At 73.6% G+C, this 85373-nt stretch carries 67 protein-coding genes and 1 pseudogene (1 of these 68 cut by a window edge); 38 read left to right on the forward strand and 30 right to left on the reverse strand.

The window, feature by feature from the left end:
• Positions 1-215 carry the final stretch of a lactonase family protein gene (locus ACZ6AA_RS27590; RefSeq protein WP_471460625.1) on the forward strand. Its footprint begins 826 nt before the window's first position, so the window shows 215 of its 1041 coding nt (coding positions 827-1041); the start codon falls outside the window, past its left edge; it ends in the stop codon at positions 213-215.
• Positions 216-330: 115 nt separating this feature from the next.
• Here the strand turns inward: ACZ6AA_RS27590 and ACZ6AA_RS27595 are convergent, their stop codons facing one another.
• The 9 genes from ACZ6AA_RS27595 to ACZ6AA_RS27635 all read right to left on the reverse strand — a co-directional run bounded on the left by ACZ6AA_RS27595 (position 331) and on the right by ACZ6AA_RS27635 (position 11437).
• A complete protein-coding gene (locus ACZ6AA_RS27595; protein ID WP_468482738.1) occupies positions 331-1275 on the reverse strand; it encodes a sirohydrochlorin chelatase in 945 nt (314 codons plus the stop codon).
• Positions 1276-1578: 303 nt separating this feature from the next.
• Positions 1579-2553, reverse strand: a complete 975-nt coding sequence (locus tag ACZ6AA_RS27600) for an N-acetylglucosamine kinase (protein ID WP_471460626.1) — start codon at positions 2551-2553, stop codon at positions 1579-1581.
• The gene (locus ACZ6AA_RS27605; protein ID WP_471460627.1) at positions 2550-3227 is read right to left on the reverse strand and encodes a uracil-DNA glycosylase; all 678 of its coding nucleotides are present in this window, start codon (positions 3225-3227) and stop codon (positions 2550-2552) included. Before ACZ6AA_RS27605 ends, ACZ6AA_RS27600 begins: the two co-directional genes overlap by 4 nt.
• 128 nt (positions 3228-3355) lie before the next feature.
• Entirely contained in the window at positions 3356-4441 is a 1086-nt protein-coding gene (locus tag ACZ6AA_RS27610; protein ID WP_468456544.1) for a WD40/YVTN/BNR-like repeat-containing protein, read from the reverse strand.
• Positions 4442-4631: 190 nt separating this feature from the next.
• Positions 4632-5573: a homocysteine S-methyltransferase gene (mmuM, locus tag ACZ6AA_RS27615; protein WP_471460628.1), complete on the reverse strand. Its 942-nt coding sequence runs from the start codon at positions 5571-5573 to the stop codon at positions 4632-4634.
• The gene (locus tag ACZ6AA_RS27620; protein ID WP_471460629.1) at positions 5570-7732 is read right to left on the reverse strand and encodes an ABC transporter ATP-binding protein; all 2163 of its coding nucleotides are present in this window, start codon (positions 7730-7732) and stop codon (positions 5570-5572) included. The genes mmuM and ACZ6AA_RS27620 overlap by 4 nt, the downstream gene beginning before the upstream one ends.
• 14 nt (positions 7733-7746) lie before the next feature.
• Entirely contained in the window at positions 7747-8652 is a 906-nt protein-coding gene (locus tag ACZ6AA_RS27625; RefSeq protein WP_468456550.1) for an ABC transporter permease, read from the reverse strand.
• Positions 8649-9599: an ABC transporter permease gene (locus ACZ6AA_RS27630; protein WP_468482742.1), complete on the reverse strand. Its 951-nt coding sequence runs from the start codon at positions 9597-9599 to the stop codon at positions 8649-8651. Before ACZ6AA_RS27630 ends, ACZ6AA_RS27625 begins: the two co-directional genes overlap by 4 nt.
• Complete coding sequence (locus ACZ6AA_RS27635; RefSeq protein WP_471460630.1) at positions 9596-11437, reverse strand: peptide ABC transporter substrate-binding protein; 1842 nt, start codon at positions 11435-11437, stop codon at positions 9596-9598. Before ACZ6AA_RS27635 ends, ACZ6AA_RS27630 begins: the two co-directional genes overlap by 4 nt.
• Before the next feature lie 225 nt (positions 11438-11662).
• Here ACZ6AA_RS27635 and ACZ6AA_RS27640 point away from each other — a divergent pair, with 225 nt between their 5' ends.
• From ACZ6AA_RS27640 to ACZ6AA_RS27670, 7 genes are all read left to right on the forward strand, one after another.
• Positions 11663-12925 (forward strand): ROK family protein, encoded by a 1263-nt coding sequence (locus tag ACZ6AA_RS27640; protein ID WP_468456556.1) that lies wholly within the window; start codon positions 11663-11665, stop codon positions 12923-12925.
• A complete protein-coding gene (locus ACZ6AA_RS27645) occupies positions 12922-14535 on the forward strand; it encodes a M81 family metallopeptidase (RefSeq protein WP_471460631.1) in 1614 nt (537 codons plus the stop codon). Before ACZ6AA_RS27640 ends, ACZ6AA_RS27645 begins: the two co-directional genes overlap by 4 nt.
• 21 nt (positions 14536-14556) lie before the next feature.
• On the forward strand, positions 14557-15375 hold the full coding sequence (locus ACZ6AA_RS27650; RefSeq protein ID WP_471460632.1) for a transporter substrate-binding domain-containing protein: 819 nt from the start codon (positions 14557-14559) through the stop codon (positions 15373-15375).
• A gap of 102 nt (positions 15376-15477) precedes the next feature.
• Positions 15478-16641, forward strand: coding sequence for a serine hydrolase domain-containing protein (locus ACZ6AA_RS27655; RefSeq protein WP_471460633.1), 1164 nt, complete (start codon positions 15478-15480; stop codon positions 16639-16641).
• 130 nt (positions 16642-16771) lie between these two features.
• On the forward strand, positions 16772-18274 hold the full coding sequence (locus ACZ6AA_RS27660) for a hypothetical protein (RefSeq protein ID WP_471460634.1): 1503 nt from the start codon (positions 16772-16774) through the stop codon (positions 18272-18274).
• A gap of 43 nt (positions 18275-18317) precedes the next feature.
• Positions 18318-19373 (forward strand): caspase family protein, encoded by a 1056-nt coding sequence (locus ACZ6AA_RS27665; RefSeq protein ID WP_471460635.1) that lies wholly within the window; start codon positions 18318-18320, stop codon positions 19371-19373.
• On the forward strand, positions 19360-20721 hold the full coding sequence (locus ACZ6AA_RS27670; protein WP_471460636.1) for a hypothetical protein: 1362 nt from the start codon (positions 19360-19362) through the stop codon (positions 20719-20721). The genes ACZ6AA_RS27665 and ACZ6AA_RS27670 overlap by 14 nt, the downstream gene beginning before the upstream one ends.
• A 510-nt stretch (positions 20722-21231) precedes the next feature.
• Here ACZ6AA_RS27670 and ACZ6AA_RS27675 read toward each other — a convergent pair.
• From ACZ6AA_RS27675 to ACZ6AA_RS27685, 3 genes are all read right to left on the reverse strand, one after another.
• Positions 21232-22056, reverse strand: coding sequence for an AfsR/SARP family transcriptional regulator (locus ACZ6AA_RS27675; RefSeq protein WP_471460637.1), 825 nt, complete (start codon positions 22054-22056; stop codon positions 21232-21234).
• A gap of 109 nt (positions 22057-22165) precedes the next feature.
• Complete coding sequence (locus ACZ6AA_RS27680) at positions 22166-25009, reverse strand: helix-turn-helix transcriptional regulator (protein WP_471460638.1); 2844 nt, start codon at positions 25007-25009, stop codon at positions 22166-22168.
• Between the two features lie 180 nt (positions 25010-25189).
• On the reverse strand, positions 25190-25423 hold the full coding sequence (locus tag ACZ6AA_RS27685) for a hypothetical protein (RefSeq protein ID WP_468456574.1): 234 nt from the start codon (positions 25421-25423) through the stop codon (positions 25190-25192).
• A gap of 581 nt (positions 25424-26004) precedes the next feature.
• Here ACZ6AA_RS27685 and ACZ6AA_RS27690 point away from each other — a divergent pair.
• Complete coding sequence (locus ACZ6AA_RS27690) at positions 26005-29223, forward strand: amidohydrolase family protein (RefSeq protein ID WP_471460639.1); 3219 nt, start codon at positions 26005-26007, stop codon at positions 29221-29223.
• Between the two features lie 66 nt (positions 29224-29289).
• Here the strand turns inward: ACZ6AA_RS27690 and ACZ6AA_RS27695 are convergent, their stop codons facing one another.
• Entirely contained in the window at positions 29290-30372 is a 1083-nt protein-coding gene (locus tag ACZ6AA_RS27695; protein ID WP_471460640.1) for an NADH:flavin oxidoreductase/NADH oxidase, read from the reverse strand.
• Between the two features lie 200 nt (positions 30373-30572).
• On the opposite strand from ACZ6AA_RS27695, the gene ACZ6AA_RS27700 reads away from it, so the two are divergent.
• Positions 30573-30926, forward strand: coding sequence for an ArsR/SmtB family transcription factor (locus ACZ6AA_RS27700; RefSeq protein ID WP_471460641.1), 354 nt, complete (start codon positions 30573-30575; stop codon positions 30924-30926).
• A 55-nt stretch (positions 30927-30981) separates the two neighbouring features.
• On the opposite strand, the gene ACZ6AA_RS27705 is transcribed toward ACZ6AA_RS27700, so the two are convergent.
• Complete coding sequence (locus ACZ6AA_RS27705; protein ID WP_471460642.1) at positions 30982-32361, reverse strand: FAD-dependent oxidoreductase; 1380 nt, start codon at positions 32359-32361, stop codon at positions 30982-30984.
• 318 nt (positions 32362-32679) lie between these two features.
• On the opposite strand from ACZ6AA_RS27705, the gene ACZ6AA_RS27710 reads away from it, so the two are divergent.
• Positions 32680-33606, forward strand: a complete 927-nt coding sequence (locus ACZ6AA_RS27710; protein WP_471460643.1) for a DUF6214 family protein — start codon at positions 32680-32682, stop codon at positions 33604-33606.
• Positions 33607-33727: 121 nt separating this feature from the next.
• Here the strand turns inward: ACZ6AA_RS27710 and ACZ6AA_RS27715 are convergent, their stop codons facing one another.
• Entirely contained in the window at positions 33728-34474 is a 747-nt protein-coding gene (locus tag ACZ6AA_RS27715; RefSeq protein WP_471460644.1) for a DUF305 domain-containing protein, read from the reverse strand.
• A gap of 175 nt (positions 34475-34649) precedes the next feature.
• On the opposite strand from ACZ6AA_RS27715, the gene ACZ6AA_RS27720 reads away from it, so the two are divergent.
• The gene (locus tag ACZ6AA_RS27720) at positions 34650-36161 is read left to right on the forward strand and encodes an LVIVD repeat-containing protein (RefSeq protein ID WP_468456587.1); all 1512 of its coding nucleotides are present in this window, start codon (positions 34650-34652) and stop codon (positions 36159-36161) included.
• 92 nt (positions 36162-36253) lie between these two features.
• Here the strand turns inward: ACZ6AA_RS27720 and ACZ6AA_RS27725 are convergent, their stop codons facing one another.
• Complete coding sequence (locus ACZ6AA_RS27725; protein ID WP_468456589.1) at positions 36254-37468, reverse strand: DUF418 domain-containing protein; 1215 nt, start codon at positions 37466-37468, stop codon at positions 36254-36256.
• A gap of 246 nt (positions 37469-37714) precedes the next feature.
• Between ACZ6AA_RS27725 and ACZ6AA_RS27730 the strand changes: the two genes are divergently transcribed.
• Both ACZ6AA_RS27730 and ACZ6AA_RS27735 read left to right on the forward strand, forming a co-directional pair.
• On the forward strand, positions 37715-38389 hold the full coding sequence (locus ACZ6AA_RS27730) for a response regulator (protein WP_471460645.1): 675 nt from the start codon (positions 37715-37717) through the stop codon (positions 38387-38389).
• Between the two features lie 194 nt (positions 38390-38583).
• Positions 38584-39627, forward strand: a complete 1044-nt coding sequence (locus ACZ6AA_RS27735) for a sensor histidine kinase (protein ID WP_468456971.1) — start codon at positions 38584-38586, stop codon at positions 39625-39627.
• A gap of 201 nt (positions 39628-39828) precedes the next feature.
• Here the strand turns inward: ACZ6AA_RS27735 and ACZ6AA_RS27740 are convergent, their stop codons facing one another.
• Positions 39829-42621 carry a hypothetical protein gene (locus ACZ6AA_RS27740; RefSeq protein ID WP_471460646.1) on the reverse strand — a complete coding sequence of 931 codons (2793 nt, stop codon included), beginning with the start codon at positions 42619-42621 and terminating at the stop codon, positions 39829-39831.
• Positions 42622-42742: 121 nt separating this feature from the next.
• Here ACZ6AA_RS27740 and ACZ6AA_RS27745 point away from each other — a divergent pair, with 121 nt between their 5' ends.
• The 3 genes from ACZ6AA_RS27745 to ACZ6AA_RS27755 all read left to right on the forward strand — a co-directional run bounded on the left by ACZ6AA_RS27745 (position 42743) and on the right by ACZ6AA_RS27755 (position 46512).
• Positions 42743-45103, forward strand: a complete 2361-nt coding sequence (locus ACZ6AA_RS27745; protein WP_471460647.1) for a sensor histidine kinase — start codon at positions 42743-42745, stop codon at positions 45101-45103.
• Complete coding sequence (locus tag ACZ6AA_RS27750; protein ID WP_468482760.1) at positions 45100-45777, forward strand: response regulator; 678 nt, start codon at positions 45100-45102, stop codon at positions 45775-45777. Before ACZ6AA_RS27745 ends, ACZ6AA_RS27750 begins: the two co-directional genes overlap by 4 nt.
• A 75-nt stretch (positions 45778-45852) precedes the next feature.
• Positions 45853-46512 (forward strand): hypothetical protein, encoded by a 660-nt coding sequence (locus ACZ6AA_RS27755; RefSeq protein ID WP_468456599.1) that lies wholly within the window; start codon positions 45853-45855, stop codon positions 46510-46512.
• Positions 46513-46557: 45 nt separating this feature from the next.
• On the opposite strand, the gene ACZ6AA_RS27760 is transcribed toward ACZ6AA_RS27755, so the two are convergent.
• Positions 46558-48123, reverse strand: coding sequence for an alkaline phosphatase D family protein (locus ACZ6AA_RS27760; protein ID WP_471460648.1), 1566 nt, complete (start codon positions 48121-48123; stop codon positions 46558-46560).
• A complete protein-coding gene (locus ACZ6AA_RS27765) occupies positions 48120-48698 on the reverse strand; it encodes a phosphoesterase (RefSeq protein ID WP_468456603.1) in 579 nt (192 codons plus the stop codon). The genes ACZ6AA_RS27760 and ACZ6AA_RS27765 overlap by 4 nt, the downstream gene beginning before the upstream one ends.
• Positions 48699-48889: 191 nt before the next feature.
• Here ACZ6AA_RS27765 and ACZ6AA_RS27770 point away from each other — a divergent pair, with 191 nt between their 5' ends.
• The 4 genes from ACZ6AA_RS27770 to ACZ6AA_RS27785 all read left to right on the forward strand — a co-directional run bounded on the left by ACZ6AA_RS27770 (position 48890) and on the right by ACZ6AA_RS27785 (position 53303).
• A complete protein-coding gene (locus ACZ6AA_RS27770; RefSeq protein ID WP_471460649.1) occupies positions 48890-49684 on the forward strand; it encodes an SAM-dependent methyltransferase in 795 nt (264 codons plus the stop codon).
• A 216-nt stretch (positions 49685-49900) separates the two neighbouring features.
• The gene (locus ACZ6AA_RS27775; protein ID WP_471460672.1) at positions 49901-51802 is read left to right on the forward strand and encodes a protein-arginine deiminase domain-containing protein; all 1902 of its coding nucleotides are present in this window, start codon (positions 49901-49903) and stop codon (positions 51800-51802) included.
• Between the two features lie 182 nt (positions 51803-51984).
• Complete coding sequence (locus ACZ6AA_RS27780) at positions 51985-52653, forward strand: ClpP family protease (RefSeq protein WP_468456606.1); 669 nt, start codon at positions 51985-51987, stop codon at positions 52651-52653.
• A gap of 44 nt (positions 52654-52697) precedes the next feature.
• Entirely contained in the window at positions 52698-53303 is a 606-nt protein-coding gene (locus ACZ6AA_RS27785; protein ID WP_468456975.1) for a ClpP family protease, read from the forward strand.
• On the opposite strand, the gene ACZ6AA_RS27790 is transcribed toward ACZ6AA_RS27785, so the two are convergent.
• Positions 53275-54039, reverse strand: coding sequence for an NUDIX hydrolase (locus ACZ6AA_RS27790; protein WP_471460650.1), 765 nt, complete (start codon positions 54037-54039; stop codon positions 53275-53277). The two genes, ACZ6AA_RS27785 and ACZ6AA_RS27790, sit on opposite strands and share 29 nt — an antisense overlap.
• A 58-nt stretch (positions 54040-54097) precedes the next feature.
• Positions 54098-54622, reverse strand: coding sequence for a helix-turn-helix domain-containing protein (locus tag ACZ6AA_RS27795; RefSeq protein ID WP_471460673.1), 525 nt, complete (start codon positions 54620-54622; stop codon positions 54098-54100).
• Positions 54623-55072: 450 nt separating this feature from the next.
• On the opposite strand from ACZ6AA_RS27795, the gene ACZ6AA_RS27800 reads away from it, so the two are divergent.
• Positions 55073-55504, forward strand: a complete 432-nt coding sequence (locus tag ACZ6AA_RS27800; protein WP_471460651.1) for a hypothetical protein — start codon at positions 55073-55075, stop codon at positions 55502-55504.
• A 236-nt stretch (positions 55505-55740) separates the two neighbouring features.
• Positions 55741-58104 (forward strand): protein translocase subunit SecD, encoded by a 2364-nt coding sequence (secD, locus tag ACZ6AA_RS27805; protein WP_471460652.1) that lies wholly within the window; start codon positions 55741-55743, stop codon positions 58102-58104.
• Between the two features lie 103 nt (positions 58105-58207).
• On the opposite strand, the gene ACZ6AA_RS27810 is transcribed toward secD, so the two are convergent.
• Positions 58208-59539 carry a M64 family metallopeptidase gene (locus ACZ6AA_RS27810; protein WP_468456614.1) on the reverse strand — a complete coding sequence of 444 codons (1332 nt, stop codon included), beginning with the start codon at positions 59537-59539 and terminating at the stop codon, positions 58208-58210.
• 309 nt (positions 59540-59848) lie between these two features.
• Here ACZ6AA_RS27810 and ACZ6AA_RS27815 point away from each other — a divergent pair, with 309 nt between their 5' ends.
• The gene (locus tag ACZ6AA_RS27815) at positions 59849-61231 is read left to right on the forward strand and encodes a helix-turn-helix domain-containing protein (protein WP_468456616.1); all 1383 of its coding nucleotides are present in this window, start codon (positions 59849-59851) and stop codon (positions 61229-61231) included.
• A gap of 43 nt (positions 61232-61274) precedes the next feature.
• Here the strand turns inward: ACZ6AA_RS27815 and ACZ6AA_RS27820 are convergent, their stop codons facing one another.
• The gene (locus tag ACZ6AA_RS27820) at positions 61275-62075 is read right to left on the reverse strand and encodes an SAM-dependent methyltransferase (protein ID WP_471460653.1); all 801 of its coding nucleotides are present in this window, start codon (positions 62073-62075) and stop codon (positions 61275-61277) included.
• A gap of 134 nt (positions 62076-62209) precedes the next feature.
• Positions 62210-63058 (reverse strand): GntR family transcriptional regulator, encoded by an 849-nt coding sequence (locus tag ACZ6AA_RS27825; protein ID WP_468456979.1) that lies wholly within the window; start codon positions 63056-63058, stop codon positions 62210-62212.
• A 456-nt stretch (positions 63059-63514) separates the two neighbouring features.
• Between ACZ6AA_RS27825 and ACZ6AA_RS27830 the strand changes: the two are divergent.
• The 4 genes and pseudogenes from ACZ6AA_RS27830 to ACZ6AA_RS27845 all read left to right on the forward strand — a co-directional run.
• Positions 63515-64315, forward strand: a pseudogene (locus ACZ6AA_RS27830) (glycoside hydrolase family 16 protein); the annotation flags it as partial.
• Between the two features lie 113 nt (positions 64316-64428).
• Positions 64429-64983: a GNAT family N-acetyltransferase gene (locus tag ACZ6AA_RS27835; RefSeq protein ID WP_471460654.1), complete on the forward strand. Its 555-nt coding sequence runs from the start codon at positions 64429-64431 to the stop codon at positions 64981-64983.
• Positions 64980-65390 (forward strand): GNAT family N-acetyltransferase, encoded by a 411-nt coding sequence (locus ACZ6AA_RS27840; RefSeq protein WP_471460655.1) that lies wholly within the window; start codon positions 64980-64982, stop codon positions 65388-65390. The genes ACZ6AA_RS27835 and ACZ6AA_RS27840 overlap by 4 nt, the downstream gene beginning before the upstream one ends.
• A 189-nt stretch (positions 65391-65579) precedes the next feature.
• The gene (locus tag ACZ6AA_RS27845; protein ID WP_468456624.1) at positions 65580-66608 is read left to right on the forward strand and encodes a cation diffusion facilitator family transporter; all 1029 of its coding nucleotides are present in this window, start codon (positions 65580-65582) and stop codon (positions 66606-66608) included.
• Positions 66609-66644: 36 nt separating this feature from the next.
• On the opposite strand, the gene ACZ6AA_RS27850 is transcribed toward ACZ6AA_RS27845, so the two are convergent.
• The 3 genes from ACZ6AA_RS27850 to ACZ6AA_RS27860 all read right to left on the reverse strand — a co-directional run bounded on the left by ACZ6AA_RS27850 (position 66645) and on the right by ACZ6AA_RS27860 (position 68765).
• Positions 66645-67268, reverse strand: a complete 624-nt coding sequence (locus tag ACZ6AA_RS27850; protein ID WP_468482767.1) for a histidine phosphatase family protein — start codon at positions 67266-67268, stop codon at positions 66645-66647.
• 43 nt (positions 67269-67311) lie between these two features.
• Positions 67312-67944 carry a LysE family transporter gene (locus ACZ6AA_RS27855; RefSeq protein WP_468482768.1) on the reverse strand — a complete coding sequence of 211 codons (633 nt, stop codon included), beginning with the start codon at positions 67942-67944 and terminating at the stop codon, positions 67312-67314.
• Positions 67945-68237: 293 nt separating this feature from the next.
• On the reverse strand, positions 68238-68765 hold the full coding sequence (locus ACZ6AA_RS27860) for a DUF4232 domain-containing protein (RefSeq protein ID WP_468456630.1): 528 nt from the start codon (positions 68763-68765) through the stop codon (positions 68238-68240).
• Between the two features lie 350 nt (positions 68766-69115).
• On the opposite strand from ACZ6AA_RS27860, the gene ACZ6AA_RS27865 reads away from it, so the two are divergent.
• The 7 genes from ACZ6AA_RS27865 to ACZ6AA_RS27895 all read left to right on the forward strand — a co-directional run bounded on the left by ACZ6AA_RS27865 (position 69116) and on the right by ACZ6AA_RS27895 (position 79380).
• Positions 69116-70495, forward strand: coding sequence for an ABC transporter substrate-binding protein (locus tag ACZ6AA_RS27865; RefSeq protein WP_471460656.1), 1380 nt, complete (start codon positions 69116-69118; stop codon positions 70493-70495).
• Entirely contained in the window at positions 70492-71472 is a 981-nt protein-coding gene (locus tag ACZ6AA_RS27870; protein ID WP_471460657.1) for a carbohydrate ABC transporter permease, read from the forward strand. The genes ACZ6AA_RS27865 and ACZ6AA_RS27870 overlap by 4 nt, the downstream gene beginning before the upstream one ends.
• Positions 71473-71485: 13 nt before the next feature.
• Positions 71486-72298 carry a carbohydrate ABC transporter permease gene (locus ACZ6AA_RS27875; protein ID WP_471460658.1) on the forward strand — a complete coding sequence of 271 codons (813 nt, stop codon included), beginning with the start codon at positions 71486-71488 and terminating at the stop codon, positions 72296-72298.
• Positions 72299-72351: 53 nt separating this feature from the next.
• The gene (locus ACZ6AA_RS27880; RefSeq protein ID WP_471460659.1) at positions 72352-75516 is read left to right on the forward strand and encodes a glycoside hydrolase family 38 N-terminal domain-containing protein; all 3165 of its coding nucleotides are present in this window, start codon (positions 72352-72354) and stop codon (positions 75514-75516) included.
• Between the two features lie 152 nt (positions 75517-75668).
• Positions 75669-77411 carry a class I mannose-6-phosphate isomerase gene (locus ACZ6AA_RS27885; RefSeq protein ID WP_471460660.1) on the forward strand — a complete coding sequence of 581 codons (1743 nt, stop codon included), beginning with the start codon at positions 75669-75671 and terminating at the stop codon, positions 77409-77411.
• On the forward strand, positions 77411-78262 hold the full coding sequence (locus tag ACZ6AA_RS27890) for an ROK family protein (RefSeq protein ID WP_471460661.1): 852 nt from the start codon (positions 77411-77413) through the stop codon (positions 78260-78262). Before ACZ6AA_RS27885 ends, ACZ6AA_RS27890 begins: the two co-directional genes overlap by 1 nt.
• Before the next feature lie 95 nt (positions 78263-78357).
• The gene (locus tag ACZ6AA_RS27895) at positions 78358-79380 is read left to right on the forward strand and encodes a LacI family DNA-binding transcriptional regulator (protein WP_471460662.1); all 1023 of its coding nucleotides are present in this window, start codon (positions 78358-78360) and stop codon (positions 79378-79380) included.
• Positions 79381-79395: 15 nt separating this feature from the next.
• Here ACZ6AA_RS27895 and ACZ6AA_RS27900 read toward each other — a convergent pair whose 3' ends face one another.
• Together ACZ6AA_RS27900 and ACZ6AA_RS27905 are read right to left on the reverse strand one after the other, a co-directional pair.
• A complete protein-coding gene (locus tag ACZ6AA_RS27900) occupies positions 79396-80088 on the reverse strand; it encodes a B3/B4 domain-containing protein (RefSeq protein WP_471460663.1) in 693 nt (230 codons plus the stop codon).
• Between the two features lie 106 nt (positions 80089-80194).
• Complete coding sequence (locus ACZ6AA_RS27905; RefSeq protein WP_468456647.1) at positions 80195-80794, reverse strand: LysE family translocator; 600 nt, start codon at positions 80792-80794, stop codon at positions 80195-80197.
• Between the two features lie 28 nt (positions 80795-80822).
• On the opposite strand from ACZ6AA_RS27905, the gene pdxR reads away from it, so the two are divergent.
• Entirely contained in the window at positions 80823-82397 is a 1575-nt protein-coding gene (gene pdxR / locus ACZ6AA_RS27910; RefSeq protein WP_468482776.1) for a MocR-like pyridoxine biosynthesis transcription factor PdxR, read from the forward strand.
• Between the two features lie 165 nt (positions 82398-82562).
• Positions 82563-83222, forward strand: coding sequence for a GntR family transcriptional regulator (locus ACZ6AA_RS27915; RefSeq protein WP_468456651.1), 660 nt, complete (start codon positions 82563-82565; stop codon positions 83220-83222).
• On the opposite strand, the gene ACZ6AA_RS27920 is transcribed toward ACZ6AA_RS27915, so the two are convergent.
• Entirely contained in the window at positions 83219-83650 is a 432-nt protein-coding gene (locus ACZ6AA_RS27920) for a MarR family winged helix-turn-helix transcriptional regulator (protein ID WP_471460664.1), read from the reverse strand. The two genes, ACZ6AA_RS27915 and ACZ6AA_RS27920, sit on opposite strands and share 4 nt — an antisense overlap.
• Before the next feature lie 114 nt (positions 83651-83764).
• Between ACZ6AA_RS27920 and ACZ6AA_RS27925 the strand changes: the two genes are divergently transcribed.
• Complete coding sequence (locus ACZ6AA_RS27925; RefSeq protein ID WP_468456655.1) at positions 83765-85252, forward strand: MFS transporter; 1488 nt, start codon at positions 83765-83767, stop codon at positions 85250-85252.
• The last annotated feature ends 121 nt before the right edge of the window (positions 85253-85373 follow it).

Raw genomic sequence — 85373 nt, forward strand, 5'->3', positions numbered from 1 at the left:
ACGCCGAGGGCACCGGCGCCCGTCTGACGGCCTCTGTCGCCTGCGGTGGCGCCTGGCCCCGTGACCTGGCCATTGACCCCTCAGGACGCTTTCTGTACGCCGCCAACGAGCACTCCGGGGACGTCACCTGGTTCGCTCTGGACACCGAGACGGGTCTGCCGCGCCGCGCGGGCGCGATCGACGTGCCCGCGGCGAGCTGCGTCGTCTTCGGCTGAGCGCCCCGGCACCGGCCGCTCCGGCCCGCACACGTCGATGGGCCCGCCCCCGAACTCGGGGGCGGGCCCATCGACGTCGTGCCGTGCCGCGTGCTGCGCTGAGGCGAACCGCGTGTCAGTGCACCGGCGCGCCCGACGGCTGCTGCGGGGTGATGCCCAGCGCCGTCGTGTACTTGGACAGGGCCAGCTTGCCGATCGCGGGGTACGCGCCGAGCGGCTCGGCGACGGCGCATCCCGCCTCCTTGGCGGCCGCGTCCAGGAGGCTCGCGTCGACCTCCGGGCCGATCAGGTACGGAGCGAGGGCCAGCTGGGCCGAGCCGGAGCCGCGCAGCTGGTCCGTGATCGCCGCGACCGAGCCCTCCTCGTCCAGGGCGGCGGCCATCACCGGCACCGCGAGGCGCGCCGCGAGCAGCATGCCGGTGATCCCGGCGGCCTGCACGGCCTCCTCACCGCCCACCGTGGCGAGGACGATGCCGTCCGCCGCGGTAGCGACCGTGAACAGCCGGGCCCGGTCGGCGCGGGCCAGGCCCGCCTCGGAGAGCCGCACGTGCAGGCCCTCGGCGAGCAGCGGGTGCGGGCCGAGGACGTCGGTCAGCTCGGCGGCGGCGCGGCTGTCCATGACGGCCTGTCGGATGCGGCGCATCAGCGCGTTGTCGGGGCCCGCGAGCAGGGGCACCACGACGGCGACGGGACCCTCGGGGCGGCGGGCGTCCTCGACGCCGGCGGCCAGCGCCTGCTCGTAGCGGGCGGTGCGCTCGGCGGCGGTGTGCGCGAGCACGGCCTGCAGCGTGGGGAACTCGGCCGACGGGCCGGCGTCGGCGTCCGTCCCGTCGACGTAACCGATTCTGGCGTCGAGACCGGGCAGCTCGGAGCGCGCGATGGAGACGACTTCCTCGGCGATGCCGCGGGTGGCGGCGCTGGGGACGCCCGGCACGGCGAGGACGAGTGCGGGTGCGCCCTCGGGAGCCGCGACGGGCTCCGGGCGGCGGTGCCGGCCCGGCTGACGGGGGCGCGGCATTCGTACGGGCAGGCCGGATGCGGGCCCAGTGGGGGAGCTCATGGCGCCGCATGCTACTGGCTTGAGGGGTTTCCCTGTTCGGGGAGGGTGCAGGTCAGTGGTATTAGTCCGCTTTGTCGGGTGAGTTGGGGAGCGTGGGCCAGTAGGAGGGTTTGGGGACGGCGTGCGGGGTGCGAGGATTCCGTGGACGGTGCTGCCCGGACGCTGTGCGGCCCGTCGAACGCGCGGCGCGGGCGGCCGAGTGCCGTCCGGGGGCGTGCGACTGCGTGACGTACGCGGCGCGTTACGGCGCGTACGACTGCGTGCGCGGCGGCGGTGGTGTCACTCGGCGACGTACAAGTGGTGTCACTCCGCGACGTACAACAGGTGCGGGTCGCGAGGGAGCTTGAGGGTGTCGGCCGCGAGGTCGGCCGCGATGCGGACGGCACCGTCGAGGGGAGCGCCCGCGGCGGCGACGCGGCGGGCGTGCGGGAGACGCTCCGTCAGTTGTGCCTCCAGCGGGTCGAGGAGTACGTCGCCGAGCTTGAGCAGGCCGCCGGTGAGGGCGACTTCGCAGGGCCCGTCCGTGGGGCAGGCCGCTGCCGCCGCGTCCGCGATGTGTCCGGCCGCCTCCCGCAGCACCCGCACGGCCACCGGGTCGCCGTCCGCCGCGCACCGCCCCACCTCGGGCGCGAACGCGGCGAGCACGGCGGGCCGGTCCGGGCGCGGATACAACTGCCCCGGAAGCCCCGACAGCGGACTGCCGAACACCTCCTCCGCGCGGGCGCGCAGCGCGGCCGACCCGCCCCGGCGCCCGTCGAAGTCCCGCATCGCCGCCTCGAGCCCGGCCCGGCCGATCCACGCGCCGCTGCCGCAGTCGCCGAGCAGATGCCCCCAGCCGTCGGCCCGCCGCCACGCCGTCAGATCCGTGCCCAGGCCGATGAGGCCGGTGCCCGCGGCGACGACGGCGCCGGGCCGCTGGCCGAGCGCGCCCGCGTAGGCGGTGACGGCGTCGGCGGCGAGGGCCACGCGCCGCACCCCGAACAACTCCGCGAGCGCGGACGGCAGCCGGTCCCGCAGATCGTCGCCGAGCGTCGCCATCCCGGCGGCGCCGACGGCGACGGCGACGAGCCGCCCACCACCCGCAGCGGCCAGCAACTGCCGCACCATGGGCTCCAGTTGCTCCCGCAGGTGCGCGGCGTCGATCCCACGAGGGCCCGTGCGCACCGGCTCCGCGGAGCGCACCGGAGCCGGCGCGCTCAGCCCGTCGGGCACGCCGAGGACGGCGCGCAGCCCCGAGCCGCCGGAGTCGACGCCGAGCACGACCGCGGGCTCGGTCACGGCAGCCGCCAGTCCACCGGCTGTGCGCCCTGCCGCTCCAGGAGGTCATTGGCGCGGCTGAACGGACGCGAACCGAAGAAGCCGCGGTCCGCCGACATCGGCGAGGGGTGCGAGGACTCCACCGACGGCAACTGGCCGAGCAGCGGCCGCAGGTTGCGGGCGTCCCGGCCCCACAGGATCGACACCAGCGGACGGCCGCGCGCCGCGAGCGCCCGGATCGCCTGCTCGGTGACCTCCTCCCAGCCCTTGCCGCGATGCGCGGCGGGCTTGCGCGGGGCCGTCGTGAGCGCCCTGTTGAGGAGCAGCACGCCCTGCTGGGTCCAGGGCGTGAGGTCGCCGTTGGACGGCTGGGGCAGGCCCAGGTCGCTGTGCAGCTCGCGGTAGATGTTGATGAGGCTGCCGGGCAGCGGTCTGACGTCGGGCGCCACCGAGAAGGACAGGCCCACCGCGTGCCCGGGCGTGGGGTAGGGATCCTGGCCGACGATCAGGACGCGCACCTCGTCGAACGGCTGCTGGAAGGCGCGCAGCACATTCGGTCCCGAAGGGAGGTACGTACGTCCCGCGGCGATCTCCGCGCGCAGGAAGTCCCCCATGGAGGCGATCTGTTCGGCCACCGGCTCCAGGGCCTTGGCCCAGCCGGCTTCGACGATTTCATGCAAGGGTCGTGATGCCACGGAGCGTCACTCTACTGCCGTACACGCGGCGGCGATCAACTGATGGCCGAAGCTCGCGGAGCGGCCCGCCGCCGCTCGCACGGGGAAGGGCGCCGCGGTCCGCTCGGCGGAGGCCGCCGCGGCCCGGATCACCCGACGACCGCCGCGCGGACGCACAGCACGTCCGGCAGGTGCGAGGCCAGCTCCTGCCAGGAGTCCCCGTCGTCCGCGGAGGCGTACACCTCGCCGTTGCGGTTGCCGAAGTACAGGCCCGCCGGGTCGGCGCCGTCCGTGCACATGGCGTCCCGCAGCACCACGCCGAAGTGGTCGCCCTGCGGCAGGCCCGCGCTGAGCGGCTCCCAGCTCTTGCCCGCGTCCGCCGTGCGGTAGACGCGACAGCGCCGGTCGGCCGGGACCCGGTCGGCGTCCGCGGTGATCGGGAAGACGTACGCCGTGTCGCCGCGGTGCGGGTGGGCGACCGCCGCGAAGCCGAAGTCGGAGGGCAGGCCCTCGCCGATGTCCGTCCAGTGGGCGCCGCCGTCGTCGCTGCGATACACCCCCCAGTGGTTCTGCAGATACAGGCGGTCCGGGTCGGCGGCGTCCTTGGTGACCTTGTGCACGCACTGGCCGAACTCCGGGTTCGGGTCGGGCAGGAACACCGCGGACACGCCGGAGTTGGACGGCTGCCAGCTCGCGCCGCCGTCCTCCGTGCGGAACACGCCCGCCGTGGACACCGCGACGGTCACGGCGGCCGGATCACGGGCGTCGGTGAGGATCGTGTGCAGGCCCTCGCCGCCGCCCCCGGGCTGCCACTGCGAGCGGGACGGATGCTCCCACAGGGGCCTGACCAGCTCGAAGGACTCGCCCCTGTCCTCGGAGCGGTACAGCGCCGCCGGTTCCGTGCCCGCGTACACCACGCCCGGCTCGGCCGCAGCCGGGTGCAGCTGCCACACCCGCTCCAGCGAGGCCCCGGTGTCCTTGGGGAACTTGACGGCGGCCTTCTTCGGCTCGGTCCACGTCCGGCCGAGGTCGTCGGAGTGGAACACCGAAGGCCCCCAGTGGGCGCTGTCGCCGCCGACGAGGAGGCGTGGATTCGGTGTGCGGGTGTCGATCGCGATCGAGTAGATCGCCTGGGCGTTGAAGTACGGACCCTCGTCGAACTGCCAGACGCCGTGTGTGCGGCGCCCGACGAACAGGCCCTTGCGCGTACCAACGGTGAGCAGGACGTCAGCCATGACTGACACCTTTCGGACGACGTTGTCTCAGGTACCGCTCAGTCTGCACCCAGCCACTGACAATGACGCCTCGACGCGTTTCTGCCCAGGTCAGGGTGTGCGGCGCCGCCACGGACCGGGCACCCGTCACCCGATTGCCGACACCCTCCGCAGGCACACGATCGACTACGGGTGAGCGCCGCGCACGCCCTCAGCCGCGCACTTCCTCCGCCACCTTCGCGATGGCCTCGGGACCCACGCGGCAGCAGCCCCCGATGAGGCGCGCTCCCGCGTCGCGCCAGGCGCCGGCCTGCCGGGGCGCGAAGCGGGCCGGGCCCTGCCAGGTGCGGCTCGCCGCGTCCCAGGACTCGCCCGAGTTGGGGTAGACCACCACCGGCTTGCCCGTGACGCGGGCTGCCAGCGGGACGGCGGTGTCCGCGTCGTGCGGATCGCAGCAGTTGACGCCCACCGCGATGACCTCGTCGGCGTCCGCCGCGAGCGCGAAGGCCTCGGCGAGGGGCTGCCCCGCGCGGGTGCGGCCGCCGGTGACGGTGAAGGACAGCCACGCGGGCACGCCGAGGCCCCGCACCGCACGCAGCAGGGCACGGGCCTCGTCGAGGTCGGGGACGGTCTCCAGGGCCAGCACGTCGGGCGCCGCGTCGGAGAGGACCTCCAGACGGGGGCGGTGGAAGCGCTCCAGGTCGGCGACGCTCAGGCCGTAGCGGCCGCGGTACTCCGAGCCGTCGGCGAGCATCGCGCCGTACGGGCCCGCCGACGCCGCCACCCACAGGGGGCGCTCCGTCGCGGTGAGCGCCGCCGCCTCGCGCGCGAGGGTGACGCTCAGGCGCAGCAGCTCGGCGGTGCTGACCGCGTCGATGCCGTGCCGTGCGAAGCCCTCGAACGTGGCCTGATAGCTGGCCGTGGTCACGATGTCGGCGCCCGCCTCGTAGTACGCCCGGTGCGCCGCCCGCACCGCCTCGGGCCGTTCGGCGAGCAGCCGCGCCGACCACAGGTCGTCGGACAGGTCGTGGCCCGCGGCCTCCAGCTGGTTGGACAGGCCGCCGTCGAGGACCAGCGGCCCGCGTGCCAGCGCCGTGGCCAGGGCGGAGCCGCCGTTGTCGGAGCCCGCCTGCGTACTCGCCACCTCGTTCATACCGCCGACGCTAGCCGAGGCGCGGCCAGGGGGAAGTGGCAGGCGACCTGATGCCCCGCCCCGTTGGGGGTGCTGACCGGTGGTTCCGTGCTCGCGCAGACCTCCTCGGCGAACGGACAGCGGGTGCGGAAGCGGCAGCCGGACGGGGGCTTCGCCGCGGACGGCGTCTCGCCGCGCAGCGGCTCGCGGTCCCCGCCGGACGCCGCGGCCGGATCGGGCACGTTCACCGTGTCGAGCAGGCCGCGCGTGTAGGGGTGCAGCGGGTGGGCGTACACCTGCTCCGCCGGGCCCGACTCCACGAGCTTGCCGAGGTACATGACGCCCACGGTGTCGGCGAGATGGCGGATCACCGCCAGGTCGTGGGAGATGAACAGATACGTCAGGCCGCGCTCGCGCTGGAGCTCCCGCATGAGGTTGAGGATCTGCGCCTGGACCGACACGTCGAGCGCCGACACCGGCTCGTCCGCCACCACCAGGTCCGGTGAGAGCGTCAACGCCCTCGCGAGACCAAGGCGTTGGCGCTGGCCGCCGGAGAACTCGTGCGGGTAGCGGTGCACGGCGCCGCGCGGCAGGCCCACGGCGTCGAGGAGTTCGGCCGTCAGCCGCTCCTGGTCGGCGCGGGAGCCGATGCCCTGGATGACCAGCGGCTCGCGCAGGATCTCACCGACCCGCATACGGGGGTCCATCGCCGCCGTCGAGTCCTGGAACATCAGCTGGACGCGGCGCCGGTGCGCGCGGCGCTCGGCGCGCGAGAGCCCGGACAGGTCGCGGCCGTCGAAGCGCACCGTCCCCGCCGTCGGCTCCTCCAGGCCCGCCACGATCCGGCCCAGCGTCGTCTTGCCGCAGCCGGACTCGCCGACCACGCCGTACGTCTCGCCCCTGCGGACGGTCAGCGAGACGCCGCCGACCGCGCTCACCGTGCCCCGGCGCCGTGCGAACGGCCCGCCGGTGAGCGGGAACTCCTTGACCAGCGAGTCGAGTTCGAGCAGTACGTCGCCGGGTTCGGTGGTCGCGGCGGGCGGCGGCGTCACGACCTGCTCGGCGGGCGCGTCGCCGTACGGCACGGGGTGGAAACAGGCGAAGCGGTGGCCCGCCCCGGCCCCCTTCGTGGCCTCCGCCACCGCGCCCGAGCGAGCCTCGTCGACCAGAGCGGACTCCAGGCCCGGCCCGCGACCCGGCTCCGGCATCACATCCGCCTCGAGCTCCGGCTCCCGCTCCCCGCACACCTCCGTGGCGAACGCGCAGCGCGGTGCGAACCGGCATCCCGTCGGCCGCACCGTGAGGCTCGGCGGCAGGCCGGGGATGGTGTGCAGCTCGGTGCCCCGGTCCGCCGCCCGTTCCGGGAGCGCGGCGAACAGCGCTTCGGTGTAGCGGTGGCGGGGGCGGGCGAACAGGCCGCGTACGTCGGACTGTTCGGCGACCTTGCCCGCGTACATCACCGCGACGCGGTCGACGCGGTTGGCGATGACGCCCAGGTCGTGCGTGACGAGGATCATCGCCATGCCGAGGGTCTGGCGCAGGTTGTCGATGAGCTCCAGGATCTGGTGCTGCGTCGTGACGTCGAGCGCGGTCGTCGGCTCGTCGGCGATGAGGAGCTTCGGCTCGCACACCAGGGCCATGGCGATGGCCACGCGCTGGCGCATGCCGCCCGACAGCTGGTGCGGATAGTTCCTCATGCGCTCGGCGGGCTGCGGCATGCCGACGAGCCGCAGCATCTCCTCGGCCCGTGCCCACGCCTCCTTGCGGCCGATGCCCGCCCGGTGCAGGAGCAGTGGTTCGGCGACCTGCGCGCCGATCGTCATCGTGGGATTGAGCGAGGTCAGCGGGTCCTGGAAGACCATGCCGACGGTGTTCCCGCGGACGTTCTGGAGGGTCGCCGCGGACGCGACGGCCAGGTCCTGGCCGTCGAAGAGGATCCGGCCGCCGGTGACGGCGCCGCCCGGCGGCAGGAGCCCGAGGACGCTCAGGGCGGTCATGGTCTTGCCGCAGCCCGACTCGCCCACGATGCCGAGGGCCTCGCCCGGCGCGAGGTCGAGACCGACGCCGTCGAGGGCGTGCACGGTGCGGTCGCGCGAGGTGATGTCGACGTGCAGATCGTCGATGCTGAGCAGGGGCGCGGGGGTGGCCGGCGCGGCGTCGGTGTGCTGAAGCTCCGTCATGTCTGTGAGGTCCTTTACTTGCGCAGCCGTACTTCGAACGCGTCCCGCAGCCCGTCGCCGATGAAGTTGAACGCGGCGACGACCAGCACGATCGCGATGCCCGGCGGGAAGATCAGCCACCAGTAGCCGTTCTGCGTATACGTGATCCCGGCCGACAGCATCGAGCCCCAGTCGGCCGACGGCGGCGGGATGGAGAGGCCGAGGAACGCCAGGTAGCTGACGTAGAGGATGGCGTCGGCGATCTGGAAGGTGCAGTTGACGATGACGGTGCCGATCGCGTTCGGCACGATGTGCTTGAAGACGGCCCGTGCGCCCCCGCCGCCCATCATCCGCATCGCCTGGACGTACTCGCGGTTGCGCAGCGACAGCGCCTCGCCGCGCACGAGCCGTGCCGGGGACAGCCAGGCGACGGCCGCGATGATGAGGATGAGGACGCCCTTGCTGGGCGTGATGATCGCGGCGACCACGACGAGCAGGAACATCGCGGGGATCGCGAGCGCCGCGTCCGTGATCCGCATCATCGCGGCGTCCACCCAGCCGCCGAAGTAGCCGGAGACGGCGCCGTACACGGTGCCGAAGAGGGTGGCCAACAGGCCTGCCGCCAGACCGATTTCGAGGGACGTCCGGCCCGCGACCATGAGGCGGCCGACCATGTCGTAGCCGAGGTCGGTGGTGCCGAGCAGATGGCCGTCGGTGCCGGGGGAGAGGTTCGCCCGGGACAGGTCGGTGTGGACCTGCTCGGTGTCGTACAGGAGCGGGCCGAGGTAGCTGAACGCCAGGAGCAGCGCGAGCACGACGACGCCGGTGAGGGCGAGCTTGTTGCCGGTGAAGACCTGGAGGGTGCGGCGGGCGAGTGAGGGCGTGGCCCGCGCGGCCTCCTCGTGCCCGGGCGCGGTGCGCGGGGCCGTCGTGGTGGTCATGCCACGCTCCGTATCCGGGGGTCGAGGACGGCGTACAGGATGTCCGTGAGGAGTGAGCCGAGGACGGTGGCGATGCCGACGACGAGGGTCACGCCGAGCAGCACGGGGAAGTCCGAGCCCTGGGCGGCGTTCCAGAACAGCAGCCCCATGCCCGGGTAGTTGAACATCGACTCGACGACGAGCGCGCCGCTGAACAGCGTCGGCAGATACAGGCCGAGCAGCGTCGCGAGCGGGATGAGGGCGTTGCGCAGAACGTGCCGGACCAGGATGCGGCGGCTCGACTGGCCCTTGGCCATGGCGGTGCGGACGTACTCCTCGGTGAGGTTGTCCAGGACGGCCGAGCGCATGTAGCGGCTGAACATCGCCACGATGCCGAACGCCATCGTCACCACCGGAAGCACCAGGCCAGTGAAGTCGCCGAGGAGTTCACCGACCGACTCGCCCTGCGGCGCCTCCGCCGGGAGGACCGGGAAGACCTGCGCGAACAGGATGATCATGATGAGGCCGAGGAAGAACACCGGCGTCGCGTACAACAGGAACGCGAGCCCGGTGAGCGCGTAGTCCGAGGCCTTGCCGCGCCGGACCGCCTGAAGGAGTCCGAGCGGCACCGCGATGACGACGGCGAGCGCGGTCGACAGGACGGTGAGGAGCAGCGTCTTCGGCAGCCGCTGCTTGAGCAGCTCGAAGACCGGCGAGTTGAGTTTGTACGAGTCCCCGAGGTCGCCGGTGAACAGCCGCTTCAGGTACATGAGGTACTGCGTCGGCAGCGAACGGTCGTACCCCTGCTGGTGGTTGAACTGCTCGATCTGCTGAGGGGTGCCCTTCGGGCCGAGGATGGCGCGCGCGGGGCCGCCCGGCAGCATGTGCAGGAGCACGAAGACGATGATCGACACCAGGAAGAGGACGACGAGCGCCTGCAGGAAGCGCTTGACCAGAAAGCCGGTCACTTGTCGGCCTCCTTCTTGTTCTTGACGTAGTACCAGTCCTGCGGCGCGAACGTGACCGTCGGGTTCTGCTCGATGCCCCGCAGGTCGTTGCGGATCACCGAGACCTGGTACGCGGGGTTGGGCATCCACATCACCGGCAGCTGGTCGGCCAGGTAGGCGCCGTACTCGTGCACGGCCTTCATGTCGGGGGAGTACTGCACGGCGCGGATGATGCGGTCGGCCTTCTTGTCGCTGTAGTTGCCGAAGTTCGCGGACGCGCCGGTCGAGAACAGCTGCTCGCCGCTCGGGTTGAGCGGGTAGTACCAGCTGCCCGCGGTGCCGAAGAAGGACATGTCCCAGTCGCAGCCGGGGTCCTTCGCCGTGCACGGGACGGAGTTGCCGAGCACCGAGTTGAGCGGCTGCTGGCGGACCGTCAGATCGATGCCCGCCTTGGAGAGCGACGACTTCAGCTCCTGCATCATGTTCGTGGTCTCCGTGGAGCCCGACTGCGAGAGCAGGGTCAGCTCCAGGGGATCGTCCCGCTCGATGCCCTTGCCGCACTCGTCGGCGCCCGTGCCGGGGCGTACGCAGCGCGCGGTGCCGTCCTTCGTCTCCCAGCCGTGGGCCTTGAGCAGGGACGTGGCCTTCGCCACGGAGAACGGGTAGCGATCGCGTTCCATCGCCTTCGACAGGTACTGGCTCTTCGGCGTGACCGGCACCGGGCCGAGCGTCGGCGTCGCGCTGCCCTGCCAGATGACGTCGCTCATCGCCTTCTGGTCGACGAGGTGCTGCATCGCGCGGCGGATGTAGAGCTGACGCATCAGCGGGCCCGCGTGGGTGGAGTTGAAGTTGTAGACGATGTACGTCGCCGCCCAGCCCTCCCACGGATCGACGCGATAGCCCTTGTCCTCGAACTTCCCCTTCTGCGCCATGACCGACGGCGGGATGTAGCCGTAGTCGACGCCGCCCGAACGCAGCACGTTGTACTCGGAGTCGGCGGTGGTGAAGGGCTTGAAGACGACCTTGTCCAGGTGCGGGCGCTGGGACCTCGGCCCGGTGAACTTCTCGTTCGGGACGATGGTGACCTGGCCGCTGTCGCGCCAGCCCGCCAGCTTCCAGGGCCCGTTGACCGTCTTCCACAGCGGGTCGGAGCCGTACGAACCGAGGCTCTTCCCGTGCCGGGTGAGGCGGGCGAAGACTTCCTTCGCGCCCTTCTTCGTCCGGTCGAAGTCGCCGACGGGGCCGCCGTCGGTCTTCGCGCCCCAGGCGTGCTGGGGCAGCGCCCGCATCAGCGTGAGCTGGTTGGCGGTGAACCAGTCCGGGTTGTACGCCCGGCTCAGGTGCAGCCGCACCGTGTGGTCGTCGAGCGTCTCGAACCGCTTGACGTTGTCGGGCATCGTGCCGACCGAGTAGCTGCCCCAGTTCGCCTTGTTGGCCTTCAGGAGGTTGAACCAGAACTCCAGGTCGCGGGCCGTGACCGGCTTGCCGTCGGACCACTTCACGCCCTCGCGCAGCGGCACGGTCACGGTCTTGTTGCCGTCGGAGTACTTCGGCTTCAGGCCGAGCGTGCTCGGCCCGTGCGTGGTCAGCCCGCCCTTGTCCTTGTCGAGGACGGCGTCGTACACCGGCATGAACAGCAGGAACTGGATGCCCGCGTTGTACGAGCCGCCGTAGCCCGGCGGGCCGATCGGGAAGATCCAGTTGGGCGTCGCGTTGGGCGGCAGGGCCATGGTCGCGGTGCCGCCCTCGACCGGGACGCCGCCGGTCGGACCCATGTCGACGCGGCCGCCCTCGCGGGTGCACCCCGTGAGGACCGCGAGCACGAGGCCTGCGGCTGCGGCTGCCTTGAGTGAGCGCATGGTGGTGGGCCTCCAGGAACTGCCGGGACCGATCCGTACACGTGAGCGGTAGGGAGGCCCGAACGCTAGGCCTGCGAGGAAAAGCAAGTCAAGAGCTTCGTTCGGCAAAGAATGCGAAAGGTCGGAAGTTCGGGCGCCTTTCTTGGAAGGTCTGGTCAACTTCGTTCGTCGCGACCTAGTGTTCGGCTCGTACTCGAAGCAACTCGTCGAACGAACGGGGTCGGTATGGCCAGCAACGCACACGGCGAACCCGGATCGGCGCAGCACATCGTGCGGCTGGTCTCGTCGGGCGCGGCCGCCTCCAGGGCCGACCTGGTGCGGGAGCTGGGACTCGCGCCGTCCACCGTGTCGCTGCGCGTCCAGGAACTCGTCGCCGCCGGCGTGCTCACCGAGTCCGGCGAGGGCGCTTCGCGCGGCGGGCGCCGCCCCCGGCTCCTGCGGGTGCGCGCCCAGGGCGGCGTCGCGCTCGCCGCCGACCTCGGCAGCCACCACGCTCGGCTCGGCGCGGTCGACCTCGACGGCACCGTCCGCGACACCGCCGACCTGCCGCACGACATCACCGCAGGACCCGAGTCGGCCGTGGACTGGCTGTGCGAGCGCGTCACCGAACTCGCCGCGCGGGAACGCGCGGCGGGCCGCACCGTGCGCGCCCTCGGCGTCGCCTTCCCCGGCCCCGTCCGCCCCGGCGAGGGCCGCGTCCTCAGCCCGTCCCGCATGCCCGGCTGGCACCGCTACCCGCTGCGCGAGGTCCTCGCCGATCGCCTCGGCCTGCCCGTGTCCGTGGAGAACGACGCCACGATGATGGCCGTCGGCGAGCACGCCGCGGCCCGCCCCGAGCTCGACCACATGGTCGTCGTGAAGGCAGGCCGGGGCATCGGCAGCGGGGTCATCGCCTCCGGCCGCCCGCACGACGGCGCGAACGGCGCGGCCGGGGACATCAGTCACGTACGCGTCGAGGAGGCGGGCGACCGGCCGTGCAGCTGCGGGAACATCGGCTGCCTGGAGACCGTCGCGAGCGGCGCCGCCCTGATCCGCGAACTCGCCCGCCAGGGCGTGGAGGTGGCGACCACGGGCGAACTGCTCCGGCTCGTCGCGGACGGCGATCCGCTGGCGACCACCCTGGTGCGCACCGCCGGCCGCCACATCGGCGCGGTGCTCTCCGTCGTCGTGAACTTCTTCAACCCGCAGGCCGTGGCCCTCGGCGGTGTCCTCGCCACCGCCGAGCCGCTGGTCGCCGCCGTCCGGGGCGTGCTCTACGAGCGCTGCCTGCCCGTGTGCACCGCCGACCTGGAAATCACCACCACGGTGACGGGACCGGACGCGGGGCTGCTCGGCGCGGGCCTCACCGCCCTGCGCCGTCATCTGCGGACGGGGCCCGCCGCCCAGAGTCCCGCCACGGACCGGGACCCGTCCGGCGCCCCCACCCGGGACTCCACCCCCGAGGAGCCCTCCGCCCCCGCCGACCAGGAAGAGAGCGCATCCGCATGACCACCGCCCCGGCCGCCCCCGCGACCGCCCCGCCCGTCACCCACCGCCGCCTGCGCGTCGGCATCGGCGGCATCGGCATCGAGTCCTCCACGTTCTGCCCGCACCGCTCCACCGCCGACGACTTCCGCCAGACCCGCGGCCAGGAACTCCTCGACCGCTACACCTGGACCCGGGCGGACTCCGACCTGGCGGACCTCGTCGAGTGGGTGCCCCTGCTGCACGCGACCGCGCTCCCGGGCGGGCCCGTGGAGGCCGAGTCGTATCTGGCCCTCAAGGACGAACTGGTCACCCGCATCCGGCAGGCGGGCCCCCTCGACGGGCTCGTGTACGACATACACGGCGCCATGAGCGTCGTCGGCCTCACCGACGCCGAGGCCGACCTGACCGAAGCTGTCCGGGCGGCCCTCGACTCCGTCGGTACCCCCGACGGCACCGGCCGCCCCATGATCTCCACCGCCATGGACCTGCACGGCAACGTCTCCCACCGCTTCGCCGCGCCCGTCGACCTGCTCACCGCGCACCGCCTCGCCCCGCACGAGGACGCCTGGGAGACCCGCGAGCGCGCGGCCCGCAACCTGGTGCGCTGTCTGCGCGAGGGCAGCCGCCCGCACCGCGCCTGGGTGCAGGTGCCCGTCCTCCTTCCGGGTGAGAAGACCAGCACCCGCCTGGAGCCCGCCGCGTCCCTGTACGCCTCGCTCGCCGACATAGAGAAGCTGCCCGGCATCCTCGACGCAGCGATGTGGGTCGGCTACGCCTGGGCGGACGAGCCGCGCTGCCAGGCCGCGATCGTCGTCACCGGCGACGACGCCGAGCGCGCCGCCGCCGAGGCGCGGAAGCTGGCCCTGCGCTACTGGGAGGCCCGGCGCGACTTCGTCTTCGTCGGCCCGACCGGCAGTGCCGAGGAGTGCGTCGAGCAGGCCGTGGCCTCGACGAAACGGCCGTTCCTCATCAGCGACTCCGGCGACAACCCGACGGCCGGGGGCGCGGGCGACCTCGCGTACATGCTCGGCAAGCTCCTGGAGAACGACGCGATCCGCTCCGGCGAGGTCACCGCCGTGCACCCGGGCATCACCGACCCGGTCGCGGTCGCCCGCTGCTTCGAGGCGGGCGTGGGCGCGGAGGTGACGCTCTCCGTCGGCGGCAAGGTCGACGCGGGCCACGGCGGACCGTACGAACTCACCGGCACCGTCGAGGCGTTGCAGCGCGCCACCGACCAGAAGGACCGGGCCGAGGGCGGCGCCTACGACCGGGGCGTGGACATGGCGGCGGTCCGGGCCGGCGGGCTCACCCTGATCCTGGTCGAGCGCCGCAAGCCCTTCCACACGCTGGCCGACTTCACGGGCCCGGCCGAGGGCGGCCTCGGCATCGACCCGCGCACGTACGACCTGGTCGTCGTGAAGATCGGCTACCTGGAGCCGGAGCTGTACGACATGGCGGCCGACTGGCTGCTCGCGCTCACCCCGGGCGGCGTCGACCAGGACCTCAAGCGGCTCGAGCACCACCGCGTGGAGCGGCCCTTGTACCCCTTCGACGAGGACGCGTACGAAGATGGCGCGGGCCCCGACCTGACGGCGGCCCTGCTGCCGCCGCTCACCCCGCACCGCGCCTGACGCCCGAGAGGAACAGCCCGCATGAAGCGTGCCGCCACCCTGTCCGCCCTCGTCTGTCTGCTCGCCGTCACCGCCGCCGCCCCCGCGGCGCCGGACGCGGGCCGCGGCCACCACCCCGCGCCCGGCAAGGCCACCCTCCTCGACTCCGTGCCGAAGAAGGGCGTCCTCAAGGTGTGCACGACCGGCGACTACCGCCCCTTCACGCACCGCGAGGCCGACGGGACGTACAGCGGCATCGACATCAGGATGGCCCACGACCTCGCCAAGTCCCTCGACGCCGAGCCGAAGTTCGTCGCCACCACCTGGAAGGAGATCGTCGACGACGTCGCGGACGGGCGCTGCGACATCGCCGTCGGCGGCGTCTCCATCACGCTGGCGCGCGCCCGTCAGGTGGCCTTCAGCGAACCGACCCGCGAGGACGGCAAGACGCCGGTCGTGCGCTGCGCCGACAAGGCCCGCTTCGGGGACGGGGCGCTGGCCGACATCGACAAGCCCGGCACCAAGGTCGTCGTCAACCCCGGAGGCACCAATGAGCAGTTCGCCCGCGCGCACATCAAGCGGGCCTCCCTCGTCGTGCACCCGGACAACTCCACGATCTTCAAGGAGATCATCGACGGCCGCGCGGACGTGATGATGACCGACGCCAGCGAGACCCGCTACCAGGCGAAGATCCACCCCGAGCTGTGCTCGCTCCACCCCGAGAAGCCCTTCACCTTCGCCGAGAAGGCCTACGCGGTGCCGCGTGCGGACGCGCAATTCAGGGAGTACGTCGACCAGTTCGTGCACCTCGCGACGCACGACGGGACGTACGCGGCGTACGAGGCGGAGTGGCTGAAGTAATCCGGTGGAGGTAGGTGGCCGGGCCATGTACCGTGGCGCGGTCACCTGGCCGACCGGGCATCTTTCCTGGTCAGCGCCGTCTCCTAGGAAAGAAGCAGGGCAGTGGAACACAGCGGATGGGCCGACGAACGGTTCGGGGCGGTCGCGGACGTCTTCGCGGCGAACTTCGCCGAGTTCGACGAACTCGGTGCGGCCGTCACCGTGTTCGTCGACGGCCGCGAGGTCGTGAACCTGTGGGGCGGCGTCGCCGACCAGCACACCGGCCGGGCCTGGCAGCAGGACACCGTCGTCCCCGTCTTCTCCTGCGCCAAGGGCATCGTCAGCGTCTGCGCCCACCTGCTCGCACAGCAGGGGCGCCTCGACCTGGACGCCCCGGTCGCCACGTACTGGCCGGAGTTCGCCCGCGGCGGCAAGGAGTCGATCACCCCGCGCATGGTGCTCGGCCACCGCGCCGGGCTCCCCGTCCTCGACGCCTCCCCGGCCTTCGCGGAGATCACCGCCTGGACGCCGGTGGTGCGCGCCATCGAGGAGCAGGAACCGCTGTGGGCACCCGGTGAGACGTACGAGTACCACGCCCACGTCTTCGGCTTCCTCCTCGGCGAGGTGATCCGCCGGATCACCGGACTCACCCCGGGCGCCCACTTCCGTGAGGCCGCCGCCGACAAGCTGGGCCTGCGCACCTGGATCGGCCTGCCGGAGCGGGAACGCGGCTCCCTGGCGCGGCTCGTGGAGGCACCGGGCAGGCCGCCGATGCCCGGCCCCGAATCGATGCTCACCCGCATGGTCACCATGAACGGCGCCTTCGTCTTCCCCGGTGTCGACGTCCCGCACGGCTGGAACGACCCCGCGCTCCTCGGCGCCGAGATCCCCGGTGCGGGCGCGGTCTCCTCGGCGCACGGCCTGGCCGCGCTGTACGCGGCCGCCGCGACCGGAGTCGACGGATCCGAGCGGCTGCTCAGCCGCGAGACCGTCACCGACGCGGTGCGCGAGCAGTCCGGCGGCACCTCGTGGCTCGGCTTCGACATGGGGGTCCGCTGGGGCTCCGGCTTCCTCCTCGACGCCCCGGACTTCCGCCCCGCCCTGGGGCCGCGCAGCTTCGCCAACGACGGCGCGGGCGGCCAGTTCGCCTTCGGCGACGACGAGTTCGGGGTGGGCTTCGCGTACGTCGCCAACAAGATGATCGGGCACGGCGACGCGCGCGCCAACCGCCTCGTCGCGGCCGTACGGGAGTGCCTGGGGGAGCGCGGAACGCCCGCCTTGGGGTAATCCCTGGGCCCGTCCCCGAGGACGCGGCGCGCGCGGCGGTTCTACGGTGGCAGCGCCAGGAGCGGCAGGAGTCGGGGGACTTCTGCGACGGGGGGCTCCTGCTGAGCGGCTATCGGCCGGAGGTCCGGACATGCACCCTTCCCGCAGGCGCTGCGTACACAGCGGGACGAGCGGACGGCTCGCCACGACCAGCACCGACGACATCGACGCGCTCGTGGCGAGCCTCAAGGACCGGCCGCGCGTGGTCCTGCACTTCCACGGCGGGCTCGTCGACGACGTGCTCGGGTTCGCCACCGCCGAGCGGCTCACACCGGTGTACGAGGCGGCGGGCGCCGAGCCCGTGTTCTTCGTGTGGAGCAGCGGCCTCCTGGAGACCCTGCAGGGCAACCTGCCGCAGATCCTCAGCGAGGGAGTCTTCCAGACGCTCCTGAGCCGGGTGACCCGCTACGCCGCCGGAGTCGTCTTCCAGCGCCCCGGCCAGCGCGCCGCGGGGTCGCTCACCGCCCCGCCCGCCCGGGCCGTGGCCGCCGAACTCGCCCTGCTGCGCACCGGCCAGGAACCCTACGCCCGCCTGACCCCGCCCGCCGCCGTACCACCGCTCGGCGAGGCCGAACGCGTCCTCATCACCGCCGAACTGTCGGCGGACACCGAACTCGCCGACCGCAACCGGGAGATCGTGGGCTCGGTCCTGCGGTCGGCGCCCACGACGACCGCCGCGCGCGATATCGACGGGGGGCGCGCGGCGGTCGCCACACTCATGTCACCGGACACGGTGGCCGAACTCGCCGCGGACACCGACGGGGGCAACCGGCGCGCCCTCGTCACCTCCGCGCTCCTCGTGCGCAAGACCGTGCGCGTCATCGCCGCCGTCGTGGGCCGCTTCCGGCTGCGCACCGACCACGGCCTGTACCCGACCGTCGTCGAGGAGATCCTGCGGGAGTTCTACGTCGCCAACGTGGGCGCCGCCGTCTGGGACGCCATGAAGCGGCAGACGGCCGACACGTTCGCGGCGTCCGACGAGATCCGCGCGGGCCGCTACTTCCTGGACCGCTTCAGCCAGCTCCTCGCCTCCGGCAGCCGCCCCAAGGTCACCGTCGTCGGCCACAGCGCGGGCGCCGTCTTCATCGGCAACCTGCTCACCGACCTCGCCCGCAGGCGCGCCGCCGCCGAAGACCCGCTGCCCGCCGACTTCCGCGTCCGCGACGTCGTCCTCCTCGCGCCCGCCTGCACCGTCACCCAGCTCGCGCCGGTCGTGCGGCTGCGCCGTGAACTCTTCGACCGGCTGCGGATGTTCACGATGACCGACCCTGCCGAACGCGCCGACCACCTGGTGCCGCTGCTCTACCCGAGGTCGCTGCTGTACTTCATCTCCGGCGTCCTGGAGCGCGGGCCCGCCCGGCAGTCGGCCGTCGCGCCGATCGCCGGCATGCAGCGCTGGTACACCGCCGACGGAGCCTTCGGCGGACAGGACTCCGAGGACCTGAGGGCGTTCCTCGCGGCGGACCCGCGGCGCACCGTGTGGTCGCCCGTGGCGGCGGGCGAGCCGGGGCTCAGCTCCGGCGCCCGTACGCACGGCGCGTTCGACGACGACCCCGAGGTCCTGGCCAGCCTCGCGCGGATGCTCGCCGACTGACGGGCGCACGGGCTCACACACGGGTGCACAAGGGGGAAGCCCGATGAACGACCTGCACTACGCCGTGGTCGTCGGCATCAACCGCTATCCGGCGATCAGCGACCTGAGCGGCGCGCGCGGCGACGCGGCACGGTTTCACGACTGGCTCGTGGACTCGGCCGGAGGCGACGTACCGGCGCGGAACGTCGCGCTCGTCACGGCCACCGAACGCGACGAGCGCGAGGCCGACGTGATGAGCGCCGTCCCGACCCGCGAGAACGTCAACCGCGCCCTGTACCGGACCCACTGCGCGGTCCGCGCCGCCGTCGCGGACGGCGGCGACTGGGCCGAGACCCGGCTGTACGTGTTCCTCGCCGGGCACGGCATCGCCCCGTTCGGCGGCGACGCCGCGCTGCTCATGGCCAACGCCGCGATCGACCTGCTCGGCAACCACATCGCCGTACGCCCGTATCTCTCCTGGTACGAGTCGGCGTCGCCGTTCCACGAGATCGTCTTCTTCGCCGACTGCTGCCGCACCCGCTTCGGCGGCGTCACCGCGTTCGGGCCGCCCTTCACGGACACCACCGAGGCTCCCGACAAAGTCGAGTGCTTCGTCGGCTACGGCTCGGCGCTCGGCGATCCCGCCTACGAACAGCTCTCGCCCCACCCCGACCAGTCGCGCGGGCACTTCACCAGCGCCCTCCTGGAGGGCCTGCGCGGGGCGGGCGGCGGCACCGTCACCGCCGAGGGCGAGGTGACCTCCGACAGCCTCGCGCGCTACGTACGCCGCCACGTCCTCGACCGCACGGCCGGGGAACTCGTCCCGCAGGAGGCCCGGTTCCTGCGGGAGACCAGCAACCCGATCGTCTTCGCCAGGGGGCTCGGCGGCGTCGGGTCGTACCCGGTGACCCTGCGCTTCCCGCCGGGCTTCACGGGCGGCGTCGAACTGCGCGGCCGGGGCTTCGACGAGCCGCGCAGGCTCGACATCGACGGGGACCATGTCGCGTCCCTGGTGCCCGGGCTCTACAAAGTCGTCGCGGACAGCCTGACCGCGCCGGAGTTCAGGGACGGCGGATTCTTCGAGGTGGTCACCGGGGGTGGCAGCGTTGTCCAGTTCTGACCAGCCGCGTACGGAGGAGGCCGAGCGGCGCCCGGAGGTGCCGTTCGTCGTCATCCCCGACACCCCGTCGGTCCTCATCACCGTGACCGACGAGGCCCTGACCGAGGTCGCCCACGGCATGGGCACCATGGAGACGACCGTCGCCCCCGGCATCTACCGCATCGAGCAGCGCTTCGCGGGCGCCGTGGCGAGCCAGTTCGTCGAGGTCGGCACGACCGCCTTCACCGCCCGCCTCCCCCTGCCCCGCGTCCCCGCCCCCGCCCCCGTCGAACGCACCGTCACCACGCGGGCCGCGCACCGCGAGGCCACCCTGCGCTGGAGCACGGAATCCACGCATCGGCGGGGCCGGCCCAGCCTGATGGTGCTGCTGCGCAACCTGCGCCGCGACTGGCACCTCGACCCCGGCGCCCTCCAGATCACCGACGGGAGCGGCACGGCCGTGGACGGCGGCGAGCCGGGCTGGCGGGCCGACCCGCAGCAGGGCTGGGCCGCCTGGAGCGGCCGCCTCGCGCCCGGGGGCTACCGGCTGCGGCGGCGCGAACCGTCCGGCGACGGGCTGCCGCTGGCCCAGGCCCTGTGGGTGTCGGAGGGCTGGACCACCCTCGTCTTCGTCGGCAACGGGCCGAACGGGCCGCTGCCGCAGCACGCCACGGTCGAGATGGCCCCGCTCGGCACCGGCTGGCGCCCGGCCGACGAGGCCCTGAACCTCGCCCGCGAGGCCGCCCTCTCCGGGCTGCGCCAGGGCATGGACCTGACGTCGGAACGGCAGCTGTTCCCGATGCTCGAATCGGGGCACCCCGACCCGTTCCTCGGCATCCTCGGCGCGCACGCGATGCTCCTCGACCGGGCGCCCGACCTGCGCCGCCTCGACCAGGTCGTCCGGCGCCTCGCCCCGCACGTCCCCGGGCACCCCGACCTCGCCGCGCTCAGCACGCTGTTCGACGGGGCGGCCCCGCAGGTCTCGTCGCCGCCGATGCTGGCCGCCTCCTGCCAGCTCCTCATCCGGGCCGACGGCGCCGACCCCGGAGTGATCAAGGACGGTTCGACGGCGGAGCGCGTCGCCGAGCACCTGGTCGGGCGCGGTGTCTGGACGACGTGGCTGGAGGAGGACCGACGGCCCGCGGCGGGGGCGGGCGGCGGCCTCACGGCGGCTGCCGCCGGGCCCTCGGCGGCCGACCCGGTGAACCGGGTCCAGGCGTACGTGCGCGAGATCGCGACCCTCGCCGACAAGCCCGTGGACGAGGTCCTGCGGGACGTACCGCGCGACGAGCTGTGCCGCAGGACGGGGTTGCCGCACCGGCCGGTGGAGCGGGCGATCGAGCGGTTGCGGGAGTCGGGGGAGGGCTGAGCGGGGGCGGGGTGGGGTCGGGCAGCGGAGTCCGGCCCCGGAGTCGGGGGAGGAGTGGAGGGGCCGGGCGGCTCGGGGGAGCCCGGCCCCTCTGGCATGGGTGTGGGGGCAGCCCTGTGGACGGGTGGAGTGAGGCAGTCCCGAAGGCGGGTGGACGGCGAAAGCCGGCGGGCAGGCGGACGGCGAAAGCGCGACGGCCGGTGGGCCGCGTGGGCGCGCGGGGAGGGGCAGGTGCCCCGCGGGTCGGCCGTGTCGCGGCCTCCCGCGGAACGTGGGCACCCCGTCCAGGGCATGAGCGACCACCCAGGTGGTGGCCGTGACGGCCGGCGCGTCGCTCAACCAGGGGAGATCCCCCTTCTCCCCGCATCCTGGACGGGGCACGTCCCATCGTGACGGCCGGGCGTCACCGCGGCGTCACATCATCCGTGGGTGCCGTGTCCGGCGCCCCGCCCCCGCGATCCCGGAGCGTGCCCGTCCTCCCGCCCGCACGAGGAAGGACCACCGCGCCCCTCACACCAGAGCGTGCCGCAGCATCGAGGAGAACTGGCCCGATGGCTCCACGCCGAGTTCCCTCAGGAGGAGTTCGCGGAACGTCTCGTACTGCCGCACCGCCTCCGTGAGGTTGTGCTCCGCGAGGTGCACGGACACGACCGCGCGGTGGGCGCTCTCGCGCAGCGGGTCGACGCGGGTGCTCTCCAGGGCGGCCTCCAGCGCGGGCGCGTACAGGCGCCGGGCGACGAGCCGCGCCGACAGCGCCTCCAGGGCGTGCAGCCGCAGCTGGTGCAGCCGCTCGCGCTCGAAGGCCACCCAGTCCTGTTGCCAGCCGGGCAGCAACTCGCGTCCGCAGAGCAGCACTTGGTAGGCCGTCCGCATCCGTTCCCGTGCCGCGGACAGGGCGTCACCGGACAGCACGTGGTGTGCCGCGTGGGTGAGGTCCTGGATGTCGACGCGCACCCGGTGGCTGAGCGAGAGGGCGCCGTCGTGGGTGTCGGTGAGCGCCGAACCCGCCCCGTTGAGCCGCCACACCGCGGTGCGCAGGCTGGCGCGGGCCCGCGCCTCGGTGACGTCGGGCCACAGCGTGCCCGCGAGCGCCGAGCGTGTGGCCGTGCCGCACAGCGCGAGCCGCGCGAGCACCTGACGGCCGCTCGCGGGGACGTCCAGCGGCTCACCGGCGCGGGCGTCGAGACAGCCCGGGTCGTCCGGACACACGGCGGTGCAGTCCGGGTTCCCGCAGGCGGGTTCCGGCGCCTCCCGGCTGAGGAGGAATCCCCCGAGCAGCCGCAGCCGCAGTGTCGGCCGCTCCTCCCCGGCCGCCCCGTACCTGATGGAAACCATCGGGCCACCTCCAGTGGGCTCCCGCGTTCGCCCTGCCCTACCGGCTCGACCGTACGAGCGGGGCGCGGCGCGCGCCTCCGGGACCGTGCCGGGGATTACCCCGGTTCCCTCAGCCCGCCGACGGCGACGAGGACGGCGGCCCGAGCCGTCGGACGAGGCCGATCCGCGAGGTGATCCCGAGCTTCGCGTAGGTGTGGCCCAGGTGGTATTCGATGGTCTTGACGCTCAGGGCGAGCGCCGTGGCGATCTGACGGTTCGTGAGGCCCTGGGCGGCGAGGCGTGCCACGGCCAGTTCCTGGGGGGTGAGCGTCCCGTCCAGGGCGTCGGCGGCGGCGTCCCGCTCCCGGCCGTCCGCCGGAAGGTCGGGCGCCGCCCGGCCGCAGGCGTTCAACTCCCTGAGGCACAACGCCCGGTAGGGCCCCGCGCCGAGCGCCGTCATCGTCGTGTACGCGGCCTGCAACTGCGCGATCGCCAGGGACCGGCGGCCGATCCTGCGCAGGAACGACCCGTGGTCCAGCTCCACCCGCGCCCGCACGAACGGCATCGGGACCTGCGCCGCGTGGTCCTGAGCCCGCGCGAACGCCGCCTGCGCGCGCTTGGGGTCACGGCGCGCGGCGGCCAGATTGCCCCGGGCCCGCGCGGCCGCGGCGAGCGATCCGTGCCGGGCACGGGCCCGCGCCCGCTCCTCGAACGGGCCGAGCACCGCCTCCGCCTCGTCCAACTCGCCGAGCTGCACCAGCGCGTCGCCGAGCAGCGGCTGCCAGTCGACCACGCCCGGTTCGTTGACGCCGTCCTGCTCGGCGAACCGCAGCAGCGGCCGCAGCGCGTCCGCGGCCTCCTGCGGCTCGCCGCGCGCGTCCGCGAAGTGGCCCCGCGCGCACACCGCGTACGCGTACGCGACGGGTGTCTCGGCGCCGCCCGGCACGTCGAGGGCGGTCCGCAGATGGTCCGACGCACGCTCCCAGGCGCCCCGCGCGGCCAGGATCTGCGCGGACACGCCGTGCGTGACGGGCTTCAGCCACGACTGGTCGGTGTCGTCGGCGATCGACGCGGACGACTCGGCGTGGATCAGCGCCTCGTCCCAGGCGCCGAGCCGGTGCAGGGTCTGGGCGAGCGCGGACGCCGAGAGCAGCCGCAACGGCACGGTCGTGGTCCGGCAGTTGGCGACAGCGCCGAGCAGATCCTGGCGCGCCCCCGGCAAATCGTCCGACCACAGCTTCAACTGCCCGCGTGCGAGGAGCAGATCGATGCTCTTGAGCGGCACGATCATGGGGTCTGGCAGATCCGCAGCGAGCGCGATGCCTTCCTTGGCGCGGCCGCTGAGGCCCAGGGCGATGAGGTGGTTGAAGCGCAGCATGCGGCTCGGTCCCTGCGCGGTGGACAGACGCTGAGCGCGTTCGGCCCACTGCGCGGCGAGCGCGGCCCGGCCGCACATCACGGCCGCGTAGCTCAACTGCTCGGCGGCACGGGCCGCGAGGGACGGGTCCCGCTCGCGGTCGCACTGCTCCCAGGCGTCCGCGAGCAGCGTCCGGGCCGCCTCCGTACGCCCCTGTACGCGCGCCACATAGCCGCGTACGTACCCGCGCAGTGCCGGATCGGCCCCGTCGGGCACGCCGTTGGCCAGCTCGGCTGCCTCTTGGACCCGGCCGTCGAGCAGCAGCGCCTCGACGGCCTCGACGGTGAGCCGGTCCCGCTCCCGCGGGCTCGTCGCGACGCGTGCGGCGTGCCGCAAGTGCGTGCCCGCGACGGCCCACTGGCCGGTCGCGGCCTCGCGGCGCGCGCAGGTCGCCAGCGCGTCGGCGAGCTGCTCGTCGGGTCCGGTGGCGGCGAGGACGCGGTGGCGCAGCTTGGTGTACTCGTCGTCGACCAGCTCCGCGGCCCGGGTGTGCAGGGCGGCGCGCTGGGCGGGCCCGATGTCCTGGTAGACCGCCGCGTGCACCAGCGGGTGCGGGAAGGCGACCTCGGGGGCCACCCCGGCTGGGGTCTCGCGTAACAGGCCCGCCTTGACGGCCCGTTCGAGCGCGGGCAGCGGCTGGGCGACGCGCGCGAGGCGGGCGGCGGTGCGCAGCCGGCAGGAGAGGCCGAGCACGCTCACCGCCTGCACCAGGCGCTGGGTGGCCGCCCCGCAGTCGGCGAGGTTGGCGAGCACCAGCATGGCGTACGACCGGGGCGCGGGCAGCGGCGTCGCCACGTCGAGCAGGACGTCGGGCGGGACCTGGCCGAGCAGCGCGCGGGCGTGCAGCGGATTGCCGTGCGTGTGGGTGTGCAGTCGCTGCGACGCCGAGTGCGGAAGGCGCGCGGAGCCCAGGCGCACGCTGAGCGCGGCCAGCTCGCCGGGGCTGAGGCCGTCGAGGGCGAGGCGGCGCGTGGGGGTGTCGGTGAGCAGGCGGCGCAGCCCGTCGGGCAGTTCGGGCACCTGCGGGTCGCGCAGCGCGACGATCGCGAGGACCCGGTCGTGGCGCAGCCGTCGCAGCGCGAACGTCAGGGCGTTCAGGGACTCGGGGTCCGACCAGTGCGCGTCGTCCACGACGAGGACCACGGGCCCCTTGCCCTGCACCTCGCTCAACAGGTCGAGCAGCCCGAACCCGGCCGCGAGCGGCGGCAGGTTCGCGTGCAGGGACTGCGGTACGCGGACGAGTCCGGCCAGGGTCTCGGGCACCGGCAGCGGGCTCTGCCCGACGAGCTGGGCGAGCACGCCGCACGGCAGCGCGCTCTCGTTCTCCTCACCGCTCGCGTGCAGCACGCAGGTGCCGTGCACCGAGTCGAGGAACCGGCGCACCAGCGCCGTCTTGCCGATGCCGCCGGGCCCTTCGAGCAGCACGAGCCGCGGCGAGCCCGCGCAGACAGCGGCGAAGTCCTCCTGAAGCGCGGCCAGTTCGTGCGTGCGTCCGCAGAACGCGTCGCCGGGCGGCGGGGCGTGGAACAGGTCGTGCGCTGTGTCCTCGGGTGTCATCACCGCCCCCGCGCATCGGCACCGGCCGCGGGTGACCCGAAAGGGACAGTGACCCGTGCCGGGCGCATGGCCAGGACACCACGATGAGGGGCGACCGGCGCTCCGCACAAGGCGAATTCCGACTTCCGTGCATGAGGACTAGCCAGGCCGCAGCCGTGCGGACGCTCGTTCGACCGCCTGCTACGGAGCGGTCAGCCCGCCGCCCGGCGGCTCCCGGCGCGGCGTGTTCCGCCCGGCGTCCGGCGACTCCTGGTGCGCAGGCGTGTCCGGGCCCGCGCCTTCCGGCAGCGGCGGTTCGAGCAGCGCGAGAAGTTCGAGCCAGCCGTGGAAGGGCCGCGGACTCCCGCAGCTCTCGGCGGCGACGCTCCCGCACACACCGTCGTGCTCGCGGTACACCTCGATGACATAGCGCACAACGCCTCCCGGGGACCGGCCCAGGGCGTGAGCCGTGACGCATGGCGACGCCGCCCAGAGTAGAAGCGCCCCGCCGGGCGCCGCGTCGGTGCGGCACCTAGGGAAATCCCTAGGGTGGCGCGGGAGTTGTGGCCGTAGGTGCCAGGGGCGTCCGGTGCGTGTGCTGCACAGGGTGCGTGGTGTGCGCGGGCCGCGGTCTGCGGCGCCAGGCCCCTCGCGTGCGTCGCCGCAGCTGGGAAGGCCCTGTCGTCAGCCCGGCCGCGGCGGTCACACGCTCGGTCGCGGCGGTGCCGATGGACAGGGCGAGGCCGGTCACGTCCTCGGCCGGATCGCTCACGACGGCGTCCGCCGAGTCGAGCACGCCGCTGACCCTTGAGACTGCCCGTGAGCCCGTGAGCCCGTGAGCCCGTGAGCCCGTGAGCCCGTGAGCCCGTGAGCCCGTGAGCCCGCGGCGCCGGGGGTACCGGGGGCGCCCGTTCCCACGCATGCCACCACACCCCTGCCCGCCACCCCAGTGACACCCGTGACCCCCCGCGCAGGCGGTGTTGCTCAGCGCAGCGTGGTGCGCGAGTGTTCCTGGCATGGATCGCGACAGGAACCACACCCCCCTCCCTCCTCCTCGTTCCTTCCAACTGTCACGCCGTCAACTGCTCGTCGCCGCAGGCGTGGCCGGGGCCGCCGGTGCCGTCGGGGTGGCGGGCGCCGGGCCTGCCGCCGCGCGGGAATCCGCCGGTGTGCCCCTGTCGTTCAGACGGGCCACCAACGGCTCGGCGACGCTCTCGCCCACCGGCGACCGGCTGGTCGCCGAGGTGCAGCACGTCCTGTGGTCCCAGCCGCGCGGCGGGGGCAGGGCGACCCCGCTCACGCCGCCCGGCCTGGAACCCAACCGGCCGGTGTACTCACCGGACGGCGACCTCATCGCGTTCTGCGCCTTCCAGGGCGGCGGCTTCCACATCTGGACCATGCGTCCCGACGGCTCGGAGGTCGAGCAGCGCACCGAGGGCCCCTGGGACGACCGCGGTCCGGCCTGGTCGCCCGACGGCACACGGCTCGCCTTCGCCTCCGAGCGCGGCGGCGACCCGGTCGCGGGCAGCCCCTACCGCATCCACGTCCTCGATCTGCGCGGCGGCGAGCTGTCCCGCGTCACCGGGGTGCCGGGGCAGGGCGGCCCGCTGCAGGACGGCCCCTGGGAGGACTTCGACCCCGCCTGGTCGCCGGACGGGAAGCGGATCCTGTTCGTCCGGGCGAAGGGGGTCACCACGGCCACCGGCCTGGCCCTGGAGGCACGGACCGTCGCCGCTGTCCCGGCCGACGGGGCGGGCCCGGTCGTCGTGGAACACACCGAGACCGAGAACGCCCAGGTCATGACGCCCGCCCCGAGCCCGGACGGCCGCCGCCTCGCGTATCTGCGCACCACCCCCTCGCCCGCCGCGTCCTGCGCGCTCGTCGTCGACGGCAAGCGGGTGGACGTCACCGGCGACATCGCACCCGTACCACCGCGCTGGACGAAGGACGGCAAGCTGCTCCTGACCGTCGACGGCCGCTTCACTCTCGTACGCCCGGAAGCACCGGGCACGGCGGAGGCGCTCCCGTTCGACGGTGTGCTGCGCGTGGACCGGCCGCGCTACCGGGTCAAGGAGTACGACCTCGGGCTCGCGGAGCAGCGGGTGCGGCCCGTGCGGGGTGTGCATCTGCCCGCGCTCTCTCCGGACGGCCGCAAGGTCGCCTTCGCGGCCCTCAATTCGCTGTGGCTCGCGGACGCGAAGGGCGGCCGCGCGCCGAAGCGGCTGCGCAGGGCGGAGCCCACGCGCTATCTCCTCGCCCCGTCGTGGGCGCGGGACGGCCGTTCCCTGGTGTACGCCGACGACCGCGACGGACTCCTCGGCGTCTACCGGCGAGACCTGGCGAGCGGCAAGGAGACCGCGCTGGCGACGGGCGGCCGGGTGCACCCGGCGCTCTCGCCCGACGGCCGCAGGCTCGCCTGCCTCGACATGACCGGCAGGCTCGTCGTGCGCGACCTGGACACGGGCACCGAACGCGTCCTCGCCGACCCGCTCGGCGGCGGCGGGATTCCCGGGCGGCCGAGCTGGTCGCCGGACGGCCGCCTGCTCGCCCTGTGCGACCGCAACCGCCTCAACCTCCGCTTCCGCGAGGGCTACAACCTCATCCGTGTCGTCGACGCCGACACCGGTACCGCCCGGCTGCACGCCGTCGCGCCGCACACGTCCGTCGCCGACCGGTACGACTCCGGGCCCGTCTGGTCGCCGGACGGGCGCTGGATGGCTGTGATCGTCGAGTCCGCGCTGTGTCTGCTGCCCGTCGCCCCCGACGGCAGCCCGCGCGGCGAGCTGCGCACCCTCACCACCGAACCCGCCGACCACCCCACCTGGTCGGGCGACTCGAAGACGCTCCTGTACCTGTCGGGCGCCAAGCTGCGCCTCATCGGCGTCGACGGCGGCCACGCCCGCACCGTGCGCGTCCCGCTCGACCAGCGCAGGCCCGCGCCCGCCGACACGGTCGTACACGCCGGACGGCTCTGGGACGGCACCGGCGACACGGTCCGGGAGGACGTCGACATCGTCGTACGCGGCGGGCGCGTCGCCGCCGTCGAACCGCACCGCGCCTCCCGCGCGGGCACCCTCCGGCGCGTCGACGCCTCGGAGCGCACCGTCCTGCCGGGGCTGTGGGACACCCACACCCACCCGTGGCAGAGCACCTACGGCGGCCGCCAGACCGTCGGCCAGCTCACGTACGGGATCACCACGGCCGTCTCGCTCGGCGGCTTCGCGTACGAGCAGGCGCGCCTCCGCGAGGCCGTCGCCACCGGGCAGCTCGCCGGGCCCCGCCTGCTGACCACCGGCGAACTCCTCGACGGCGGGCGCGTCGCGTACAGCATGGGCCGCGCCCACCGCACCCGCGCGGGCCTGCGCCGCTCCCTGGAACGGGCCGCGCAGCTCGACTGGGACTTCGTCAAGACCTATGTGCGGGCGCCCAATTGGGTGATGGAGGAGGCCGCCCGGTTCGCGCACGAACGCCTGGGCGTGCGGGCGGGCAGCCACTTCCTGTCGCCCGGCATCCAGTCCGGGCAGGACCTGACGACCCATCTGCAGGCCACCCAGCGCGCCGAGTTCGGGCACGCCATCACGGCGTCAGGGCGCGCCTACGACGACGTCACGGAGATCTACAGCGCACGGGGAGCGCGGTTCGCGATGATCGCGACGCCGTTCACCTCGGCACCGCTCCTGGGCGCCGACCCCGGCCTCGCCGACGACCCCCGGGTCACCGCCGTGATGGCGCCGTGGGACGCGGCGGCGGTCGTCAAGGGCGCGGGCACCCCGCCGACGGCCGCCCAACTGGCCACGCTGCGCACGGAGACCGACATCTACCGGCGCGTCCTCGCCGCCGGCGGCCTCGTCGCCCTCGGCACCGACCAGCCCCTCGTCCCGATCGGCCTGTCCCTGCACCTGGGCCTGCGCGCCCTGCACCGCGGCGGCCTCTCGCCGGTCGAGGCGCTGCGCACCGTGACGGTGCTGCCCGCGCGGCTCTTCGGCGTCGCGGAGGACCTCGGGACCGTCGAGTCGGGCAAGATCGCCGACCTGACGGTCGTGGACGGCGACCCGTTCACGGACTTCACGTCGCTGGTGCGGACCGTGGCGGTGCTGCGCGGCGGCACTCCGTACGAGACCGACGACCTGGTGTCCGCGTTCCCGAAGGCGACCCGGCACGCCCACGAAGGCCCCGACTGGCTGAAGGTGGGCCGCCTCATGCGGCGGGACGGCTGCTGCGATCCCGGGGCGTGAGCCCGCGGGCCGAGAACGGCGCCCGGTGCGGGGTGGGTCCCACCCCGCACCGGGCGCCGGATCGGCTCAGACGGACCGCAGGTACTGCTGCGGCACCCGTACCTCGGCGCCCAGCTCACGCGCCGCCTGCCGCGCCCACGACGGGCTGCGCAGCAGCTCACGGCCGAGCAGGACGGCATCCGCCTCGCCGTTGGCGACGATCTTCTCGGCCTGCTCGACACCGGTGATCAGGCCGACCGCGGCGACCGGCAGCCCCGTCTCCTCGCGGACCCGCGCGGCGAACGGGACCTGGTAGCCGGGCCCGACCGGGATCTTGACGCCCGCGGCGTTGCCGCCGGTGGACACGTCCAGTAGGTCGACACCGTGCTCCTTGAGGAGCGCGGCGAAGCGCACGGTGTCGTCCGCCGTCCAGCCGCCCTCCTCCAGCCAGTCGGTGGCGGAGATGCGGAAGAACAGCGGCTTGTCCTCGGGCCACACGGCGCGGATGGAGTCCACGACCTCCAGGGCGAAGCGGACGCGGTTCTCGAACGACCCGCCGTAGGCGTCGGTGCGCCGGTTGGAGTGCGGCGAAAGGAACTCGCCGACCAGATAGCCGTGCGCGCCGTGCACCTCGGCGACCTCGAACCCGGCGTCCAGGGCGCGCCGTGCGGCGTCCGCGAACTGCCGTGCCACGCCATGGATCTGAGCGACGGTCAGCTCCGTCGGTACGCTGTGCCGCTCGTCGTACGCCACCGGGCTCGGCCCGACCGGCTGCCAGCCCTCCGCCGAACCGGGCGCGAGCGGCGCGCCGCCCAGCCACGGCCGGTCGGTGGACGCCTTGCGGCCCGCGTGCGCCAGCTGGATGCCCGGGACGGTGCCGTGCTGCTTCAGGAAGCCGGTGATGCGGCGGAACGCCTCGACCTGCGTGTCGTTCCAGATGCCGAGGTCGGCCGGGGAGATGCGGCCCTCGGGGCTCACGCCGGTCGCCTCGACCAGGATCAGGCCGGTGCCGCCGGTGGCGCGCGCCGCGTAGTGCGCGAAGTGCCAGTCGTTCGGCACGCCCGCCTCCGGGCCCGACGCCGCCGCCGAGTACTGACACATCGGCGCCATCCACACACGGTTCGGGATGGTCAGCGATCGCAGGGTGTAGGGCTCGAACAGCGCGCTCACGGCGGCCTCCAGTAGTGACGGCGGCGGTACGGAAGGGGGGCGCCTGCGGCCGGGGCCGCCGGGGGTGCGCCTCCCTCTCGTACGATAGGCATCGTAGTACGGCATCTGTCAAACTACGATGAGTCTCGTACTACTCGTACACTGGAGGCGTCCGCACCGCACACGGCCGCCCCCGGCCGCACAGGGAGAGTGGAGCCGCCATGACGACCGCCGCACCGAGTGCCCGCGCGCTCGCTCACCCGGCGCGCGAGGAGATCCGCCTCGAAGGCGTGCTGCACGCGCTGTCCGACCCGCTGCGCATGCTCATCGTGCGGGAGCTGGCCGCCAGTGAGGAGGCGGGCCTGACGTGCTCCCACTTCGACCTTCCCGTCACCAAGTCCACGTCCACGCACCACTTCCGGGTGCTGCGCGAGGTGGGCGTGATCCAGCAGAACTACCGGGGCACGTCGAAGCTGAACGCGCTGCGCAGGGACGACCTGGACGCGCTGTTTCCCGGGCTCGTCGACCGTGTCCTCGACGCGGCGGCGCGGCAGGCGGAGCGGCTCGGGGCCTGACCTCTTCGGCGGTGGGCCTGCCCCGCCCGGAGTGGGCGCCGAGGCGTGCGTCGGCTCAGCCCGCCCGGCCGGGCAGTCCGCCGCGTGCCGCCGAGAGCAGCCCCGGCCAGTCCGGGATCTTCACGGAGCCGCGCCCGAGCGAACGCCCCAGCTCCGCCTCCGCCCGCTCGATCGCCAGCCATCCCGGCCACTCGACCGGCTCGGCCCCCGCGGCACGCAGCGCCACCGCCGGATCGCCCGGCACCGCCCGCTCCAGCAGGGCCGGGGCGTCGTCGAGCAGGGACAGCGCCGTCTCCTTGGCGCAGGGGCGGTTGGTGCCGATGACGCCCGTGGGGCCGCGCTTGATCCAGCCCGCCACGTACTCGCCGGGGGAGACCGTGCCGTCGCGCAGCACCCGCCCCGCCGCGTGCGGCACCGTGCCGGTCCCCTCGTCGAACGGCAGCCCCGCCAGCGGCACCCCGCGATAGCCGACGGAGCGCAGCACGAGCTGGCCCGCGATGGCCTCGTACGTCCCCGAGCCCGTCACCCCGCCACGGCCGTCCGGCAGCGTCCGCTCGAACCGCACCCCGCCGACCCGGCCGTCCGCGTCGAGCACGGCGACCGGCCGCAGGAAGAACCGCAGCCGGATCCGCCGGGCGGGTGCCTGCTCGGGCCGCCCGGCCGCCCAGCCGCGCATCACCTCGACATTGCGCCGGTTCGCGGCGGGCAGCCCCGACGGATCCGCGTACGCCGGGTCGAGTGCCAACTCCGCCGGATCCACGACGACTTCGGTGTCCGGCAGCGAGCCGAGCTCCCGCAGCTCCTTCGTGGTGAACCGCGCCTGCGACGGCCCGCGCCGCCCCACCATGTGCACCTCGCGCACCGGGCTCCCGGCGAGGACGCCCAGCGCCTCCTGCGGAATGTCGGTCGGCATCAGCTCGGCGGCGCCGCGCGCCAGCATCCGCGCGACATCCACCGCCACGTTCCCGACGCCGATGACCACGGCCGACTCCACCCCGCGCACGAAGCGGTCGGGCGGCCCCGCGCCGTTGACCGTCACGTCCGGGTGGGCGCTGTACCAGGACACGAACTCGGTGGCCGAGCAACTGCCGGGCAGGTCCTCGCCGGGCACGCCAAGGTGCCGGTCGGTGGCCGCGCCCACGCAGTACACCACCGCGTGGTACATGCCGAGCAGCCGCGCCGGTGACAGCGCCCGGGGCCCGACCTCGACGCCTCCGAAGAACCGCACCCGCTCGTGTTCCAGGACCGTACGCAGGTTGTTCTGGAGGGACTTGATCTTCTCGTGGTCCGGTGCCACGCCGTAGCGCACCAGTCCGTACGGACACGGCAACCGGTCGAGCACATCGACCCGCACGTCCGGCACGCGGTCCTGCTGCACCAGACTCTGCGCGGTGTAGACCCCGCTCGGACCCGATCCCACGACGGCGACCTGCACGGTGGCGCTCCTTCCGCGAGGGTGTCCCCGGGACGCCTTGCGGCCGGCTGCTGCCCGCCTGGCATCAGCATCGCACCCCTGTGCGCCCAGGGGGAGATGTGCCGCGACGCGCGGAGGCGGGCGTGGCGGCGCCCGCGAGCCGTGTGCCGCTGTCAGGGTGCCGTGCCCCGCACCCTCGCGCGCGCCGTTCCTGGCGGAATGTGACTGTACGGCTACCGTGCGACTGTGCAGAAAGGTTCATATCGCAACGAGAATTATCATTTCCGATCGGATGGCGGGCGGACCTGGCGGGAGCCGCAGGGGGAGGCACCGGCGTGGATGCCTGAGTCGGGTTCGGGCGGCCCGGAGATCTACGGCGGGGTGGGGGAGCTGCGCAGGGTGGGGCCTGCGGGGCTGGCGGGGGTGGATGGGCTGGTGGCCGGTCCGGCCGGTGCGGAAGGGGACGCCGCTCCGGGGGCGGACGGCTTGGAGGGGTGGGCGGTCCCAGGGGTGGCCGGGGTCGGATGGTCGGGGGAGGAGGGCTTGGTCGAGGTGTCGTCGTGGTGGGTGGACGCGGGGGGTGTGGGGGCGGGTGCGTCGGAGGGGTGGGGTGTGCCGTCGGCGGGGAGTGCGGAGGGCCGGGCGGAGGCCGTGGCGGACGGGCCCAGTTGGCCGACGGGGTGGGCCAGGGGTGTGGATGAGGGGTGGTCGGGGGGTGAGGCGCTGCGGGACGACGCCCCGCCGTCGCTCTTCCACGTGCACCTCGCCTTCGGCGGCGACGGTGGCGGCACCGGACGTGGTGGCATCGGCGACGGCGGTGCCGAGGGCGGGTGTTGCCCCGACGCGCCCCGCGGCGCCGACGTCCTCGCGGTCGTCTCGGACGGCCGGATCGCCATCGAGGAGGTGCGCGCCCGACCTCCGCTTCCCCTGGACGACCTCGCGGCGCTCGCCGCACGGATCGAGGGCCCCCTCAACGACGCCTTCCGCGGCCTGGTCGACCGGCACGGAACCGCCGACGCGCTCTGCCGGGACGGCGTCGGCCCCGCCCAGGAGCCGCCGGGCGCGCGCCGGGGCCGCCCGTCCGCGCGGCGCGGCAGCGCGGTGCGCAACGTGGCGGCGGAGGCCTATCGCGGGGCGCTGGCCGACGGCGAGGACCCCGTGCTCGCCGTGATGCGCGCGACGGGGCGCAGCCGCCGCAAGTCGCTGCGCCTGATCGCGGGGGCGCGGGACGCCGGGCTCCTGATGTCGGGCCACCACCGCCGCTAGGCGCCCGCGCCCGGGGGTGTCGGCGGCCCCGGGCCTCCGGTCACGCGTCCCTGCGCACGACCCACCTCAACCTCGCGGCCGATGAGGCCGTCACCTCACCCGGGCGCCGCGGCGTGCCCCATCAGCCCATCCCGCGCATCCGATTGATCTCACTCGTCTGCTGCGCCACGACATCGTTGGCCATCTCCTCGACGAGCAGGTTGTTGCCCTGGGAGAGCGCGTCGGTGGCCATCGTCACCGCGCCGGTGTGGTGGGTGATCATCAGCTTCAGGAACAGCTGGTCGAAGGCCTCGCCCTTGGCGGCGCGCAACTGCTTGAGCTGGGCCTGGGTCGCCATGCCCGGCATGCCCGCGTGGTCGCCGTGACCGTCATGGCCGCCATGTCCGGGCTTCGAGGGCTTCGCCCCGGCCTTCCCCTTCTTGGCGTGGACCTTCAACCACCGCTCCATCGCGCCGATTTCTGGCTTCTGGGCGGCGGTGATGCGGTCGGCGAGACGCTTCACCTTGGTGGACTTGGCCCGCTTCGGGACGAGTTGGGTCATTTCCAGGGCCTGGCTGTGGTGCGGGATCATCTTCTCGACGTACTCGAAGTCGGCGGAGTTCGGGCTGTCGTCGTCGGTTCTCTTCTTTGCGGCGTCCTCGGCGGAGAGCGTCGCCGCCGTCTCGCCCGGTTTGCCGGGCGCGATGACCGAAGGCCCGGTCGAGGAAGGGGACTTGGCCTTGATCCCGGAGTCCGAGTCCGAGCCGGAGTCGCAGGCGCCGAGCGCGAGGACGGCCGCCGTGAGCAGTCCGGTCGCGACGTGGGCGCGCTTGACGGACCCGGCGTACGCGGGGGACGTACGGGCGGCGGACGTACGGCGGTGGGGCACGGCGACCTCCTGTGGCGCGCGGGGCGGTTGGGTACGTCCTAGCACGCCGATGAGCATCAGTGATCAGAAATGTTCATTACGACTGCGTTGCCGTCTGTTGATTTGTACATGAGGAGCACGATACTGCGGGTGTCCGTGAACCGTTCGCCCCTGAACGGGCACAAGGGAGGACGCAGTGACCCTGTTGAACGAACCCAGAACGCGCCGCAGACGCCTGGGAGTTGTCGCGGCCGCGGCCGGGCTGCTGGCCGCGCTGCTGACCGCGGCGCCCGCCGGGGCGACCCCGGACCCGGGTGACACCCCCAAGGCCCCCAAGAAGGTCTCGAAGAGCGACGCCGCCGACACCAGGAAGGCGATATCCGACGGCAAGATCCCGGCGCCGGACGAGATAGTCCACTCCGACAACATCGAGCACCTGACGAACATCCCCAAGGACGCGCTGCCCGGGACGAACTCGGACCTCGCCTTCCAGGGCAAGTACGCCTTCGCGGGCAACTACGACGGCTTCCGCATCTTCGACATCAGCAACCCGAAGAAGCCCAAGACGGTCGCGCAGGTCCTCTGTCCCGGATCGCAGAACGACGTGTCGGTCTCCGGCGACCTGCTGTTCCTGTCGACGGACTCCTCGCGCAGCGACAGCTCCTGCTCCAGCACGACGCAGCCCGCCACGGAGAAGTCGTCCTGGGAGGGCATGAAGGTCTTCGACATCAGCGACAAGAAGAACCCGCGCTACGTCGCCGCTGTCGAGACCGCCTGCGGCTCGCACACCCACACGCTGGTCCCCGAGCGCCGCAACGTCTACGTGTACGTCTCCTCGTACGCGCCGAGCGCGTCGTTCCCCGACTGCCAGCCGCCGCACGACGGCATCTCCGTCATCAAGGTGCCGCGCAAGGCCCCGCACAAGGCCGCGGTCGTCGGCTTCCCCGTGCTGTTCCCGGGCGAGGGCCCGGACGGCGGCGGCAACCCGGGCGGGCCCACCAACCCGGGCGTCTCCAAGACCACCGGCTGCCACGACATCACGGTCCTGCCCTCCAAGGACCTGGCGGCGGGCGCCTGCATGGGTGACGGGATCCTGTTCTCCATCAAGGATCCCGAACGTCCCAAGGTGATCGACCGCGTCCAGGACAACGTGAACTTCGCGTTCTGGCACTCGGCGACCTTCAACCAGCGCGCCGACAAGGTCGTGTTCACCGACGAGCTGGGCGGTGGCGGCGGCGCCACCTGCAACGCCGAGATCGGTCCGAACCGCGGCGCCGACGGCATCTACGAGATCAAGGGCTGGGGCGACAAGCGCAAGCTCGTCTTCAAGAGCTACTTCAAGATCCCGCGCCACCAGGCCGACACAGAGAACTGCGTGGCCCACAACGGCTCGCTGATCCCCGTCAAGGGCAAGGACCTCATGGTCCAGGCCTGGTACCAGGGCGGCGTCTCCGTCTGGGACTTCACCGACTCCACCAAGCCCAAGGAGATCGCCTACTTCGAGCGCGGCCCCATCTCCGCCGATCAACTCGTCGGCGGCGGCTCCTGGTCGGCGTACTACTACAACGGTCACATCTACTCGAACGACATGGTCAAGGGCTTCGACGTCCTGAAGCTCAACGACAAGCGCACCAAGCCCGCCGAGCGGGTCCGGATGCGTGAGCTGAACGTGCAGACGCAGCCGGAGTACTTCGGCTGGGACGACTGACACCCGGAACCCGTCTCGGAACCCTTGATCCGCAGGTTCCGAGACGGGTTCCCCCGTGCCACCGATGTCGTACGCCGGGGGCGTGCGGCCCCTCAGGGAACGCGTTCCGCGACCTTGGTCGCGCGCTGGAGCAGCGCCTCGAGCGGGCCGCGCCGGAAGAACCGCGTCCACAGCGCCGCAAACACGGTGACGCCCGCGACGAAGCCGAGAAGCATCAGCGTCGACTGCGGCAGTTCGTCCCCGCCGAGGAAGCGGATGGCGACGATGTGCAGGACGTACGCGGTCAGCGACATGCTGCCGACCGCGATCACCGGACCTGCCAGGCGCCGGAAGCGCGGCAGCGCGTCGACGGCGAGCAGACAGGCGGCGAGCACGGCGACGGCCACGCCGGTGTTCGCCACGATCGACAGGGTCGTCTCGCTGTGCGGAGCGGCGACGAACAGCCAGCCCCAGGTGTCCTCCTCGGGCCAGCCCGCCACGTCGGACCACCAGGCCGTGCCCGTCCCGCCGGCCGGGAAGCCCGCGTCGTGCAGGGCCCGCGCGACGCCGGGCAGGTGGTGCAGCGCCAACCAGGACCCGCCGTAGCCGAGCACGGCCAGGCCCACGCCGGTGGCGGCGAGGCGGATCCGGACGGCGGTGTCCGTCAGGTCGAGCCGCGCCACGGCCATGCCCGCGATGACGAACGGCAGCCAGGACAGGGCCGGGTAGGAGCCCGTGAAGAGCAGCGGGACCAGGCCGTCCGCGGTGCGCGGCCAGGCCAGGGGGCCGGTGGCGCCACCGCCGAGGGCGCCGTCCTCGTACACCGCTCGCGCGATGAAGAACAGCAGCTGGGGGAGGACGAGCGCCGTCACCACGGCGATCTCGGCGAGCGTCCGCGCCGACAGCCGGTACAGCGGCAGGACGAGCAGGAAGTACAGGCCGTAGAAGGCGAGGATCACCTCGACCGGTGTGCCGGTCATGGTGAGGGCGGTGCCGAGGGCGAGGAGCACGACGGCGCGGAGCGCGACCTTCGCCACGGCCTGGCGGCCCGCGCGGCCGGTCTTCGGCGCCCGGCGCCCCGTCATCAGGACGACGGAGAAGCCCGCGAGGAACGCGAAGAGCGCGGACGACCGGCCGTGGGCCAGTTCCATCACGAACCCCCGGGCACCGCCCGCCGTCGCGGGGTCGGGACCCACATGGGCCGCGTACATGCCGAAGACAGCGAGGCCACGGGCGAGGTCGACGCCTATGAGACGGCCGGTCGACCGCGCGTCGGCCACCGGCGGCGCGGCCGCTGCCGGGGCCGGTGCCACTGCGTTCTGTGTCATGTCCGCAAGCCTTGGCGGCGGGAACCGCGCACAATATCCGGCAGTCGTCCGGCACCGCTCCGCCGCCTGGCCCGCCTCTCCCCCCGAACGGCTGGAACCCCCACGCCGGGTGGCTGCCGTACGGGACCGCCCCCGTGCGCCGCCGACGCCGCCGCCTAGAGTCGTCCGGGGACGATCACGAGGGCGGCCCCCTCGCGGACGGCCGGTCGGCCGGTCCGCGTGACCACGACGGCGAGGCGGGACAGTGTGATCCGGGTAGTGGTGGTGGACGACGAGGCCCTGGTGCGGTCCGGGTTCGAGCTCATCCTGAACGCGGCCGACGACGTGCGTGTCGTCGCGACCGCCGCCGGAGGCAACGCCGTGGACACCGTGCGGCGCGAGCTCCCCGATGTCGTACTCCTCGACATCCGCATGCCGGACGTCGACGGCCTCACCGTCCTGCGGGAGCTTCGGTCACTGGCCGAGGCACCCGTGGTGGCGATGCTGACCACCTTCGACACCGACGAGTACATCGTGACCGCGCTGCGCTCCGGGGCGGCCGGGTTCCTGCTCAAGGACACCGAGCCCGACCAGCTCGCCCAGCTGGTGCGCACCCTCGCCGCGGGCGGCGTCGTGATGTCACCCAAGGCCTCGCGCTCCATGATGCGCGCCTATCCGGGTCCCGGCGGCGGCGCGTCCGGCGCCGACCGGGCCCGCGTGGAGCGCCTCACGGACCGCGAGCGCGCCGTCCTCGTCCTCATCGCCGAGGGGCTGACCAACGCCGACATCGGCACCCGCCTCCACCTCAGCGCGGGCACCGTCAAGGACCATGTGAGCGCCATCCTCACCAAGCTCCGCGTCACCAGCCGCGTCCAGGCGGCCCTGCTCGCCGAGCGCGCGGGGCTCCTGGACGCGGAGGGCCGCGCGGAGGAGCCGCGGTGAGCGAGCGGGCGGACGACGAGGGAGCGTCGCGCGCCGCGGCGGACCGCCGGGCCTCGTTCCCTTCAGCGGACCGCCGGGCGTCACGGCCGTCGGCCGACCGGCCGGGGACGCTCGCGGCACTCAAGGCCCCGTGGCCACGCCGCCTCCCCCCGTACCTCATCGACCTGATCATCGTCGTCTGCGCGGTGATCGACATGGGCTTCACCACCGACTTCTACGACGAGACCCCGGAGGCCCTGACCGCGGCGGCGGTGGCCTGCGCCGCGCTGGTCCTCCGGCGCCGGTTCCCGCTCGCCGTCGTCCTGCTGACGCTGCCGTCCAGTCTGATGGTCGAGCTGACGGTGCCGCCGTTCGCCGCCCTGTTCACGCTGGCCGACCGGACCCGGGACCGCAGGCTCCTCGCGGCGTGCGCGACCCTGTCGGCCGCCGCGTCCGCCTTCCCCTGGCCGCCGGGTTCGCTCACGTCCGACGACCAGACCCGGACCCTGATCTACTTCGTCTACACGCTGACGACCGCGGCCGCGCCCGTGCTGCTCGGCCAGCTCACCCAGGCGCGCCGGGACCTCTCGCGCCGCCTGGCCGAGATCGACGAGGTGCGCGAGCACGAGCGGGCGCTGCACGCGCAGGCCGTGCTCGCCCGGGAGCGCGCGCAGCTGGCCCGCGAGATGCACGACGTCGTCTCGCACCAGGTGTCGCTGATCGCGGTGCGGGCTGGCGCCTGGCAGGTCGCCGCCAGGGACACCGACTCGAGGGAGGCGGCCCGTACGATCCGCTCCCTGAGCGTCAACACCCTCGACGAGCTGCGGCACATGGTCACGCTGCTGCGCGCGTCCGGTGGCCGCGCCACCGAGCTCACGCCGCAGCCCACCCTCGCCGACCTCCGGGCCCTGGTCGGCTCCAGTGGCATCGAGGCGGAGCTGACCGGCGCGCTGCCGCCCGACATCGCGACGCCCGCGCAGCGCACCCTGTACCGCACCGTGCAGGAGGCGCTCACCAACGTGCGCAAGCACGCGCCGGGCGCCCGCGCCCGCGTCCACCTGTGGGACGACGGCACGGAGTTCGGCGTCACGGTCACCAACAGCCCGCCCGGGCGCCCCTCCCTGCCCCTGCCCGGTTCCCAACAGGGGCTCATCGGCCTGCGCGAGCGAGCGGACCTGCTGCACGGCACCTTCCACGCGGGCCCCACACCGGACGGCGGCTACCGGGTCAGGCTCGGCGTCCCGAACACGGACGACTGAGTCCGCCACGCCCGCACCCGTCGCCCGCTGCGACCGGTCACACGGTCAGCCGCCGCCATGACGTACCCAGGCCAAGGCATTGCCCAGCCGCGAGGCCGCCCTTCGGGTGACCAGCAGGTCGCGCCCGTAAGGCGTCAGCGGTTCGGCCGGCGTGGTTGCCGCCCCGCCGGATCAGGTCCGGCCCCCGGTCGACACCGAGCCTCAGCCCCGCACCCGCACCATCACCGACCGCGCCACCGGAGCATGCGCGTGGTTGAACGCGCGGATCAGGAACGTGTGCCGCCCCGCCCGCAGCCGAGCCGTCGCCGTCAGCCCGCCGCTGGCCGCGTCGAAGCGGTGGGCGATTCGTTCGCCGTCCACCTCCACGCTGATCCGCTCCGCGGCGACGCCCGACACCGCGTCAGTGATCCGCGCCGTGAGCCGCACGGTCGGGCCGGTGACCTGGGTGCCGTCCTTCGGCGTGACCTTGTCGATCACCGGAGCGAGGGCGGGCTGCCTGCCCGGCCGTTGGTGCGGCCGGTCCCGGCGGCGTTGGATGCGGGCCACGGACGGTGGCACCGCCGCACCGCCCAGGTCGGCCTCGAAGACGAGGGGCAGATCGACGCCGGGCCGCGCCTTCGGGCCCGCCGTGACCGTGAACTTCACGCCGACCCGGCCCCCGGCGGGCACCCGCACCTGTGTCTGACGAGGTGTCACCGACCAGTCGCCGAAGGCCCGTCCGGACACCGTCACGGTCTGCGCGGAGGTGTTGAAGTTGTAGACGTCGACCGTCATGCGCGTGGACGCGCCGAGTCGGTAGCCCAGCGGCGGCTCCGCGTCGCCGTCCTCCTTGTTGGGCGCGGCGTTCGCGGACGCGTACCGCTGGCTGAGGACGATGTGCTCCGCGGCGGACAGCGGCCGGGCCCGGACGCGGTCGTCGCCCGCCGGGGGCCTCGGGCGGCGGGGCGGGGGCGCGTCGGTCACCAGGTAGAGGGGGTCGCGGGACGCGGCGACGCGTACCGTGCCACGAGCCGACCGGGCCGGGGTGCCGCAGGCGGCGCCCATGATGTCGTACACGCGCGTCGGACCGTCCGGCACGGGCACGTCCACGTCCCGTGGCTGCGGCGCGCACACCACCGTCACCGTGCGCCCGGCCCCGTCCCCGAACACGAACCCGACCGCGTGCGGCAGCAACTCCTCAAGCAGGCCCGCGTAGTTGGCCTCACCGAGGAGCCCGGTCAGGGCCGCGTACGCGCTGAACGCGGGCAGCGGCTGGAAGTCGCGGCTGAGCAGCGCGAACGACACGCCCTCGTCGGTGCACGGCGGCCCGCAGAACCAGAACTGCCGCTCCGTGCCCGCCGCCAGGCTCTCCACCGTCGACAGAACGAGATAGCGGGCCTGCGTGCGCTGCGTCGCGTACGCCGGGTCCGCGCCCGGCCCGGACGGCAGGAACGCGCCCGACTCCGTCATCCACAGCGGCGTCGCCGCCCCGAACCGCTCCCGCAGCTCCGCCTGGTCCTCCGCCGACGACGGGAAGTCCGGGTCGGCGTCGTCCAGCGGCGGATAGCCGTGGAAGCTCCACACGTCCGCGTACCGCACCACGTCGTTGTGCAGCATCAGCTCCTGGAACACACCCTCCCCCGCGATCCCCGGTAGGACCACCGGCGGCGCGTCCGGCTGATCGGCGATGCCCAGCGCCGCCGCCTTCACGTACGCGGCGTGCTGGTCGCCCGTGCTCGCCGTGTCGTCCACGTCCGGCTCGTTCGACAGCTGGAGCGCGTCGGACACGACCTGCTTGCCGCGGCCCGCCAGGTGCGCGCCGTAGCGGTAGGCGTGCCGCAGGTCGGCGGGCAGCGGCACGGAGGTCTGCGTCAACGCCCAGTCCGGCGGCGGCGAGACGACCTCAAGGACCTTCAGGCCACGCTTCTGGAACGCCTCGACGACCGCCTCGTGCAGGCCGCTGTCGAACGGCCCGTCCGGCTCGCGCTGGGCCGCGGGCCAGGCGCTGCCGTCGCGCACATACCGCATGCCCATCGACTCCATCGCCGTCGCCAGGGCGGGCACGAGAGGAGGCGGGACCAGGGCGTGCGTGAAGACGTTCACGCCGAAGCGGTTGGCCGGGCCGCGTGGGGCGCGGCGCGCGGGCAGGCGCGCGAAGCAGCCGGTGACGGTGTCCTCGGGGGCCGACGTCAGCGCCGCGACGGCACGGTAGTTGCCGGGCGGCAGCACGGGGAGCGAGGCGTGTGCCGTCCCGGCGCCGGGCGGGATCGGGACGGCGCCGGACGCCACCTGCCGGGAGAAGTAGTCGAGGACGCGGTACGCCACGGTCGCCGCGCGCGGCGCCGCTCCGTTTAGGCCGAAGCGGAGCTCCGCCGGGGCGTCACCGCGGTAGTGGCCGAGGTTGTTCGCCGGGCCCCGCAGCCGCACGGAGCGCAGCCCGACCGGGACCGGCGTGAGCGTGAACTCGTCGAGCAGGAACCGGTATCCGTTGTAGTCGTCCAGGACAGTCGGCCCGTCGACCGTGAACGTGAGGGTGTTGACGCCGCGCCGCAGCTCCACGTCGCCGAGGGCGAGCCGTGACAGGTCGCCCCACGCCTTCGGCGACTCGTACCAGTAGGGCTGCGAGCGCGTCACCGCCCACGACGCCCCGCCGTTCACGGCGAGCCGGAAGTACGAGCCGGTCTCCTCGATGTGCGGCTGCTCCACCGGGACCGTCGCGACGGCCTCGATCCGGTGGGGCCCGGCGGTCGGGACGTTCACGGTGTACGTGGCGTACCAACCCCGGGGCGGCGGCGGGGGCTCGGCCGTGGCCAGGGCGAGGAGCGCGCCGCCCGATGCCCTCGGGTCCCGGGCCGTGGGGATGCTGGAACGGGTCGGGGACTCGCCCGGAACGGTGATCACGGAGGCGTCCCGGTCGCGGCCGGGCGCCGTCGTCCTCGCCGCCGCGGCCGTCGCGGTCAGGGCGAGCCCTGCGGCGAGACCTCCGGCGACGGCTGTGCGTCGGTCGATGCTCATGCCTCCAGCAGACCGTGGCGCGGGCTCGCGGACGTCCTGCCCGAGCAGGAAGTCCGTCCCGATCGCCCGGCCCAGGCCTTCTCCACCCATGGGTGGAGAAGGGCGCCGGTAGGGTCGGAGCGTGGGACGGGGAGCGGTACGCGGATGGCCGGGGGCCGCCGACGCGGCGGTGCCCGCCGTGCTGCTCACGGGGCATTTGGTGGTGCTCGTGCTCGCGGGGGTCCTGACCGGGTCCGGCGGCGCCGACGGCCGGGCGGTCCGGCAGGTCCTGGTCGGCGTCCTCGCGATGGCGGTGGGCGCCGTCGGGCTGCTGTGGCGCAGGGTCGCGCCGTTTCCGGTGTTCGGTGTGGCGCTCGTCGCCGACGGGGCGGCGGAGGCACTGCTGCCGCAGGCGGCGCTGACGCCCGCGCTGCCCTGCGCCCTGTGGGTCGCCCTGTTCTCGCAGGCCGCACACGGCACCGCCAGGCGCGCGCTCGGGGCCGCCGCCCTCGCCACCGCCGTGCTCCCGCTGCACGGGATCCCCGTACCCGGCATCGGCGACGGAGCGGGACCCGACACGGGATCCGACACGCGAGTCGGCACGGGATTCGACGCCCCCGGCCCCCTGCTCGACAGCCTCATCGCGGGCGCCCTGCTGCACCTCCTGATCGTGCTGTGCGGCACCCTCCGCAGGCACCGCACCGCCCGCCGTGCGATGGTCATCGGCCGCCTCGCCGCCGTGGAGCGCGAACGCCGTGCGGCGGCGAACGCCGAACGCGAACGCCTCGCCCGCGATCTCCACGACGCCGCCGGACACCACCTCACCGCCGTCGCCGTCCAGAGCGCCGCCGCCCTCCGCCTCGCCGGGAGCCGCCCCGAACTGGCCGCCGAAGCCCTGACCTCGGCGGCCGCCACCGGCCGCGACGTCCTCGCCTCACTGGGCCGACTCGTCGCGGTCGTGGGCGACGACACGGACGAAGCGGGCGCGCCCCACGAGTCCGTCCCCCACCTGTGCGCGGGCCTGGAACGCCTCGGCTTCCCCGTCACCCACCGCACCGAAGGCCGCCCCCGCCCGCTCCCGGGCGACATCTCCGTTGCCGCGTACCGCGTCGTCCAGGAGTCCCTGACGAACGCGATGCGGTACGCGGCCGGGGCACCCGTCGCGGTGTGGCTGCGGTACGGGGCCGGGGAGTTGACGGTCATGGTGGTCAACGGGAGGCCGGGGGACGGGCTGTCGGCGGGCGGGGGCGCGTCGACGGGTACGGGGCGGGGGCTCGCGGGGATGCGGGAACGGGTCCTGGGCGTGGGAGGAGCGGTGAGCGCCGGGCCGACCAGGAGCGGGGGATGGGGTGTTGAGGCGACCTTGCCGATTCCGGGAGGTCGGCCACGGGTGCGGAGCGCGGTCGTGGACGCGGTGTTGTTCGCCCTCTGCACCGGGCTGCCGCTCCTGCTGTCGTACGCCGGTCCCGATCCGCTCCTGCCCGACCCGACACTGTCCCAACTGGCGGCCCTCAACGCTCTGTTGATCGTCCACGCCGCCCCGCTGTTCCTGCGTCGACGCGCACCCGCCACGGCTCTTGCGGCCATGCTGACGACGACCCTCGGATGGTCGGCGGCGGCCGCCCTCGGGCCGCTCGACTCCGACTGGCTGGGGCCGCTCGCCCTGGCGTGGACGGCGGAACTGGCCGCTCTGCACGCGGTCGGCGCCTACGGCCCGGCCCGCGCGACCTGGCCCGCCCCCGTCGCCGTCGGCCTCGTCGGAGGTGTCGCGGTCGGGCTCGCGGTGGCAGGCGATCCGGGGGAGTCGGCGGGCCCCGGCGCGGTCGCGCTGCTCGCCGCACTCGGGCTCGCCACCGTGCCCTGGCTGCTGCCCGTCTGGGCGCTCGGCCTCCTCACCCGGGCGCGGCGTGGCGTGGGCGGACCTTGGGAGCAGCGGCTGCTCGACACGGTCGCCGCACGGGTGGGCGAGGCGGTGGCCGGTGAGCGGCGTCGCGTCGCGACGGGCCTGCACGCGACGGTCGTGGAGCACACCGTGGCGCTCGTACGCCATGCGGAGGCGGGCGTCGCCGGGGCCGTGGCGGCGAGGACGGCCTTGGGCGAGGTCACGGGCGCCGCACGCAGGGCGCTCGCGGGGCTGCGGGAGTTGCTGGACGCGCTGGAGGAGCGGGGGGCCGGTGGCGGTCCGGAAGGCGCGGCGGAGGGGGCTTCGGCCAGGGAGTCGCGCCCCGCCGCCGTACCGCTGGACGTACCCATGCCGGGGCATGAGACCGAGCCCGTCCCGCCGACGGACCCACGCACCGCGCCCGTGCCGAAGCAGCCGCCCGCGCCCGTCCCGAACACCTCCAGGCCGAAGCGCCCGCCCGAGCCCGCCCCGCCGACGCCCGCCCCCGCCCCGAACACCCCCAAGTCGAAGCCCACGCCCGCCCCCGCCCCACCGACCGGCACCCTCCCCCCGCCCTCACCGGCACCCCCCGCCCCCACCCCGAAGGAGACCCCCGCATGACCGTCCGGGTGGTCGTGGTCGACGACCAGTCCGTGGTCCGCGCCGGATTCGCGGCCGTGATCGACGCCGAAGCCGACCTGACCGTCGTCGGCCAGGCGGCGGACGGCGCCGAGGCGGTGGAACTCGCCCGTGTCCTCCGCCCCGACGTGGTCCTGATGGACATCCGTATGCCGGGCGTGGACGGCCTGACCGCGACCCGCCTGCTGACCTCGGCGGAGCCGCCCACGCGGGTCCTGGTGCTCACCACGTTCCGCCGGGACGAGTACGTCTTCTCCGCGCTGCGCGGCGGCGCCTCCGGCTTCCTCCTGAAGGACTGCGAACCCCAGGAACTCGTCGACGCGATCCGCACGGTCGCCGCCGGTGAGGCGCTCCTCGCCCCCGAGGTCACCCGCCGACTCATCGACGCCTTCGCCACCGGCACGGTCGGCCCGAGGCCCCGCCCCGACGGCCGCCTCGACGTCCTCACCGGGCGCGAGCGCGACGTCCTGCGCGAGGTGGCCCGCGGCCTCAACAACCCCGAGATCGCGGCGGCCCTCGGCATCGGCCGCTCCACCGTCAAGACCCACATGAACGCCCTGCTGGCCAAGCTCTCCCTGCGGGACCGCGCGCAAGCGATCATCTTCGCGTACGAAGTGGGCCTCGCCGGTCCCGGGGACCCCAACGGCCCCTCCTGACCCGGGTGAGAGCATGTGGGACCGCCGCACTGGCGGAGCCACGGGGACATCGGGGAGATCGGGGAGAGGGACGGCTTGGCGCAGCAGCTCATGGCGTACCGGGTGGACTACACCAGGAGCGCACCGCAGATCGTGAACTGGCGGCCGCCCCAGAAGTCGCGCGACGGCGGCGAACTGGCCTGGCTGAGTCATGAGCACGACCACGGCCCTGGGGCCCCGGCGGGCGGGCGGCGCACCTCCGCACGCACCTTCCACGTCACCGTGGACGGCATGCCCCCCATGGCCCGCGTCCGGACCGAACGGCAACTGGGCCGCGGGCACGCCGTGTACCTGGTCGACGACGGCTACGACGCTCCGCTCGGCCGGATCACCCACCGCCGCCGCCCCTTCCGCCGGACCGAGTGGACCGTGGAGCCCACCGTCGGCCCCGCCGTCCGGGGCCGCAAGGGCCGCCTCTTCTGGTGGGCGGTGTGGTGGCCCCTCGGATGGTCCGTCGCCCTGGTCGTGACGATCACGACCCTGCTCGGCGAGGGAGACGGCGGCTTCGGTTCGCCCCGCCGGGTGATCTGGCGTGACGGGGCGGGCCGCGCCCACCTCGTCTTCCGGGGCATCGCCGACGAGTACCAGGTCCTGGAGGAGGGCTGGGACCCCCGTCTGGTGAGCGCGCTCGTCGGCCTGCACCAGTCCTTCGACCCTTCGGACGGGGCGCCGGCCGACGGCTGGTACGGCGGGTGAGCGCGCCCCGGCACACGGGCCGGACCGCGCTCACCCGCCGCCGTGCTAGTCCCTGCGGTACTGCGCGGGCGAGTTCTTCGTGCCCTCGTCCTCGTACGAACCGGCCTTGCCCCGGTCCACATGGAACGTGGTCAGCGTGCTGACGGGCGAGCGCGGGTCGCGGCGGTCGCCGATGACCCGCATGTGCGCGCTGAACCGCTCCGGCGTGACCTCGTACACGTCGTAGCCGTACCGGTTGCCCTCGAAGTACTTCAAGTGCGGGTTGGCCTTGCCCATCAGGGGGCCGTTGGCCGCGTTCCACTCCGCGGAGTACGCGCCGGAGGTCACCGAGTGCGCGGTGAACTCCGTGCCCACCAGCGGGGATTCCGGCTGGTCGAAGTCGGTGCGGACATCGTCGACGAACGCCGAGTGCCAGTCGCCGGTGATCACGACCAGGTCCTCCAGGCCGCTCTTGTGCACATGCCCGAGGATCTCCTTGCGCTCGGCGAGGAAGCCGTCCCACTGGTCGGTGAACATGTACGAGCCGCCGGGCCGCCCCCGGAGCTGGCTCAGCATGATCGAGTTGGCCCAGACGTGCCAGGCGTCCGGGGCGCGGTCGACGGTCTTCTTCAGCCACGCCTTCTGCTCGGCGCCGAGGATCGTGCCGTCAGGCAGGTTCTGCGCCGAGCGGTACGAGCGCAGGTCGAGGACGGCGAGTTCGAGCAGGTCGCCCCAGCGGCGCACGCGGTGGATCTCCGGGTCGGGCAGGGCGGACCCGCCGAAGGAGTCGCGGTGCGGCATGTGCTCGAACCACGCCTGGTACGCGGCCGCGCGCCGCCGCATGAACGGCGCGCCGCCGCCGGTGCCGCTGTAGTCGTTGACCACCTCGTGGTCGTCCCAGGTCAGGAACCACGGATGAGCCGCGTGCGCCTCGCGGAGTGATTTGTCGCCCTTGTAGAGAGCGTGCCGTTTGCGGTAGTCGGCGAGAGTGAGGATCTCCGGCCCGTCGTGGTCGCGCACGTGCTTCTCGGGTACGCCGCCGACCTGGCCGTGCTCGTAGATGTAGTCGCCGAGGTGGACGACGAAGTCGACCTTCTCGCGGGCGATCCCGCGGTGCGCCGCGTAGAAGCCGTCGTGGAACGCCTGACAGTTCGCGGCCGCGAAGGTCACCTGGGAGACGCGGCCGCGCGGCGCCGTCTTCGTACGCCCGACGCGGCTGGTCCTGCCGAGCGCCTTGAACGCGTACCAGTAGTGGCGCCCGGGCGCGAGGCCGCCGACCGGGACATGCACGCTGTGGCCGAGCGTCGCGGACGCGGGCGCGGTGCCGCGGGCGACGACGCGCCGCAGCCCCGGGTCCTTGGCGACGACCCAGTCGACCTCGACGACCTCGGGCAGTCTCTGCTCCGCGGCCAGGGGCTCGGGCGCGAGTCTGGTCCAGAGCACCACCGAGTGCGGCTGCGGATCACCGGAGGCCACGCCGAGCGTGAAGGGCGCGCGGTCGTACTCGGCGCCCAGGTTCTCGGCCGCCTCGCGCGCCTGCGCGGGGGTCAGGCCGGAGGCGAGCGGCCAGGCGAGGCTGAGCGCGCCGGCGGCCGCGGCGGACTTCAGCAGGTCACGGCGGTTGACGGTCATCGGCGGTCTCCGGCGGGCTCGAGGGTGAGGGAAAGGGCGTCCGCGTAGCCGTCGTTGGAGGTTCCGCCGCCGCTGCGGGTGAAGACGAGGAGGACCCGCGCCGAGCGGGCCGTGGGCGGCACCGCCGCCTCGGCCGTGCGCTCAAGGAGCCCCGTGCGCCCTTCGCGGTCGGCCGCGCCGACGGGGCCGAGGACGCTGAGGGCGACCGGGGTGCCCTTGGCGTCGCGGAACTCCACGGAGAGACGCGCGCCGTCCTCCTGCGTCGCGTAGCCGCCGAGCCACGCCGTCACGGTGTACCGCACCTTGCCCGCGTCGACGGCGCGCCGCCCCGTCGGGCCGCTCCGGGGCAGGGGGACGTCCTGGACCAGGGTGGTCCGCGGGCTGTTCCCGCCCGCGAAGAACCGGCTGCCGCGCCGGGCCGGACCGGGGTCCGCGGGCGTCGGGTAGCCCCCGCCGAGGCTGTAGGCGATGAGCGCCGGGGCTCCCTGGGCGACCTTCCAGCCGCGGACCGTCGCGACGGGGTCGGCCGTGCCGCCCGCCCCGCTCTCCGCGTCGCCGTTGACGACGAGATTCACGCACGCCTCCTGTTGATCGGTGAGTTGAGCGCGGCCAGCCCACCAGCCCCGCATGAACCAGGAGAAGCGTTTCGGCGAATTCTGTTACCGGCCCGACGCCGGTGCCGGGGTCCCCTCCGTTCCCGTGACGCCATGACCACAGCGGGCTAGGTTGAGGGCGGGCAGGGGCCGATCGACCAGGGGGAGTCGTCATGACGTACGACGTATCGCTCATCAACAGCAACGTGCCGCACTCGGCGCGCATCTGGAACTACTGGCTGGGCGGCAAGGACTGCTACGAGGTCGACCGTCGGGTCGGTGACGAGATCCGGGCGGCCAACCCGGAGATCACCGAGATCGCCCGCGCCCAGCGGGCCTTCCTGGCACGCGCGGTGACCTACCTCGTCGCCGAGGCCGGGATCCGGCAGTTCCTTGACGTCGGCACGGGGCTGCCCACCGCGGACAACACCCACGAAGTCGCCCAGCGGAACGCCCCCGAGTCCCGGATCGTCTACGTCGACCACGACCCGATCGTCCTCGCCCATGCCGCGGCCCTGCTCACCAGCGCCCCCGAAGGCGCGACCGACTACATCCAGGCCGACCTGCGCGACCCCGGCACCATCCTGGAACGCGCCGCCGCCACCCTGGACTTCACGCGGCCCGTCGCCCTGATGCTGCTCGGCATCACCGCCCACCTCACCGACGACTCCGCGTACGAGACCGTGGCCCGCCTGACCGGCGCCCTGCCGTCCGGCAGCCACCTCGTCCTGTGCGACGACACCGAGGTGATCCGGCCCGAGCAGATGCGCCGGATGATCGAGCAGTGGAACGAGGCGGGCGACAATCCGCGGGTCAACCGCAGCCCCGAGGAGCTCGCCCGGTTCTTCGACGGCCTTGACCTCGTCGAGCCCGGCCTGGTCTCCGTGTCCCGATGGCGCCCGGAGCCCGGCGGATCCACGGCCCCCGCGGAGGTCGACGACTTCGGGGGCGTCGCCCGCAAGCTCTGACCCCGGCCCCCGACCCTGCCCCCGTCCCCCGATCCTGCCCCCGACCACGGCCGTGCGGGATTTTTTCCCTCTCTTCCTTCCGCGCATCAACCTCCCGCCCCCGAGATGACTCTTCCTTCGCAACGGCCCTCGTCCTGACCAATTGACCAGGGGGCCAGAACAAGGAGGGGAACTGTGCGTACGCACAGATGGAGAAACGCCGCCCTTGCCACCGGCATGGCCGGGGTGCTCGCCGCCACCGGAGCGACCGCCGTCGCCGAGACGGGCAGCACCCAGGCCACGCCCCAGGTGCCCGACCTGCGCGCCGACGTGAACCGTGACGGCACCGTCGACGTCGAGGGCACCACCGACTCGGCCGGCGAGAACACCTGGACGGCGACCCGGGGCGCCGTCGTCCTGCCGAACGTCGACGACGACGCCAAGCGCTGCCCCGTCAAGGACGCGCAGGGCGAGCCCCTGACGGACGCCAAGCTGGCCCGCTGCAACGACGCGTCGGACACCAAGGTCAACGGCGCGCGCGACGCCGCCGACCTGGCCCGGCTCAAGACCGTGCCGCTGCCCAAGACCCCGGCGGGCAGCCACGGCACCGCCAAGACGGTCGGCGTCGGCGCCAAGAAGTCCCGTTTGTTCATCAAGCGCGACGGCCGCTGGACCCTGCTGCGGCCCACCGACAAGCTCACCACGAAGGAGCTGCGCGACGGCGTCGAGCTGGGCGTCGAGGCGACCGACGTGGTGCGCGACGCGGCGAAGTGGAACGGAGAGGTGAAGGTCCGCTTCACCGTCACCGGCGGCGGCACGTCCCGCTCCGACGACGTCGTGCTGCGCACCGCGCCTGTCCTCACCCACCACCACCTGCAGCGCACCGAGGAAGTCCTCGTCACCGAGGTGCAGGGCCAGGGCCCCTACAGCCGCGCCCAGCAGAAGTTCGTCAAGTCCCTCGCCAAGAAGGTGAAGGACGCCGGGATCACCAAGCCCATGACGAAGTTCACCAAGTACGCCGACCCCTGGGCGCAGGACTTCGTCGAACCGGCCTACGCGAGCGTCCCGGGCCCGGGCGGCAAGCAGCACACCATGCGCGTCCTCATCCGCTCCGCGCAGCCGGACCGGGACGCCGGACGTGAGCTGTTCGAGAAGCTGCGCGGACCCGACGTCGGCGTCGTGCAGGTCAACGGGGTGCGCGACAGCGAGGAGTGGACGCTCAACTCCATGGGCAACCTGGAGACCATCCCGCCGTACACCCTGAACGGCAAGAGCTACCCCGCCGGACGCATCATCCAGGGCTACCGCGCCGACTCCGGCTCCAAGCCCGCCAAGGCGATGCGTACGTTCCTGAAGTCGCAGGGCGTGCAGGCGCCGCTGCTGCTCGACACGTCCTGGCTGACCGTCGGCCACGTGGACGAGTTCATCCAGTTCCTGCCCGCCGACACCCCGCGCGGCTGGCGCATAGGCGTCGCCGACCCGGCCATGGGTGTGGAGCTGCTCGCCAAGGCCAAGCGGGACGGCCACGGCGCCAAGAAGATGTTCTCCGTACCGAGTTCCCCCGATGTCCCGGCGCCCAAGGAGACCATCGACAAGGTCCTCGCCTCGTCGAAGTTCCACGCCGACAACAAGCTGGCGGCCGAGCGCATCAAGGCGAACCTCGACATCCTCAAGCGTGAGACCGGCATCACCGACGACGAGATCGTCAAGGTGCCCGGACTGTTCACGCGCGACGGGGACGAGAGCAGCGCCCTCAGCGACAGCCGCAAGCTGCGCCGCATGGGTCCCGACCGGCTGGAGAAGTTCAACCAGCTGCGCGGCGCCGACGAGCAGAAGGACCGCGGCGGCGACGGCGCGGGCGCCCGCCGGGCACCCACCCGGACGCACAGCGCCTACGTTCCGGGCGCCGTCAACGGCGTCCTGCTCAGCCCGACGCGCTACCTGGCGCCCCAGCAGTGGGGCCCGGTCATCGGCGGCCGCGACATCTTCACCGACGCCGTGACCTCGGTGTACGCGAAGGCGGGCTTCAAGACGACCTACATCGACGACTGGTACACGTACCACCTCGGCATGGGTGAGGTGCACTGCGGCACCAACACACTGCGCGACGCCACCGCGCCGTGGTGGCCCAAGGCGTAGGGCCGTCCCCGCGGGACCGGCGTGCCACCACGGGCGCCGGTCCCGCACCCCTTCACCCGGGTCGCGCCGCCGCAGCGCGTCTGCCCTCGGCGAATCTGCCGACGGCCGAGAAACAGGCCGGGCCGCCTCCTCGTGATCCACAGTGGGTCTCACCGACCGCACCACGACGAGGAGGCCGTGCGATGACACCGCCGTACACCCTGCCGCACACCGCCGGGACGCCCAGGTCGGCGTCCCCGCGCGCCGAGGACGGGGACACCCCCGCCAACCGCTTCGACGACCAGCTCGCCGCCCAACTGCTCGGCCAGCGCATCGTGTTCCTCGGCACCCAGGTCGACGAGGTCTCCGCGAACCGGGTCTGCGCCCAGCTCCTGCTGCTGTCCGCCGAGGACCCGCGCACCGACATCAGCCTGTACATCAACAGCCCCGGCGGCGGCGTGTACGCCGGACTCGCCATCTACGACACGATGCGCCTCATCCCGAACGACGTGTCCACGCTCGCCATGGGATTCGCCGCCAGCATGGGCCAGTTCCTGCTCACCGTCGGCACCCCCGGCAAACGCCACGCGCTGCCGAACGCGCGCGTCATGATGCACCAGCCGTCGGCCGGTGTCGGCGGCTCCACCGCCGACATCGCGATCCAGGCGGAGAACCTGGAGTTCACCAAGCGGACCATCGAGCGGATCACCGCGGAGCACACCGGGCAGTCCCCGGAGACCATCGCCCGCGACGGCGACCGCGACCGCTGGTTCACGGCCGAACAGGCCAAGGAGTACGGCATGGTCGACCACGTCGTGACGTCGCTCGCCGACGTCCGCCCGGCGGCCTCGAAGCGACGGATGGGGCTGTAGAGATGGACCACTCCACGCGGCAGGCGGGCCCGCACCCGATGACCATGAGCCAGTACACGATCCCGACCGTCGTCGAACGCACCCCGCAGGGCGAGCGCGCGTACGACGTCTACAGCCGACTGCTCTCCGAGCGCATCATCTTCCTCGGCACCGAGATCGACGACGGCGTCGCGAACGTCGTCATCGCCCAGCTCCTCCACCTGGAGTCGGCCGCACCGGAGCACGAGATCGCGCTCTACATCAACTCGCCCGGCGGCTCCGTCACCTCACTCATGGCGATCTACGACACCATGACGTTCGTCGGCGCGCCCATCTCGACGTTCTGCGTCGGCCAGGCCGCCTCCACCGCGGCCGTGCTGCTCGCGGGCGGCGACCCCGGGCGGCGGTTCGTCCTGGAGCACGCCCGGGTACTGCTAGGTCAGCCCGCAAGCGGCGGCCAGCAGGGCACCGTGTCGGACCTGAGCCTGCACGCCAAGGAAATGGTCCGGATCCGCGCCCAGGTGGAGGAGGTCCTCGCCCGGCACACCCGGCACGACGTGGCGACGCTGCGCGCGGACACCGACCGGGACAAGGTCTTCACCGCGCACGAGGCGGTCGCCTACGGACTCGCCGACGAGGTCGTCAGCCGCCGCCGGGCGGTGGCGGTCTGAGCGGCGCGCCCGCCGCGTACCGGGTCACGACCGGCTCCAGATAGTCGGCACGGCGAGCGGGGCCGGCGTGCGGACCGGCCAGCTCCGCCACCTCGGCCCGGGAGCCGACGAACGCGATCCGGTCCAGCTCCGGCTCGCGGCCCCGGGCCGTCTCGGCGGACACCACGGCCGCGAAGCGCTCGCGCAGCAGCGCGGCCGGGCGGGGCGGAGCGAGGAACAGCACGCCGACGCCGCCGTGCACCCCGCGCGTCACGAGCCAAAGCCGCAGCTCCCCGGGCGCCGACTCGACGCCGGTCTCCTCGGCCAGCTCCCGGGCGGCGTGCCCGCGCAGCGCCGCCAGGTCGAGGACCTGGCCGTCGGCGGGCGGCTCCACGCAGCCGCCCGGCAGCAGCCAGCGGCCGGGCGTGGACGTCGAGGGCCCCATCCGGCCCACGAGCAGGCGGCCGTCGCCGGTCGGCTGCACGACGTCGACGAAGAGCCCGGGCAGGCGCGCGGTGGCCCCAGGGACCCACCGCAGCGCGTAGCGCCGGTACGTCGTCCTGGACCAGGTGAGGACCACGCCGTGCGGGCCTTCCCGGGCCAGCCCCGTGCACGCCGCCACCGGTCCGTCGAAGAGGCTCGGGTTGGCCCGGACCGCCTCGTCCCAGACGCGGTCCATGGCCAGCCGTTCCCACGGCGGCGGCTCGGGCGCGGGCGCCTCGACGAGGCGGACACGGTGTACGTCCAGGAGCTCCACGCCGGGCGGGGGTGACTCCGGACCGGTCGTTCCGGCCGGTTTTCCTGGCACCCGGGGCCTAGGCGGCGAGCCGGAGCCGGGCCCGGTGCGAGCCGTGGTTCGTGGTGCCTTGCGGTGCCGCGAGGGGGGTGGTGACGATGGACACCGCGCGCTGCTGGGGTGCTGTGGCCGGGCGCTGCCGGGCCGTCGCGGTGGGCGTCGCGACCCGCTGGCCCCGGGCGCGCGGGCGGCGCGCGGCGGCGAGCAGTTCGCCGTGGGCCAGCGCGAGGAGGGCGGCGAGGTCGAGGCCCAGGGCGGCGGCCGCCGCGGCGAGCACTTCGGAGGAGGCCTCCTTGCGGCCGCGCTCCACTTCGGAGAGGTACGGCACCGAGATCCGCGCCGCGTCCGCGACATCCTTCAGCGTGCGCTCCTGGGCGCGGCGTTCGCGGCGCAGGACATTCCCGACGAGGTGGCGCCAGAGGGGCTCTTTGGGGGCGGGGCCGGGGGTGGCGCCGGGGCCGGGCGCGGTGGCCGGGGTGGCTTGCGGCGCTGCGGCCTCGGGGCCCTGGGATGGGCGCGCGGGGCGCGCGGGCCGCAGGGGGATGACGCGGGCGGCGGCCCGGCCCGCCTGGTGCGCAGGGCTCGTGGGATTCGTCGGGTTCGTCGCGTGGCTGCTCACGGCTTCAGGTTAGGAGGGGTGTTCCCGCGGTGGTTCGCGTTCTGCCGATGGCGTAGCGCGTTCTTCCCAGGGCGAAGGCCCCGGGGGAAGGTTCACGGGGAAGTTCCAGGGCGAAGTCCTGGGGTGGGCGCACCGCGTGGCCGAGCCGGGCACGGGGCACGCTCGTCCGCGACACGCCGGAGCGCGTCGCCGGGAACCTAATCAAGTGCCCCGCGCGTTGAAGCGATTGGCGCCCCGCGCGCCCACCGCACACCGACCTCGCACCGACGCACACCGACCTCGCACCGACTCCACGTACCAACCGCTCGCGTACGAACCAACTGCCCGCTCGCCGACCCACGCCGCCCCGGCACCGACTCGACCAGGAGGCCCCGCGTGCCGTATCGCACCCGGTCGGCTCTGCTGGCCGCGTCGCTGCTCTCGGCCGTCGTCGCCGTCCTGGCGTTCGCCGTACCGTCCCGCGCCGCGAGCGCGGCCACGGGTGCCGCCGTCCAGGCCTGGACCGCCGCGGCCCAGCCGAGCGGTCCGCACACCTCCAACTCCCCGGGCCAGCAACGCCCCAGGTCCCACGGCCCGTACGCCTCGTCCGGCCAGGACACCCCGCGCGCCGTCCACGCGACCGTCGCGCACCTCCACCAGGCCCACGTCCCGCACCCGCCGTACCCCGGCGCCACCGGCCCCGGTGCCGACCGCGCGCCGCTGCGTGCCCTCGGCGGACCGGACGCACGCCCGAGTACCTCCACACCGTCCACGCGGTTCGCGGACGCCGCGCCCGAGCCGCGCGGACCCCCGTCCCGACAGAGCTGACGACACCTCACCGGACGCCGCCCGCAAGGCCGGACCCGCCGGGGCGCGAGCCTGCCCCGCGCCCGGACCGGTCCCCGGGGGCCGTCCCCCTTCGTCATGCCTTCTTCGTGGACCTCACGCACCCGTGAACCCCACGAACTCATGGACCTCACGGACCCCTGCAGCGCCCGGACCGACCGGCTTCACCGCCCCACGGCCCCGGGCCCCATGGGTCCCCGTGGATGTGGAGAACTCCCATGCCCCGCGCACCCTTGTGGCGGGCGATCGTCGCGCTCGTCGCCGTCGCCGCCTCGCTGTACCTCGCCCTCACCCAGTCACCCCGCCTCGGCCTCGACCTCAGAGGCGGTACGCAGATCGTCCTGCAGACCAAGGACTCACCCACCGTGGAAGCCGACGCCGACGCCACCCGCAGGGCACTGGAGGTCCTGCGGCAGCGCGTCGACGCCCTCGGCGTGTCCGAGCCGAGCCTCGCGCAGGCCGGGGACCGGCGGATCGTCGTCGAACTGCCGGGGGTGCGCGACCCCCGCGAGGCCTCCGAAGTGATCGGTCGCACCGCGCAGCTGACCGTGCACCCGGTGACCGCAGAGACCGACCGGAAGGGCCAGGCCCGGCCCGCCGCCGACGGCTCCCGCACCCTGCCCGACCCCGACCGGCCCGGCGGCCACGTCGTGCTGGGCCCGACCGCGCTCACCGGCGAGGGAGTCAAGAACGCCGAGGCGGCCCTCGACCAGCAGTCCATGAACGGCTGGTACGTCACGCTCGACTTCCGGGGCAAGGCGGGCGGCGACTGGGCGCGCGTCACCGGCGAGGCCGCGTGCGCGCCGCAGGGCGCTCCCGAACGGCGCGTCGCCATCGTGCTCGACGGCAAGGTCATCTCGGCGCCCGGCGTGAACGCGGACGTCCGGTGCGGGACCGGCATCACCGGCGGCAGCACCCAGATCACCGGCGGGTTCGACGAGGGCGAGGCCAAGGACCTGGCCGCGCTCGTCAAGGGCGGCGCCCTTCCGGTGCCCGTCGACGTCGTCGAACAGCGCACCGTCGGCCCGACGCTCGGCGCCGATGCCATCGCCGCGAGCACCCAGGCCGCCCTCATCGGCCTGGCCCTGACCGCCCTGTTCATCACCTTCGTCTACCGGCTCCTCGGCGCGCTCGCCACCGTGGCGCTGGCCCTGTACGGACTGATGTCGTACGCGGCCCTGCTCGCGCTCGGCGCCACGCTGACGCTGCCGGGACTCGCCGGGTTCGTGCTGGCCATCGGCATGGCGGTCGACGCCAACGTGCTGGTCTTCGAACGGGCCCGGGAGGAGTACCTCGGCGCCCGTGCCACCAACCCGGACGCCCGGGACCGGGGCGCGGGGTCCAGAAGCCTCCCCAAGGCCCTGCACACCGGCTTCACCAAGGCCTGGAGCGCCGTCATCGACTCCAACGTCACGACGCTGCTGGCCGCGGGCCTGCTGTTCTCCTTCGCCACCGGACCCGTGAAGGGCTTCGGGGTGACGCTGTCCATCGGCGTCCTGGTGTCGATGGTGTCGGCGTTCGTCGTCACGCGGGTGCTCGCCGAGACCGCCGTCCGCCGCGGCTTCGTGCGCCGTCGCCCGCGCCTCACCGGGCTCGCCACCACGGGGCGGCTGCGCACCCTGCTGGCGCGTCGCGAGCCGCAGATCGTGCGCCGTCGACGCCGCTGGCTCGGCGCCAGCACCCTGCTCGTCGCCGTGGCCGTCGCGGGCATCGCACTGCGCGGCCTCGACCTGGGCGTCGAGTTCACCGGCGGGCGCCTCGTCGAGTACAGCACCAGCAAGCAGGTCGACGCCGACACCGCACGCAAGGCCGTCGCCGACGCCGGTTTCCCGCGCGCGGTGGTGCAGGAGTCCGGCTCGGACGACATCACCGTACGGACCGGTGAACTCACCGACGTCGAACAGGAGAAGATCAAGGAGGCCCTGGCCGAGAAGGGCGGCGGCCGGGCCACCGTCGAACGCGACGAGCGGATCGGCCCGAGCCTCGGCGACGAACTGCGTCAGAAGGCGCTCATCGCCCTCGGCATCGCCGTGGCCGCCCAACTGATCTATCTCACCGTCCGGTTCCGCTGGACGTTCGCGTCGGCGGCCGTCGCCGCGATGGTCCACGACGTGCTGCTGGTGGTGGGCCTCTTCGCGTGGCTCGGCAAGACCGTCGACAGTGTCTTCCTCGCCGCCGTGCTCACCGTCATCGGCTACTCCGTCAACGACACGGTGGTCGTCTTCGACCGCATCCGCGAGGCCCGGCGCCGCGACCCCCGCGCCGACCTGGCCAGAACGGCCAACACTGCCGTGGTCCGAACGCTCCCGCGCACGGTGAACACCGGCATGGGCGCCCTGTTCGTCCTGGCCGCCCTCGCGGTCCTCGGCGGCGACTCGCTCGCCGACTTCTCGGTGGCCCTGATCGCCGGCGTCGTCGTCGGCGTGGCGTCGACGGTGTCCGTGGCGGTTCCGGTCGCCGTGTCCCTGGAGCGCCGCAAGCCCGCACCGCCGCGTCGGCGGCCCACGGGGGAGCGGGACCGGCCGAAGGACGGCAGCCCGCTGGAGGCCAAGCGGCACCGTGGGACGGGCGCGGTCGTCTGACGGCACGCGCAAGGGTGCCCGCCGGGTTCACCGCTCCCTCAGGAGGCGGCGACCCGGCGGGCACCCTCGTCGGTCACGCGGTGTCACCTCGTCGCACGGTGCCTCAGCGCGCCACCCGCCACGTCAGCGATCCCTTGAGCAGCTTCCGCAGCTCCGGGGCGCGGACCGCGCGGGTCGGGTCCGTGGCGCGCACGGTGACCTTGTGGGCGCGGCCGTCGGCGGGGACGCCCAGGGCCTTCGGAGTGATGGAGCGCGCGTCGACGCCCTTCTTGACGGAGCGTCCGTCCACGGACCAGCGCAGCCGGACGCCCTCGGCGGCGAGGACCTTGACGCGCTGGGCGCGCCGCACCTCCTTGTCCGTCGGGGTGACGGCGGAGACGGCCGAGCCGTGCCGGTGGAAGCCCGCGATCATGGCTTCGCGCCCGGGCGAGTTGAACTCCCGGCCGAGGGTGCGCATGATCGAGTTGTCCGTCGGCCGGTAGAGGCCGCGCGGGTAGTAGCCGCCGCCCTCGTACGCGCCGACGGTGCCGCCGTCGGGCGAGGACTGGCCGATCCAGCGGTACCACTTCTTCTTCTGCGCGGTCAGCTGGGCGGCGGTCAGCTTGCTGATGTTCGACTCCCACGGCTCGGCGCCCGTGTACGTGCCGTACTCCTCGTACACGTACTCGTCCGCCAGCTTGCCCAGGGAGTGCCCCGTCTCGTGCACGACGACCTGTGAGGACTGTTCGTTGTCCGAGGAGGCGGTGGCGATGCCGTCGTAGCCGGACGGCGAGGTGATGTCGTTGTAGCCCGCGCCGCCGTACTTGGTGGAGTTGGACAGCACGATCACCAGGTCGGGATCGGCGGCCTTGCTCGCGTACGCCTCCACCTTGTTGGTGTCGACACACAGCAGCCGCTCGATGCCGTCGCAGTAGAAACCCGAGCCGAGCGCGGTGTCCTTGCGGACGTCGCTCGTCGGGTCGCCCGAGACCCCCGACTGGCGCGAGTGCGCGTCCACCGCCCACACGTTGAAGAGGTTCTTGTACGAGGCGTACGGCTCGACGGCCGACACCTCCGCCCACTTCGTGCGCACGTCGGCGTGGAAGTCCTCCTGCTGGGAGGCGGTGTAGCCGTCGCCGATGAAGACGACGTCGGCCTTGGAGCCGACCGGGCCGTTCTGGACGATCGGGACGACGGTGCCGTCGTCCGCGGCGGTCCTGCGCTCCTTGGCGGTGAGCGGGTCGGAGGCCGGCACCTCGGTGTGCCGGGGGTGACCTTCCGGACCGGTGAAGTACTCCACGTGCTGGGTGGAGTCGGCGCCGCTCCGGGGGGAGGGCGAATCGGGCTCCGCGGTCGCGCCCGCGGTGGCGGCGAGGGTCGCCGCCAGGGCGATCCCGGCGGCTGTCGCGATCTTGAGCGGCGTACGTCTGGCTATGCCGGACTTGCGTCTGCGCATGGTGGGGGTCCTTCCGAAGTCCGCCGTGTAAGTGGCGAGTTAAAGCCGTTTAAGGCGTCGCTCAACGTAGGGGCTTCGGGGGCGTGCAGGCAATGGTGAGGCGCAAGATGTGTATGAGACAGATGGGTTCAAGCCAGGGGCGGCGGTGGCCGCGGCGCCGGGAGGGGCGGCCGCGCGGCCGGAACGCCCGCTCACCGGACAGCGGGTCCTGGTGGCCGTACCCTTGACAGACACCTGAATTCCCTCCGGCATCTATGCACGACCGCCGTCATCGACTTAGCTCAGGGCCTGACCCAGGGAAGGGGAGAGGTGGCGGAGAACAGTCCCGAGGCCGCCCGGTCCGACGCGGCTGCCGAGATCGGCCGCCGCGTGCTGAGGCTGCGTACCGAACAAGGCCTCACACAGCGGCAGGTGGCCGAACCCGCCTACACGGCCGCGTACGTCTCCACGCTGGAGTCGGGCAAGGTGCGGCCCTCGGAGGCCGCGCTGCGACACCTCGCCGCACGCCTCGGCGTCGACTACGAAGAGCTGGTCACGGGCCGCCCCGCCCACCTGGCCACCGACCTGCGGCTGCGCCTGACCGACGCCCGGCGCGCCCTGGCCACCGGCGCCCCCGAGGACGCCGCGGAACTCTTCCGCGCCCTGCACGAGGAGGCCGTCGCACACACCCTGGTCGAGGAGCAGGCCACCGCCCTCCAAGGCCTCGGCGACTGCCTCCTGGAGTCCGGCGAACTCACCGACGCCCGCGACTGCTTCGCCGCCGCCGAACGCCTCCTCGCCGACCAGCCCCTGCCCGTGCGCGTCCCCGCCATCCGCGGCCGCGCCACCGCCCACCTCCTGACCGGCGAACTCCGCTACTCCTGCTACCTGCTCGAAACCACCCTCGACGAACTCAACGCCTCGGGCCTGCACGACCCCGACGCCCTGCTGCTCCTCTACACCGCGTCCATCGCGCCCTACATGGACATGGGCGCCCACGCCCGCGCCGCGCACGCCGCCGAACTCGCCCTCGCGCTCGCCCCGAGCGTCAGCGATCCCGCGCTGGTCGCCCATATGCACCGCGGCGTCGCCCGCACCCTCATCGCCGAAGGCCGCACCGCGGAGGCCGACGCGTCCCTCGCCAAGGCCCAGGAGCTCTACCGGCACCTGCACATCCGCACCGAACTCGCCCACTGCCACTGGATGCGCGGCTACGTCCACGCCCAGGACGGCGACCTCCAGGGCGCCGAGAGCGAGCTGCGCACGGCCCGCGACATGCTCGCCTCCAAGCGCGCCGCCCTGTTCACCGTGCAGGTCGAGGTCGAACTCGCGGACGTGCTGCGGCGACGCGGCAAGGCCGACGAGGCGGAGGCGCTGCTGCGGCCCCTGCTCACGTCCGGCGAGGACGTCGGTGCCCTCGGAGCCGAGCGCGGCGCCGTGCACGCGGGCGGCGCCCACCGGCTGCTCGGCCTGATCGCCGAGGAGCGCGGCGACACCGACAGCGCCGAGGAGCACTACTGCGCCGCGCTCTCCCTCCTGGAACGCTCCAGCGCGGCGGGCGATTTGGCGGACCTGTGCCGTCTCCTCGGCGACCTGCTGCGCCGCACCGGCCGTGTCGAGGCCGCCCTCGACGCCTACCGCACCGGCCTCGGCCACCGTGCGGCCCCCGGCACCACGACCCTCGGCCCGGCCCCGGCGACACCCCCGATGTGAGTCCCGGCGGCCTCGGCCGTCCCGCTCGCGATGCCCGCGGACGTCACCCGCGCGGGGCCCCGGGGACACGCGCCACACCCACGTAGAAGCCGCTCAGCTCACGCTGCGGGGCGGGCCCGTCCTTGAACCACTCGGTGGCGGTCACCAGGCCGGGCTCGACGAGGTCCAGGCCGTCGAAGAAGCGCTCCACCTCGGCGCGCGAGCGCATGCGCAGCGGCACCCGGCCGTCCTTGTAGGCGGTCGAGACGGACTGCTCCAGCTGCGGGTGCTCGTCGGCGGTGCCGTGCGAGAACATCAGGTAGCTGCCGGACGGCAGGGCGTCGACCAGGGTGCGCGCGAGCCCGTACGGGTCCTCGTCGTCCATGATGAAGTGCATCAGCGCGATCAGGGACAGCGCGACGGGCTTGTCGAAGTCCAGGAAACCGCGGGCGTGTTCGAGGATCGCGCCCGGCTCGCGGACATCGGCCTGGATGTAGGTGGTGGCACCCTCGGGCGTGCTGACCAGCAGGGCCTCGGCGTGCCGCAGCACGATCGGGTCGTTGTCGGCGTACGCGACCCGGGCGGCGGGCGTGATCGCCTGCACGATCTGGTGCAGGTTCGGCTCGGTGGGGATGCCGGTGCCGATGTCCAGGAACTGGTCGATGCCCTGGCCCGCCAGCCAGGCCGCCGCGCGCTGCATGAAGGCCCGGTTGCGCCGCGCGTTCTCGCGCGCCTGCGGCGGCAGCTTCTGCGCCAGCTCCTGATCGACCAGGTAGTTGTCCTTGCCCCCGAGCAGCCAGTCGTAGACCCGCGCCGGGTGCGGCTTGCTGGTGTCGATCACGTGAGGGTCGGATGCTGCCGTCATACGTGACTCCAGTGCGGGTGGGGCCGGGAGGGGCCGCGGCGCGGATGATCAGGATTATGCCAGCGCACAGGGGGTGGTACGACGGGAGTTCGGGACTCGAACAGGTGCATGGGCAAGGGGTGGGGCGGCCGAGGTCACGCCTGGTCCGGCGTGTCCTGTACGTCGCCGAGGGTCGACGCGGCCAGGGGGTCGCCCTCGGCGAAGTCGCCGGGCGGGATGCCGGGGTGGTGGCCGCCGGACGCGGTGTCGGGCGGGGTGGTGGGGTCGAGGGCGAGGCGGGACACGATGCGGTAGCGGTCGCCCCGGTAGAGGGAGTGGACGTACTCGACCGGCTGGTCGGCCGCGTCCGTGGTGAGGCGCTCGAAGAGCAGGGCGGGGGACAGCTCGGGCACGTCAAGGAGGCGCGCCTCGGAGCGGGTGACGACGGTCGGCTCGATCGTCTGCGTCGCCTCGTGGACCCGTACGCCGTGCCGCTCGCGCAGGTGCGCGTACAGGTCGCCCGACTCCAGCTCGCGCGCGGTCAGACCCGGCACCAGATCCGCCTTGAGGTGCAGGTGCTCCACGGCCATCGGCGTGCCGTCGACGAGCCGCTGCCGCGCCACGTACACGATCCGCCCGGCCGGTGACATCCGCAGCCTGCGGCCCACGCGGGCGCCGGCCGGGACGGTGGTGAACTCAAGGAGGCGGCTCGACCAGGCGCCCGCCGCCTGTGGCACCGACAGCGCGGCGCGGCCCGAGACCAGCTCCTGGGTGATCTTCTCCGGCGCGACGAACATGCCGCGGCCGTGCTCGCGGACGAGCAGGCCCGCCGCGACGAGCTCGTCGACCGCGGCCCGCAGCGTCGGCCGGGACACGCCGAGGCGGGCGCACAGGGTGCGCTCGGAGGGGATGCCGTCACCGGCCTGCCGGGACTCGATCAGTTCCAGGACGAAGTCGCGCACACGCTCCCGCTTGAGCACCGTCCCCGGTGCGTCGGTCTCCATGGCGTCCTCCGTCACCTCGCTGGTCAGGTGAAGTGTAGCCATGGGGTCGGTGTACGGAACCTGTCAACTCGATACCAGAACAGGTGAGTTGAGGGATGTGCGGTCTCGCGCGCCCAGGGTTGACGGGTCCCTGGTGCCGTGCCACCTTCATTCACCGGCAAGAGGTCAACTGACCAGTTGCCCAACTGGTCAGTTCGAGGGTCGTCGGACCGGCACGCCGACCCGACCGGTTTCCCCCACCGTTCCGGAGAGGAACGCCCCGTCATGACCCAGCACTTGACGCCCGCATCGCCCCCGCCTCCCGCCCCCGCCCGGCGCCCGCGTCGCCGTGCCGCTGCCGCCCTGGCCTGCGCCCTCGGCTGCGCCGCCCTCGCCGTCCTGCCCGCCGCCGCGTCCGCCGCGGACTCCCCGCGGGGCGACTCCCGGTCGGCCGACGCGCGCGACGCGGCCGACGCGGTCCTGTTCGACGACTTCTCCTACACCGCCCACGACGACCCGCGCGTCTCCGCGCACGGCTGGAACGTCCGCTCCAACTCCGGCGGCCCCGGGGTGCCCGGCGCCTCCTGGGTGCCGCGGAACATCACGTTCTCGTCGACCGGCGGCACCTCCGTCATGGACCTGGAGACGAAGACCGCGGGCACCGCCGCGAGCACCGAGCAGACCGAGATCCTCACCCGGTCGACCAAGTTCAGGAACGGCACCTACGCGGCCCGCGTGAAGTTCAGCGACGCCCCGGCGTCCGGCCCCGACGGCGACCGCGTCGTCCAGACGTTCTTCACCATCAATGACCTCAAGGCCCCGATGGCGGACGACTACGCCGAGTACGACTTCGAGTACTTGCCCAACGGCGGCTGGGGCGAGCCCGGCAACATCCTGTACACGACGTCCTGGGAGACCTACGACCCCGACCCCTGGCAGGCCGTCAACCAGCACACCGAACGCCGCGAGAGCTTCGCGGGCTGGCACGACCTCGTCCTCACCATCGACGACCGGGCCATCACGTACTACATCGACGGCCGGCACTTCGGCACCCACGACGCCGCGTATCTGCCCGAGCGCCCCATGTCCATCAACTTCAACCACTGGCTGATCGACCTCGCGGGCCAGCCCGCCACCCAGCCCCGCTCCTACCACCAGCAGGTCGACTACGTCCTGCACGTCAAGGACCAGGTCCTCACCCCGGCACAGGCGACCCAGCGGGTCGCGGCGTACCGGGCCGCGGGCACGGCGTTCGAGGACACGGTGCCGACGCCGTAGCGCACACGCCGGCCCCGGGCGCGCATCGGGCGGGACCGCCCAGGAGAAGCGACGGGCCGCGCTGTGCTGGGGGAGAAGTGACGGGCCACTGTGCTGGGTGCTGGGATGAGCCCATGACAGCACCACAGCCCACGCCACCCCGGACGACCCCTGGCCGTACGGCGGTCGACTGGCCCGTCTCCCTCACGACATCGCGCCTGACCCTGCGCCCCGTCGAACAGCAGGACGTCCCCGACGCGGCCCGCCTGTGGACGGACCCGGAGGTACGCCGCCACCTCGGCGGCCCGGTCACGGAGGACGTCGTGCGCGCCCGCAGCGAGCAATGCGCGGGCGCGCCCGGCCTGTTCAGCGTCGTACGCACCGCCGACGGCGCGGTCCTAGGCCTGGCCGTCGCCGAGCCGGACGCCCGCGACGGCCGCACAGAGGTGTCCTACCAACTCCTGCCCGCGCACTGGGGCCACGGGTACGCGCGCGAGGCCGTCGCCGCCGTCGTGGCCTGGGCCCGCGAAGGCGTCCGATCCTCCGCGCCCGGCGTGGTCGCGGTGACACAGCGCGCGAACCTCCGTTCCACACGCCTGCTCGAAGCCCTCGGCGCCCGCGAGACGGACACCTTCGTGGAGTGGGGCGAGCCGCAAGTGCTGTACGTGTTCGGCCCGGAGGCCCCATGACCGTCACGCTGCGCGTGGGTGCGACGGGTGGGGTGCCCGGCATGGTGCTGCGGCCGTGGGAGGACGGGGACGCGGCGGCGCTGATCGACGCGTACCGCGATCCTGTGTTGCGGCGGTGGACGCGGATGCCCGTCCGTGACCACGCCGACGCCGCACGCTGGTTGGCGGTGCGGCACGAGGGGTGGGCCAGGCAGGACTACGTCAGCTTCGTCGTCGAGGAGGAGCGCGGGGGCGGTGGGCGGGAGCTGGTGGCCAACGTCGCTTCGTGCCGAGTCGCGGGGAACGCCGGCTACGAACTGCACGCGGTGCTGCCCGTCAGGCCGCCGTTTCCCGCGCCGGGGCATCTGCACGTCAGGCGGCGTGTCGTGCCGGAGGCCGCGCGCAAGGGGGCGGTGGTCGGTGGATGAGGAAATGGGTCGGTGGGCAACGGCGTTAATCGGCCGTTGTCCCGGCGGTTAATTCGGGCGTTTCGCGGAGGCCGCGGGGCCCGTAATTCCGGCATTGAAAACGGTCACCGATGCAGCCTTTGCGGACCTCGTCGATCTGCGCTTGACTGCCGTGCGTCGGATTCCGAGACCAGCCGGGGGGACCTTCCTGTGGGGCACGCTCACACGCACCACGACGGGCACGATCACCAGGCAGGAGGCCATGGCGGGCACAGTCATGGCGTCTCCGCCGACGCCGACCGGCGGTGGCTTTCGCTGGCGCTTGTATTGATTGGCGTTTTCATTTCGGTGGAGACGGCGATCGCATTCATATCCGGTTCGCTTGCGCTTCTGTCCGATGCCGTCCACATGCTCACGGACGCTTTCTCCATCATCCTCGCCCTGGTCGCGATGCGGCTGGCCGCGCGGCCCGCGAAGGGCACGTACACCTTCGGACTCAAGCGTGTCGAGATACTCTCCGCGCAGGCCAACGGCCTCACCCTGCTGCTCGCCGCGGTGTGGCTCGCGTACGAGGCCGTCGTGCGGCTGCTGCACCCGCCGGAGGTCACCGGCTGGATGGTCCTCGCCACCGCGCTCACCGGCGTCGCCGTGAACCTCGCGGCGACCTGGTGCCTGTCCAGGGCCAACCGCGCCTCGCTGAACGTCGAGGGCGCCTACCAGCACATCCTCAACGACCTGTTCGCGTTCATCGGCACCGCCGTCGCCGGTGTCGTCGTCATGACCACGGGCTTCGCCCGCGCCGACACCATCGCCACGCTGTTCGTCGTCGTCCTCATGGTCAAGGCGGGCTGCGGGCTGCTGCGCGACTCCGGCCGCATCCTGCTCGAAGCGGCGCCCGCGGGCCTCGACCCCGACGCCATCGGCGACCGGCTCGCCGCCGCGCCCGCGGTCGCGGAGGTCCACGACCTGCACGTCTGGACCATCACCTCCGGCGAGCCCGCCCTGTCCGCCCATGTCCTCGTCCACCCGGGCGGCGACTGCCACGCCGTACGCCGCGACCTCGACCACGTCCTCGCCGAGACGTACGGCCTCACCCACACCACGCTCCAGATCGACCACGAGGACGACGCCCCGCACCCCGCCGCCGCGTCGGCGTCCGCGTCCACCGGCGTCGCGACGGCACCCCACTGCGCCAACGGCCACGGCCCCACGCACCGGCGCGAACCGCACGCCCACTGACGGCCGGGTGGCGCCGTCGGGCGCCGACCGGCGTGCTCAGACATGCAGTTCGGGCGGCAGGCCGGTCCAGCGGAGCTCGGGCGGAAGATGCCCGGTGTCGTTGTAGAGAAGCAGGGACGCCGGGCGGCCGGGCGCGTAACGGATCACGGTGAGGCCCGCGTTGGTGTGGTTCAGGCCGAGCCAGCGCCACGCGGGCGCGTCGAGCGCGGCGCGCACCAGCCAGCCGATGAGGAAGTTGTGGGTGACCACCAGCTCGTGGCGGGGCGCGTCCCCCTCGACGGGGCCGGTGAACCGGTCGAGGGCCGCCTGCGCGAGGGCGGGGCCGCGCTCCCGCTCGTCCGCGGGGAAGGCGGCGAGCCGGTCCAGCACGGTGGCGTCCGAGTCCCGCGGCAACTCGTCCCGGGTCGGCAGGTGCGGGATGTAGTCCCCGGCGGCCTCGGACAGCGTGAGGGGGACGTCGGTGAGTTGGCCGTGGACGAGGCCTGCCGTCTGCGCGGCGCGCGGCAGGGGGCCGTGGCTGATCTCCGCCAGCGGGATGCCGCGCAGGCGCTCGCCGAGGAGGACGGCCTGGCGGCGCCCGCGGTCGGTCAGTTCGGACTCGTCCGGGGATGCCTCGCCGTGCCGGGCGAGATAGAGGTAGCGGGCGGCGGTCGCGGTCATCGAGGTGCTCCTGGGCGGTGGACGGGGACGGTTCCGGCGGGGGTCATGGGGCCGGGACCAGCAGGTGGACGGCCAGGGCGACGATAAGCGCGCTGGACGCCAGCGCCGTGCCGAGGCGGCCACGGCGGCCCGTGAGGACCCGGCCGACCAGCGCGCCACCCCCGGCGAGCAGCAGTTGCCAGCTCGCGGACGCGGCGAAGGCGGCAAGGGTGAACACCGCCTGGCCCAGGCGGTCCGGCGCCGCGTCGGTCTGGCTGCCGACGACGAGCGCGGCGAAGTAGATGACGGTCATCGGGTTGAGCAGCGTGAGGGCGAGCAGGCTCGTGTACGCCCGGGCGGGAGCCACCGGGTTCTCCTCGGTCCGTCCGGCCGTGTGCGGTCGGCGGTACGCGGCGAGGGCCTGCGTGGCCGAGCGCAGCGCCAAGGCGATGAGGACGCCCGCGGAGACCCAGCGCAGCGGGCCGATGAGCGGGCGCACGACGGGGGCCGCCGCCGCGCCCGCGACCGTGGCGACCAGCGCGTACACGCCGTCGGCCGTGGCCACCCCGAGCGCCGCGCAGGCGCCGGTCCGCAGCGAGGTGCGCGCGGTCAGCGCCATCAGGTGGGCCGCGACCGCCCCGACCGGGACGGCGATGCCATACCCGGCGAGGAGGCCAGCGACCAGATACCCGGTCACCGTCGCGGAAGCGTCGGCCCCCACCGTCGGCCGGACCGCTGCTGCCGCTCCACCGGACGACCGGTGGAGGCGGGCGACAGCGGGGCGGCGGGGAGCGTGCTCAGGGGCACGCGCGGGATGAACGACATGCGGGGATCGTGTGGCGCGGGCCACCGCCCGGGCAAGTGAATTTGTGCGGTGCGGGGTGGCCGGAGGCACCCGGCACCCGGCGCGTCCTCGGCGTCAGCGCGCCCACGTGACCGCGCCCACACCACCACCCCGGGGCCACCGCGCCCCCGCCACAGGCCTCCACGTCACCGCGTAGCGTTCGCCAGCGCCGCGTCCGCCTTCGCCCGCGACGACTTCCACCACGTCGTCACCGGCTCCCACACCCGTACGCCCTGGGGCAGGCCGAGCGCGTCGTCGGTGAACTGGCGGCCGCGGATCGAGGGGTCGCCCGCGACGGTCACGAAGTCCACCAGGCGGGCGGTGGTGTCGCTCGGGTCGGCGGCGGTGCGGACGGCGGCGTACGCGGTGCGGCCCGCGGCGACGCGGTACGGGGCGCTCTCGGTGGCCGGGACCGGCTGCGCCGCGCCGTCCAGCGTGCCGAAGGTGACGGTCGGGATGCGGTCGACGGCGCAGGCCTTGGTGGTCTTGTTCTTGATGCTGATGCGGAGCACGCCGGGCTTGGCGGCGGCGGCCGCCTTCACGGTGAGCGCGGACGCCTTGCAGGTCGCCAGGCGCTCGGCGGCGGCGGTCGGCTGCGCCCCGGCCGAGGGAGCGAGCGTGAGGAGTGCGGCCCCGGCCGTGGCGGTGAGCGCGAGGAGCGAGCGAGTACGCATGGTGCGGTGTCCCTTGTTCGGTACGTCGACAGTCGGCGTGTGCGGTGGTGCGCATGGATGACCGACGGGAGCGCCGCCTGGTTGCATCGACTCCGGCATTCGGGTGACCCGGCGGAATCCAGGCCCCACCCGTGCCCTCAACCAGCGTGAGCATGGCCACGTTTGACGGTGTGTCGGACGGGACCCGAGACGCCTCGCCCTCGGCACCCTCCGGCGCGCCCTGGCGCGATCCCGCCCGTCTCTCCCGCGCTCCCTTGACATCCGCCCGCGTCGCCACGACGCTCCATCACGCTCGTGTTAACGCTAACACCGGGCCGGGACACACCCGGGAAGCACCTGGGGGGCCACCCATGTCAGGCCGCACGCCCAGCACGCCCAGCACAGCGAGTTCACCCGGTACGCCGAGCACACCCGGCAGGCCCACACCCACGCCCGCCGCGCCCACCCTCACCCGCCGCACCCTCCTCACCGCGTCCGCCGCCACCATCGGCACCGCCGCGATCGGCACCCTCACCACCGCCTGCGGCACCGCCTCGGGCCAACCGGCGGGGAAGGTCGCCGTGTTCGGGGACAGCGCGGCCTGGTCGGCACCGATGGCCGCGGCGGGGGCGGCCATGAAATCGGTCGCGGGGCTGCGGCTCGTCCCGGAGGTCAACCCGTCGCTCGAGGCGTTCGAGCAGGTGGTGAAGTCCTCGCTGCGGACGAGGAAGACCCCGGACCTGCTCAAGTACTGGTCCGGCTACCGGCTCCAGGACCTGGCCCGCACCGGCGGCATCGCCGACCTCACCGACCAGTGGGACACGGCGGTCGGCCGGGGCTGGGCCGACAGGTCCCTGCGGGAGGCGTTCACGTACCGCGGCCGGGTGTACGGGCTGCCGATGAACCTCGCGTACTGGGTGTTCTTCTACAACCCCGAGGTCTTCGCGGAGCACGGTCTGAAACCCCCGGCGACCTGGGGCGACTTCCTCACCGCCGCCGACCGCCTGAAGCGGAACGAGGTCACCCCGCTGCACGGCACGGCCGACGGCCGCTGGCCCTCGTTCATCTGGTTCCAGGAGATCCTCAGCCGCCAGGACCCGCGGTTCTACGACGACTTGATGAACGGCCGCGAGAAGTACACCGACCCGCGCGCCGAACGCGCCCTGCGCACCCTCGCCGGGTACTTCGACAAGGACTGGTTCACGCCGATGGACATGAACCACGTCGACGCCGCCGCGGCCGTCGTGCACGGCAAGGTCGGCATGCTGCCGTGCGGCACCTGGCTCGGCTCGACCCTCACCGCCGCGGGCGGCAAGCCCGGCAAGAACGTCGGGGCGTTCGTGCTGCCCATGGCGGACCCCGCGGCCCGGCCCGCCATCATCTTCGAGTCCAGCGCCCTGGTCGCCACCGTCAAGGGCCCCGACCGCACCGAGGCCCTCGAGGCCACCAGGAACTGGCTTCACCCCACCGTCCTGAAGGCGTTCTCGCATACCCTCCAGGACGGCTGCCCCAACCCGCGGGTCCCCGCCGCCAACCCCGTCATCGCCTCGCTGGCCGAGAAGGTGCGCGGCGAACGGCTGCGGCTGCTCAACCGGTTCTGGGAACAGGGCCCGCCCGAGCTGGTCGAGGCGACCGTCGACGACCTCGCGGGCTTCCTGCTGAACCCGTCCTCGTACCGCAAGGTGCTGCGCACCATGCAGGAGCGAGCCGACGAGGCCTGGAAGGTGTGGCGGGAGGCGGCGCGGACATGACCGGGACCACCACCCCCGCACCGGCCGCGGCGACGGCCGCCAAGGCGCACCGCGCCCGCCGTCGGATCCCCACCCGCACGCCCCACCGGGCCGTCCGCCCCCGCGCCCGCCGCGGCGGGCCGCTGGCCGCGCTGCCCTGGGCACTGCCCGCCTTCGCCTTCGTCGGCGTCCTGCTGGTGTACCCGTTCTTCCGCAGCGTGTACGGCAGCTTCTTCGAGGACAACGGATTCACGAGCAGCTACACCGGAATCGACAACTACACCCGGCTCGCCGACGACCCCATCTTCGGCCGGTCGCTGCTCAACACCCTGATGTGGGTGGCCGGGACACTGCTCCTGCCGGTGCTCCTCGGACTGCTGATCGCGGTCGCCACGCACCGGACGCGGTTCGGGGGCGTCGCGCAGCTCGTCATCGTGCTGCCGTTCGCGATCTCCACCGCCGCCACGGCCGTCCTGTGGAACTTCATGCTGACGTCCGACGGCGCCGTCAACCAGTTCCTGCGCGGTGTCGGCCTGGACTCCTGGGCGCAGACCTGGCTCCTTGAGTGGCCGCAGAACACGCTCGCCCTGATCGTCGCGTCCACCTGGCAGGCGACCGGCATCAACGTCGTGCTGTTCGCCATCGGTCTGCGCGCCATTCCCCGGGACACCGTCGAGGCCGCCCAACTGGACGGGGCGAGCGGCTGGCGGATGTTCCGGCACATCACCCTTCCGCAGCTGAGGGCGGTGACCGTGGTGGTCGTGGGCATGGCCGTGGTGAACAGCCTCAAGGCGTTCGACATGATCTGGATCCTCACCAAGGGCGGCCCCTCGCGGTCCTCGGAGACCCTCGCCCTGACCATGTACCGCGAGGCGTTCCGGCTCTTCCACGTGGGCTACGGCTCGGCGATCGCCCTGGTCCTCTCCATGATCGTCGTCGCCTCGTCCTGGGCGTATCTGCGCCACCAGATGCCCGACACCGGCTGGGCGAAGGCCTGAGGAGGGGGTGGCCGTGGGACGCGTCGTACGTCGTCTCTTCGTCGCAGGATGCGTGGCGCTGTGGCTGATCCCGCTGTATCTGCTCATCGTCAACGCGCTGACGCCGTCCACCGCGTACGAGGGCAGGCCCGACTGGACCTTCCAGGGCTTCGCCTTCGTCGACAACGCCCGGACCGCCTGGACCGAGGTGGGCATCGGGGACAGCTTCCAGGCCTCGCTCCTGTACTCCGTCGTGTGCGGCCTGCTCGCCGTGCTCGTCGCCGCGATGGCGGCCTTCGCCGTCGTCGTCCTGCCCCTCCCCAGGCCCGCGTTCTGGTTCTGGCTGATCTACTCCGGGACGCTGTTCCCGCTCCAGATCTTCCTCGCGCCGCTCTTCGGCCTGTACGCCGACGCCAACCTGTACGACACCAGGCTCGGCCTGATGCTGGTGTACATCGCCTGGGCGATCCCCTTCGCCTTCTTCCTGATCCGCAATCAGATGACCACGATGCCACCGGAATTGACGGAGGCCGCGTTGATCGACGGGGCGTCCTTCGGGCGGATCTTCTGGCAGATCCACGTGCCCCTGATGCGGGCGGGGCTCGGCGCCGCCTTCATCTTCCAGTTCACCGCCGTCTGGAACGACCTGCTGCTCGGCATCACCCTCAGCCGCAGCGCCGACGTCCAGCCCGTCATGGCCGCCCTCACCACCCTCAACAACGCCTACTCCTCCGCGGGCCCGCCCGTGATCCTCGCGGGCGCGCTGATCGTGTCCGCGCCCACCCTGCTGCTCTTCCTGGTGTTCCGCGGCCTGTTCCTGCGCGGCATCACCGCATCCGCCCGCTGACCGCCCGCTGTCCGACCCCGATTGCCCCGCCGACCGCCCCGGGAGAGATCCGTATGACCACACGGGCCCTGGTCCGCACCACCGACTGGGACAACGACCGCATCCGCGCGAGCCTGCGCGCCGGAGTGGTCAGCGCCGAGGGAGCGCTGAACGGCCGCGTGCTGCGGCTCACCGAGGAGCCCCTGATGCGCCGCGCCGCCGACGGCACGCTGCTGCAGTCGCTGCGCGTCGAACCCGTCAACGGGGCAGCGTTACCGGGCGAGTTGGAGGTGCGCACCGAGTCGGGGACCGCGCTGCGCACCGAGCGCGTCCCCGGGCCCGGCCCCGCCGTGCGGCTGCTCCTGCCCGCCGTCACCGCGCCCACCCGCGTCACCGTCGCCCTGCCCGACGGCGGCGAGGGCATCGGCGTACAGCTTTCGCCGCAGCGGCAGTGGACCATCCACCTGGTGCACCACTCGCACCTCGACATCGGGTACACCGACCCGCAGGGACTGGTCCTGAACGAGCACCTGTCGTTCCTCGACTCCTGCCTGGAGCTGACGCGGGCCACCGACGACTGGCCCGCCGAGTCGCGGTTCCGCTGGTGCGTGGAGTCGCTGTGGTCCTTCGAGCAGTGGGCGCGGTCCCGTCCCGCGGAGCAGGTCGACGAGCTGATACGCCGGGTGGGGGAGGGGCGCATCGAGCTGACGGCGCTGCCGTTCAACCTGCACACCGAGACCTGCTCCACGGACGAGCTGCACGAACTCCTGCGCCTGGCCCACGACATCCGCGACCGCTACGGCGTGCGCTTCACCTCCGCGATGCAGACCGACGTGCCCGGCGCGGTGGTGGGCCTCGTCGACGCCCTCGCCGCGGCGGGCGTCAGCTATCTGTCCGTCGCCCACAACTGGGCGGGCCGCTCGGTGCCGCACCTGGTCGGCGGCGAGAAACTGCCCCGCCTCTTCCGCTGGCGCGCGCCCAGCGGCAACAGCGTCCTGGTGTGGATGACCGACACCCCGCACGGACTCGCCTACATGGAAGGCCCGCTGCTCGGCTTCGACACCGCCTACGCCGACGTCGACGACCTGCTGCCCGCCTATCTGACGTCCCTGGCGAGCCACCCCTACCCCTATCGCGGCGGCATCTTCGGCTGGGCCATGGACCAGGAGGACATCAAGCGCGAGCCCTACCCCTGGGACGTCCTGCACCTGCGCGTCCAGGGCAAGTTCGGCGACAACGCGCCGCCGCGCCGCGTCATCGCCGACACCGTGCGGCGGTGGAACGAGACCTGGGCCTACCCCCGCCTCCGGCTCTCCCGCAACGAGGACTTCTTCCTCGACGCCGAGGCCAGGCTCGGCGACGAGATCGCCACCTTCGAAGGCGACTGGACCGACTGGTGGGTCGACGGGGTGGGCGCGGGGGCACAGCCCCTGTCCCTGGCCCGCACCGCCCAGTCCGCGGTCGCCGACGCCCAGACCATCGGCGCGTTCGCGTCCCTCCTCGACGCCACGGGGGCCGAGGACGACACGCGGGACGCCGCCGGGGTCTACGAAGCGGTGTCGCTCTTCGACGAGCACACCTGGGGCGCCGGCGACCCGTGGACGCACGGCGACGAGGGCGGCCACAGCGGCGAGCAGCAGTGGCACTGGAAGTACGGGCAGGCGCTGCGCGCCCACGACGACGGCACGTCGCTGCTGCACCGGGCGAGCGCCCGGCTCGGCCAGCGGCTGGCCGCCGCGCCGGGCGCCCTCGCCACGTACCACGTCGTCAACACCTGCTCCTGGCCGCGCACGGACGTCGTGCGGATCTTCCTGCCGGAGAGCAGCGTGCCGCCGGCCCAGGCTGTGGCCGTTCGGGACGGCCGCAGCGGCCGGCGGCTCGCGCACGAGGAGCGGGCGCAGACCAACGAGGACCACCGGGACGCCGGGCGGTTCCTCGTCGTGCGGGTCGACGAGGTGCCGCCCGCCGGTTCCGTACGCGTCGAGGTCGTCGCCGCCGACACCGACCCCCGCGACACCGCAGCGACCCCCGTCGTCAAGGCGGCCACCGGCTGGAACCCGACCGGCGGCACCGAACGCGAGGATCCCGCCGACACCGCCGCACAGGCCCTCGTCCACCCCGACCCGACGCTCCTGGAGAACGAGCACCTCGCCGTCCGCGTCGACCTCGCGCACGCCTGTGTCGCCTCGGTCATCGACAAGTCGACCGGACGTGAACTCGTCCGCACCGACCCCGTCGTCGGCTTCAACGGCTACTTCCACGACAGCTACACCACCTCCGGGGGCTTCAACCACAACTCCAGCCGCACCACCGCGTCCGACCGCCTCGAACACCTCGGGACCCGGGCCGTCGCCCCGCCCGCCGCCCTGATCGCCCGGCACTCCACGGCGACCGCGGAGACCCTCACCTACGAGACCCGCCCGGCGGGCGCCAATCGGCTGCGCACCACGCTGACCCTGCCGCGCGGGGTGCCCCGCCTCGACATCGAGAACCGCCTCGACAAGGACCGCACCCTGGGCAAGGAGAGCGCCTACTTCGCGTTCCCCTTCGCCTTCGACGACCCGGTCGTCCGCATGGAGGCCTCCGGCGGCGTCACCGGCACCGGCCTGCCGGTGGTGCCCGGATCCGCGCGCCACATGCGGGCCGTGCGCCGCTGGGTGACCCTCGCGGACGGCGGGGGAGCGGTCGCGTGGTCCTCGCAGGACGCGCCGCTCGTGCAGTTCGGCAACGTCGCGCTGCCGTACGCGCCGTTCCCGAAGACGATGGGCCACGACGAGCCCGCCACCGTCTTCTCCTGGATCCACAACAACCTGTGGGACACCAACTTCCCGAGCGCCCAGGGCTTCGAGCTCACGTTCCGCTACAGCCTCGCGTGCGCGCCCACAGCCGACGGGCTCGGGCCGCGCACCGCCGCCGCGTTCAGCCGCCCCCTGCGGGCGGTCCGGGCACGGGGTCCGGTCGCCTCCGGCGCGGCTGCGCACGCCTTCGTCGAGCTGGACGACCCGCGGGTGCGCCTCGTCGGCGCGACGGTGCCGCGGCCCGGTGAGGTGCTGCTTCGCCTGCAGTCGTTCGCGCACGAGGCGGTGGACTGCCGCGTCCTGACCCGCTTCCCGGTGGCCGCCGCGTACCGGGCGGACTACCTCGGCACGAAGGGCGCCGCACTCGACCACACGGACGGCACGACGACGCTCGCCGTCCCGCCCCTCGCGACGGCGGCCCTGCTTCTCGTACGCCCCTGAAGCACGGCGCGAACCAGCGCGCGCCCTCGCCCTGAGCACCGCAGGAAAAACCGCACGAAGCACCGCACGAGGCACCGCACGAAGCACCGCACGAAGCACCGCACGAAGCACCGCAGGAAGCACCGCAGGAACCTCCGCACGAAGGAGAACGCGTGTACCGGCTCGACCCGCGTTACGGCCCGGCACCGGGGGCCGTGATGGCCGCCGGATGGCGCGCCGTGGCCGCACAGCTGCCCGAGGGCCCGTCGACGGTCGCCGTCGACGGGCCGCCGTCCGTGGACTTCCCCCGCCTCGTCGCCCGCCTCACCGCCGAACTCGCCGCCACCGGCGTGCGCGTGGACACCCTCGACGTGACCGCGCACCACGCCCCGCCCGACGAGGTGCGCCGCCGCACCGACGACGGCACCGGCGACCCCTACTACCGCGCCCTCGCCGACAACCCCCTCACCGACCTCTTCGACGCCCTGCCCTGGCCGGAGCCGCCCGCGGACGGCCTGCTGCTCGTGCACGGCCCCGGCGCGGCCCTCGTCCCGCACGACCGCCTCTGGTACGCGGACGTGCCCAAGCGGTACGCGGAGGCCGCCGTCGCCGCGGGCCGCGGAGACAACCTCGGGCTCCCCGGCGAACCGGCCGACCTCAGGCGCCTGTTCTACATCGACTGGCCCATGCTCGACCGCCACCGCGACGCCCTCGCCCCGCGCGTCGATGCCTGGCTCGACACCCAGGACCCGGGCCACCCCGTGTACCTCGACGGCCCCGGCCTGCGCGCGACGCTCCGCGCCCTCGCCCGGCGCCCCGTGCGCACCCGCCCGTACTTCAACTCGACGCCGTGGGGCGGGCACTGGGCCCAGCGCGTCCTCGGCTTCGACCCCGGCGCCCGCAACACCGCCCTCGGCTACGAACTCATCGCCCCCGAAGCGGGAGTCCTCGTCGGCACCGGCTCCGCCCTGCAGGCCGAGATCCCCTTCCAGCTCCTGTGTGTCCTGCACCCCGGCCAGCTGCTCGGCCCCGACGTGCACGCCCGCTTCGGCACGTCCTTCCCGATCCGCTTCGACTACCTGGACACCGTCGACGGCGGGAACCTGTCCGTGCACTGCCACCCCCGCGAGCGGTACATGCGCGAACGGTTCGGCTGGCCCTACACCCAGCACGAGACGTACTACCTGACACACGGCGGCCCCGGCGGCCGGGTCTTCCTCGGGCTGCGCGAGGACGCCGACGTCGACCTGTTCCGCAAGGAGATCGAGGAAGCCGCGCAGGACGGCGTGCCGATGGACCCCGAGGACCACATCCTGACCTTCCCCGCCGAACAGGGCCGCCTCTTCATGATCCCCGCGGGCACCCCGCACGCAGGCGGCGCCGGCAACCTCGTCCTGGAGATAAGCGCCACCCCCTACCTCTACAGCCTGCGCTTCTACGACTGGCTGCGCCCCGACGCCGACGGCAACCCCCGCCAACTCCCCTACGAGCACGGCCTCGCGAACCTCGACACCGACCGCCGCGGCGAGGCCGTCGCCCGCGACCTCGTCCAGGAACCCCGCCTGCTGCGCTCCGGCGACGGCTGGCACGAGGACGTCATCGGCGCGCTGCCGGAGATGTTCTTCGAAGTACGGCGGTACGCCCTGGACCCGGGCGCCGTCGCCGACGACGACACGGCGGGCCGCTTCCACGTCCTGAACGTCGTGGCGGGCGAGGGCGTGGAGATCCTGACGGCGGCGGGGGACCGGCACCCGCTCGCGTACGCGGAGACGCTCACCGTGCCCGCGGCCGTCGGCGCGTACCGGATCGCGGCACGTGGCGGGGCGGCGAAGGTGGTGAAGGCGCTGGTCCGGCCCCTGGCGGCGGCCGCGCAGGCGTGCCGCCCGGGCCCGCCCCGCCGGGACGCGGGCCGCTGATGCGGGCCGTCCTCGAGATCGGCGGCACCCATGTGACCGCCGCGCTGGTCGACCCCGGACGGGCTCGCGTGCTGCGCCGCGCGCACCGGGACCTCGACCCGCGCGGCACCGCCGAGCACGTCCTCGGCACGGTGGTGCGCTGCGCCACCCGGCTCGACGCGCCCGCCGCCGCGCTGTGGGGCGTCGCCGTGCCCGGCCCCTTCGACTACGACAAGGGCATCGCACGCTTCGAGGGCGTGGGCAAGTTCGACGACCTGTACGGCATCGACGTGGGGTCGGTCCTGCTCGACGGCGTGTGGCCGCGCCCCCGTGGGGCCCTGTTCCTCAACGACGCCCACGCCTTCGCCCTCGGCGAGTGGTCGGCGGGGGCGGCACGCGGGCACCGGCGCTGCGTGGGCGTCACGCTGGGCACGGGGGTGGGCTCGGCGTTCCTCGTGGACGGGCGGGTGTGCCACGAGGGACCGGGGGTGCCGCCGCTCGGTCGCATCGACCTGGTGACCGCGCACGGGCGGCCGCTGGAGGAGTCGGTGTCGCGCCGGGCGCTCCTCGCCCGCTACGGTGACCGCCGCGCGGAGCTGCACGACATCGCCGGACGGGCCCGCGCGGGCGAGGCGCGCGCGGGCCGCGTCCTGCACGAGGCCCTGACCACGCTCGGCACGGTCCTCGCCCCGCACGTGCGGGACTTCGGGGCCACGGCCCTCGTGGTGGGCGGGGGCCTGGCCCGGTCCTGGGACCTCGTCGGGCCTTCGCTGCGCCGCGCGTTGGGGGACACGTCGGTCTGCGTCCGCGTGGGCGCGCTGGGTGCGGACGCGGGGCTCGTGGGGGCCGGGGCGTACGCGGGAGCGGGGTGAGAGCAGGGCCGTCGGGGTACGCAGAGGACCGGGCCGTCGGAGCACGCGAGGAGCGCGCCGCCGGGGCCCGGCAGGACGAGAGGAACGCGAGCCCCATGCCCGTACCACGAGACCCCGGGGCCGGGCAGCCCCCCACCCTCCGCGACGTCGCCGAGCGGGCCGGGGTGAGCGCGATGACGGCGTCCAGGGTCCTGCGCGACGACCCGCGCGTGCTGCCCGCCACCCGCGACCGCGTCCGCGCGGCGGCGGCCGCCCTCGGCTACCGGCCCAACGAGGTGGCCCGCAGCCTGCGCCTCGGCCTCGGCACGGGCCTGGTCGGCCTGGTCGTCACCAACCTCGCCAACCCCTTCTACTCGCGGCTCGCCCTCGGCGTCGACTCCGTCGTCGCGGCCGACGGTCTGAAGACGGTCATCGGCAACACCGGCCAGGACCTGGACGGCGAACGGGACCTGGTGGCCGACCTGGTGGCCCGGCGCGTCGACGGCATCATCGCCGTGCCCGCGGGCTCCGACCAGCGCCACCTCGCCGCGGCGGCGGCCGAGGGCGTCCCCGTGGTCCTCGCGAGCCGCCCGCCCGAGGGCTTCGACGCCGACTGCGTCCTGGTCGACGACTTCGGCGGCGCCCGCGCGGCGACCGCCCGGCTGCTGGCCCACGGCCACCGCAGCGTGGGCTTCCTCGGCTCACCGCCCGCCGTGTACACCGGCACCGAGCGGCTGCGCGGATACCACGCCGCCCACGCCGCCGCGGGCGTGCCCGCCCGCACCCGCCTCGTCCGCCAGGGCCAGACCGAACCGGCCGAGGCGGAGCGCGCCGCCGCCGAACTCCTCGCCCTGCCCGAGCCGCCGACCGCGCTGTTCTGCTCCAACAACCGCAACACCATAGGAGCGTTCCGGGCCCTGCGTGCCACCGGCGCGGACACCGCCCTCGCGGGCTTCGACGACTTCGAACTCGCCGACGCGCTGGGGCTGCCGCTCACCCTCGTCACGTACGACAGCGACGAGCTGGGGCGCGCGGCGGGGCGCCTCCTCATGGAGCGGATACGGGAGCGGAAGGGCGGGGGAGCGGGCGCGTACCGGCGCGTGGTGCTGCCCACCGACCTGGTGGAGTACGGGAGTTGAGGTGTCGGTCGGGCCTCAGAACTCGAAGCGCCGCGCCGACCGGGACAGCACCGCCGACGTGGTCTCGACGCCCCAGACCCCGCGCAGCTCCGCCGTCAGCGCGTCCATCAGCTTCGCCACGTCCGCCGGAGCCGACTCGTGCAGCGCCTCCACCACGATCAGGACGTCCGTCGTGGTGTCGCGGACCGCGGAGTGGCCGCTCTGCCGGTTGGTCCAGCGCCTGGCGTGGGCACGGCGGGCGTCGTCGGCGAAGATCACCTCGCGTGGGTCGGGATGCTCCTCCGACCCGGCGAACGTCTCGTAGACCTCGTCGCCGTCGGCGTACCGGACTTCGAGATCCCCGGAGATGAGGGAGACGTCGAAGACACCGACCGGGATGCCGTACGCGAGGGACGCGGCGTTGCAGAGGTCGATCAGGGGGTGGATGCGGGGCAGGGAGCCCTCCTTGCGGAAGCGGCGCAGGAGGGATTCGGAGGCGCAGCGGTACTGGGTCGGCTTGAGGCCCATCGCGGCGAAGGCGCGCCGCCAGGCCCGCACCTCGGGCAGGCCGCTCTCCTGCGTGGCGGCGAGCCGTTCGGCGGCCGCCGCGCCGAACGCGGCGACGGGCCGGTCGACCGACACGTCGGCGGTGATGCCCCGAGTGGCGATCACTCCGGGGACCAGCTGGGGGAAGTCCTGCCAGACGTCGCTCGCATGCTGGAAGTGCACGGTGTTTCCGTTCGGGAGAGGGCGGGTGGGGGCGGGGAGGTCGGGAGGAGGGGGCGGGAGATGCGCGGGCAGGGGGCCGGGGGCGGCGGGGCGATGCGGGGCGTGGTCAGAGGAGGGCGAGCTTGAGGCCGAGCGCGGCGAACGCGCCCGCGAAGACGCGCCGCAGCCACGCCATGACCCGGGGCCGCCCGATCACGTGGTCGCGCACCGCCGCGGCGAACACCCCGTACAGCGTGAACACCACGAGCGTCACCAGCATGAAACAGGCGCTGAGTTCGGCCATGCGCAGGAAGCTGTGGGGATCGTTCTTGTCGACGAACTGCGGCAGGAAGGCGAAGAAGAAGACGGTGAGCTTCGGGTTGAGCAGATTCATGAGGATGGCCGACCCGATGACGTCGGCGACCGAGCGCGGCGCGCCGTCCCGCTCGGCCGCGAGGTCGCTCTTGTCGCGCAGCGTCCTCCATGCCATGAAGAGCAGATACGCCACCCCCAGGTACTTGAGCGTCTGGAACGCGAGGGCACTGGTGTTGAGCAGCGCGGCGAGACCCGTGAGCGCGGCCAGCATGTGCGGCACGATGCCCACGGTGCACCCCACGGCCGCCACGACACCGGCCCGGGTGCCCCGTGAGAGACCGGCCGCGACGGTGAACAGCACGCCGGTGCCGGGCGTCACGGTCAGGATGAGCGTGGTCAGCAGGAACTCCATGGCTTGACTCTCCCGCCACAATGGATCCATGAACAGGTCCAATGGATCTCCCTCCGACAGGTCCATAACGCTGCTCGGCAGGACCGTGGCCGCCTCCGACTTCCTGCAGCTGAACCCGGCCGACGCCCCCAGGGGCGGGATGGCGGACTGGCTGGCCCGGCAGATCCGGCGGGCCGTGGCCGAGGGGCTGCTGCCGCCCGGGAGCAGGCTGCCCGCCACCCGGGTGCTCGCCGATGAGCTGGGCGTCTCGCGGGGTGTGGTGACCGAGGCGTACCGGCGGCTGACGGAGGACGGGCACGTGGAGGGGCGGGGGCGCGCCGGGACCGTGGTTCTGGCGGCGCCGCTCGCCCGGCCGACGGAGGGTGGCCGGGCGGGGTCCGGTCAGGTGGGGCGACGGGCGGGAGAGCGCGGGGCCGGGGAGCGCAGGGGCGCGGCGCGCCGGACGGGGGTGCGTGACAGCGCGTCAGGGGAGCGGGCGCTGTTCGACGACCCCCTCGACACCGGCGTCTTCGACGCGCTCCGCGCCGCACCCGCCCGCGTCGACCTCTCACCGGGCCTGCCCGACCTCGCCGCGTTCCCCCGCGCGGCGTGGCTGCGCGCCGAGCGCGCGGTGCTCGCCGGACTCGTACCGTCGGACTTCGGCTACGGCGACCCCCGCGGCACCCCGGCGCTGCGCCGCGCCGTCGCCCGCTGGCTCGCCCTGAACCGCGGGATCGCCGCCGACCCGGACGAGGTCCTCGTCGTCGCGGGCACCGCCCAGGCGCTCGGCCTGCTGGCCCTGGTCCTCAAGGACGAGGGCGTCACACAGGTCGCCCTCGAGGACCCCAGCTCCCTGGGCATCCGGCAGCACCTGCGCAACTCCGGCCTCCAGTCGCCGCCCGTGCCCGTCGACGAGCGGGGCGTCCGCGTCGACGCGCTGCGCGCCACCGGAGCCCGGGTCGCGCTGCTCACCCCCGCCCACCAGTTCCCGACCGGCGTCGTCCTCGACGGCGTCCGGCGCCGCGAACTCACGGACTGGGCCCGGGACGGCGGACTGATCATCGAGGACGACTACGACGCCGAGCACCGCTACGACCGCCCGCCCGTGCCCGCGCTGCGCTCCACCCTCGCCGACCACGTCGCGTACGCGGGCAGCGTCTCCAAGCTCCTCGCGCCCGCCCTGCGCGTGGGCTGGCTGCTCGCCCCGCGCCGCTACCGGGACGCCCTCGTCGACGCCAAGCGCTTCGCCGACCTCGGCAACGCGGCCCTGCCCCAGCTGGTCCTCGCCCACCTCATGGAGTCCGGTGAGCTGGAGCGGCATCTGCGGTTCCTGCGCCGACGCCACCGCGGCCGCCGGGACGCCATGATCGCGGCGCTCGCGGACCGGCTGCCGGGAGCCGTCGTCCACGGCGCCGCCGCGGGCCTGCACCTGACGGTCACCCTGGAGCCCGGCCGCGACGACACCGCGCTGGCCGCGGCCGCACTGGAACGCGGCGTCAAGGTGCAGCCCCTGTCCTGGCACGCCCAGCGCCCGGGGCGGCCCGGCCTCGTCCTCGGCTACGCGGCGAGCACGCCGTCGGACATCCGGGAGGGCGTGTCGGTCCTCGGGGACCTGCTCCAGTGAGCGGACGGCCTGATTCTTCGCCGGTGGCATGGACGACCGGTGGCATGGGCGCCTCGTGGCATCGACGACCGGTGGCATTGACGAACCGTCACCCCGCTTCTACCTTCGACCCGTTCAGTCGTACGCCATATATGAGACGTGATACGTGAGAGCCGAGAGGCAGGCATGACCTCCGCGCCCGTACCGATCCCCTCCCGCACCCAGTTCGTGCAGGAGGCGATCAAACACCGCATCCTCACCGGGCAGTTGACGCCGGGGCAGCCCCTGGTCGAGGCCGAGCTCGCCGCGTCGTTCGGGGTGTCCAAGACGCCGGTGCGCGAGGCGCTCAAGACGCTGGCCGGTACCGGGCTCGTCGTGATGAACCAGTACAAGGGCGTCACGGTCCGCACGGTGGACGCGGACATGGCGCATGAGGTCTACGACGTACGGCTGCTCCTCGAACCGGAGGCGCTGCGGCGCACGGTGCGCGGCGAGGCCTGCCTGGACGCGGCGGCCGAGGCGCTGGCCCGTGCCGACGAGGCCGCGGACAGCGCCGAACGCTCCCTCGCCAACAGGGAGTTCCACCGCGCCCTGTATCTGCCGTGCGGCAACCCGCTGCTCGGGCGGATGCTCGACGAGGTCCGTGACCAGGCCGCGCTGGTCTCCGCGGTCGCCTGGGCCGCCGAGCCGTCCTGGCGGCGCGAGGCCGCCGAGCACCGCGAGATCCTGCGGCTCGCCCTGGCGGGCGACGGCGACGGCGCGGCGAGCGCCCTGCACGCGCACATCGCGTCGTTCGTGGAGCGGGCCTTTCCCGGGGGCGGGGCGGCGGCACGGGGCGGGCGCTAGCCCTCCTTGCCCGTGAACACGCGCCCGAGGAGGGCGTACAGCGTCGCCCTCTCCTCGTCGTCGAGCGTGGCGAGGCCCGCCGTCGTCGTGTGCATGGTGGCGCGGATGGTGTCGATGGTCTGCTCGCCCTCGGGGGTGAGGACGACGTTCTTGACGCGGCGGTCGCCGGGGCTCGGCTCGCGGCGGACCAGCGAGCGCTTCTCGAGGCGGTCCACGATGCCCGTCATGTTGGAGGCGTCGCAGGCCAGCGTCTCGGCGAGCACGCGCATCGCGGCGGGGCCGCGGCGCAGCACGGTGAGCGTCTTGGCCTGGCTCGCCGTGAGGTTCTCACGGGTGGCCGCGGCCGTGAAATCGCCGTAGTAGGCGCCTAGCGACACCGAGAGCAGCTCCATGAGCTGGCCCGTGCCGACGCGCGGGTGTCCTGGCATGTGATCCACCTTACGCCCAGAAACTTGACCATCTCAAATATTGACGTCTACCGTAAAGGCATTACTTGAAGTTCTCAAGCTTCTAGGTTCTTAAGTAGTTGGGAAAGAGTTTCCGTGTCTCACGCACAGCACACGGCCCCCGCACGGGCTTCCGGGCAGACCGCGGTCGTCCTGGTGCTCGGGCTCGCCGCCATGGTCGTCTCGATGATGCAGACGCTGGTCGTCCCGATCCTCGGGATCATCCAGAGCGAGCTGGACGCCACCACCGCCAACGTCAGCTGGGTGACCACGGCCACGCTGCTGTCCGCCGCCGTCTTCACGCCCCTCCTCGGCCGCTTCGGCGACATGCACGGCAAGAAGCCGACCCTGGTCGGCGTGCTGCTCGTGATGATCGCGGGCTCCGTCCTCGCCGCCACCACGACCTCGCTGACCTGGCTCATCGTCGGCCGTGTGATGCAGGGCGCGGCCACCGCGATCTTCCCGCTCGCGCTGTCCGTGCTGCGTGAGGAGATCAAGCCGGAGAAGCTGCACGGCGCGATGGCCCTGGTCAGCGGCACGCTCGCGTTCGGCAGCGGCCTCGCCCTGGTCGGCGCGGGCCTGCTCACGCAGGGCTCCGACCCCGACTACCACCGGGTCTTCTGGCTCGCCGTCGTCCTCGCCGTGGTGGCGCTCGTCGGCGTGCTGTTCGTCGTGCCCGCCTCGCGTTCGAAGACGGGCGGCCGCACCGACTGGCTCGGCGCGCTCACCCTCGCGGCGCTCCTCGTGCTGCTGCTCCTGCCGATCTCGCAGGGCCACGAGTGGGGCTGGACGTCCGGCCGCGTGCTCGGCAGCTTCGCCGCCGCCGTCGTGATGGCGGGCGTGTGGGTGTTCACCGAGAAGAAGGTGAAGGAGCCGATGGTGGACATGGAGATGTTCACGCACCGCCCCGTGCTCTTCACCAACCTGGCGGGCCTGCTGCTCGGCTTCGCGATGTTCGCCCAGTTCATCGGCGTCTCGTACCTGGTGCAGATGCCCGAGCAGCTGGCCGGCTACGGCTTCGGCGCCTCCGTGCTCGACGCCTCGGTCGTCTACCTCCTGCCGACCACCCTCGTCTCGCTGGTGGGCGCCCAGTTCGGCGGCGTCCTGGTCCGCCGGATCGGGGCCCGCGTCACGCTGGCCGCCGGTGCCGCCTTCGGTGTGATCGGCTTCGCCTGGCTGACCCTGGCGCACGGCACCACCGCCTCGGTGATCGGCGCGGGCATGGTCGTCGGCCTCGCGATCAGCTTCGGGTACGCCGCCATGCCGGCGCTCATCGTCGCCAGCGTCCCGGCCCACCAGACGGGCATCGCCAACGGCATCAACTCCATCTCCCGCTCGGTCGGCAGCGCCATCGCGAGCGCCACCATCACCTCGCTGCTCGCGTCGAAGACCATCAAGCTCCCGGCCGGGATGCCCACGCTGCCCGAGGAGAGCCAGTTCACGCTGAGCTTCGCCATCGCCGGAGCGGCCTTCGTCCTGGTCGCGGCGGTCTCCCTGCTCGGGCTGAAGGCGGCCCACGCGCCGCGTACGCCCGTGCTGCGGAAGATGGCGGAGTCGGAGACCCCCGAGCGCGCCGGGGTCTGACCCCCCGGAACCACTCGGATCGGAACCGGGGGGGGGGGGGGGGGGGGGGGGGGGGGGGGGGGGGGGGGGGGGGGGGGGGGGGGGGGGGGGGGGGGGGGGGGGGGGGGGGGGGGGGGGGGGG

It is taken from the genome of Streptomyces sp. NPDC040610, assembly GCF_055594065.1.

Bases quoted from the DNA above. Each gene is read 5' to 3' on its own strand.
- ACZ6AA_RS27595 (WP_468482738.1), bottom strand. From the start codon at position 1,275: ATGAGCTCCCCCACTGGGCCCGCATCCGGCCTGCCCGTACGAATGCCG.
- ACZ6AA_RS27610 (WP_468456544.1), bottom strand. From the start codon at position 4,441: ATGGCTGACGTCCTGCTCACCGTTGGTACGCGCAAGGGCCTGTTCGTC.
- mmuM (WP_471460628.1), bottom strand. From the start codon at position 5,573: ATGAACGAGGTGGCGAGTACGCAGGCGGGCTCCGACAACGGCGGCTCC.
- ACZ6AA_RS27620 (WP_471460629.1), bottom strand. From the start codon at position 7,732: ATGACGGAGCTTCAGCACACCGACGCCGCGCCGGCCACCCCCGCGCCC.
- ACZ6AA_RS27625 (WP_468456550.1), bottom strand. From the start codon at position 8,652: ATGACCACCACGACGGCCCCGCGCACCGCGCCCGGGCACGAGGAGGCC.
- ACZ6AA_RS27635 (WP_471460630.1), bottom strand. From the start codon at position 11,437: ATGCGCTCACTCAAGGCAGCCGCAGCCGCAGGCCTCGTGCTCGCGGTC.
- ACZ6AA_RS27640 (WP_468456556.1), top strand. From the start codon at position 11,663: ATGGCCAGCAACGCACACGGCGAACCCGGATCGGCGCAGCACATCGTG.
- ACZ6AA_RS27645 (WP_471460631.1), top strand. From the start codon at position 12,922: ATGACCACCGCCCCGGCCGCCCCCGCGACCGCCCCGCCCGTCACCCAC.
- ACZ6AA_RS27650 (WP_471460632.1), top strand. From the start codon at position 14,557: ATGAAGCGTGCCGCCACCCTGTCCGCCCTCGTCTGTCTGCTCGCCGTC.
- ACZ6AA_RS27660 (WP_471460634.1), top strand. From the start codon at position 16,772: ATGCACCCTTCCCGCAGGCGCTGCGTACACAGCGGGACGAGCGGACGG.
- ACZ6AA_RS27665 (WP_471460635.1), top strand. From the start codon at position 18,318: ATGAACGACCTGCACTACGCCGTGGTCGTCGGCATCAACCGCTATCCG.
- ACZ6AA_RS27675 (WP_471460637.1), bottom strand. From the start codon at position 22,056: ATGGTTTCCATCAGGTACGGGGCGGCCGGGGAGGAGCGGCCGACACTG.
- ACZ6AA_RS27680 (WP_471460638.1), bottom strand. From the start codon at position 25,009: ATGACACCCGAGGACACAGCGCACGACCTGTTCCACGCCCCGCCGCCC.
- ACZ6AA_RS27690 (WP_471460639.1), top strand. From the start codon at position 26,005: ATGGATCGCGACAGGAACCACACCCCCCTCCCTCCTCCTCGTTCCTTC.
- ACZ6AA_RS27700 (WP_471460641.1), top strand. From the start codon at position 30,573: ATGACGACCGCCGCACCGAGTGCCCGCGCGCTCGCTCACCCGGCGCGC.
- ACZ6AA_RS27710 (WP_471460643.1), top strand. From the start codon at position 32,680: ATGCCTGAGTCGGGTTCGGGCGGCCCGGAGATCTACGGCGGGGTGGGG.
- ACZ6AA_RS27725 (WP_468456589.1), bottom strand. From the start codon at position 37,468: ATGACACAGAACGCAGTGGCACCGGCCCCGGCAGCGGCCGCGCCGCCG.
- ACZ6AA_RS27735 (WP_468456971.1), top strand. From the start codon at position 38,584: ATGGGCTTCACCACCGACTTCTACGACGAGACCCCGGAGGCCCTGACC.
- ACZ6AA_RS27740 (WP_471460646.1), bottom strand. From the start codon at position 42,621: ATGAGCATCGACCGACGCACAGCCGTCGCCGGAGGTCTCGCCGCAGGG.
- ACZ6AA_RS27750 (WP_468482760.1), top strand. From the start codon at position 45,100: ATGACCGTCCGGGTGGTCGTGGTCGACGACCAGTCCGTGGTCCGCGCC.
- ACZ6AA_RS27760 (WP_471460648.1), bottom strand. From the start codon at position 48,123: ATGACCGTCAACCGCCGTGACCTGCTGAAGTCCGCCGCGGCCGCCGGC.
- ACZ6AA_RS27770 (WP_471460649.1), top strand. From the start codon at position 48,890: ATGACGTACGACGTATCGCTCATCAACAGCAACGTGCCGCACTCGGCG.
- ACZ6AA_RS27775 (WP_471460672.1), top strand. From the start codon at position 49,901: ATGGCCGGGGTGCTCGCCGCCACCGGAGCGACCGCCGTCGCCGAGACG.
- ACZ6AA_RS27780 (WP_468456606.1), top strand. From the start codon at position 51,985: ATGACACCGCCGTACACCCTGCCGCACACCGCCGGGACGCCCAGGTCG.
- ACZ6AA_RS27785 (WP_468456975.1), top strand. From the start codon at position 52,698: ATGAGCCAGTACACGATCCCGACCGTCGTCGAACGCACCCCGCAGGGC.
- secD (WP_471460652.1), top strand. From the start codon at position 55,741: ATGCCCCGCGCACCCTTGTGGCGGGCGATCGTCGCGCTCGTCGCCGTC.
- ACZ6AA_RS27810 (WP_468456614.1), bottom strand. From the start codon at position 59,539: ATGCGCAGACGCAAGTCCGGCATAGCCAGACGTACGCCGCTCAAGATC.
- ACZ6AA_RS27820 (WP_471460653.1), bottom strand. From the start codon at position 62,075: ATGACGGCAGCATCCGACCCTCACGTGATCGACACCAGCAAGCCGCAC.
- ACZ6AA_RS27825 (WP_468456979.1), bottom strand. From the start codon at position 63,058: ATGGAGACCGACGCACCGGGGACGGTGCTCAAGCGGGAGCGTGTGCGC.
- ACZ6AA_RS27835 (WP_471460654.1), top strand. From the start codon at position 64,429: ATGACAGCACCACAGCCCACGCCACCCCGGACGACCCCTGGCCGTACG.
- ACZ6AA_RS27840 (WP_471460655.1), top strand. From the start codon at position 64,980: ATGACCGTCACGCTGCGCGTGGGTGCGACGGGTGGGGTGCCCGGCATG.
- ACZ6AA_RS27850 (WP_468482767.1), bottom strand. From the start codon at position 67,268: ATGACCGCGACCGCCGCCCGCTACCTCTATCTCGCCCGGCACGGCGAG.
- ACZ6AA_RS27860 (WP_468456630.1), bottom strand. From the start codon at position 68,765: ATGCGTACTCGCTCGCTCCTCGCGCTCACCGCCACGGCCGGGGCCGCA.
- ACZ6AA_RS27865 (WP_471460656.1), top strand. From the start codon at position 69,116: ATGTCAGGCCGCACGCCCAGCACGCCCAGCACAGCGAGTTCACCCGGT.
- ACZ6AA_RS27870 (WP_471460657.1), top strand. From the start codon at position 70,492: ATGACCGGGACCACCACCCCCGCACCGGCCGCGGCGACGGCCGCCAAG.
- ACZ6AA_RS27880 (WP_471460659.1), top strand. From the start codon at position 72,352: ATGACCACACGGGCCCTGGTCCGCACCACCGACTGGGACAACGACCGC.
- ACZ6AA_RS27890 (WP_471460661.1), top strand. From the start codon at position 77,411: ATGCGGGCCGTCCTCGAGATCGGCGGCACCCATGTGACCGCCGCGCTG.
- ACZ6AA_RS27895 (WP_471460662.1), top strand. From the start codon at position 78,358: ATGCCCGTACCACGAGACCCCGGGGCCGGGCAGCCCCCCACCCTCCGC.
- ACZ6AA_RS27905 (WP_468456647.1), bottom strand. From the start codon at position 80,794: ATGGAGTTCCTGCTGACCACGCTCATCCTGACCGTGACGCCCGGCACC.
- pdxR (WP_468482776.1), top strand. From the start codon at position 80,823: ATGAACAGGTCCAATGGATCTCCCTCCGACAGGTCCATAACGCTGCTC.
- ACZ6AA_RS27915 (WP_468456651.1), top strand. From the start codon at position 82,563: ATGACCTCCGCGCCCGTACCGATCCCCTCCCGCACCCAGTTCGTGCAG.
- ACZ6AA_RS27920 (WP_471460664.1), bottom strand. From the start codon at position 83,650: ATGCCAGGACACCCGCGCGTCGGCACGGGCCAGCTCATGGAGCTGCTC.